Below are 115,343 nucleotides of genomic sequence, written 5' to 3' on the forward strand. Positions count from 1 at the left end.
GCCCGCGCCCGCCCGCCGCCGCGCGCGCCGCCCGCGCGGCTCCGGTGGCGAGGATGTCTACCGCTCTGCGCAGTGATTGTGCCGACGCGACACTCGAGCGGCGCGGGCCGACGCGACACTCGAGCGGCGCGGGCCGACGGACGCGCGGACGCCGCGATCCGCGCGCCCGTAGGGGTCCGCTCCGGTGTCGGATGTGGCGAGTCGGCGGCGGTGGGAACTGTGCGGACGCGACACTCGAGCAGCCCCGACCCCCGCGACCCCGCACCCGCACCCGCACCCGCGACCGCACCCCCGCACCCGCACCCGCACCCCCGCACCCGCACCCGCACCCGCACGCCCGGCGGCGGGTCAGCGGGGGTCGGCGCGCACCAGCAGGTCGCCGACCTCGCAATCCAGCGCGCGACACACCGCCGACAGGGTCGAGTACCGGATCGCCCGGGCGCGGTCGTTCTTCAGCACCGACAGGTTCACCACCGACACCCCGACCAGCTCCGAGAGCCGGGCGAGGGTCATGCCGCGCTCGGCGAGCAGCTCGTCCAGTCGGCAGTGGATGCCGGTGGGGCCGTCGTCCTCGGCGGGGGTCATACCAGGCCCGCCGTCTCGCGCTGCAGCCGGTCGCCGACCAGGAAGACCGTCGAGGCGAGCGCCGCGACGAAGGCGACGGCGAAGAGCGAACCGAAGTCCACCGTCATCAGCACGTTGTCGAAGGTTCGCTCCGACAGTGCGGCGAACGCCCCGTTGGCGGCCATGTTGCCGAAGAACGGGTACGCGGCCACGCCGAGTAGCGCCGTGAGCCCGGCGATGTTCACCAGCCGGGTGTTGCCGCGGCTGAACACCCGGTCGCGCAGCACGCTGCGCGCGAGCAGCAGCAGGCAGGTCACCACGGTCACGACGCCCACCGCCAGCAGCACCTGCTGGATGATGATCGACCAGAGGGATGCCACGGGCAGGTCGGTCAGGGTGAGCACCGCCGTGTCCAGTGCCACCTCCACTCCCGCCCCGTCCACGCCGATCGGTGCGACGGCGGGTGTTCCCGCGAACTCGGCGAACACCTCGACGCTCGGGCTGGTCAGAACATCGACGATGCGCATGATCGCGGCGACGACGGTGCCGACTGTGAGGGCGGCGCCGGCGATCATCATGATCAGCAGCCCGGCGCGGTCACCGGTCGACAGTGCCCGCTTCGGTGGGGTCGTGATGGTCATGTCGCTCCTTCATGACGAATATCGTTGTTATCGATAAGCGTTACGGTATCGATTGTCGATAAGGCTGTCAATCGTGTCGCCCGGGGGCGGAAGGCATCCGCCCGTGGCGAACAGAGGGCATACCGGCATCCGCTGGTCGTTACCCTTTTCGGTAAGCGCCAGAACTGTGCGCTTGAAGGAGTCGACGATGTTCGAGAGATTCACGGACCGTGCCCGTCGTGTGGTTGTGCTCGCCCAAGAAGAGGCGAAGATGCTCAACCACAACTACATCGGTACCGAGCACATCCTGCTCGGCCTCATCCACGAGGGCGAGGGTGTCGCCGCCAAGGCGCTGGAGTCGCTGGGTATCTCGCTCGACGCTGTGCGCGAGCAGGTGCAGGACATCATCGGGCAGGGCCAGCAGCAGCCGACGGGTCACATCCCGTTCACGCCGCGGGCCAAGAAGGTGCTCGAGCTGTCCCTGCGCGAGGCGCTGCAGCTCGGCCACAACTACATCGGCACCGAGCACATCCTGCTCGGTCTCATCCGCGAGGGTGAGGGAGTCGCCGCACAGGTGCTCGTCAAGCTCGGCGCCGACCTCAACAAGGTGCGCCAGCAGGTCATCCAGCTGCTCAGCGGCTACCAGGGCAAGGAGCCGGCCGGCGTCGCCGCCGGCCCCGGTGAGCAGAGCTCGCCCGCCCAGGGTGGCTCGGCGGTGCTCGACCAGTTCGGGCGCAACCTCACCCAGGCCGCGCGCGACAACAAGCTCGACCCGGTCATCGGGCGCGAGAAGGAGATCGAGCGGGTCATGCAGATCCTCTCCCGCCGGTCGAAGAACAACCCCGTCCTCATCGGCGAGCCCGGTGTCGGCAAGACCGCCGTCGTCGAGGGTCTCGCGCAGGCCATCGTCAAGGGCGAGGTGCCCGAGACGCTGAAGGACAAGCAGGTCTACTCGCTCGACCTCGGCTCGCTCATCGCCGGGTCCCGCTACCGCGGTGACTTCGAGGAGCGGCTGAAGAAGGTCACCAAGGAGATCCGCACCCGCGGCGACATCATCGTGTTCATCGACGAGATCCACACCCTCGTCGGTGCCGGGGCCGCCGAGGGCGCGATCGACGCCGCCTCGATCCTCAAGCCCCTGCTCGCCCGCGGTGAGCTGCAGACGATCGGTGCGACGACCCTCGACGAGTACCGCAAGCACTTCGAGAAGGATGCCGCGCTCGAGCGCCGCTTCCAGCCGATCCAGGTCGCCGAGCCGAGCCTGCCCCACGCGATCAACATCCTGAAGGGGCTGCGCGACCGCTACGAGGCGCACCACAAGGTGCAGATCACCGACGGCGCCATCGTCGCGGCGGCGAACCTCGCCGACCGCTACGTGAGCGACCGGTTCCTCCCCGACAAGGCCATCGACCTGATCGACGAGGCCGGCGCCCGCCTGCGTCTGTCGATCCTGTCGAGCCCGCCGGAGCTGCGCGAGTTCGACGACAAGATCGCCAAGGTCCGCGAGGACAAGGAGCGCGCCAGCGAGGAGCAGGACTTCGAGAAGGCCGCGGCTCTGCGCGACGAGGAGAAGTCCCTGCTCGCCGAGCGTCTGCGCCTCGAGAAGCAGTGGCGTTCGGGTGACGTCGCCAGCCACGCCGTGGTCGATGAGGGTCTCATCGCCGAGGTGCTGGCCCAGGCGACCGGCATCCCGGTGTTCAAGCTGACCGAAGAGGAGTCCAGCCGACTCGTCTTCATGGAGAAGGCGCTGCATCAGCGCGTCATCGGCCAGGACGAGGCGATCGCGGCGCTGTCGCGCACGATCCGTCGTCAGCGTGCCGGTCTGAAGGACCCCAAGCGTCCCTCGGGCTCGTTCATCTTCGCCGGCCCCACGGGCGTCGGAAAGACCGAGCTCGCCAAGGCGCTCGCGGAGTTCCTCTTCGACGACGAGGGCGCGCTGATCTCGCTCGACATGAGCGAGTTCGGTGAGAAGCACACCGTCTCGCGCCTGTTCGGTGCCCCTCCCGGGTTCGTCGGGTTCGAAGAGGGCGGCCAGCTCACCGAGAAGGTGCGGCGCAAGCCGTTCTCGGTCGTGCTCTTCGACGAGATCGAGAAAGCCCACCCGGACATCTTCAACTCGCTGCTGCAGATTCTGGAGGAGGGACGCCTGACCGACGGTCAGGGTCGCGTCATCGACTTCAAGAACACCGTGATCATCATGACGACGAACCTCGGTTCGTCGGCGATCGCGGGCGGCCCGGTCGGCTTCCAGGTCGAGGGCAACGCGCAGACGTCGTACGACCGCATGAAGGGCAAGGTCGACGAGGAGCTGAAGCGTCACTTCAAGCCGGAGTTCCTCAACCGACTCGACGACATCATCGTGTTCCCGCAGCTGAACCGCGACGAACTGCGTCAGATCGTCGGGCTGTTCACCAAGCGCCTGGCCGACCGTCTGCTGGACCGCGACATGACGCTGGAGCTGTCGCCGGCGGCGACCGACCGCCTCATCGAGATCGGCTTCGACCCGACCCTCGGTGCCCGGCCGCTGCGTCGCGCCATGCAGCGCGAGATCGAGGACCAGCTCTCGGAGCGCATCCTGCACGGCGAGCTGAACGCGGGCGACCACGTGAAGGTCGATTCCGACGCCAACGGCTTCACCTTCGAGCACGCCCCGCGCGGCGAGAAGGTCGCCATCGGAGTCAACACCGTCCCCGAGATCACCGCGACGCCCGATCTGATCGCCGGCGCGGAGTAACCGCCGCACCACGGGATCGACACGAGAGCGGATGCCACGCGGCATCCGCTCTCGTCGTCTCAGCGGGCTGCCGCGGAGGGGGCAGTCGGGGCGGAGGGGATGGGTGCGACGTCGACCGAGACCCGCAGGGTGGACTTCTTCGCCTCGGTGACGATGATGCCCTTCACCGGCGACACGTCGCCGTAGTCACGGCCCCACGCGACGGTGACGTAGCGGTCGTTCGCCCACTGGTCGTTGGTCGGGTCGATCGCGAGCCACGAGTCGGTGCCGGGCAGCCACACCCCCAGCCACGCGTGCGACGCGTCGGCGCCGAAGACGCGCTCTTTGCCGGGCGGGGGCTGGGTGGCGAGGTAGCCGCTCACGTAGCGGGCGGCCACACCGTGGCCGCGCAGGCACGCGAGGGCGAGGTGGGCGAAGTCCTGGCAGACCCCGGCGCGCATCTGCAGCACATCGGCGACCGTGCTGGTGACGGTCGTGGCGGTGCTGTCGTAGGTGAAGTCCGCGTGGATGCGGTGCATCAGGTCGGTGACCGCCTCCGCGAGCGGGCGGCCGGGGGTGAGGGATGCCGCGGCGTACTCGGTCGCTTCGGTCACGTGCGCGACGCGGGGCGAGGGGAGGGCGTACTCGGTGGCCCGCCACGCGTGCGGGACGTCGGGATGCCGCAGCGGCCGCGCCCGCTCCCACGGCTCTGCCAGCACATCGGGATCGTACTGCGGCGTCTCGACGGTGACGTCGCTGGACGACTCGATCACCAGTGCGCCGTGCGGGTCGGTGAGGTGGAAGTAGGTGGCCGAGTTTCCGAAGTAGTCGACGTCGACATTCACGTCGTTCGGCGGCGGCTGCACGACGACGGCGTGCTCGTGCACCCGCTGCCAATCGAGAGCGCGCGGGACGAGGTGGAACAGCCCGACGCTGTCCTCGACCTCGGCGCTGTAGGCGTAGGCCGTGCGGTGCCACACCCGGTATCTCATGCGCGCCCGCGTTCTTCGATGAGGTCGAGCGACGACAGCGCCAGCGGCGGCGGCCCGCTTTCGAAGTGCACGTGCGCGACGGCCTCGGCAAGCTGTTCCAGCTGCGCGATGGCGTCGACGAGGAACTCCGTCAGGGCGATGCGGTGCTCGCCGTCGGCGGCGGTGAGCGCGGCGATGTCGATGCCGGCCAGCGCCGTCTCGAGATGCTCGCGCAGCCGCTCCGGCCGGGTGGAGCCGGTGGATGCCGGCATGGCCGCCAGATGCGTGCCGAGCTCACCCAGCGCGTACGCGAGCGAGCGGGGGTTCTCACGGTCCATCAGCAGCAGATCGAGGGCGTCGGCGGTGCGCAGCGATCCGCGGTAGCGGCGCCGGTAGGTCACGATGCTCTCCGCCGCCGTGAGCGTCGCCTCGAGCACCTCGCGGTCGGCGCGGAACGCGCGGCGCCGGGTGGTGGTGCCCACCAGCAGGTGGCACAGCTGCAGCGACCGTTCGAGATGGCGCCCCGCCTCGATCATGTGCCAGCCGGCGTCGCGCATCATGCTCGCCGTCACCCCCTGCAGCGAGAGCACGGCGGTGAGCATGCGCCCCGCCGATTCGGCCGTGCGGTGCGTGTGGGGTGCCGAGCGCAGCGCACGCGTCGCGCGGTCGATGTTGGAGAACACCCGCCACGTGTCGCCCGACAGCTGGTCGCGCACGCCCTCCAGCGCGTCGCGCAGCCGCACCACCGCGTGCGCCGCGCCGCCGCGGCGGTCGGCGTCCAGCAGCAGGGATCGCAGCTCGGCGTCGGGATCGGTGAACCGGATGCCGGCGAGCCGCTGCAGGGCATCCAGCAGCACCCGGGTGCTCTCCCGTGCCTGGGGGCTGTGGTGGCTGCTGACCTGCTCCAGCTGGTGATGGGCGGACAGCAGCAGCCGCAGCAGATCCTCGGCGCGCTCGGCGTAGCGCCCGGCCCAGAACATGTCGGCCAGCGCACGCGGCGCCAGGGCCGGGATCGACGCGCCGAACACGGGCGGGGCGGTCTCGACCAGCCCCTGATCGGCGTCGTCCTCTGCGGCCTTGAGGACCCACACGTCCTTCGTGATGGGAGTGGCGGTGCCGCCGTCGCGGACGGTGGCCAGGCCCCCGACGAGCGGGCGGTAGGCGGAGCCGTACCGCAGCGCGAAGCTGCGGAAGACCAGTGGTCGCGGGGCGGCCCGGGTGCCGCCGGCCCATACCGGCGCCTGCGACAGCGGCAGCAGCTGCTGCCCCACGTAGCGGTGGGGCGCGGCGAGGATGCGGGGGATGAGATCGGCGGCATCCGCTCCCGCCAGCGATGCCCGCGGTTCGTCGATCATGCGCACGAACAGCTGCGGGTCGCCGGAGGACACCCGGTCCAGCACCTGCGCACGGTCTTCGGGGTCGCCGCACCACAGCGTCGGCACCGACGGCAGCCGCAGCTGCTCACCGAGCAGCTGCTCGCACGCGGCGGGCAGGTAGGGGAGGAGGGCGGGGTTCTCGAGCACCCCCGCACCGAGCCCGTTCACCAGGCGCACCCGGCCGCGGCGCATCGCCTCGGCGAGCCCTGCGACGCCCAGGCGCGAATCGGCGCGCAGCTCCAGCGGGTCGCACCAGTCGGCGTCGACGCGGCGCACGATGACGTCCACGCGCTCGCGCGGCACGGTGCCCGGCCAGCCCGCCGGCTTCATCCACACCCAGCCGTCGCGCACCACCAGGTCGCTGCCCTGCACGAGTGGCATGCCCAGGGCGTTGGCGAGGAATGCCTGATCGAATGCGGTCTCGGAGTGCGGGCCGGGGGAGAGCACGACCACCTGCGGGGAGGCGACGCCGGGGACGGAATCCAGCAGCGCCGCGCGCAGCGCCGAGAAGTACGGCTCCATTCGGTGCAGGTCGCTCAGCTGGTAGAGGTCGGGCAGCACCTGCGCGAGCACGCGGCGGTTCTCCATCGCGAACCCGAGGCCCGAGGGGGCCTGCACGCGGTCGGCCAGCACATGCCACTCGCCGTCGGTGTCGCGGCCGAGGTCGGCCGCCGCCAGCAGCAGGGGCTGCCGATCCACGACGCCGGGGCGGGCGACCGGCCGGGTGAACCCGGAGTGGCCGAAGACGGCAGCGGCGGGGATCGTGCCGCTGGAGAGCAGGGTCTGCGGTCCGTAGAGATCTCGCAGCACGGCGTTGAGCAGCTCGGCGCGCTGCGCGAGCCCCACATCCAGCCGCGCCCATGTGAGGGCGTCGATGACGAGCGGCATGGGATCGAGGCGCCACGGCTGCGCGCCGGCATCCGGGGTGGAATAGGTCACGCCGTCGTCGGCGAGGAACCGGGTGATCTCGCCTTCGACGCGCCGCAACTCGCCCGGGGTCAGCGCGAGCGCCAGGTCGGCCATCGCCTTCCACGCCGGACGCAGCCCACCGTCGGGTGCGACGACCTCGTCGTAGCGCGCCACCGCGCCCCAGTCGAACGCCCCGTCGCGGGCCCCGAGCCCTGACAGCGGCAGGGTGGGCTGGGACACCGTCGTCGCGTAGTCGCGCAGCACACTCACGCCTGCGGACCTCCTCCGATCGGCTCCGCGCCGCCGGTCAGCGCGCGGTATGAACCTACCGGAGGAGCGCGCCCCACCGCGGCGTCCACGGGGGCGCGGGGGGCGCGGCGTAGGGTTGACCGGGTGAGCAGCTTCACCGTGCGACCGGCCCGCACCTCCGATGTGCGCGGCATCCTGGCGATGCTCGACCCGTACGTGCAGCGACGAATCCTGCTGGGCAAGGACATCGTCGTGCTGTACGAATCGGTGCAGCAGTTCGTCGTCGCCGAAGCCGACGGTGAACTCATCGGGTGCGGCGCGCTGCACGTGATGTGGGAGGACCTCGGGGAGGTGCGCACGCTCATCGTCGTGGATCACTGGGTGCACCGCGGCGTCGGTCGCGCGATCGTCGAGCGGCTCGAGGCGGATGCCACCGAGCTCGGCCTCTCACGCCTGTTCTGTTTGACGTTCGAAGTGGACTTCTTCCGGGCGCGGGGCTTCGCGCCCATCGGCGAGCACATCGTCGACCCCGACGTGTACTCGCAGCTGCTGCGCAGCCCTGACGAGGGCATCGCGGAATTCCTCGATCTGGCGCACGTGAAGCCGAACACGCTCGGCAACACGCGCATGATCAAGCACCTGTAACCCGGGCGCGTCCGCCGGGCGGGCCGGAAGCCGCGACGTAGCCTGGAGGCATGTCCGAACCCGTCCGCCGCCGGCCGTCGCCCGCCGTCTACCGTCGCCGCCGGCTCGTGCTGCTGCTGGCGGTGCTGCTCGTGATCGCGGGGATCGTGCTGCTGGTGTGGCAGCCGTGGAACGCTCGGGCGGCGGAGACCGAGCGCACGCCCACCTCGGTGAGCACCCCGACCGCCACCCCGTCGGGCTCGCCCATGCCGTCTCCGAGCGCTGACGCTCCCGAGACCGACGCCGACGCTCCCGTGGCGGACGCGCCCGATGAGGCCGAAGCGGCCGGCATCGCCGAGTGCGAGCGGTCGGCGATCGAGGTGACGGGAGTCACGGACAAGACCTCGTATGCCGCGGGGGAGAAGCCGCAGCTGACGATCTCGCTCGCCAACACCGGTGCCGTGGCGTGCACCCTCAACGTCGGCACGACCACCCAGGTGTTCACCATCAGCAGCGGCGACGACGTGTGGTGGCGCTCCACGGACTGCCAGACCGAACCCAGCGACCAGACCGTCACGATCGACGCCGGGCAGAGTGTCACCTCCGTCACCCCGCTCGTGTGGGACCGTACCCGGTCGTCGGTGTCGACCTGCGGCGACACCGATCGGCAGACCGCGCCGGGCGGTGGCTCGTCCTTCCACCTGAAGGTCTCGATCGGCGGGGTGGATTCATCCGAAAGCACCCAGTTCATGCTCTACTGAGCCCGCGATTGGGCACTTCTGAGAGGATTCTCACCGTTTGTCCCCCAAAGAGGGGACACCTACCCGGTTCTGATGTGACGTATTGTTGAACCAGCTCCCGCACGCTGTCCCCGCTGTCCCCAGCAGTCGAGCGTAACCCTCCCCAGAGTTTCGCATCGGGAACCACAGATGCGGTGAGCCATGGGCCCTCTCGAGTCCCCCAGTCCCCAATGGGCGTCCCGAGAGGGCCCCTTCTTTTCGCCGTCGGTAGGCTGGAGTGATGGCCGGCAAGAAGAAGGTGAAGCGCGCGGGACCGGAGCGGTTCCGCAACACGCAGCTCGCCGACGCACTCCAGACGCAGGACATGGCCGCCGTGGCGTTCGCGCTGCGTCACGGCCCCACCGTCGTTCCGCTCATGCGTCCCGGGCACCGCGACAACCCGCTCGACGTCGGTGAGGTGTGGACCTACCGCGACCCGAAGACGGGCGACGTGGCGCTCTTGCTGTTCAGTGACGCCGCCCACAAGCCCGCCACCCTGCCGCCCGGTGTGGCGCTGCAGGCGCCGGACTGGCTGCGCGCCTTCCTCGGAGCCCACGAGGACGAGATCACCACCGTGTTCTTCGATATCGCAGGCCCCCACCCCCTGCAGGCGGCGCCTGCCGACCTCATCGCCGCGCTCGACGCCTGAGCGCCGGCCCCGCGTCGGTCAGAACGCCGGCTCGTCACCCGGATCGGAGCGGTGCAGCCGCGGCAGATCGCCCAGGGCCTGCCGCAGCGTCTTGCTCGACGCGTCGAGCACGGTGCGATAGCCCAAGCGGGCGGCCTCGCCCCGACGTTGCTCGCCTTGGGTGACCGCGCGGATCTCCCCGGCGAGGCTGAGCTCGCCGATCGCGGCCAGCTTGGTCGGCAGCGGGCGGTCGCGCACGGCGCTGGCCACCGCGAGGGCGATCGCGAGGTCGGCGGCGGGTTCGGTGAGCCGCACGCCGCCCACCGTCGAGACGTACACGTCTTGGTTGGACACCGTGATGCCCGCCTTCTTCTCGAGCACCGCGAGGATCATCGCCACGCGCGCACCGTCGACGCCGCTGACGATGCGGCGCGGGTTGGGTGCGCCGGTGGGCATGGTCAGTGCCTGCACCTCCACCGGAAGCGCCCGGCGACCCTCGAGAGCGACGGTGACGCACGTGCCCGCCTCACGTGAGCCGTGCCCGAGGAACAGCGCGCTCGGGTCGGCCACCTCGGCGATGCCCGACCCCGTCATGTCGAAGCAGCCCACCTCGTCGGTCGCGCCGAACCGGTTCTTCAGCGCGCGCACGAAACGCAGCGACGTCTGCCGGTCGCCCTCGAAGTGGCAGACCACATCGACGAGGTGCTCGAGGATGCGCGGGCCCGCGATGGAGCCGTCTTTCGTGACGTGACCGACGATGATGACCGGCAGGTCCCGTTCTTTCGCGACGCGGATGAGGGTGGATGCCACTTCGCGCACCTGTCCCGGATGCCCCGCCATGCCGTCGGACAGCGACGACGACACCGTCTGCACCGAGTCGACGATCACGAGCTGCGGCTGCACCTCGTCGATGTGTCCGAGGATCGTGGCCAGATCGGTCTCGCTGGCCAGATACAGCTCGTCGTGGAGCGCACCGGTGCGCTCGGCGCGCAGGCGCACCTGCCCGAGAGACTCCTCGGCGCTGACGTACAGCACCCGCCGCCCGACGCGCGCACTCTGCGCGGCGACCTCGGTGAGGAGGGTCGACTTGCCCACCCCGGGCTCGCCGGACAGCAGGATCGCGGCGCCCGGAACCAGGCCCCCGCCCAGCACCCGGTCGAATTCGCCGATGCCGCTCGTGGTGCGCGCGGCCTCTTGCGTCTCGACCTGCGTGATGGGCCGGGCGGCCCGTGCCGCGCCCGGGGCGACGGGGGTGACGGTGCGCACGATGCCTGCCTGCTCGCCGGCCTCGACGACGGTGCCCCACTGCTGGCACTCGCCGCACCGGCCGACCCACTTCAGCGTCGTCCACCCGCACTCGGTGCAGCGGTAGGGCGCGGTGGTCGCTGCGCGTCGGGTTGCCATGTGGCAAGGCTACGCGGCCCCACCGACAGTGCCCTGCACCCGGTCGTACGCGGCGTCGGTTCCCGCGCCCCGGCAGTCGTGCGGCGCCGGCGGGGTCAGGCGCGCAGGTCGTTCGCGACGGAACGCAGTGCGTCGGCCGACCGGCGGAACAGGCCCAATTCGCTCGGCGAGAACTGCGTCCCGCGGATCGGCACAGCGCCGCGGGAGTTGACGATCGACGGCACCGACAGAGCCACCCCCGAGACGCCGTGGAAGTCATCGAGCACGGTCGAGACCGGCATGACGGCGTTCTCGTCGCTCAGGATCGCCTCGACGATGCGGGCGCTGGACAGGCCGATCGCGTAGTTGGTCGCGCCCTTGCCCTGGATCACCTTGTACGCGGCATCCCGCACATCCACCGCGATCTGATCGAGTTCGTCGACCGTCATGGGCGGGTGACCCTCGGTCTCCCAGTCGAGGATCGGCACCGTGCCGATGAAGGCCTTCGACCACAGCGGGAACTCGGTGTCGCCGTGCTCACCCACGATGTAGGCGTGCACGCTGCGGGAGGACACGCCCGCGCGCTGGGCGAGCTTCCACCGCAGGCGCGAGGTGTCGAGCACCGTGCCGGCGGCGAAGATGCGCTCGGGAGGCAGGCCGGTGGACTCCTGGGCGAGCACCGTGAGCACGTCGCAGGGGTTCGTCACGATCACGAACACCGCGTCCGGGGCCACTTCCAGCAGCTGCGGCATCATCGTCTTCAGGATGTTCGCGTTCGTGCCGGCCAGCTCGATGCGGGTCTGCCCCGGCTTCTGCTTGGCGCCGGCGGTGATGACGACCACGTGCGACCCTTCGACCACCGAGATGTCGCTGCCCCCGGTGATGTCGCTGGAACCGGTGAACTGCGTGCCGTGGGCGAGGTCGAGGACTTCGGCCTCGGTCTTCTCGGTGGCGATGTCGTAGAGCGCGATGTGGCGCGCGGAGCCGCGGATGAGCGCGGCATAGGCAGTGGACGACCCGACGCTTCCCGCGCCGACGACGGTGACTTTGGAGTTCTCGATCACGCTCATGGGCACAGTCTTGCAGGGGAGGATGCCGCTGACCACTGCTTCGGTGATCGGGTCGTCGGGGTCAGGGCTCGTCGACCGTGACGGCGGTGGTCTCTTCGCCCGCTCCGAGGGGCGGATTGCGGATGCCGAAGAACGACGCGATCCCGCCCGCGGCCAGGAGCGCGGCCGTTGCGATCGCCGCGCGGTGGAAGCCGTCGAGGTCGAGCGAACCCCCCACGATCGCGGCGAGCATGGCGATGACGATGAGCCCCGCCACGCGGGAGACGGCGTTGTTCACCGCCGAGGCGATGCCCGAACGCGCGGGCTCGATCGACCCGAGGATCGCCGCGGTCAGCGGCGCCACGGTGATGCCCAGGCCCAGCCCGAACACGAGCATGCTGGGAAGCACCTGCCACCAGTAGTCGAACTCCACGGCGACGGTCAGCAGCAGCAGGGCGCCTGCGGCCATCACGAGCGGCCCGACGGTCATGAACAGTCGCGGACCCCACCGGCCCGCGAGCACCCCGGCTCGGGAGCTCAGCACGATCAGCAGCAGGGTCGTGGGCATGCTCGCGAGGCCCGCGAGCGTCGCCGTGAGCCCCGCGCCCTGCTGCAGGTACACGCCGACGACGAAGCCGTTGAGCGACAGTGCGCCGTAGATGAACACCGTGGCGAGGTTGCCGGTCCAGAAGTTGCGCACCCGGAACAGCTCGAGCGGGAGGATCGGGTTCTTCACGGTGCGCTGGCGCCACAAGAACCCAGCGAACAGGGCGATGCCCACGACGAGGGGGAGCCAGATGGCGGGCGAGGACCACCCCAGGTTCGGCTGCTCGATCAGCGCGAACACGGCGCCGCCGAGCCCGAGGGTGCACAGGATCGCGCCGAGCCAGTCGATCGAGGCATCCGGTCGTCGCACGTCGCGCGTCTGAAGTCGGGTGAGCAGCCACAGGGTCAGGGCGATGGGCACCACGTTGATGAGGAACGCGAGCCGCCACGACAGGTAGTCGACGAACAGTCCGCCCACGACCGGCCCCGCGATCGTCGCGGCGGTCGTGAGGGCCGTCCACACGCCGATGGCCTGCGCCTGCAGCGGGCCGCGCATCGTCGAGGTGATGAGCGCCAGGGAACTCGGCACGAGGAACGCGCCGGCGGCCCCCTGCGCCGCGCGCGCCACGATGAGCAGCACCGGATCGGGGGCGACGGCGATGGCGATGGATGCCACCGCGAAACCGATCAGCCCGATGCGCAGCACAAGGATGCGGCCGTAGGCGTCGCTCACGGAGCCGGCCAGCAGGATGAGTGCGCCGAGGGTGATGAGGTAGGCGTCGACCGTCCACTGCTGCGTGGTCAGTCCGCCGCCGAGGTCGCGACCGATGGCCGGAAGTGCGACGTTGACGATGCTGCCGTCGAGGAATGCGACGAACGATGCGAGCACGGCCACGGCGACGACGAGGCGTTGCTGCCGGTTCATGGTCTCGGCCATGCCGCCACGCTATCCCCCACCGCCGCGCTGCGGGCCCCCGCCGCGTGCGCGCCGCGCGCGGGCTTGCGGGTTGCGTGGGCCGCGCGGGTTGCGCGGGCTTGCGGGTTGCGCGGGTTGCATGGGCTGCTCGAGTGTCGCGAATGGTGGGTGCTGCGGGTCGGGGCCTGACATCTGTGACACCGGAGCGGCGCGGGTCGGCGCCGCGCGGGTCGGCGCGGGGTGGGGAAGGGGAAGGAGAGGCGGGGGATGCCTCGGGAATGGCATCCCCCGCCTGGTCGGGTCAGTGCTGGTCGGCCCAGCTCCAGATGTCGTTGCCGCGCAGCGACGCGTCGGCGCCGCCGTCGTCGTAGATGACCTGGCCGGCGAGGTGGGTGTTCTCGGGTCCGGTGAGCCAGATGAGCAGGTTCGCGATCGACTCGGGGGGCTGGTGGTAGTTCAGCGGCATGGGCACCGCGGCATCCACCATCGCTGCACCTTCGGGCGTGTTCAGCAGCTCGGCGGTCATCGGGGTGACGACCGTTCCGGGGGCCACGGCGTTGAGCGGGATGCCGGCGCCGGCCCAAGCGGGCGTGATCGACTCGCGGCGCACCCAGCGCGACAGCGCGCGCTTGGACGACGGGTACACGAGGTACCCGACGCGGGGGCCCTGTGCGGCGAGGCCTTCGGCGATCTCGAGGGCCTGCGTCTCGTCGCCGGCGAGGGCGGCGTCGACCATCTCGGCCGAGTTCGGCTGCAGCGACGCCATCGACGACACGACCGCGGCGCGGGGGGCGTCGGACTGCGCCAGCGCGGGGAGCAGCGCTTCGAGCAGCTCGGTCACGCCGAAGAAGTTGACCGAGATGGTCTTCGCGATCGGCGCGGAGATGCCGGCGCAGGCGATGACGCCGTCGACGCGGCCGTCGGCGAGTTCGGTCGCCTTCGCGGCGGCCTGCGTGCGGCCTTCGCGGGTGGACAGGTCGGCCTCGACGTCGGCGCCGCGCAGGTCGATGCCGATGACGCGTTCGCCGCGGTCACGCAGCAGCTGCGCGGTGGTCGCGCCGATGCCGGATGCCGATCCGGTGACGATATAAGTGCGGGGCATGGATGCCTCCTTGTTTCCGGGCCCCTCGGGTGGGGCCGTATTCATGCCGACTGGTCGTCGGACGTGGGTGCAGCGGGGTGGTCGGCGCCGGCCGCGAGCGCGGCGTCCACGAAGCGGCCGGTGAGGGCGGCGAAGCGACGGCGCTCCGCGGCATCCCATCCCCGCAGCGCCTCGTCGACCATCTCGCGGCCGCGCTGCACCAGCAGCGCGAAGACGCGTTCGCCCCCGGGGGAGAGGGCCACGATGCTGGCGCGACCGTCATCGGGATCGGGTGACTTCGTCACGAGCCCCGCCGCTTCGAGTCGGGTGAGCTGCTTGCTCATGGTGGGGCGGGTCAGTCGCAGATCGGCGGCGAGATCGCTCGCGCGCAGCGGACCGGCCAGGCCCAGGGAGTAGACGGGGCGGATGTCGCCGGCATCGATGGTCAGACCCGCTTCGCGGGCGACCGTGGTCTGCCGCGTGAGCGTGGACCACTGGGCCATCAGCTGTGTCAGCGACGTCAGCAGGAGCGCTTCGGGTGTGCCCCCCGCTGATGTTCCGTCCATCATTCGACTCTACGCCGAGTAGTTGCCTGCGGCAACTAAGTGGATGCCGGGCCGGGCGGATGCCCCGATTGGCGGCGATGGCCGCTCTCGCGTACGATTGTCCGCGGTGACGTGTCCGAGCGGCCGAAGGTGCAACTCTCGAAAAGTTGTGTAGGGTAACCCCCTACCGTGGGTTCAAATCCCACCGTCACCGCCACCGAAACCCCCGCAGATCCCTTGGAAACACTGGGATCGCGGGGGTTTTTCGTTGGATTGCCGGGTCCAGCGGTAGCGCAGCGGTAACGCTTTGTGCGAGCCCAACAGCCGATGCCTCGTCGCTATTTCTCGCTTATCGCTCTAAGCTAGAGATCCGCCGACCCCGACTGAAGGCTCACCATGGCGCACTATGTGGAACGCCTCTGGCGCCCGGTCGAGGGCTCTTCCGGACTCAGCCGTCGCGACAGAGCTCCGGGCCGATACCAGGCGTACGTCCCCGACGAGCTCGGCGCAGACCTGCCAGACCTCGGCGCGGAGGCGCGCGAAGCCGCCGAGACGGCGCTGCAGACGCTCAGCCGTGCCGATGAGCGCATCGGTCGGCGGGGGCGTTTCCTCAGTCATCTGCTGATCCGGTCGGAGAGCATCTCCTCGAGCTGGATCGAGGGCAACCGCGTCACGCCGAAGAAGCTCGCCATCGCTGAGGCCCTCCAACACGGTCCGCAGGTCGCGCTGGACGTCATCGCGAACGTTCGCGCGACGGAGCAGGCGATCGAAGTACTCGCCGACCGTGGCCGCGAGATCACCCTCGAGGACATCGAAGATCTGCAGCACGTCATCGAACCCCGCCTGGGCCACGGCATCCGTCAGGAGCAGAACTGGGTCGGAGGGCCTGGCTGGAGCCCGCTGCGGGCTGAGTTCGTCCCGCCGCCCGAGGGCGATGTGCGTCGGCTCGTCGAGGACCTCGCCCGGTTCGTCACCGCCACAGGCGGCAGCCCCATCGTGCGCGCGGCGATCGCTCACGCCCAGTTCGAGACCATCCACCCCTTCGTCGACGGCAACGGCCGCACCGGACGTGCGCTGATCCACACCGTCCTCAGTCGCACCGATGCGCTCCGGAACGTGCTCATCCCCATCAGCACGGTGTTCGCCGGGGATACGGGGTCATACATTGCAGGGCTCACGGCGTACCGCGAGATCCCGTCACGCCTGGACGACTGGGTGATCGGGTTCTCGACCGCTGTGGAGCGTGCAGCGGAGAACGCCGTGCGGCTGTCCGAGCAGGTGGAGCAGCTGGACGTCGCGATCATCGACCGGTTCATCCAGCACCGCGCCGACGAGGGCATCAAGCCCGCCAAGCCCCGTAGCGATGCGCTGGTGCTGAAGCTCCTCACCCACCTGGCCGAGGAGCCCGTGCTCACCGCTGCGCAGGTCACTCAGCGTTGGAGTGCATCACCGGCGGCCGCGCACCGCGCGCTCACAGAGCTGGCCGACGCGGGCATCCTCGCTCGCACCAAGGACCACAAGGGCAAGCTCGTCTGCTTCACCGCCGACCAGCACCTCGGTCTCGTCGCGCTCACCGAACGCAGCAACCGCGCCGGCGGCGTCGACACGGCGATCCGCAAGCCTCGGTTCGGCCCGGCAGCGCCCGCGCAGGATCGCGGCCGCCTGCTCGATGAGCTGACGCGACAGGTCGACGAGGATGGGCTCTACGACGTGGACGCTGAGACGTACCGCGACGATCTGGACAAGGCCCGGAGGCAAGGGATGAGCAGTGAGCACTGACCGACATCGCCCGTTGGTCTCGGTCGCGGCCCTCGCTACTGCCGTGGTCATACTCACCGGATGCGGACCCCAGGAGGCCGACGTGACACCAGACGAAGCGCGCGAGACGCTCACGGGCATCATCCATGACACCGCTGAGCTGCTTGGCACCCCTGGGTGGGAGGAATCCAGCGCCCCCGGCGTTCAAACCTGCGATGGCGGCAACGGCATCAAGTGGGACTACCTGTACACCGCACCGCGCGGTGACGTGGACCCGATGGCGGACGTCGAGAAGATCGCCGCGCATTGGGAGACCCTCGGCATGACCGTGCGGGTGAACACCGAACACGATCCTGTTGTCTTCGCCACCGGAGGACCCCTGCAGGGTCTGAGCTTCGATACGGGGCCAGCCAAGTACGGCATTGGCGGCACCTCGGCGTGCGTCCCCGGCAACGCGGACCAGATCAGGGACGAGGAGTACGTCGGGTAACCAGAGAGCCTGCTGCTGAACGGGGTTATCTTGTTGCAGGACGAGGTGCGTACGGGCGCCCGTATGCGGCGCTGATCCCCTCCCCGAGCACCTGCCCACGACACGAACGAAGGATTCCACCGTGACCACCACCGCCCGCTCCCCCCAGCTCGGCATCGAGGCTGTCACCGCTCTCTATGCAGATGACCCCGAGCGCGCGCTCGCGCTCATCGAGCAGGGCGCGGATGTCAACGCGCGCAACGACATGCAGGACTCGGTGCTGCTCTATGCCGGTGCCCACGGCTACGACGACGTGGTGCGCGCAGCGATCGCCGCCGGAGGCGATTTCACCGTGACGAACCGATTCGGCGGGATCGCCCTCATCCCCGCGAGCGAGAAGGGCCACGTCTCCACCGTTCAGCTGCTCATCGAGGCCGGATGCCCCGTGGATCACATCAACAACCTGGGCTGGACCGCTCTGCACGAGGCGATCATCCTCGGCGATGACGGACCGGATCAGCAGGAGATCGTGCGCCTGCTGCTCGCCGGCGGTGCCGACCCCGCTCTTCCCGACGGCGAGGGTACGTCGCCGCGTGAACTCGCCATCCGCTACGGGTGCCCCGAGGTCGCCGCGATCATCGACGAGTACCTCGCGCGCAGCAACGCGTGAGGTGACAGTCGCGGTGATGATCACCCCGATCTGACCAGCAGGCCGCCCCGCGCGGTGCTCAGCAGACGGATAGGGCCGGACGTCAGAGCAGCCCTTTCCGGCGGGCGACGGCGATCGCTCTGGCCCGGTTGTCGACCCCCAGCTTGTCGAACACGTGCGTGAGGTGGGTCTTGACGGTCGCTTCGGTGACGAACAGCTCGCGCGCGATCTCGCGGTTGGATGCGCCCGTGTCGAGCAGGCGCAGCACGTCGAGTTCCCGGTCGGTGAGCCGCACGCGCGGCGAACGCATCACGTGGACGACACGCGCGGTGAGTTCGGGGGAGAGCACGGTCTGTCCGGCGGCTGCGCGGCGGATCGCCGAGGCGATGTCGGCCGGCGCGGCATCCTTCAGCAGGTAGCCGGCGGCGCCCGCCTCGATCGCGCCGAGGATCTCCGCATCGCGGTCGAACGTGGTGAGGATCACGACGGCCGGCGGCTGGGGGAGGGCGCGCAGCCGAGTCGTGGTCTGCACCCCGTCCATCCCCTCGCCCATCCGCAGATCGCAGAGCACGACGTCGGGGTGCAGATGCTGGGCGAGGGCGATCGCCTCTTCGCCCGTGGCCGCCTCCCCGACGATCTCGACATCGTCGCGGCCGTCGAACAGAGAACGCAGTCCGGCCCGCACGATCGGGTGGTCGTCGACGAGCAGGACGCGGAAGGTCGTCATGGCCGGCTCCCCGTGTTCATCAGGGGGATGGATGCCGACAGTGCCGTCCCCTCGCCCACGGCGCTCTCGACGTCGAGGTTGCCGCCCACCTCTCGCAGTCGGGCACGCATCGCCCGCAGGCCGTAGCCGCCTTCGTCGCGCGACGGCCGGCGGGTGTCCCACCGGGTGGCGTCGAACCCGACCCCGTCGTCGACGACGTCCAGGCGCACCGCGTCGTCGGCATCGATCAAGCTGACCACGACATGGGATGCCGACGCATGCGTGCGGACATTCGCCAGCGCCGACTGCGCCGTGCGCAGCAGCGTCACCTCGGCGGCCATCGGCAGGGCGGGCACCGATTCGTCGATGCGGACATCGGTGCGGATGCCGGTCTCCTCGGTCAAGCGCTCGAGCATGCGGCGGAGGGCGTCGCCGAGCGCGGAACCCTCCAGTTCCGACGGCGTGAGGTCGTTCACGATGCGGCGGGCGTCGCCGAGCCCCTGGCGGGCGAGCGACTCGATCTGGGTGAGCGCGAGATCGGTGTCGGCGGCCTCCCGTGCTCGAGCAGAGCGGGCGATCATGCCGATCGACGACAGATTCTGTGCGACCGTGTCGTGGATGTCGCGTGAGAGTCGGGTGCGTTCGATGCCCGCCCCGCTCTCCCGCTGGGTGCGGGCCAGTTCGTCCTGCAACTGCGCGGCCTCGTGCTGGGCCTGCACCAGCGACGCGATCAGTCGCCGACGTTCCTTCCCCTCGCGCACCAATTGGAGGTAGCCGCGCGAGATACCGAGCGCGAAGATGCCGCCGACCAGCGGGCCGATCACGTTGGCGTACGTCGTCGCCCCGGTGTGCAGCGCGGGAGCCGCGATGACGACGGCCAGCACGGCGACGCTGAGCAGCGCGGCCCACGGCATCCGGATGATGAACCCGGCGAGGAGCCAGAGCGGAAAGGCGAGCCACACGAACTCCTCCGACACGGCGACGGCGCCGGCCCAGATGAGCGTCAGGCCGACGAGCCACCACGTCGCCAGCACCGGATCTCGCGTCCTGTCGCCGAGGAAGAGGCCGCCGAAGTACCACCCCGCGAACACCAACGCGAGCGCGATCACCAGTGCCGGCGAGACGCCGTCGGTCAGGGCGCGGATCGACGTGATGACCACCAGCGCCACCGTGATGACCGACTGCCCCAGCCGGATCGCCCACCCGGTGCGCCGCCGAGTGGACGGCGGCACCGGGGGCGCCTCAGCCGGCACGGCCGACGCGGGCTGGTTGACCGACATGGGCTGGTCCTCCCCGCTGCGTTGTCACCTCATCGTCGCCGGTGCGGTGCCCCGGCCACCACATCCGGTCGCCCAGGATCGAGAAGAGCGCCGGAACGACGAGCGTGCGTACGACGAGCGTATCCACCAGCACGCCGACGCCGACGATGAGTCCGATCTGTCCGAGCGTGACCAGCGGCAGCACCCCGAGCGCGGCGAACACCCCGGCCAGCACCACGCCGGCGCTCGTGATGACGCCACCCGTCGCCGCGAGGGCATTCACCATGCCCGCCCGCGTGCCGACGCTCGCCGCCTCGACCCGCGCGCGGTGCACCAGGAAGATCGTGTAGTCCACGCCCAGCGCCACCAGGAACAGGAACGACAGCAGCGGCACCTGCAGGTCCAGTGCCTCCCAGCCGAACACGACCCGGCTGAGCCACGCCCCGGCACCGATCGCCGCGACCGCGCTCAGTGCGTTGACCACGAGGAGCACGATCGGTGCGACCAACGACCGCAGCAAGGCGATCAGCACCACGAGGGTCACCGCCAGCACCAGGGGCACCACCAGGAGGAAGTCGTGCAGGTTTCCCTCACGCTCATCCACGTCCTGAGTTCCGGGGCCGCCGACCATCGCGTCTGCACCGGGTACGGCATGCACGGCTTCTCGCAGCTGCGTGACCAGTTCGGTGTGCTCGGGGGTTCCCGCCGTGGGCCGGCCGGACACCATGAGCTTGACCAGTGATCCGTCCGCGCTCTCACCGACCGTGACGACGTCCACGACGCCGGGGACGGCGCCGGCGGCATCCGAGACGGGCGCCGTCGACTGCGCGTCGGCGATGACGATGAAGGGCATGGCTTGTCCCGCGGGGAAGTGCGCGTCGAAGACCTCGAGGCCGACGGCGGATTCGGATGCCGTTCGGAATTTCTCGGTCTGGCCGAGCCCGACGCTCGCACCCCAGAGCCCGCTCGCCATCACCGTCAGCAGGGTGAGGCCGCCGACCAGCGGCAGCCAGGGCCGCCGCACGACCGTCTGCGCGATCCGGCGCCAGGCTCCGCCCGCCGTCGCGCGCGCCCCGGGCCGGGGGATGAAGGGCCAGAAGACGCCGCGCGAGCACACCGCGAGGGCGGGCGGGAGCACGAAGAGCACCGAGAGCAGGGCGATCAGCAGGCCGACGGCGGACGATATGCCGAGACCGCGGGTGCCGGGGATGACGGTGAGGGTCAGGGTGAGCAGGGCGAGCACGACGGTCACGTTCGACGCGACGATCGCCGGAACGGTCGCGCGCCACGCCTGCGCCAGCGCGACGCGGTGGTCCTCCTCGCGCTGCAGCTCCTCCCGGTATCGCGAGATGAGCAGAAGTGCGTAGTTGGTGCCCGCACCGAACACGAGCACGCTCACGATGCCGGTGTCGAACTGCAGCTCGAGCGCGTTGCCGACGGCCGCGGTCACCACGCTCGCCGCCCGATCGGCCAGGGCGACCACCGTCAGCGGAATCAGCCAGAGCACGGGGGAGCGGTAGGTGAAGATCAGCAGTCCCGCGACGATCGCGACGGTCACCGCGAGAAGGGTGAAGTCGGCGCCGTCGAACGCCGCCGAGATGTCGGTGCTGAACGCCGGACCGCCCGTCACCTGCAGATCCAGTTGCCCGGTGGCATGCGACGACGTGATGCTGCGCACCTCTTCGACGAAGTCCCGCGCGGAGGGTTCAGGCACATCGGCGGTGAGTTGGATCACGGCGGCCTCGGAGTCCTCGCTGAGATGCGGCCCCCTGGCCGTCGCCCCCTGCACGCCCTGCACCTCCTCCGTCACCGCGGTCAGCGCCGTCAGGTCGGATGCCGCGAGGGCCTTCCCGTCCGCCCGGCTCGCCACGATCAACAGGGTGCTCGCATCGCCGTCATCGAACTGCGACGACAGCGCCGCGACCTGGGCGGACTCGGATTGCGGGGGTACCGCCTCGTTCTCGGTCGTCAGGGTCACGCTCCCCAGTGCGCCGATCACTCCCAACAGGGCGAGCAGGCCGGCCGCGAGGGCGACCCATGCTCCACGGCGCGATACGAGGGCTCGGGAGACAGCAGCAGGAAATGAACGCATGTCACCATCCCACGTCCGATCGGGGCACCGCGCCTCGGGGGTTCGGGCGACGGAAGTGTCAACCGAAAGATGGATGCGGTGGCGGGCACGGCGCGCTCTCGGAGCAGGGTTTCTGCCGCGGACCGTGAGGATCCGGACGACGGTGAGGCGGCCACCCCCACTAAAATGGCACGGTATCCCGCCGCTCGCTGCGTCGGCTCCTCCTCACGAAATCGGATGGTCGCACATGTCGGTCGGACTCCTCGCCGTCGTCGATGACATCTTGACGGCCGCGCTGAAAGCCAGCGCGAAGACCGCGGGCGTCGTGATCGATGACGCCGCCGTGACGCCGCAGTATGTGCAGGGGATCACCCCCGCCCGCGAACTGCCGGTGGTGTGGAAGATCGCGCTCGGCAGCCTCGTCAACAAGTTCGTCATCATCATCCCGATCGCGCTGCTGCTCACCGCGTTCGCGCCGTGGGTGCTGCCGTTCCTGCTGATCATCGGCGGCGGCTTCCTCTGCTTCGAGGGGGCGGAGAAGGTGCTCGAGTGGTTCGGCAGGGAGCACGCGCATGCCGACGACGAACCGCGCGACGAGAAGAAGCTCGTGCTCGGAGCGGTGCGCACCGACCTCATCCTCAGCACCGAGATCATGCTCATCGCCCTCGCGAGCCTCGACCCTGATTTCGGCATCTGGATGACCCTCGGCGCGCTGCTGGTGATCGGTCTGGCCATGACGGTGGTCGTCTACGGGGCGGTCGCGCTGCTGGTCAAGCTCGACGATGCGGGGCTGCGGCTCATGAAGAGCCGCTCTCGCCGCGTGCGCCGCACCGGCGCCCGCATCGTGGCCTCGATGCCGGCGGTCTTCCGGGTCATCAGCATCATCGGCACCGTGGCGATGCTCTGGGTCGGCGGGCACCTCGTGATCGCGAACCTCGCCGAGACGCTGTGGGCGGGGCCGTACGACCTCGTGCACCTCGTGACCCACGCGATCGAGGCCGCGGGCCCCGTGGTCGTCTGGATCGTGGACACGCTCATCTCCGCCGTCTTCGGGCTCGTGCTCGGGCTGGTCATCTTCCTGATCGTCACGGGGGTCTCCCGGTTGGTGAAGCGCCCCGCGGGCGCCGAGCCGCACGCGACCGCGTAGGTCGAGTGGGCCGCCCGCACGCGGCCCCGTCAGCGAGAAACCACATTTTGGCCGAGACACCCCGCGCCGCGTGGTTTCCCGACCGAAATGTGGTTTCTCGGCGAGTACGGTCGGAGCATGCAATCGGTGCGGAAGACCTGGACGCTCGGGGGCATCGGCCTGGTCGTGTGCGGTGTGATCGGGATGCTGCAGTACTCGCTCCCCTTCGGGGGCGCGGCTCTGACCATCGTCCCCGACATCGTCTTCGCGGCCGCAGTGCTGCTGTTCGCGATCGGTCTGTCCGCTCGGGCGAGCGTGGTGGCCAGACGCCCGCTCGGTGTGGCCGCGCTCGTGGTGGTCGCACTCTGGCCGTTCGTCGTGCGCCTCGCGGAGCAGTTTCTGCCCTCGATGGATGCCGAGACGTTCGAAGCCGGCATGGATGCCTACCGCGCGGCCGAAGGCGCGCTGACGACGGTCTTCTACGTCGATCTGCTCGTGTCGTTCGCCGCGGCCCTCATCGCCGTCGTGCAGATCGCGCGCGCCGGCATCCTCCCGCAGCCGTGGCGGTGGGCGCCGCTGTGGGCGATGCTCGCCGCGGTCGCCGGCGCGGTGATCCCGCCCCTGCTGCTGGTCGCCGCCGGGCCCCAGAGCGGCCAGGCGCTCCTCGGGGTCGCGACCATCGTGGGTTCCCTCGGGTTCCTGGCCAAGACGCTCGGCCTCGGCATCATCGCCCTCGTCCTCGCGTCGCGCGTGCGCACCGGCGACATGGAGATCTACCGCTCTGCGTGAGACAGCCGCCGCGACGCACCCGTATCGTTCAGCAGTCGGGAGGCGAAGGAGGGCCGGTTCGGCGCAGCGGCGGTTTCCGGCTAGAAATGAGCGTATGCCCGCCCCCGACACCGCTGTCTCTTCCGCTCCGCTCACCGGCGCCGCCGCCGGCGGCGTCGTCCACCTGCGCCGGGGAGGCACGAGTGTCGTCGTCGACCTCGCCGCCGACACCCCCGCCATCGTGCACTGGGGCGAAGACCTCGGTGACGCCCCGGCAGCGACTCTGACCTCGCTCGCCGTCGCCGCGCGTCTGCAGCGGGTCTCGGGGGGTCTCGATGAGACCGCGCGGCTCGGGGTGCTCAGCACCGCGGCATCGGGATGGCTCGGCACCCCGGCACTCGAGGGCCACCGCGACGGGCAGAGCGTCAGCGCGCGCTTCGCCCTGGCCGGCGCCCACGTGACCGATCACGAGCTGCAGCTGGACTTCACCGACCACGAGACCGAGCTGACCGCCCGCGTCGAGCTGAGCGTCGGTGCGGCCGGGCTCGTGCGCACCCGCGTCGTCGTGCGCAACGAGGCGGACGCCCCCTACACCGTGCAGGCGCTGCATGCGACGCTGCCGTTGCCGTGGGATGCCACGGAGATCTTCGACACGACCGGGCGCCACCTGCGCGAGCGATCGGGGCAGCGTCACGCCCTGACCTTCGGCACCCACCTGCGCGAGAGCCGCCGCGGCCGCCCCGGCGCCGACGGGACGCTGCTGCTGGCGGCGGGCACCCCCGGGTTCGGCTTCGAGCGCGGCCGCGTGCACGGCATCCACCTGGGCTGGAGCGGCAACCAGCGCGCGTTCGCCGAGCGGGTGCCGACCGGCGAGTCGTTCCTCGGCGCCGGCGAACTCTACGCCCCGGGCGAGATCCGCCTCGGCCGCGGTGAGCAGATCGCCTCGCCGGTGCTGTTCGGCTCGTGGGGCGAGGGCCTCGACGACCTCGCGGCCCGCTTCCATGCCGAATGGCGGGCGCGGCCGCAGCACCCCAAGCGCCCCCGTCCGATCACCCTCAACACGTGGGAGGCGGTGTACTTCGACCACTCCCTGCCCAAGCTCACCGCGCTCGCCGACGCAGCCGCCGCGCTCGGCGTGGAGCGGTACGTGCTCGACGACGGCTGGTTCCGTGCGCGCCGCGACGACACCGCGGGGCTGGGGGACTGGACGGTCGATGCGGGCGTCTGGCCCGAGGGGCTGCATCCGATCGCCGACCACGTCGTGGACCTCGGCATGGAGTTCGGGCTCTGGTTCGAGCCCGAGATGGTCAACCCCGACAGCGATCTCGCGCGGCAGCACCCCGACTGGCTGTTGCGCGGCCGCGTCGACCTGCCGCCGTCGGCCCGTCAGCAGCAGGTGCTCAACCTCGCCCACCCCGAGGCGTACGCCTACATCGCCGGCGCCATCGGCGCGATCCTCGACGAGTACCCGATCTCGTACATCAAGTGGGACCACAACCGAGATCTGGTGGATGCCGCGGCCGGCCCCGGCGGCGCCGCACTGGTGCACGCCCACACGCTGGCCGTCTACCGGCTGATCGACGAGCTCAAGGCCACCCGGCCGGGGCTCGAGATCGAGAGCTGCGCGTCGGGGGGCGCCCGCGTCGATCTCGGCATGCTCGACCGCACCGACCGCATCTGGACCAGCGACTGCCTCGACCCCGTCGAGCGGCTCGAGAACCAGCGCCACACCGCCCTGGTGGTGCCGCCGGAGATGATGGGCATGCACCTGACCACCCCGCACGTGCACTCCACCGGCCGCACCGTGTCTCTCAGCATGAGCGGCGCCGTGGCGCTCTTCGGCCATTTCGGCATCGAGTGGGACGTGACGAACCTGAGCGAGGCCGATGCCGCGGCGGTGGCCGAATGGGTGGCGCTGGCGGGGCGCGTGCGCCCGCTCGTGGCGACCGGCCGCGTGGTCAACGTCGACGTCGCCGACCCGGGCCTCGACGTACGGGGCATCGTGGCGGCCGACGCGGCATCCGCGTTCTTCACCATCGCCCAGACGCAGACGCTCATCTCCTCGCCGACCGGGCGGGTGCGGATGCCCGGTCTCGCCCCCGACCGCAGCTACCGCGTGCGCATCGTGACGCCCGGCGGCATCGTGCAGGACCCCGCGCAGTCGCCGCTGGGCTGGGCGCACCACGACACCGTGCTCACCGGTCGCCAGCTCGCCGTCGTGGGCGTGCGGCCGCCGGTGCAGAACCCCCAGCAGGCCACCGTCGTCGAGGTCACCGCCGCGTAGCGTCGGCCTCCTAGTGGTTCTCGGGCCGGTTTTCCAGTCCTCGTCTCCGGTTCGTCGTGTCCCCTAGCGTTGAACGATGCCGAGCGACGACTTTCGGCCGGAGGACCTCTACACCGGCCCCATCGACCTGACCGGAGTGAGCCCCGAGGGCGACGACGAATCCGACGCCGAGAAGGCTGAGATCAGCTACGACGAGCAGCGCTACCCCGCGCGCCCGAAGCGCCTGCGCCCGCGCGACCAGTTCCGAGGCGGCAGTGTGCGCCGTATCAAGACCGACCCGCGCACGGCCAACGGCACTAACCCGTCGTACGTCGAGTGGCTCGTGCGCCAGTCGATGCTGAAGGATGCCGATGTGCTCGCGCGCCAGCTTGCGGGGCAGCCGGCGATGTGGCGGAACCCCTACGCCCGCCCGGACGCCCGGCGGGCGATCACGGCGACCGACGTGTGGTTCACGGCGTACCCGATCTCGCTCATCACCCGCCCGGGGCAGTCGTTCCTGGCGGCGCTCGGCGACGAGGAGCTGTGGTCCGCCTTCGAGCGCGTCGGCATCAACGCGGTCCACACCGGCCCGGTGAAGCGCGCGGGCGGCATCGCCGGGTGGCGTGAGACCCCCAGCGTCGACGGACACTTCGACCGCATCAGCACCGAGATCGACCCTGCCTTCGGGACAGAGGAGCAGTTCCGGGCGCTGTGCGACGTCGCCGACAGCCACGGCGGCAGTGTGATCGACGACATCGTCCCCGGTCACACCGGCAAGGGCGCTGACTTCCGCCTCGCCGAGATGGGATTCAAGGACTACCCCGGCATCTACCACATGGTCGAAGTCCCGCCCGAGGACTGGGGGCTGCTGCCCGACGTCCCCGAGGGGGTCGACAGCGTGAACCTCGACCCGGCGACCGAGCAGGAGCTCGAGAGTCGCGGATACATCATCGGCGCGCTGCAGCGGGTCATCTTCTACACGCCGGGCGTGAAGGAGACGAACTGGAGCGCGACGACCCCCGTCATCGGTCCCGACGGCATCACGCGGCGGTGGGTGTACCTGCACTACTTCAAGCAGGGCCAGCCGTCGATCAACTGGCTCGATCCCACGTTCGCCGGCATGCGCCTGGTGATCGGCGACGCCCTGCACTCGCTGGGCGAGCTCGGCACGAGCGCCCTGCGACTGGATGCCAACGGCTTCCTCGGGGTGGAGAAGAGCGCCGGCGGCCCCGCATGGTCGGAGGGGCACCCGCTCTCGCACGCGGCGAACCACATCATCGCCGGCATGGTGCGAAAGGTCGGCGGCTTCACTTTCCAGGAGCTCAACCTCACGATGGAGGACATCCGAGACACGGCAGCGGTGGGAGCCGACCTCTCCTACGACTTCATCGGCCGCCCCGGGTACCACCACGCCCTCGCGACGGGGCAGACGGAGTTCCTGCGACTCGCGCTCACCACCTCGCTCGAGCTCGGGGTGCAGCCGGTGCAGCTCGTGCACGGCATGCAGAACCATGACGAGCTCACCTACGAGCTGGTGCACTGGGCGACGAGGCACGGCGAGGACCTCTACCGCTTCCGTGGGGGCGAGATCTCCGGCGGCGAGCTCGCCGAGACGGTGCGCGCGGAGCTCACCGAAGCGCTCACCGGCACGGCCGACTACAACCGTGTCTTCACGCAGAACGGCATCGCCTGCACGACGACGTCGCTCATCGCCGCGACGCGAGGGATCGCCCGGCTCGACGACATCGACGAGGGCGACATCCCGGCCATCCGCGACGCGCACCTGCTGCTGTGCGCCTACAACGCGTGGCAGCCCGGCGTCTTCGCCCTGTCCGGCTGGGACCTCGTGGGCATGCTCACCATCCCGAGCGAAGAGATCGCCGATCTGCTCACGGCCGGTGACACGCGGTGGATCGAGCGAGGGGCGCACGACCTGCTCGACGCCGACCCGCAGGCGACGCGCTCGGCGGCCGGGATGCCTCGTGGGCGTTCCCTGTACGGGTCGCTCCCCGCGCAGCTCGACGACCCCGAGTCGTTCGCGTCGCGACTGGCCGAGATCCTCGATCTGCGGCGGGAATCCGGCATCGCGACGGCGTCGCAGGTCGACATCCCCGAGGTGGCGCACGCGGGGATGCTCGTGCTCGTGCACCGGCTCGACGAGGGCGTCGTCGAAGCGGAGGCGCCCATTCAGGTGACGGTGCTCAACTTCGCCGCCGATCCCGTCGAGGGCACCGTGCGCTCCGAGCAGCTGGTGCCGGGGAGCGCCGTGGTCGATGCGGCGACGGGTGAGACGGTGGGACGCGTCGACGACCTGTGCAGCTTCTCGGTGGCGCTGCCCGCCTATGGGGCGATGTTCCTCATGCTGCAGCCGGACGAGTCGGCGGCCGACTGATCAGGCGAGGGCGCTGTCGATGCCGGCCAGCGGCACCGGCAGCCAGTCGGGGCGGTTTCGGGCCTCGTAGATCGACTCGTAGACGGCCTTGTCGAGCACCAGCGCCTTGAGGAGCAGTCCGTCCAGCGCGACGGACCCCTCGGCCCCGGCGTAGGCGTCGACGAATGCGTCGCGGCAGTCCGCCGCCCAGTCGCCGGAGTCGTCGCCGCCGCCGACGGCGCTGGCGTAGTCGAACGACCTCAGCATGCCCGCGACGTCTCGTGGGGGCAGGTCGGGGATCGCGCGTTCGTGCATGGGCCGCAGTGGCTCGCCTTCGAAGTCGACCACCCGCCACCCACCGGTGGGCACGGCGAGCACCTGACCCAGATGCAGGTCGCCGTGGATGCGCTGCAGACGCGGCCATGCCCGCTCGAGGGCTGCTGCGTACACGGCATCGATGGCGGCGATGCGCTCCGCCACCGCGGGCACCTCGGCCGCGGCGACCGCGAGACGCTGCCGCCAGGTCACGCCCACCGCCGCCACCTCGTCGGGTCCGGCATCGACGGTCTCGAGTGACGCGCCGAGCGCGCCGTGCACCGCGGCGAGGGCGATTCCCAGATCGCGGGCCGCCTGCGTGAAGTCGCGCCGGTCGCGTGCGGATTCGAGGGCGACGTCCCACCCGTCCCGCACGCCCGGGAGGAAGTCCTGCGCGAAGCCCAGCGTGCCGTGGGCGACGCCGGCGTCGCGCCCGGTGTCGGGCCAATCCGCGTCGACACTGCCGCGGAAGGCGGGGACGTAGGGCGAGCCGGCATCGCTGAGCACGCGCTGCACGGTCACGTCGGGGTTCTCGCCGTGGTGGAGCGTGCGGAAGAGCTTGAGGATGATCGTCGGCTCGCCGTCTTCCTCGAAGACGATCGACGTGTTGGATTGTTCGGCCGACAGCACGCGCGAGCCGGTCACCCGGGCGACGTCCACCCCCATCGAGGCCAGCAGGCTCACGGTGAACTCCGGATGCCGCGTCGCATCGACGAGGTACCCGTCGGCGGTTTGGCAGACGACGGCATCCGCCCTCGAGGGAGTTGCGACGAGGGCGAGAGGTACTTGGTAGAGCGCCGGCACCGCGCCGGCATCGTCCATGAGCAGGTAGCGGTGGGCGCCGGGGACCGGCTGCACATCGAGGATGCGCAGCCGCGGTTCGTGACTCTTGCCCGCGAACCAGCGCTGGCGCGTCACCCATTCGGTGAGAACATCTGTGTCATCCACGCTTCCACCCTGGCGTGCGAAGGGCCCGGGGAGAAAGGGGTGGACGGCGGCCACGCATGCGTAGTACCGGGACCTTGCGGTAACCGCGATCCTCATCGGTCGAAGCTAGAACGGCGCCGGGTCGAACGCGGGCGTGCAGATGGCGCCGGCTTCGGCCGGGAAGGTCGCGAAGGCGACTTCGCTGACGGGGCGATCGATGTACACCCGCCCGGTGGGCGAAGTCCATTCGAGCACGCCTCGCGCCAGCTGTCGCACGCGCCAGGGGGAATGATGCTTCGTCGTGTGATGTCGTCGGCAGAAGTGGGAGAGGTAGCGGGTGTCGGTGGGGCCGCCGTCGGCGTAGTCGATGTTGTGGTCGATGTCGCAGCGGCGGGCCGGCACGCGGCAGGCGGGGAAGCGGCAGTGCTCGTCGCGGGCTCGCAGGTGGCGCCGCATCTGCTCGCTCGGCCGGTAGCGGTCCACCGCCAGGATGCTGCCGGTGATCGGGTGGGTGAGGATGCGGTCCCAGCCCGGGGCGATGGCGGCGAGAGCCGCGGCCGTGGCGGTGTCGATGGGGCCGTGCCCGGCGAGCATGGTCGCGTCGAACGGATCGGCGGCGGCCTCGCCGATGAGGGTGAGAACGGGGACCGTGACCTGGACGGTGGCGTGGATGGCGTGCAGCCCGCCGTCGGGCACGGTCACTGACGAGGGGAGCCCGGTCAGCAGCAGATCGGCCAGCACATCGGCGCGCACCTCGTTCAGCGTGCGTGTGTCGGCCGCGGCGGGCGTGCCGTCGGCTTCGGCCTGCGGCGTCCCGTCCACAGCGAACCGCGGATCGGCTTCGGGGAACAGTGACTCGCCGCAGGCGGAGGGGGTGGCCTGGGCGAGACGGGCGATCTGCGAGATGCGGTCGTACGCGCCGTGCGCCAGCGTCGCCGGCAGCACGGCGATCAGTTCGGCCATGCCGTCGTCGAGGTCGGTCACCGAGACCGTGCGCCGCTGCCGGGCCTGCTGGTGACGCTCATCGAGCGTGACGTCGGCGTACCACTCCGCGCGACGCCGGCAGATCGGGGCTAGGCGGGTGGCAGCTTCTGTCTCGGCGTAGGGCAGCACCGCGTCTTCATACTCGGCCCGCAGCTCGTGCGTGGCGATGATCGCCCCGTTCGCCACGATGACCCGCACGTGGGCCAGCGAGATGCGGCCCGCCTCGAGGGATGCCAGGGTGCCCGGGTAGTCGGTCACCAGGGTCGCCGCCTCACCCATCTGCCGTTGCACGGTGCGGTCGCTGACCCGCCACGCCGCGGCGATCTCGGTTGCGGCGATGCGGTGGGGCATCTCGGCCTCGGAGCGCCGCTGGAGCCCTGCATCCGCCACCCAGTCCGCCACGATGCCGTCGGTCTGGGCCAACAGTCGCGCCTCGAGCGCCTGCAGGCGGGCGACCTGCTCTCGCACACCGATGAGGTCGGGCAGCACCTCGGCGATGCGGTCTATCGCTCGCGCGGCCGCCTCGTCCGAGGGAAGGGAGGTGCTGTTCTGCATGCTTCCATTCTCGCGCGACCCTCGGACCTTCGTTCGATAATCGTCACCCGTTGTGGATAACTCAGCGGACGAGGTCGCGGTTGCGGAAGCCCGCGAACCCGACGACCAGGAACAGCAGTGTCACGAGGCTGATCCACAGCAGGCCCATCGGGTCGGCGTCCGAAGAGGTCACCTGCGGGATGTGCCAGAACGGGCTGATCGCCAGCACCCAGTCCCACAGCCGGAACGTCGGCCCGAGGATCGTCAACACGAACGAGATCAGCACGCCGGCCCAGGCGGCGAGGGTCACCTGCGGCCGCGCGCCGACGACGGCGACCGAGAGGGCCACGACCGTCCAGACCGCCGGGACCGTGGCGAGGGCCTGCAGGACGACATCGCCCAGCTGCACCCCGATGTCGGCGCCGGAGGCGAGGATTCCGATGAGCGTCCCCGCCACGAGCACGTACACCGCGGGGGCGAGCAGCGCGATCACGACGTTGCTCGCGTAGTACTGCGGCCGGCGCACGCGGGCCGCGATGATCGGCTCGAGGCGGTCGGCCATCTCCTCAGCGCGCACCTTGAGCATGACCTGTACGCCCGGGATGCTGGCGAGGATGCCCACCAGGCTCAGGATCGTCACGAGGAAGGCGCTCACCAGCTGGCTGCTGCTGGTCGCTCCGGCGGCGAGGATCTGCTGTACCGCCGAGTCGGAGCCGAGGATGTCGGTGAGGGCGGTGGCGAGGTACCCGAACACGAAACCGATCGCGATGAAGGCGACCGTCCAGGTGATCAGCGGCGCGCGGTTGATGCGCACCACCAGCCGCAGCACCGAGCGGTCCCTGCCGCGGGCGGGGCCGGGGCGCGGGCCGATGGCACCGCCGCCGAAGTCGCGGCGCGCCTGCAGGGCGAAGGCCAGCACGAGCAGCACGAGAGTCAGCGCGACAGCCGGCAGCAGCGGCCACCACCGGTCGTCGACCGCCGGCTTCGTCTCAGTCATCCACCCCAGCGGGTTCACCCAGATGGTCCACTCCGGCGCATCGACGGCATACGCGAACCCGCGCAGCAGGAACAGCACCCCCAGGGTGCCGACGGCCAGGGAGTTGGCGGTGCGGGCCTCGGAGGCCAGCTGCGCCGTCACCGCGGCGACGCCGGTGAACATCCATCCCGTCGCCGACATCGTCGCCGCCAGCAGCAGGGAGGGCTCCCACCCGCCGCCGCACAGCACGGTGACGGTCGCGGTCACGATGCCGAGCACGACGGATGCCGCGAGGCACATCGACACCGCCGTCATGAGCCGGGCGCCGCGGCCCAGCACTCCGGAAGCGAGGAGCTCGGCCTGGCCGGAGTCCTCCTGGGCGCGGGTGGCGCGGGTGACGGCGAAGATCATCCCGAGCGCGGCGAGGAATCCGCCGAGGGCCAGGGAACGCCACGCGTTGAACCCGTCGGCGGTGGACAGGTCGTAGGCGGGCCCGAAGATCAGCCCGAGCGCGGGGTTGGAGCCGATCGCGGTCGCGAGCCCTGCCCGGTCCTGCTGCGTGGGGAAGACGAGCGGATAGATGAGCACGGACGAGGCCGACAGCGCCGTCGTGAGGAGGATCCAGGGCGCGAGGAGGCGGCCGTCCTGCCGCACGGTGGCCCGCAGCAGGCGCGGCGTGCCGGTGAGGGCGGTGCTCATCGTCGCCCCGGCTCCGCGCCCGGTGCGTACAGGCGGAGGAAAAGCGACTCCAGGGAGGGCGGCTCCACCGTCAGCGAGGTGATGCCGAACGGAGTGAGGGCGGCCATCGCTTCGCCGATGCGCGCCGACTCCACCGTCGCCGTGAGACGGTTGCCCTCGACGTGCACGTCGTGGAAGGCCGCGAGCGCTTCGGCGGGCAGGCGCCGGGTGATCTCGGCCCGGATGGGCGTGCGGGTCTGGCCGCGCAGCGAAGCGAGGGTGCCGGACTCGACGATCACCCCGTCGCGGATGATGGCGAGCCGGTCGGCGAGGGATTCCACCTCGGCGAGGATGTGGCTGCTCAGCAGCACGGTGATGCCGCGGGCCTTCGCCTCGCCGATGACCTCCTGGAACACGTTCTCCATGAGGGGGTCCAGGCCACTGGTCGGTTCGTCGAGGATCAGCAGTTCGACGTCGGAGGCCAGCGCCGCGACGATCGCGACCTTCTGCCGGTTGCCCTTCGAGTACTGCCGGCCGCGCTTGGTCGGGTCGAGTTCGAACCGTTCCAGCAGGTCGCTGCGCCGCGCCTCGTTCAGGCCGCCGCGCAGCGACCCGAGCAGGTCGATGGCCTCGCCGCCGGTCATGCCCGGCCACAGCGACACGTCGCCGGGGACATAGGCCAGGCGCCGGTGCAGGTCGACGACGTCCTTCCACGGATCGCCGCCGAGAACGCGCGCCGTGCCGCCGTCGGCTTTCAGCAGGCCCAGCAGAACCCGGATGGTGGTGGACTTGCCGGCGCCGTTGGGGCCGAGGAAGCCGTGCACCTCGCCCCGGGCGACCGTGAGATCGACGCCCTTGAGGGCGGCGAAATGCCCGTAGGACTTCGTCAGGTTCTCGACCTGGATCACCGCGTCGCTCGAAGCCATGACGGCCTCCTCCTCTGCCGCGCGCGGCATGCGCTCAGCCTAAGTCCGCTCCGCCCCGCCTCGAAGGCCTACCGCTACGCCGCGGGGAGCCCCACCTTCGGCTTCGCCCACGAGCGGCCCTGCGTGTCCTTGAGGATGTCGTACTCGACGTCGACGTGCGGCTCGATGGCGCTGTACTTGTCGTTCGGCGCGCCGATGATCAGCTGGAATCCCAGCCCCCGCCACGCCCCGATCGCCCGCTTGGTGAAGTGCGCGTCGGCCTTGATGAGCGCCTCGTCGAGGAACACCGGCGCATAGCGCGGACGTTCGGCCCCGGCATCCCCCAGCTGATACCGCAGCGCGGCGCCGACGATGAAGGCGATGAGCTCCTGCGACTCGCCGCCGGACTTCTCCCCGATGTGGTCGTACAGCGCGACGTGCTGCTGCGTGACGGCGTGGATGCGCTCGGCGCTGACCCGCACGTGGTTGCGCACGTCGACGAGTTCGGCGAAGTCGGGTGCCGTGCGGCGCAGGCGGTTGATCAGCCGCGCCATGCGCTGGTAGACGCGTTCGCGGTCGTCATCGCTCTCGGCCGTGTCGATGAGCGCCCGCACCTCGCGCAGCTCCTTGCGGAAGCGCCGGCGCACCTCGGACTGGCTCTCGCGGGGCGAGATCTGCAGGCGGTGGTCGTCGTCGTAGAACGGCAGATCGCGCATGATCGCGTTGATCGGCTCGATGCGGTCGCGGATCTCGCGCAGTGACCGGCTGAGGGTCGAGTCGAGGTTGGTGAGGTCGTTGCCCGACAGCTTCAGCAGGCTGTCGCGCCACTCGGCTTCCAGCTCGTGCAGGCCGCTGGTCTCGAGGTCGGCGAGGATGCGTTCGAACTCCCCCAGCGCCTGGTCGGGATCGGGGAGCAGGTTGGGGTTCGGCCAGCGGTCGAGGAATCCCGAGAGCGTCCGTCGCAGGTTCTCGCGCTGCTCGATCAGCGCGTCCTGCGCGGCGCGCTGGTCGTCGATGAAGCGGCGCGATGCCGAGTCGAGGGCGGCGTCGAACCGGGTGAGCTCCTGCATGCGGGTGGGGGCACCCGTGGTGTCGGGCAGCAGGAACTGCCCGTCGAGGTACGCCGCCTGATCGTCGGTCAGCGCGCGCCCGGCATCCGCTGCCGCATCGACGACCTCCTGCGCGAGGTCGACCTCGTCGGTGATGGCGGCCCAGGCATCGGCGAGGCGCTGCTGCTCGGCCTTGGCGCGGCCGATGCCTTCGCGCAGCGCCGCGGCTTCGTGGCGCTTCGCGGCGATCTGCGACTGGATGCCGGCGATCTCGGGGTTGCCGGCGGTGACGTCGTCGATGATCGCCGTCCAGCGCTGCCGTTCCTGCTCGACGGATGCCACGTCGACCTGTTCCCACGTGAGGTCCTGGATCTTCTCGTACGCCGCGCGGCGGGCGTCGAGGGCGTCGAGCTCGGCGGCGGCGTCGAGAGCCGCGGTCTGGGCCGCGTCGAGCCGGGCGCGCGCGGCGCCGAGCTGCGCGTCGAGCTCGCCGACGCGACGGTGGGTGGAGAACCCGAGCACGTTGCGACGGCCGTGCCCGCCGTGCGCACCGCGGGCGCCCCGCGACGTCTGGCCGGCCAGGGTGAGCGCCATGCGGTGCTGCCCGAGCTCGGCCGACGTCTCGACGCAGACGAAGCCGAAGCGGTGGGCGAGCTCGTCCTGCAGCCAGCCGGTGAACGGGCCGCTCTTGTAGTCGAGGCGCCCGGGCAGGGTCTGCGGGTCGGCGGGAGCCGCCGCGGCCAGCCCGGTCTGCACGCCTTCGTAGCGCAGCCGCTCGGGGGTCTGCACCGTGTCGATCGCCGCGCGGAACGCGGGCAGGTGCGCCGCGTCGATGAGCAGCGTCGTGGCGAAGCCGCCGAGGGCCAGGTTGAACGCCTCGCGCCAGGGTTCGAACTCGGTGCGCACCTCGATGAGCTCGCCGACGAACGGCAGCTGGTCGACGCCGAGCCCGGCGGCGCGGGCGAGCAGCTCGCGCGACTCGCGCAGGCGGGCGGGGATGTTGTCGTGGCGCTCGGCGGCCTCGCGGCGCTCCGCCTCGAGCTCGGCCACCCGCGCGGCGAGGGCGTTGCGGTCGCTGATCGCGGTGCCGTACGCCTCGCGCAGCGTCGCCTTGGCGTCGGGGTCGGCCAGCGCCTGACGTGCGCGGTCGGCGAGGGTGGCGAAATCGCGCGCCGTGCGCACCTCGACCTGCAGCACCTCGAGGGCGGCGTCCAGGCGCTCCCGTTCCCGGGTCGTGTCGGCGAGGCGTCGCTCGAGGGCGCGCAGCTCCCGGTGGGCGGTCTCGAGCCGGTCGCCGCCGGCGGCGCGCAGCACCTCGCCCAGGCCGTCGCGCTCGATCTCGGCGGCGTCGGCGAGTGCCTGCTGCTCGCGCACCGCGGCATCGGCGGCGTGTGTGGCGGTCTGCAGCTCGGTCTCGACGTCGCGCAGCAGGTCGAGCCGGCGGGAGGCGCGCCAGAGGGTCGCGAGCGAGTCCGGGTCGGTGAACCGGCCGATCTCGTCGATCAGGCGCAGCCGCTCGGCCGCTTCCTCGATGCGGGCGCGGGCGGTGCGGATCGGCTCGAGCGCGCGCACCTGCTGCTGCGCGGTGAGCATGCGGCTGCGGGTGCTCTCGAGGCCGTCGAAGTGGGCGACGACAGCGTCGGCGGCCGCGAGCGTCTCGGGCTCTTCGAGCACCATGCGCTTGTAGAGGTCGTCGACGGTGGTGATCTGCTGGCCGGCCTGGATGCGGGCGAGCAGACTCATCGCCTTCGTGCCGGCACCCGCCGCCCCGATGCCCAGCACGGCATGCAGGCGTGCCGAGAACTCGCGATCGGTGGCGACGGTGTCGAGCCCCGCGCTCTTGAGCGCGGCATCCGCCAGGCGCTGCGTCGCCGCCTTCTCGAGCGAGCTCAGGTCGAAGGGGCCGGCGACCGTGGCGCGCACCCGCACGGTGTCCTCGAGCTGGCGCGCGTGCGCGGGAATGTACCAGGCGCGCACGGCGGTGAAGCGCGCGCCGTCGTGGTCGAGCCACGTCATCGACACCGCCGTCCACGTGTCGGTGCCGTCGCCGCGCAGCACGGTGATCTTCGTGCCCTCGTCGGTGCGCGTCTCGTCGATCTTGCCGCGCCCGTAGGAGAGGATGTTGCGCTGGTCCTGCCCGCGCGGGCGCCCGACGACCGCGCCGTTGGAGGCGCCGTTGAAGGGCGTGGTGTGCGGCATCATGAGCGCGACGTACGCGTCCATGAGCGTGGACTTGCCCGAGCCGGAGCCGCCGCACAGCAGCGTGGCGGTGGGGGAGAAGCGCACCCGGTGGGCGCCGTCGTAGCCGCCCCAGTTGACCAGCTGCAGTTCGTCGGCCACCCACTGCTGGCCACGGGAGGCGGCGGGGATGAGCCCGAAGAGGGTGTCGAGCATGGTCATCGTGCGGCCTCCGCGTCGGTGTCGGCATCCACGCCGTCGGGGGTGTCGGTGTCGTCCGGCTCGTCGTCGAGGTCGAGCGGGGTCGAGTGCGCCGTGCGGTCGGCGAGCCAGTCGCGCAGCTCCCGCAGCCGGTCGGCGCTGAGGAGGATCTCCACGAGGGGACTGATGCGGTAGCGGCCCTCGGATTCCTCTTCGATGACGCCGTCCTGCCGCAGCCGCGCGACGGCGGCGCGGATCGCCCGCTGCCGGCGCGCGGTGCTGCCGTCGGCGTCGGCGAAGTAGGTCAGCACCGTCTGCTCGATGTCTTCGATGTCGACGCGCGCCGAGGCCTCGCCGGCGGTGCTCTCACGCTGGTAGACGGTGCGCAGGTGCACCAGCACCAGCGTCTCGGCGCGGGAGTACGCCTCGTCGCGCAGCAGGATGGGGATCTCCACCTCGTCGGAGCGCACCTGCTCCTTGTAGGCCACGCCGCGATCGTGGTCGACGACGAGGCGCACGAACAGGTCGTTGAGGCGCGACTCGATCGCGTGCCGGTGATCCATCAGCACGGTCCACTCGGCGCGGTTGCGGTCGGCCGTCAGAAAGCGCCGCTGCAGCAGCCGTACCAGCACGCGTCGGGCTTCGGGGTCGAGGACGCCCTGGTCGCCGGGGAACAGCTCATCGGGGTCGTGCTCCATCGCCACGGGTGCGATGAACGCCGCGGCGTCGTCGGGGTGGCCGGCGCCGGCCGGGTCGCCGCCGGCGGGGGCCGTCGGCTCATCGTGGGGCGTGACAGTGGTCTCGGGTGCGGGGGCGATGTCAGTCATGGGGGAGCTCTTTCACGGTGCGCGCGGTCACGGCGCCGAAGGCGAAGCGGCGGTACGTGCCGTCGGGGCGGCGGGCTTCGGCGACGGAGATCTCATCGGTTTCGGTCATGCCGTTGCGGTGGGCGATCTCGAGCAGGCCGAGCAGATCGACGGGGCGCCGCGTGTCGTCGTCGGCCCCCTCGAACGCGGTCGCCAGGTCGAAGTGGTCGCCGAGCGTCGCGACGTACTCCTCGAGCTCGGCGTAGTGCGGGCCGCCCCAGGCGCGGGTGTCGGCGTCGACGAACTCGACGTCTTCGCGGGCGGGGAGCGGCGCGGGCGCGCCCGGAGGGTTCAGGTCGCTGAGCGACTGGCGCAGGTGCCCGATGTCGGCGACGGGGAAGGTGTGCAGCGGCTCCACCCGGTCGCCCGGACGTGAATGCTGCATCCACGCCTGCAGCCCGGCCATCACGCCGCGCAGCAGCTCGTCGACCTGCCGGTCGCGCACCGGGTCGTGCGTGCGCACCTGCGCCGTGATCACCTGCGACGCGCGCCGCTGCGCGGTGAGCACCTCTTGCACCCCCTGCTGCACCTGACGGCCGATGGCGTCGAGATCGGCGCGCTGCTCGGGCGCCATCAAGCGGGAGAACGGCTGGGTCAGCAGCGTGCGCAGCTGGTCGGTGAGGCGGTCGATGTGCTCCGGGTCGCCGATGAGGCGCAGAGCACCCTCGAACGCCCGTCCCTCCGGGGTGGCCTGCATCACATGCCGGCCGCGCTGCAGGTACTCGCGCAGGATCTCGCCCGTGGGTCGCACGTCGCGGCGGAGGTCCGCCACCACATCGCGCTGCATGGCCTTGATCGATTCGGCGACGCGGGAGAAGTCCGCCGGCAGCTCGCGGGCCAGGTGCAGCACGTTCTCTGCCTCTTCGAACAGCTGCTCGTCGTCGATCGGTTCGGCTTCGTCGTCGCGCAGTCGCGCGATCTCGGCATCCAGCGCTTCACGTTCGGCCAGCAGCATCGCGATGCGCTGCTCGGGGTCGGTCTCGGCGTCACGGGACAGCCGGTCCACGGCGTCGAGCAGCGTGCGCACCCGGGAGCGCGACACCCGGGACCTGCCCCCCGCGGTGCGTCCCGCGATGTCGAGGGCCCCGACGGCGTGTGCCGTCAGCCGGTACACCTCGACGTCGTGCTCGATCTGCGGTGCCAGCCACCCCACGCGCACCCAGTGCCGGCAGATCTCGCGGGCGGTGCCGGCGGGGAGGCGCCGGTCGTCGTCGTAGCCTGCGGCGCGCAGCTCGTCGAGGGCCTCACCGATCTCGGCGTGGGCGTCGGCGACCGCGACGGCGGGTCGGTCGGGCGTGAAGACGATCGACAGCATCGCCACGACGAACGGGGCGTGACGACCGTGCAGCAGGTCGAGCGTCGGGTTTCGGAACGCGGCCACCGAGCGCTGATACGCGGCCTCCGCGCGAGTGTTCGACATCGCTGACAAGCCTAATCGACCGCGCAGATTCCGCCCTCGCGCCCCGGCGGCGCCGGCGGCACCGGCGGGCGGCAAGGCCCGCAATTGACTTCCGCAGGAAGCGGGCTATGGTCAGGGGTTCCACCCGCCAGCCGAAGAAGGGGAAGCGAGTCCCATGTCCGGTAAATCACCGAGCGCACGCGACGGCAAGAAGGTCGCCCAGCAGTCACCCAAAGAGAAGCGCGCCGCCAAGCGCGCCAAGCGCGAGCCCGAGGCGCTGTTGAAGCCCCGCAAGGGCGCGAACGCCTGAGCCCGGCGGGCGGCTCCGCATCGGAGCCGCCCGCCCGGCCTCACCGGAACTCGACCGTCGCGCGTGCGTTGTTGAGCACGACCACCGGGGTGATCGTCGGGTGGCCCGCCGCGGCGATCTTCGCCCGGTCGAACCGCAGCAGAGGTGTGCCTTCGCGCACGCTCTGACCCTTGTGCACGAGGGTCTCGAAGCCGTCGCCCTTCATCGCGACGGTGTCGATGCCGACGTGGATGAGCAGTTCCGTGCCGTCCGCCAGCACGAGGGCGATCGCGTGACCGGTGTCGAAGGTCGCGCCCACGGTCGCCGCGGCCGGTGCGATGACCGTGTCGCCGGTCGGCTCGATCGCCAGGCCCGGACCCATGATCGCGTCGGCGAACGTGGCGTCGGGAACCTCGGAGAGGGGCACGACGCGTCCCGGCACCGGCTGACGCAGCACGACAGTCGCCGGCGGCGCCTCGGTCAGCACCGCGCTGCCGCCGGCATCCAGCGAGGCTGCCGGCGACGGCGTGGCGCGCTCGGGCTCTGCACCCGCCCCGCTGACGGGAGCGGTCGCCCGGCCGGCGATGATCTCCTCCATGGCATCCTTCACGAACTGCACGTTGAGGCCGTAGACGACCTGCACGGATCGGCCGCCGGGCTTCATCGTGCCCGCAGCTCCCGCGCGCTTGAGTGCCGCGTCGTCGACCTTCGAGACATCGGCCACCTCCATCCGCAGCCGTGTGGCGCAGTTGTCGAGGTCGGTGATGTTGTCCTTGCCGCCGAGGCCGTCGATGAAGCGCGCGGCGGTGACCAGGTAGGGGTCGTCGGCGCTGTGGGTGTCGTACTCGGTGCCGTCCTCGAGTGCGTCGTCGTCCTCGCGGCCGGGGGTCTTCAGGTTGAACCGCTTGATGAAGAAGTAGAAGACACCGAAGTACACGAAGAACCAGAACACGCCCATCACCAGGATGAGCCACGGGTTCTGGGCCATCGGGTTCGTCCAGTTGAGCACGAGGTCGATGAACCCGCCCGAGAAGCCGAAGCCCATCCGTACCGGCAGGATCGCGCTGATGACCATCGAGATGCCCATGAAGAGGGCGTGCACGAGGTAGAGCACGGGCGCCAGGAACATGAACGCGAACTCGAGCGGCTCGGTGACGCCGACGAAGAACGAGGCGAAGGCGCCCGAGAGCAGGATGCCGTAGGCGAGCTTCTTGCGCGTGGTCTTGGCGGTCAGGTACATCGCCAGGGCGGCGCCGGGGAGGCCGAACATCATCACCGGGAAGAAGCCGGTCATGTACTGCCCGGTGACCCCGTACGTGCCGGTGCCGGCGAGGAAGTTGTTGAGGTCGTTGATGCCGGCGACGTCGAACCAGAACACCGAGTTCAGGGCGTGGTGCAGACCGACCGGGATGAGCAGGCGGTTGAAGAAGCCGTAGATGCCGGCGCCGAGCGGGCCGAGCGTCACGATCCACTCGCCGAAGCCCACGAGCCCGCCGTAGACGAACGGCCAGACGAAGAACAGCACGACGGCGAGCACCAGCGAGAAGCCGGCCGTGACGATCGCGACGGAGCGCTTGCCGGAGAAGAACGACAGCGCGTCGGGGAGGCGGGTGTCCTTGAATCGGTCGTAGCACCAGGCGCCGATGAGGCCGCAGAGGATGCCGACGAAGACGTTCTGCAGTTTCAGGAACGCCGGGTCCACCTCGTTCACATCGCCGACGCCGGTGAACAGCATGACCGTCTCGGGCTTGAGCAGGGTCGTGACGACGAGCCACGACACGAGGCCGGCGAGGGCCGCCGTGCCGTCGGCCTTGGTCGCCATGCCGATCGCCACACCCACGGCGAACAGCAGCGCGATGTTGTCGAGCAGTGCGCCGCCGGCGGCGCCGAGGAAGGCCGAGACGACATTGGTGCCGGCGGCCGTGGCGATCCAATAGCTGATGCCCGAGAGGATCGCGGCCACCGGCAGCACGGCCACCGGCAGCATGATCGATCGGCCGAGCCGCTGCATGAATTTCATCATCTGCCTCCCTGGAGGGCGGGGTCACGCTGACCTGCGTGGCAGCATCGGCGCTGCCACGCGCATCATCCAACCGCATCCCGATGCGCGGGCCCAACTCGCGGGCCGTGACAAATCCGTGGCGGCGAGGCGTCAGAGGGTCGAGGGCGCGGCCGCTTCGGGACCCGCCACTCCGCCGAGCCGCTCGGCGAGACGCTCACGCGCACGGCCCACGTGCAGGGCGAGCAGTTCGGCCGCGGCCTCGCCGTCACCGGCCTCGATGAGCTCGAGGATGCGCTCGTGCTCGCCGGCGATGAGCGACGTCGGCAGCAGTGACGCTCCCTGCACCTGCGACATGCAGAAGACGACCTCGGATGCCAGTGACTGGTAGATCCCGCTCGTGCGCGTGCTGCCGAGGGCATCGACGAGGCTGCGGTGGAACCGCATGTCGGGCTCGACGATGTCGTGCGGCGAGGCGTCCACCAGCGCGGAGATCTCTTTGTTGGCCTCGCGTGCGGCATCCGGCACGCGACGTTCGGCGGCCAGCAGCCGCAGCACCTGCGCCTCGATGACCACGCGGGTGCGATAGATGTCGCGGGCGTCGTCGGGCGTGAGCCGCACGACGCGGGCGCTCTTGTGTGCGCGGCGCTCGAGCAGCCGGTCGCGCACGAGGTTCTCGATCGCGGCCTTCGCGGTGGGACGGGCCACGTCGTACGACTCGGCGATCTCGACTTCCCCGAGGGTGGTGTCGGGGGCGAGGTCGCCGGAGAGCACGCGGCGACGCAGATCATCGGTGATCGCGTCGATGACCGAGACCACCCTGATGTGGGCGACCATCGCTCCTCCTTGCTGCGCCCGGGGGCGCGGGTGCAGCGCCGAGTTTAGTCGTCGTCTGACAAATACTCTTGACTGACTTGTCTACTTGTCTGACAATAAACGGATCAACGGCGCGACCGCGCTGCTCACGACTCGAAGGAGAGTCCCGTGTTCCAGCAGATCCTCGATCCGGTGTTCGGGTCGCTGGCGCTCTCCGCGCTGGTGGCCGTCATCCCGCTCGCCACCCTCTTCGTCCTGCTCGGCGTCTTCCGGGTGAAGGCGTGGAAGGCCGCGCTCATCGGCCTCGTGCTCTCGATCGCGCTCGCGGTGCTGGTGTGGCGGATGCCACCGCTGCAGACGCTCAGCGCCACGACCGAAGGCGCGCTGTACGGCATCGTGCCGATCCTGTGGATCCTCGTGAACGCGCTGTGGGTCTACCGCCTCACCGTCGTCACCGGATGGTTCGAGGTGCTGGGCGACCGCATCCGGGCGATCAGCGACGACCAGCGCATCCTCGCGATCCTCATCGCCTTCTGCTTCGGCGCGCTGCTGGAATCGCTCGCCGGGTTCGGCGCGCCGGTGGCGATCTCCATCGCCATGCTGGTCGCGGCCGGCATGAAGCCGCTCAAGGCCGCGGTCGTCTCGCTCCTGGCCAACACCGCCCCGGTGGCGTTCGGCGCGATGGCCGCGCCCATCATCGCCCTGTCGGGCGTGACGGGCATCGACGTGCACGTGCTGTCGCAGATGGCCGGGCGCCAGACGCCGTTCCTGGCCGTCTTCGTCCCGCTCATCCTGGTGTTCATCGTCGACGGCATGCGCGGCATCCGTCAGACCTGGCCGGTCGCGGTCGTCGCCGGCATCGCCTTCGCCGTGGCCCAGTTCATCACCGCCAACTTCATCGCCGTCGAGATCACCGACGTCGTGGCCTCGGTCGTCACGGTCGCCGCCGTGCTGGTCATGCTGCGGGTGTGGAAGCCCTCGCACACCCTCGTCTTCGACGCCGAAGACCGGGAGACCGGTGCCGCGGCCGCCTCGGCCACCGCCGCCACCGGGCCCACGCGCACCGGCTCCGGTTCGGGCGTGCAGGTGGCCGAGGCGGTGCATGTGGACACCGCCACCCGCACCCGCGGCAACCTCACCTGGAACGCGGTCATGCCGTATGTCGTCATCATCGTGGTGTTCTCGATCGCGCAGATCCCGGTCATCAAGAAGTTCCTCGCCACGGCCGTGACCCTGATGTTCCCGTGGCCGGGGCTCGAGATCGTCAACGCCGCCGGCGAGCCGGTGGCCACCACCTTCTCGCTCAACGTGGTCGGCACCGGCGGCACGCTGCTGCTGCTGTCGGGAATCATCGTGGCGTTGGCTTACCGCATCCGTCCGAGGGACGCGGTGGCCGCCTACGGACACACCCTTCACCAGCTGCGCTTCACGATCGTCACGGTCGTCGCGGTGCTGGCCCTCGCGTACGTCATGAACCTCTCCGGCCAGACCCAGAGCCTCGGCGCCGCACTCGCGGCGACCGGCGGGTTCTTCGCGCTGCTCTCTCCCGCCATCGGTTGGCTCGGCGTCGCCATCACCGGCTCCGACACCTCTTCCAACGCCTTGTTCGGGCTGCTGCAGGTGACCGCCGCCGAGAAGGCCGGGCTCGATCCCGTGCTCATGGCCGCGACCAACTCGTCCGCCGGCGTGCTCGGCAAGATGCTCTCCCCGCAGAACCTCGCCGTCGCCGCGGCGGCCGCGGGCATGGCGGGCCGGGAGGGCGACCTGTTCCGCAAGCTCATCTGGTGGAGCCTGGGGCTGCTCGTGGTCTTCACCGGCTTCATCTACCTGCAGTCCACCGTACTGGCCTGGATGGTGCCGACGCCGTGAGCATCGTCACCGCCGCGCCTGCTTCGCCCATCGCGCTCGATGGCTGCGTCCCCGACGCCGTCGCCGAGGCGGTGGGCGAGCCCGCCCGCATCAAGACCCGCGCGATCGACCGGGTGGCCTACGCCAGTGACGCCTCGCACTTCCTGCTCACCCCGAACGCGGTCGTCGTGGCGGAGGATGCCGCCGAGGTGGCGCGGGTGCTGCGCGCCGCGAGTGCGGCCGGTTCCCGGGTGACCTTCCGCTCCGGCGGCACGAGCCTGTCGGGGCAGGCCTCGGGCGACGACCTGCTCGTCGACACGCGGCAGGGCTTCCGGCGCATCGAGGTGCTCGACGACGGCCGCCGGGTGCGCGTGCAGCCGGGCGCGACCGTGCGTCAGGTGAACATGCGGCTGCTGCGCCACGGGCGCCGGCTCGGGCCCGACCCCGCCAGCGAGGCGGCCTGCACGATCGGCGGTGTCGTGGCGAACAATTCCAGCGGCATGGCCTGTGGCATCACCGAGAACACCTATCGCACGCTCGAATCGCTCGTCTTCGTGCTGCCGTCGGGCACGACGGTCGACTCCGCCGCACCCGACGCCGACGCCCGGCTGAATGCGGCCGAGCCGGAGCTGTTCGACGGCCTCGTGCGGCTGCAGCGGCGCGTGCGCGAGAACCCGCAGTCGGTGGCGATCATCGCCCGGCAGTTCTCGATGAAGAACACGATGGGCTACGGCGTCAATGCGTTCTGCGACTTCGACTCCCCGGTGCAGGTGCTCACCCACCTGCTCATCGGCAGCGAGGGCACGCTCGCCTTCATCGCCGAAGCCACGTATCGCACCGTGCCGATCCAGCCCGTGGCCACCACGGCGCTCGCCGTCTTCGACACGCTCGACGACGCCACCCGGGCCCTGCCCGACCTCGTCGCCACGGGGGCCGCGACCCTCGAGCTGATGGATGCCACCAGCATCCGTGTCGGTCAGTCGTTCGCCGATGCGCCGGCACAGATCCTGGGTTTCGACGTGGCCGCCGAGGCCGCGCTGCTGGTGGAGTACCAGGGCGCCACCGCGGAGGAGGTCGCCGCCCTCACCGCGCAGGGTGCGCGGGTGCTGGGCGACGCACCGCTGCGGGCGCCCGCCGCGTTCTCGTCGGACCCGTCGACCCGCGCCACCGCGTGGAAGCTCCGCAAAGGCCTCTACACGTCGGTGGCCGGCGCCAGACCCACCGGCACGACGGCGCTTCTGGAGGACGTCGTCGTGCCGGTGCCCACCCTCGCTTCCACCTGCGAGTCGCTGCAGGAGCTGTTCGAGCGATACGGCTACCGCGACAGCGTGATCTTCGGTCACGCGAAGGACGGCAACATCCACTTCATGCTCACCGACCGGTTCGCCGGCGACGCGGCGATGGCGCGCTTCGTCGGCTTCACCGACGAGATGGTCGATCTCGTGCTCGATGCCGGCGGCAACCTCAAGGCCGAGCACGGCACCGGGCGCGTCATGGCCCCCTATGTGCGGCGCCAGTACGGTGACGAGCTGTATGACGTGATGCGGGAGCTCAAGGGCCTGTGCGACCCCACCGGCATCCTGAACCCGGGCGTCATCATCGACGACGGCACCGATGCGCATCTGCGCGACATCAAGCTGCCCGAGCCGGTCGAGGCCGAGGTCGACCGCTGCGTGGAGTGCGGGTACTGCGAGCCGGTGTGCCCGTCGAAGGACCTCACGCTCACCCCGCGTCAGCGCATCGTCGTGCGGCGCGGGATGGCGCGGGCCGAAGCCGCCGGTGACACCGCGCTGGCCGCCGCCCTCGAGCGCGACTACGACTACGACGGCGTGCAGACGTGCGCCGTCGACGGCATGTGCGTGACGGCGTGCCCCGTGCTCATCAACACCGGGTCGCTCGTGAAGCGGCTGCGCCGCGAGGAGCAGAACCCCGTGATGGCGGCGGGGTGGAAGGCAGCGGCGAAGGCCTGGGGCCCGGTGACCCGGGTCGGCTCGCTCGCGCTGACGGCGGCGGATGCCGTGCCGGCGAGCCTGGTCGGCGCGGTCACCACCGTCGGGCGTGCTGTGCTCGGCACCGACACGATGCCCGCCTACACCGCCGACCTGCCCGGCGGTGGGGCTAAGCGGCGTGGCCTGGCCGGGAGTCGCGGCGGCGGCGCAGTCGACCCTGTCGCGGTGTACCTGCCGGCGTGCGTGAACAGCATGTTCGGGCCCGCGGGCGACGGCATCGGGGTCACCGAGGCGTTCTCCCGGCTTGTGGAGCGGGCGGGGGTGCGGGTGATCGTGCCGGAGGGCATCGAGGCGCTCTGCTGCTCGACGCCCTGGACCTCGAAGGGCTACACCGGCGGCCGCGAGGTGATGGCCAAGCGCGTCGTCGACGCGGTACGCGCGGCGTCGGGCGGTGGGGAGCTTGTCGTCGTCAGCGACGGCGCGAGCTGTACCGAGGGGTTCGCCCACATCTTCACCGATGCGGGGCTCGACTACCGCACCGAGGATGCCGTCGGCTTCGTCGCCCGCCTGGTGCTGCCGCGGCTGGGCGAGGTGGCGCCGGTCGTGGCATCGCTCGTGCTGCATCCGACTTGCTCGTCGACGCAGATGGGCCTGAACCCCGCGCTGCAGGCGGTGGGGGCGGCTGTCGCCACGACGGTGACGGTGCCCGACGCGTGGGGGTGCTGCGGCTTCGCGGGAGACCGGGGGATGCTGCACCCCGAACTCACCGCCTCGGCCACCGCCGCCGAGGCCGCAGAGGTGCGCGCGATCGACGCCGACGCCCATGCGTCGTGCAACCGCACGTGCGAGATCGGGATGACGCGGGCCACGGGCAAGGAGTACCGCCACGTGCTCGAATTGCTGGAGGAGGCCACCCGTCCGGTAAGCGACTGAGCGGTCATCGGGTGGGGCGGGTGACCCCCAAGAACCGGATGAACATCGAGATCCAGCCGAAGATCAGTGCGAAGACGATGATCTCGAACGCGGTCAGCGAGAAGAACCCGACGACGAACAGCGCCAGTGAGGCCAGCGTCGCGCCCGCATACGACCACGACACGACGAAATAGGTGCGCGGCATGCCCCGCAGCAGGCGCGGCCCGCTGAACAGCAGCACGAGGTACATCGCTGCCATGCCCGATGCCGACACGTTGTGCAGCACCGGGTTGGTGTGGAACGGGAAGATCCCGACGCCGGCCAGCATGACGCCCATCACGACGAAGAGCGTGGAGACCACCCGCGGGGCGCTCGGCCTCGTGAGCACGCCGCGCTGGACGGCGTCGGTCAGGTCGTGGGAGATGAACACGGCGAAGGTCGTCACGAGCAGGCCCCCGGCGATGAGCGTGCCGTTGAAGATCAGGCTCGAGGGGTCGTCGAACGTGCCGAGGCGGCTGAAGTGCACCCGCCACCACTGCGGATCGGGCGAGGTGACCATCGACGTCAGCACGCCGATGACGACGAAGGCCATGAGCATCGTCGACATGCGCTGGGTGTCCATGTGCGCCGCGGAGAGATAGGTGATGTACACCGTGAGTCCCAGCGTCACCGCCATCAGCACGACCGCCCAGAAGGGGATCATGGGAAGCCCGATGAAGCCCGCGGCCAGCACGCGGTACAGCGCATAGGTGGCCAGGAACGCCAGCACGGCGTGCACGATCACCACCGAGACGGTGTTGACGATGTACTTCCAGGGTGGCAGCTCGCGTCGCCACTCCTGGCCCGGTCGGTCGCGCGCGCGCCAATACCCCAGCGTCGAGGCGACCGCGGCGACGATGGCGCTGCCGATGGCGGCGAACGGCCCGAACGGCGCGTCGCCGCCCAGCCCGAGTGCCGGGATGAGCAGGGCCACCAGCAGGCCGTAGACCCCGCCGACCGCTCCCGTGCCCAGGGAGAAGTAGACCGCATCGGACTCGGCACGCCTCGTGGTCAGCGTCGCGCCGGCGCCGGGTGCTGCGGTCTCACTCGAGCGGGTCATGTCGAGATTGTGGACCGCCGGCGCCGCAGGCGTGGTCACCCGTGCCGGGTGATCTCCCCGCTCGCCGGTGTCACGCCGTGGGCAGCTTCAGGGTGCCCGTGCTGGAGTGCTCGCGCGGCATCCGGTCGCGCTCGTACGTGATGTCGGTGAACCCGTGGGGGGCGGGTCGGCCCTCTTCGTCGACGTTCACGAAGACGATCTTGTCGATCGTGAGGATGCGCTGTCGCGTGATCATGTTGCGCACCACCGCACGCATCGTCAGCGAGGTGCGCCCGAAGTGCGTGGCCGTCAGGCCCATCTCGACGAGGTCGCCCTGCACGGCGGAGGCTTCGAAGTTGATCTCGGAGATGAACTTCGTCACGACCCGGTAGTTGCCGAGCTGGATGATGGCGTAGATCGCCGCCTCTTCGTCGATCCACCGCAGCAGGCTCCCCCCGAACAGCGTGCCGTTCGCGTTGAGGTCCTCGGGGCGCACCCACTTGCGGGTGTGGAAGTTCACGCCTTCCTCGGACCAGTACCAGGATGCTTCGGGCTGCGCAGTCATGCCATCAACGCTACGCCTCGAGTCTGAGGAGGTGATGCGCCGTCGCCTGCCCCCAGACGCGTTCGCCAGGAGTAGTGTGACCCGACGTGAACCAGGAAACCGAGCGTTACCACCGCCTGCGCTGGTGGGGTCTGGCAGCCATCTCCGTGGCGGTCGCCCTGATCATCATGGACTCCACGATCGTCTCGGTCGCGGTGCCCAGCATCGTCGAGTCGCTCGACCTCACCACCACCCAGATCCAATGGGTGCAGGAGGTCTACACGCTCGTCTTCGCCGCGCTGCTCATGGTGTGGGGCACGACGAGCGACCGCCTCGGCCGCCGCCGCCTGCTCATCATCGGCGTCGTGGTGTTCGTCGCCTCGAGCATCCTCTGCGCGTTCGCCGTCAACGGCACCTGGCTCATCGCCGCCCGCGCCCTGCAGGGGGTCGGTGGCTCGATGATCCTGCCGACGACCCTGGCTCTGCTCAACGCCACGTTCCGGGGCAAGGAACGCGGCATCGCGTTCGCGGTGTGGGGCGCCACGATCGGGTCGATGGCGGCCGTCGGGCCGGTGCTCGGCGGTTGGCTCACGAGCGCGTTCTCGTGGCACTGGGCGTTCTGGATCAACCTGCCTTTCGGTGTCGTCGTCATCATCGGCGTGCTGCTGTGCGTTCCCGAGTCCCGCCAGCGCGACGGTAGCCGGTTCACCGACTGGATCGCCGTGGGCACCTCGGTGCTCGGCTTCGGCCTGCTCGTGTTCGCCCTCATCGAAGGGCGCGCGTACGGGTGGTGGGAGGCGACGGACTCGGCCCCGTTCAGCCTCGGCGGATTCAGTGTGATCCCGGTGCTGTTCGTGCTCGCGATCGTGGTGCTCGCGGCCCTGGTGTGGCGGGAGCGCCGCCGTGTGGCGGCTCAGAAGTCGGTGCTCATCGACGTGTCGCTGTTCCGCATCGGCACGTTCGCGAACGGCAACATCACCGCCCTCACCGTCTCGCTCGGCGAGTTCGGGCTCATCCTGTCGCTGCCGCTGTGGTTCCAGTACGCCCGGGACATGAACGCCCTCGAGGCCGGCCTTGCCCTGCTGCCGCTCGCGGTCGGATCGTTCCTCGCGAGCGGATCGATCCAGCCGTTGTCCAAGCGCCTGTCACCGGTGCAGATGGTGCGCCTCGGCGTGCTTCTCGAGATCCTCTCCCTCGCCGCCCTCGCCCTGCTCATCCGCCCCGACTCGAACCTGTGGGTCACCGGCGTGCCGCTGTTCTTCTACGGCATGGGGGTGGGGTTCGCCACGGCGCAGCTGACCCAGCTCATCCTCGTCGACGTCCCGGTGGAGAGATCGGGGCAGGCGTCGTCGGTGCAGTCCACGTCACGGCAGGTGGGATCCGCCCTCGGCATCGCCGTGCTCGGGACCGCCCTGTTCACGACGCTGCGCGTCGGGACAGAGTCGCGCCTGAGGGACCAGATCGCCGCGGATCCGCAGGTGGGGGAGATGGTGGATGCCGTCTCGACCTCCGCCGGCGCCCTCATCAAGCCGCTGAGCGAGAACCCGGCCACCGCGCCCATCGCCGACGCGGCGCGCGAGGCGCTGACGCAGGGCGTGTCGGTGGCCGCGTGGGTCGCGGTGGGCGCCCTCGTCGTGGGCCTGCTCACGACCATTCCTCTCGGGCGACGTGCCCGAGAGGAAGAGGTCGCGCAGCGATCGGGTGCGTCGGCCGGATCCCCGTCGGTCGACGGCGCCGCTCAGTAGATCGACGCGTAGAGCTGCTCGATCTCGGCCACGGTGACCTCGCGCGGGTTGCCGCCGCGGCACACGTCGTCGTAGGCGGCCTGGGCGAGCGCCGGCAGGTCCTCCTCCTTCGCGCCCACGTCGCGCAGCGACGTGGGGTTCCCGAGCTCGTGGATCAGGTGCACGACGGCATCCACGGCCGCTGTGCGCGCCCGGTCGATCGACATGCCCGCGGCATCCGTCACGCCGAACGCCTGCGCGATCGCCCGGAACTTCTCGCCCGTGGCCTGCGCGTTGAACGCCATGACCGGCGCCAGCAGGATGCCGTTGGCCACCCCGTGCGGGGCGGCGTAGAACCCGCCGAGCGGGTGCGCCATGGCGTGCACGAGACCGAGGCCGACGTTGGAGTAGCCCATGCCGGCGATGTACTGGGCGAGCGCCATCTGCTCGGCCGCCTGCGGATCGCCGGCCACGCTCGCGCGCAGCGACGAGGCGATCAGCTCGATGGCCTTCAGGTGGAACATGTCCGACAGTTCCCATGCGGCGCCGGTGGTGTAGCCCTCGATCGCGTGCGTCAGCGCGTCGAGCCCGGTGGCGACCTTCAGCGCTCGGGGCGCGTCGGCCATCATCTCGGCATCCACGATCGCCAGGACCGGGATGTCGTGCGGGTCGACGCAGACGAACTTGCGGCGGCGCTCGGGGTCGGTGATGACGTAGTTGATCGTCGTCTCCGACGCGGTGCCGGCGGTCGTGGGGATCGCGATGATCGGGACGGACGGGTGCTTCGTGGGCGCGACGCCCTCGAGGGAGCGCACGTCGGCGAACTCGGGATTGCGCGTGATGATGCCGATCGCCTTGCAGGTGTCCTGCGGTGAGCCGCCGCCGATCGCGATGAGCACGTCGGCACCGGCCTCGGCGAACGCCGCGACGCCGTCGGTGACGTTCTGGATCGTCGGATTCGGCACGACGTCGGGGTACAGCTCGTACGGGAACCCCGCCTCGTCGAGCAGGGTGAGCACGCGCTGCACGATGCCGGCTTCGACGAGCACCGGGTCGGTGACGATGAACGCCTTCGTGAAGCCGCGTCGGCCGAGCTCCTCGGGGATCACGCCGATCGCGCCGGCACCGAAGTACGCCATCTGATTCCACACCATGCGATTGACCATGCTTCAGCGTAGCGCTGTGGTCAGACCACGCGCAGGAGGGGTGGCCGTGTTTACCCGGCGCTCACGCGGGCAGGAAGTACTCGCGGGCGAGCGGGGCGATCTCAAGGTGCTCGGCGTCGGCGCGTGTGATCCACCGCAGCTCCGCGATCTCCGCGGCGGCCTCGGGCTGCTGCGCGCCGATGTCGGCGGCGAAGACGTCGGCCACCACCTCGAACCCGGGCTCGTTGGCTGCGGGCGCGGCGAACGCGCCGAGCGAGCGCAGCCGATCGGGCGCGACGCGGATGCCGATCTCCTCGGCAAGCTCCCGGCTGAGGGTCTCGGCCGGCGTCTCTCCGGGCTCCGGCTTGCCGCCCGGCTGCATGAACGCCGTCGTCCCGGTCTTGCGCACCACGAGCAGCCGGCCGGCGTCGTCGAGGATGACCGCGGCCGACACGTGGATGCGGCGGACGGCGGCGTGATCGGCGGGGGTGGGGGTCACCGTGGCACGGTAACAGGTTTCCCCCATGCGGCCCGACGTAGAATCACTTGTGCCCCCTGCGACTTCCTCCGTGTCCACCCTGCCCTCCAGTGGCATCGATCCCGCGGAGCTGGAGATCACCCTCCGGGTGCTCGCGAGCATGGATCAGGTCGATCAGAGCCACCCCGACTACGTCGCCGTGCGCCAGGCCACCGCCGCGATGTTCAAAGCCGTCAAGAAGGTGCGCCGCCGCGAGATCCGCGACGCGATCGCCGAGGCCGACCGCGCCGTGGTGGCCGCCACCGCGACCGGCGCCCCCGATCGCATCGACGACGAGACGCGCGGCATCCCCATCTCCACCGCGACGACGGCCCCGACCGCCGGGACCCTGCTGAAGGCGCGCGGCTGCTACATCTGCAAGCAGCCGTACACGGTGGTCGACGCGTTCTACCACCAGCTGTGCCCGACCTGCGCGGCCATGAGCCACGCCAAGCGCGACGCGCGCACCGACCTCACCGGCCGACGCGCGCTGCTCACCGGTGGGCGCGCGAAGATCGGCATGTACATCGCGCTGCGGCTGCTGCGCGACGGCGCGCACACCACCATCACGACCCGCTTCCCGCGCGACGCGGTGCGCCGGTTCAGCAGCCTGCCGGATGCCGCCGAGTGGCTCCACCGCCTGAAGATCGTCGGCATCGACCTGCGCGATCCCGCCCAGGTGATCGGGCTGGCCGACGACGTGGCCGCCGCGGGGCCGCTGGACATCCTCATCAACAACGCCACCCAGACGGTGCGCCGCTCGCCCGGCGCCTACCAGCCGCTGGTGGATGCCGAACTGGCACCCCTGCCCGACGGTCCGCTGCCCGAGCTCATCACCTTCGGCCACACCAACGACCGGCATCCGCAGGCCCTGGAGCGCTCGGTGAGCGCGCACCCCATCCTCGCGGCGGCGGCCTCCCGCGCCGACGAACTGACCGAACAGGCCATGACGGCGGGGTCGAGCTCGCTCGAGCGCCTCGCCGCCGGCACCGCGATCGACGCGGGCGGACTCATCCCCGACCTCGAGGGCATCAACTCGTGGACGCAGCGCGTCGAGCAGGTCGACCCGCTCGAGATGCTCGAGGTGCAGCTGGCCAACACGACGGCACCGTTCCTGCTGGTTTCCAAGCTCCGCCCGTCGCTGGCGGCAAGCGACGCGCGGCGCACCTACATCGTCAACGTCAGTGCGATGGAGGGCGTCTTCGGCCGCGGGTACAAGGGGCCCGGGCATCCGCACACCAACATGGCCAAGGCCGCGGTGAACATGCTCACCCGCACCAGCGCGCGCGAGATGTTCGAGAACGACGGCATCCTCATGACCAGCGTCGACACCGGCTGGATCACCGACGAGCGCCCGCACCCCACCAAGGTGCGCCTCGCCGAAGAGGGCTTCCACGCTCCCCTCGACCTCGTCGACGGCGCCGCGCGGGTGTACGACCCGATCGTGCGCGGCGAGGCCGGCGAGGACGTGTTCGGAGTGTTCCTGAAGGACTACGCTCCCGGCTCATGGTGAGACTGCCCGCTCCCGGCCACCGCGTGGTGGTGCGCTACCTGCTGCCGACCGGCCAGGCCACCGATGCGCTGGGCGAGCTGCTGAGCGCGGACGAGACGACCGTCGTCGTCGACGGCAAGCGCGGCATCGAGCGCATCGAGGTGGCCGACATCGTGGCCGCGAAGGAAGTGCCGCCCCCACCTGCCCCGCGGCCGCGGGCGCGGTAGCCCGGTCGTCGCCGTCTGCCGGCCGCGTCCGCGCGCACAATGTCGCCAATCCGCTGGGTCCAGGGTCCGGAGGTGGCTGTATGGCGGTCGATCGACCCGGATCAGCGACGTTGTGCTGTGCGGCGGGGAACAGCTGCCGCCGGGCGCGGATGCGGCGTAGCGTGAGGTCGGCTGGGTATCCGGGAGGAATCATGCGCGCGCTGGTGGTCTACGAATCCCTGTGGGGCAACACCGAGGCGGTTGCGCGGGCGATCGGCCACCGCCTCTCCGCGACGATGGCGGTCGAGTTGGTCGTCGCCGAAGCCGCCCCGCCCGGCCTCGACGGGGTGGACCTCCTGCTGGTCGGCGGCCCCACCCACGCGTTCTCGATGACCCGCGCCACGAGCCGGCAGGAAGCGGTCGACCGGCACGGCGCACCGCGGGCGCCGGCACGCGGGATCCGGGAGTGGCTCGCCGACCTCGATCGGCCGTCGACCCCGACCCGGGCGGCGACGTTCGACACCCGCACCGACAAACCGCGCCTGCCGGGTTCGGCGGCGCGGGCGGCGGCGAAGCGGTTGAGCCGGCTGGGGTTCGACCTGATCGGCGACCCGATGTCGTTCCGCGTGAGCGGGTACGACGGGCCGCTGCTCGACGGCGAGCTCGACCGCGCCGCCGCGTGGGCGACCGGGCTCGCCGCCGAACTGCCGCCGCACTGACTCGTGGCGCAGCGCAGCGCGTCGGCGACCGGCGTCAGGCCGGGATCGGCGCGCCGACCCGCTCGCTCGCGTGCGCGCCGGCCTTCCAGGTGAGGTAGCCGCCGTCGAGGTTGCGCACCCGGCGCCCGCGCTGCGTGAGGATGCGCGCGGCGGTGTGGCCGCGCTGGCCGACCTGGCAGTGCACGATGAGCTCTCCGGGCGGGAGCGCATCGATGCCGTCGCGGAGGGCGTCCAACGGCACGTTGACACTGCCCGCAATGCCGCCAGCGGCGTACTCCTGGGGTGAGCGCACGTCGATCAGGGTGGCCCCGGCATCCATCGCCCGCGGCAGCTCGTGCCACTGGATGGTGTCGGCCACCCCGCTCGCGAGGTTGTCGGCGATGTAGCCGACCATGTTGAGCGGGTCCTTGGCCGAGGCGTACTGCGGCGCGTAGGCGAGTTCCAGCTGCGCCAGCTCCACGGCCGGGAGCCGCGCGTGCATCGCGGTCGCGATGACGTCGATGCGCTTGTCGACGCCGTGGCCGCCGACGATCTGGGCCCCGAGGATGAGGCCCGTGCCGGGGTCGACCATGACCTTCATCGCCATGCGCTCGGCGCCCGGGAAGTAGCCGGCGTGGTCGGTGGGGTGCGTGTGGATCACGCGATGCGCGCGTCCGGCGGCCGCGAGGCGCTGCTCGCTCCATCCGACCAGCGCGATCGTGAGGTCGAACAGCCCGACGATCGCGGTGCCGAGAGCGGGGGATGCCGCGGCCGGCGGGGCGTCGAGGTGGCCGGTCTCCCAGGCGATGACGTCGGCGGCGGCGCGGCCGTGGCGGTTCGCCAGCCCCGCCATCGTGACGAGCGTGGGCTCGGCCGAGACGGCATCCGTCTTCTCCGCCGCATCGCCGACGGCGAAGATGCGCGGGTCGTCGGTGCGCTGGTGCTCGTCGACCGCGATGCCTCCGGACGGGCCGAGGCGCAGGCCGGCGGAGGCCGCCAGGTGCGACGCCGGGTCGATGCCGCGGGCGTCGATCACGAGCTGCGCATCGATGTCGGATCCGTCCGACAGCGTGACGCCCGTCGGGGTGAGGCCTTCGACGGTGGTGGCGATGCGGAGGTCCACACCGTGACGGGCGAGTTCGTCGGCGACGGGGGAGGCCATCTCGGGATCGAGCGGGCTGAGCGCATGCGTGCCCCGCTGCACGAGGGTGACGGCCAGGCCGCGGCGCACCAGGTTCTCAGTGGCTTCCAGGCCGATGAACCCGGCGCCCATGACCACGGCGCGCGCGGTGGTCATGGCGGGGAGCGATGCCAGCACCTCGGTGACGCGGTCGACGTCCTCGACCGACCGCAGTGTGACGACCGGCGGGGCGTCGTCACCGACCGGCGTCGTCTGCCGGGGTGTGCCGCCCATGGCGAGGATGAGGTGGTCGTAGGTCTCGGTCATCGTTTCGCCGGTGCGCGTGTCGCGGGCGGTGACGGTGCGGGCATCGCGGTCGATCGCCGTCACGTCGTGCTCGGTGCGCACATCGAGGGCGAACCGCGATCGCAGCGACTCGGGGGTCTGCAAGAGCAGCGCGGAGCGCTCCTCGATCACGCCGCCCACGTGGTACGGCAGACCGCAGTTGGCGAAGCTGACGTACCGACCGCGCTCGAACACGATGATCTCGGCCGTCTCGTCGAGGCGGCGCAGACGCGTCGCCGCCGACATGCCGCCGGCGACGCCGCCGATGATGATGATCCGCGTGGCCATGTCAGCAGTCCCCGAACCGGTGCGCGGGCGCTCCCGGTCGTCGTGCGACATCGTGACCATTGCGACTGAGCTGTCGGTGCATTGCGGATCTCCGTCCTTCGTGGGGAAATAATACCCCCAGGGGTATCGTCATCCAGTGGGCTCGGCAATGCAAATCGAGCGCTCGGCTCCGTGGTCTCGTCGTGATGTCGAGATCGCCGTGCGTCGTTCGACGTCGGGGTGTGGGTGCGTCTCGCGCCCGGTGGGAGGGGACATGGCGCAGGAGCGAATGCCGACGATCGAAGACGTCGCCGCAGCGGCGGGGGTGTCGAGATCGACCGTGTCACGCGTGATCAATGACCACGGGAGGGTGAGTGTGCGGGCGCGCGCGGCGGTGCACCGTGCGATCGCGGACCTCGCGTATTCGCCGAACGCGGCGGCTCAGGCGCTTGCGCGGGGCGGCCGGAGCCGGGGCGGCGGAGGCGTGGGGTGAGGTTCTCCTGCGCATCGTCGCCTCCCCAGGTGGGTTCTTTACGAGTTGTCCACAATGTGGGTTGATCTGGGTTTTCCGGGCTTCGGATGTCGGAGGGGGTCGGCAGACTAGGGGGTATGAACAGTTCCTCGACCCGCTCTGTGGATGCCGTGTTGTCGGTGTCCGGGGTGGTCGCTGAGCTGGTGGAGACCGAGCGGGGCATCGCGGCGTTGCAGGCCCGGCAGTTGGTGCTGCTGGGGCGGGCGGGGGCGATCGCGGCGGAGCAGACCGCGGGTATCCCGCTCGCGTTGCAGCGGGAACGGGAGTTCCCGTTGCGGTCGATCGCGGCGGAACTGGGGGCGGCGATCCGCCGGTCGGACCGGGGCATGCAGAATCGCATCCACCAGGCCACCACACTCCTGGACCGGTTCCCCGCTGCGGTCGCGGCGCTCGCGGCGGGGCGGATCGACGTCGGGCATCTGCGGGTGATCGAAGAAGCCGGCACGCCCCTGGTGGACCCGGACGTGCGGGGACTGTTCGAACAGGCCGCGCTGCAGGTCGCGGAGCGGGAGACGGCGGGGCGGGCGAAACCGATCATCCTGATGCTCGCCCACCGCCTCGACCCGGCCCCCGCCACCGAACGCCACGTCACCGCGGCCACCACCCGACGCGTCTGGGTGCGGGATGTGGAAGACGGGATGGCGGAACTGGTGGCGTTGCTGCCCGCACACCTCGCCCACGGCATCCGCGACCGCCTCACCCGGTACGCCCGGCAACTCCACGACGAAGCCGCGGCGGACGCGGCGGGTGGGGACGGTGCGGGTGCGGACGGTGCGGTGGCGGTCGTTCCGGTGGATTCCCGGACGATGGATCAACGCCGCGCGGACGTGTTCGCCGACCTACTCCTCACCGGGCACGCGACCGCGGCTGACTCCGACGCCACGGTCTGCGAGACCGACGCGATCATCGCGCACATCCAGGTCACCGTCCCCGCCGCCACCCTCACCGGCGGTGACGCCCCCGCCACGTTCCACGGTCACGGACCCCTCGACCCGGCCGCGGCCCGCCATTACGCGTCCGTCGCGACCAGTTGGGACCGGCTGTTCCACGACCCTGCCACCGGCACCCTCCTCGGCACCGACACCTACCGGCCCACCGCGGAGCAGCGCCGGTTCCTCCGCGGCCGTGACGAGCACTGCCGGTTCCCCGGCTGCCGGGCCGCCGCGTACATCTGCGACATCGACCACACCATCGACCATGCCCACGGCGGGCCCACCCACCTCTGCAACCTCGCCCATCTCTGCAAACGGCACCACACCCTCAAACACCACACCGCCTGGACCGTCACCCAACACCCCGACGGCACCCTGGAATGGACCAGCCCCACCGGGCAGCACTACCTCGACATCCCCCACCGCACCCTCGAATTCACCGCCACCGCCACCGCGACCGCCGGCGCCGACAGCGGCGCGCCACCACCCTTCTAACCCCACCCGCCGATCGGGCCCGGGTCACGCGGGCCGCCCCGTCACGCGGGCCGCCCCGTCACGCGGGCCGCCCCGTCACGCGGGCCGAGCCCTGCTCACGCCGAATCCAGGTCGAGGCGGTACCCCATGCCCGCCTCTGTGAGGAGGTAGCGGGGCGAGGCCGGGTCGGGCTCGAGCTTCTTGCGCAGCTGCGACATGTAGAGGCGGAGGTATCCGGTGTCGGCGACGTGCGTCGATCCCCAGATGCTGGTGAGCAGCGTCTGACGCGTCACGAGTCGCCCGGGGTTGCGGATGAGCAGCTCCAGCACCTGCCACTCGGTCGGGGTGAGGCGGATGTGATCGACACCCGCCTCGCGGGTGCGGGTGACCGCGCGCGATGCCAGGTCCACCGTGACGTCACCGAGCGTCACGACGGGGTCGGGGGAGTGCTGCGGAGCGCGGCGCGTGAGCGCACGGATGCGGGCGAGCAGCTCCTCCACCGAGAACGGCTTCGTCACGTAGTCGTCGGCACCGGCATCCAGCGCCTCGACCTTGTCCGCCGCCCCCGAACGTCCCGACACGACGAGCACCGGCGCATCCGACCAGCCGCGGATCGCCTGGATCACGGCGATGCCGTCGAAGCCCGGCATCCCGAGGTCGATGAGGTAGAGATCGGGGTGATGATCGATCGCGGCGGCGATCGCCTTCGACCCGTCGGTCGCCGTGAAGATCTCATACCCCTTGGCGGTCAGGGTGATCCGCAGTGCGCGCAGGATCTGCGGATCGTCGTCGGCGATGAGGATCTTCACGGGTGCGCGCTGCTTTCGGACAGATCGAGGTCCGCGGTCGGCGAGGTGGCCCCCACTGTCGCCGCAGGGACACCGACCGGTACCACCGCGGGCAGGGAGATCACCATCGTCAGCCCGCCACCGGGGGTGTCCTCGGGGGTGAGGCTGCCGCCCATCCCTTCGACGAACCCCTTCGACAGCGCGAGGCCGAGACCGAGCCCCGTGGTGTTGTCGGTGTCGCCGAGACGCTGGAAGGGCACGAACACATCATCGCGCCGTTCGACCGGGATGCCCGGACCGTGGTCGACGATCCGGATCTCCACCGTGCGCGCGAAGGTGCTCGTGGCGATGCGCACCCGGGTGCCCGCCGGTGCGTGGCGCAGCGCGTTGGCGAGCAGGTTCACCACGACGCGCTGCAGCAGCACGGCATCGGCCTGCACCGGCGGCACCGTGTCATCGAGGTCGAGTTCGACCTGCTGCGGGTCGGCACCGAGCTCGTCGATGGCGGGGAGGATCGTGTCGGCGGGGTCGACGGCGCTCGTCGAGATCGCCAGCACCCCGGCCTGGAGCCGGCTGACATCCAACAGGTCGGTCACGAGTGCGGCGAGCGTGCCGAGGCTCTCATCCGCGGTGGCGAGCAGCTCGTCGCGGTCCTCCTCGGTGAGGGCGTTGCGCGCGGCGCGCAGCCCACTGACCGACGCGGTGGCCGCGGCCAGGGGCCGGCGCAGGTCATGGCTCAGCGCCGCCAGCAGCGCCGTGCGCACGCGGTCCGAGGCGGCCAGCGGCTCGACCTCGCTCGCCGCCACCTCCAGTGCGTCGTGCTCGATCGCCGCCGCGAGCTGCGCCACGATCACCCCGAGCAGGCGCTGTTCGGATGCCTCGAGGTCGTGGCCGTGCAGTTCGAGCCGCCCGCGGTCGCCCACCGTCACGGTCACGTGGTGCTCGTTCGCGAGCGGTTCGCCGCTGCGCGCGGCCACCTGGTCATCGACGATCAGCCGCACCCCGGCGAGGCCGAACGCCTCGCGGGTGCGCTCGACGAGCGCCTGCAGCGCACCCTGCCCGCGCAGCACGCTGCCTGCGATGGTCTGCAGCAGCTCCGACTCCGCCGCCGCGCGGCGGGCGGCGCGGGTCTGCCGGGCGGCGCGGTCGACGACGTAGCTCACCAGCACGGCGTTGGCGAGGTACAGCCCCAGAGCCACCAGGTGCAGCGGGTCGCTGACGCTGATCGTGAACTGCGGCGCGATGAAGAAGAAATCCAGCGTGAGCCCCGACAGCACGGCGGCGAACATCGCGGGCCACAGCCCGCCGACGAGGGCGACGACCACGACGAGCAGCTGGTACGCGAGCACGTCGCTCGTGATCGACTCCTCGCTGCGGATCGACACCAGCAGCCAGGTCAGCAGCGGTCCGCTCACCAGCGCCAACGCCAGTCCGGCGATGCGTCGGTGCATCGTCAGCGCCCCGCTCATGCGGGGCAGGGCGAACTGCCCGCCCGCGTCGTCATGGTTGACGATGTGCACGTCGATGTTGCCCGCTTCGCGGATGACGGTCGCCCCGATGCCGGGGCCCGTCACGAGGGCCAGCAGCCGGCTGCGACGGCTCACGCCGATCACGAGCTGGGTCGCGTTGACCGACTTCGCGAAGTCGACGAGCGCCACCGGCACGTCGTCGCCGACCACCTGGTGGAAGGTGCCGCCGAGCGCCTCGACGAGCGCCCGCTGCTGCGCGAGTGCGGCGGGGTTCGCCCCGCGCAGGCCGTCCTGGCTCGTCACGTGCACGGCGAGCAGCTCGCCGCCGGCGGAGCGGGCGGCGATGCGCGCCCCGCGGCGCAGCAGCGTCTCGCCCTCGGGCCCGCCGGTGAGGGTCACGACCACCCGCTCGCGGGCCTCCCACGTGCTGTCGATGCCCTGTTCGGCGCGGTAGTGCCGCAGCGCCTGGTCGACTTCGTCCGCCAGCCACAGCAGCGCGAGTTCGCGCAGCGCGGTGAGGTTTCCCAGGCGGAAGTAGTTCGACAGCGCGGCGTCGATGCGCTCGGCGGGGTAGACGAGCCCGCCCGCGAGCCGGTCGCGCAGCGCCTGCGGGGCGAGGTCGATGACCTCCACCTGGTCGGCCTTGCGCAGGATCGCGTCGGGGATGCTCTCGCGCTGCGGAGCGCCGGTGATCTGCTCCACGACGTCGTTGAGCGACTCGATGTGCTGGATGTTGACGGTGGAGATGACGTCGATGCCGGCATCCAGCAGCTCGTCCACGTCCTGCCACCGCTTGTCGTTGCGGGACCCGGGCGCGTTGGTGTGGGCGAGTTCGTCGACGAGGGCGACCAGCGGGCGCCGCGCGATGACGGCATCCACGTCCATCTCGGTCAGTTCCACGCCGCGGTGCGCCACGGTGCGGCGGGGGAGGATCTCGAGCCCCTGGGTCATCGCCGACGTGGCGGCGCGGCCGTGGGTCTCCACGACCGCGACGACCACGTCCTTGCCTTCGCCGACCAGACGGGTGCCCTCTTCGAGCATCGTGTACGTCTTGCCGACGCCGGGAGCGGCGCCCAGCAGTACCCGCAACCGCCCCCGTGCGCCCATGCGTCAGCCCTCCAGCTCGTCCAGTGCCAGATTAAGCTCCAGGACGTTCACGGACGGCTCGCCGAGGAACCCGAGAGTGCGCCCGCTCGTGTGCGCCGCCACGAGATCGCGCACCTCGTCGGGGTCGAGACCGCGCTCGAGGGCCACGCGCTCGACCTGGATGCCGGCGTAGTCGGCACTGATGTGGGGGTCCAGCCCCGAGCCCGACGCGGTGACCGCATCGGCCGGCACATCGGCCTCGGCGACGCCGTTGAACTCGGCGACCAGCCCCGTGCGCTCGGCGATCGCGGCGACGAGATCCTCGTTCTCGGGGCCGAGGTTCGAGCCGCTCGACGCGCCGCCGTCGTACCCGTCGCCGGCGGCGGACGGCCGCGGCTGGAAGTACTCCGGCAGCGGCGCGCCGTCGGCGTCGGCGAACGACTGGCCGATCAGCGCCGAGCCGGCGGGCTCGCCGTCGGCGTCACGCGCGATCGACCCGTTCGCCTGGGCGGGGAGGATCAGCTGCCCGACGCCCGTGATGACGAGCGTGTAGCCGACGCCCAGCAGCAGGGTGAAGACGGCCATGGCGCGCACCGCGACCCAGAGGGTGCGGCCGGTGGAGCGGGTGGATGTGTTCATTTCTGTGACTCCTCAGGGCTCAGAACCCGGGGAACAGGCGCACGACGAGGTCGATGAGCCAGATTCCGATGAAGGGCGCGACGACGCCGCCGAGCCCGTAGACGAGCAGATTGCGCCCGAGGGTCTTCGACGCGTCCTGCGGGCGGTAGGTCACCCCGCGCAGCGCCAGCGGAACCAGCGCCACGATGATGATCGCGTTGAAGATGATCGCCGACAGCACGGCGGATGCCGGGGAGTGCAGCCCCATGATGTTCAGCGCCGCGAGGCCCGGGAACACCCCCATGAACATCGCCGGGATGATCGCGAAGTACTTCGCGAGGTCGTTCGCGATGGAGAAGGTGGTCAGCGCCCCGCGGGTGATCAGCAGCTGCTTGCCGATGCGCACGATGTCGATGAGCTTGGTCGGGTCGGAGTCGAGGTCGACCATGTTGCCGGCCTCCTTCGCCGCCGACGTGCCCGTGTTCATGGCGACCCCCACATCGGCCTGCGCGAGCGCCGGGGCGTCGTTGGTGCCGTCACCGGTCATCGCGACGAGGTTGCCGCCGGCCTGCTCGGTGCGGATGTAGGCGAGCTTGTCCTCGGGGGTGGCCTCGGCGAGGAAGTCGTCGACGCCGGCCTCCTTGGCGATGGCCGCGGCGGTCAGCGGGTTGTCGCCGGTGACCATGACGGTGCGGATGCCCATCGACCGCAGTTCGGCGAAGCGCTGGGTGAGCCCTTCCTTCACGATGTCCTTCAGGTGCACGACACCGAGGACGCGGCCCTCCCCGTCGGCGGTGCGGGTGGCGACGACGAGCGGGGTGCCGCCGGAGCGCGCGATGCGTTCGGTGTGCTCGTCGAGCTCGGCCCGTAGGCCGTCCGGCAGGCGGCGCCCCTCCGACTCGAGCCAGTCCGTGACGGCGGAGCCGGCGCCCTTGCGGATGAGGGTGCCGTCGGGCAGGTCCAGGCCCGACATGCGCGTCTGCGCCGTGAACGGCACGATGTCGCCCGCGGCCGAGCCTCCCACCGTCACGCCCTCGTGCGCGGCGAGGTTCACGATCGACACGCCCTCGGGGGTGGGATCGGCCAGCGACGACTGCGCGGCCGCGCGGATGAGCTCCTGCCCGGGCACCCCCGTCATGGGGACGAACGCCGCCGCCCGTCGGTTGCCGTACGTGATGGTGCCGGTCTTGTCCAGCAGCAGCGTCGTGACATCGCCTGCCGCCTCGACGGCCCGGCCGGACATCGCCAGCACGTTGCGCTGCACCAGCCGGTCCATGCCCGCGATGCCGATCGCCGAGAGGAGCGCGCCGATCGTGGTGGGGATGAGGCACACCAGCAGCGCGATCAGCACCGTGATGCTCACGGGAGCGGCGGCATACGACGAGATCGGGTTCAACGTCAGCGCGACGACGACGAAGATGATCGACAGCGACGCCAGCAGGATCGACAGCGCGACCTCGTTGGGGGTCTTCTGCCGGGCGGCACCCTCGACGAGCGCGATCATCCGGTCCACGAACGTCTCGCCGGGTTTGGAGGTGATGCGCACCACGATGCGGTCCGACAGCACGCGGGTGCCGCCGGTCACGGCCGAGCGGTCGCCGCCGGATTCGCGGATGACGGGGGCGGACTCGCCCGTGATCGCCGACTCGTCGACCGAGGCGATGCCCCAGACGATGTCCCCGTCGCCGGGGATGAGCTCGCCGGCCGAGACGACCACCGTGTCACCCAGGCGCAGATCCGATGACGGCACATCGGTCGTCGCGGTGCCGTCCGCGGCCGGGTCGCCGGCCGCGTCGTACGCCGTGACCCGGTGGGCGGTCGTGCTCGTGCGGGTCTGGCGCAGCGTCTCGGCCTGCGCCTTGCCGCGGCCTTCGGCCACCGACTCGGCGAGGTTCGCGAACAGCACCGTCAGCCACAGCCAGACGGCGATCGCCCCGGTGAACGATGCCGGCACGGCGGTGCCGCCCGAGTCGGCGGGGCCGCCGAGGAACGGTTCCGCGACCGCCAGGGTCGTCGTCAGCGCGGCGCCGACCCAGACGATGAACATGACGGGGTTGCGCCATTGCCGGCGCGGATCGAGTTTGCGGAAGGCGCCCGGGAGGGCCGCCCCCAGCTGCGCCCAGGAGAACGCGCCGCGGGTGGGGGCGGTGCGCTGCGCTTGCGGTGTCGGAGCGGTGAGTGTGGACATGTCAGACGAGCCCTTCAGCCAGGGGACCCAGCGTGAGAACGGGGAAGAAGGTCAGTGCGGTCAGCAGCACGGCCACGACCGTGAGCATCCCGACGAACTGGGGACGATTCGTCGGCAGGGTTCCGCTGGTGGCCGGAACGGTGTCCTGCGCGGCGAAGGAGCCGGCCAGCGCGAGCACGAACACGATCGGCAGGAACCGGCCGAGCAGGATCGTCACCCCCAGTGCCGTGTTCAGCCACGGCGTGTTGGCGGTGAGTCCGGCGAAGGCGGAGCCGTTGTTGTTGGCGGCCGAGACGAAGGCGTACAGCACCTCGGACATGCCGTGCACACCGGGGTTCCAGATCGAGACACCCTCGATCTCCTCCCGCACGCCCGGCAGCGCGAAGCTCAGTGCCGTGCCGGTGAGCACGAGGGTCGGCATGACGAGGATGTACAGCGCGGCGAGCTTGATCTCCCGTGGGCCGATCTTCTTGCCGAGGTACTCCGGTGTGCGTCCGATGAGCAGGCCCGAGATGAACACCGCGACGATCGCGAGGACGAGCAGGCCATACAGGCCCGAGCCGACACCGCCGGGCGTCACCTCGCCCAGCATCATGTTCAGCATCGGCATCATGCCGCCCAGCGCCGTGTACGAGTCGTGCATCGAGTTCACCGCGCCGGTGGAGGTGCCCGTGCTCGTCGTGGCGAACAGGGTCGACCCGATGATGCCGAAACGCTGCTCCTTGCCCTCCATGGCGCTGCCGGCGAGCTGGGGGGCGGTGCCCTGGCCGGCGGATTCGAGGGCGGTCAGAATCGTGAACGACAGCGTGAACAGCACGCCCATGACGGCGAGGACCGCGTAGCCCTGGCGATTGTCGCCGACCAGGCGGCCGAACGTGCGCGGCAGGGCGAAGGGGATCACCAGCATCAGCAGCACCTGGAAGACGTTCGTCCAGGCGGTCGGGTTCTCGAACGGGTGCGCGGAGTTGGCGTTGAAGAACCCGCCGCCGTTCGTGCCGAGCAGCTTGATCGCCTCTTGCGAGGCGGTCGGACCGCCGGGGATCGACTGCACGGCGCCGGAGAGCGTGGAGACCTCGGTGAAGCCGTTGAAGTTCTGCACGACGCCGCCGATCGCCAGCACGATCGCGGCGAGGGTGGCCAGGGGCAGCAGGATGCGGAGGATGCCGCGCGTCAGGTCGACCCAGAAGTTGCCGATCGTGCCCGAACGGCGGGAGGCGAGCCCGCGCACGAGGGCGATGGCCACGGCCATGCCGACGGCGGCCGAGGTGAAGTTCTGCACCGCGAGACCGGCCATCTGCACCGTGTACCCCAGCGTCAGCTCCGGTGAGTACGACTGCCAGTTGGTGTTGCCCACGAACGAGGCAGCCGTGTTGAACGATAGATGCTCACTCGGGGCGGGAAGTCCGAGCGAATAGGGAAGCCACTGCTGCAGGCGCTGCAGGCCGTAGACGATGAGCAAGCCCACCGCCGAGAAGGCGAGGAGGCCCCGGAGATAGGCCTGCCACGTCTGCTCCGCCCGGGGATCGACGCTGATGACCTTGTACAGGCCCCGCTCCACCGCCGCGTCCCTGCGCGAGGTGTACACCCACGCCATGTAGTCGCCGAGCGGGCGGTAGAGCACCGCCAGGACGACGGCGACGGAGCCGAGCGCGAGGATCGCGTACAGCCACCCCATCAGAACCGCTCCGGTTTCACGAGGGCGAACAGCAGGTAGACGATGGCGGCAACGCCCAGCACGACGGCCAGAAGCTCGAAGACGATCACAGCTTCTCCACCGCCTTGCCCAGCAGGCCGACGATCACGAACAGGGCGATCACGCCGAGCACGTAGACGAGGTCGAGCACGGAAGACTCCATTTCGGAGGGCATCGGCATACGGGTGAATGCCGGGCGTCCGACGGGACGCATCCCCGATCCAACTCCCCGCCGGCTGCCGCGACGGCGGTCCTCACGGAACCCATACGGGTGCGCCGGGAAACCTCACGGTTCTCCTACGCGCGGCAAGGGGTGGACGTGCCCGCATCCGGCCTGAAGACTCGGGGACCACGGCGGGACACCGTCGGCGCGGGGAGGGCGGGGCCATGAAGATCGAGCTGCACGACGTGAGCAAGGGCCGCGACGGCGAGTCCCTTCCGGCCATCAGCTTCGACTACGAGACCGGGCGCGCCACGTTCGTCCGCGCCGAGACGATGCAGCGTCCCACGGTGCTCGGGCTCATCGCCTCGGGGCGGATGCGTCCGGACTCGGGCAGCATCCGCATCGACGGCGAGGCCGACGATGCCGGTATCCGCCGCCGGGTCGCGCTCGTCGACGCCCCCGACATCTCGGAGCCGGCGTCGCGGGTCACCGTCGCCGGCGTCACCGCCGAGGAGCTCATGTTCGCCGGTCGCTCGGCCGGCCACCGTGCCGTGCGCGCCTGGCTGCGCGACCAGAGCCTCGCGCATATCGCGCGCCTGCCGATCGTCAACGTCGCGCCCCGCGATCGCATCCACCTGCTCACCGAGCTGGCGCTGCTGCGGCCGGGGATCGAGGGACTCGTGCTGGTCGCCCCCGACCGGCACGGCGGTCCGCCGCTGCAGTGGTGGCACCAGGGTCAGGCGATCGCCGAGCGCGGATTCGCCATGCTCATGATCGCGGGAGACGCGTCGGCCACCGTGATCGAAGCCGCCACCGCCGACCCGGGGCGTGCGGCGTGAACGGCCCGTCGCTGCCGGTGCCGCGCCTGAAGGTGCCGCACATGATCGCCGCCGAGCTGCGGCGACTGACCTCCACCCGGCTGTCCACCCTCGCCCTCCTCGCGCTGGTCATCGTGCCGATCCTGTACGGCGGCCTCTACCTCTGGGCCAACCAGGATCCCTACGCCAAGCTCTCCGACATCCCCGTCGCCCTCGTCGTCGAAGACACCGGCGTGCCCGCCGACGGCGACACCGCCGCACGCAACATCGGCGACGAGGTCGCCACCGAGCTGCTCAAGCGCGGCGACTTCGACTGGCATCGGGTCTCCGACCAGGCGGCGCAGCGCGGTCTTGAGGACAACCGGTACGACTTCGCCATCATCCTGCCGGCCGACTTCTCCGCCGCGCTCACCTCCGTCTCCGGTGACGACCCGCGCCAGGCGGAGATCATCCTGGAGACCTACGACGCCAACAGCTACCTGGCCAGCACCATCGGCTCGCAGGCGGTGGAGCGCATCCGCTCGACCGTCGCGCAGGAGGTCGGTCAGGAGGCGGCATCCACTCTGCTGGATTCCATCTCCACCATCCGCGGCAAGATCGTCGAGGCCGGCGAAGGCGCCGCCGAACTCGCCACCGGCACCGTCGAGCTCGCCGACGGCACGGTGCGGCTCGTCGAGGGCGCCGCGAGCGCCGTCACGGGAGCCGCAGAGCTGGAAAGCGGGTCGGCGACGCTCGCCGACGGCGCCGCCCGCGTGGCCGGCGGGAACGCCGAGGTGGCCGCAGCCGCCGACCGCGTCGCGGGTGTGGTCAACCAGCTCACCGCCGACCTGCCCGCGGCGCGCGCCGCGATCACGGCCGATCTCCTCGCGCTGGGCCTGGATCACCCGACCATCGACGCCGTGCTCACCCGGCTCGACGCCGTCGGGGCCGGCATCCGGGCGGGCGATCAGCGCGTGCAGGAGGTCGTCGGACAGATCGACGAGCTCGCCTCCGGCAGCCGCGAGGTCGCCGACGGCGCGGTGAGGCTGCGCGACGGACTCGCCACCCTGCAGTCGGGGCTCGGCACCCTCTCGGACGGCGCCGGCACGCTCCGCGACGGCGCGGCCAGCCTGTCGTCGGGCAGCGCGACACTGCGCGATGCGCTCCAGAGCGGGGCGGCGGAGATTCCCGACAGCAGCGCCGACCTGCGGCAGTCGCAGGCGCGCACCATCGCCGATCCCATCAAGCTCGAGACCGACGGGGTCGCACAGGCGGCCAACTACGGCGCCGGGCTCGCGCCGTTCTTCGGCGCGCTCGCGGGATGGATCGGCATCTACGCGCTCTTCCTCATCGTCAAGCCCATCTCCCGCCGCGCCGTCGCGGCGCTGCATTCCCCGGTGCGCATCACGCTCGCCGGCTGGCTGACCCCGGGGATGTTCGGGCTCATCCAGATGAGCCTGCTGTTCCTGGTGCTCATGTTCGCGCTGGATTTCCCGATGGTCTATCCGCTGGGGACCCTCGGCATCATGATGCTCGCCTCCCTCACCTACACCGCGATCATCCTGGCGCTGAACGTCTGGTGGGGAGAGGTGGGCCAATTCCTGGGGCTCGTGCTGATGGTGCTGCAACTGGTGACGGCGGGCGGCACCTTCCCCTGGCAGACGCTGCCGGGACCCCTCGCGGTGCTGCACAACCTCTTGCCCATGAGTTATGTCGTCGACGGCATGCGCCAGTTCATGTACGGCGGGGATCTCTCGCGCACGATCACCGACGCCACCGTGCTGCTGTGCTGGCTGGTCGCCGGGTTCCTGTTCACGGCCATCGCCGTCACCCGCAAGACCCGCTACCGAACGCTCGGGGATCTCGAGCCCAGCATCCTCGCCTGACGCCGTGGCGCGGGGGCGCGCGCAGCGCGCGTAGGCTCGTTCGTTATGGCCGCAGGCGCAGTGATCCACACCTTCACGGTGCAGTTGGCCGACGTCGACCGCGGCGTCTACGACGAGCTGGCGCTGCGCGTCGCGCGGCATCCGTCCGAGACCGACGCGTTCATGATGACGCGGGTGCTGGCCTACTGCCTCGAGTACGAGGAGGGCATCGCCTTCAGCGAGGGCATCTCGGCCACCGACGAGCCGGCGCTCGTCGTGCGCGACCTCACCGGTCGCGTGACGGCTTGGATCGAAGTGGGCGCACCGGATGCCGCGCGCCTGCACTACGGCAGCAAGCTCGCCGACCGCACCACCGTCTACACCCACCGCGACCCGCAGAAGCTGCTCGCCGCGTGGGCGGGCAAGACCATCCATCGCGCCGACGCGATCACGCTGCACAGCTTCGATCCGGGGTTCGTCGACGCCGCCGCCGCGGCGGTGCAGCGCCGCAACACCGCGACGCTGTCGGTCACCGAGGGCCAGGTGTACTTCGACCTCAACGGCGTCTCGCTGACCACCGAGATCCACCAGCACACCCTCGCCGCGTAGGCGGCCCCCGCCTCAGCCCGCGCGCGGGCCGTCGCGCAGCGCGGTCTTGCCGTAGATGCGGTTGATGTGCCCCTCGACGGTGCGCTTGGACAGCTGCAGCGTCTCCGCGATCTCGGCGTTGCCGAGCCCCTGGCTCATGAGGTCGGCGACCTGACGCTCGCGCCTGGTCAGCAGCGGCGTGACGGCGGCGACCTCGGTGTCGAGGCCGCGCGCGTGCACCGCCGCGGCCGAGACGAGTCGCACGGCCGCGGCATGCAGGGACGAGCCGGGCGTGAGCCGATCGCGCGCCAGCGTGGCCGCCGCGTACGCGATGGCGTATTGACCGGCCGCCGCGGCGGTGCGGCTGACCAGCAGGGCGTCACGGGCGTGCGCTGAGAGCACCGCGGCGGCGAGCGAGCGGGTGAGCAGCGGCACGGCACCGCTCACCGTGAGGGTGCTCGCGAACGCGCACGTCGGGCCGTGACGGCGGATGACGCCGGTCATGGCGCCCCGCATCGCCGCACCGACCAACCCCTCGGCGGCCAACGCGCGACACCGGGCGAGCGCCTCGTCGTGCTCGCCGAGAGCGGCCAGGGTACCGGCGACCGTCGAGCGCACCTCGGGCCCCGTGGGCGAGTTGGTGGCGCCCGGCAGCGACGCCAGACGCGTCAGCTGCGCGCGCGCCCCCTCGGCATCCGACCCGAGCGCGAGGGCGTGGGCGTACAGCGACACCGCGCGGGGAAGGTAGTCCTCGGGGCCGTCCCGTTCGAGGGACTTGAGGGCGTCGTGGGCCGCCGCCACGGCGGCCGGGACATCGCCGACGCTCAGGGACACCTCGGCATCGGCGAGGCGTCGCATGCCGGGCGCGATGAGCACCAGGCGGTTGGCGTCCACCGCCTGGAACCACGCGGTCTCCCGCGCCAACGCGACCACTCCTTCCCCGTGCAGCACGATCGTGAACCGTGCAGCGAGGTGCTCCTCCACCACCCAGTCGCTGTGCGGCGCGCTCTCGGCCTGGCGGTCCAGGCGTCCGAGCACCACCATCGCCTCGTCGCTTCGACCCAGCGCATCCAGCGCGATCGCGTGGAAGGCCTCCAGGCGGCGGCCGAGGGGACCGGGTGGGGCGTGCACGAGGGCGCGGTAGGCGGCGACGGCATCCGGGAACCGGCCCGCATACGACAGATGCAGGATCGTCAGGGCGTCGAGGGTGATGCGGCGGGGGAGATCGTGATCGCCCTGCCAGCGGGTGCGGGCTTCGTCGAACAGCGCCAAAGCGCCGTCGGGCGAGCGCTCCCGGTAGTGGGCGAGGTCGGCGCGGGCGGCGACGATCTCGAGTGCGATCATCGCGTCGCGTTCGCGGTCTTCCGCCGAGCCGCCCGCACTCGTGGCGATGAGCGCGGAGGCCTCGGTGAGACTCGACTCGGCCTCACCGAGCCGTTCGAGCAGTCGCAGACACTGGGCGCGCACGAGCAGCAGGTGCGCCCGGGGCGCCGCGGATGCCGGCGGCCCCGTCAGGGCGATGTCGGCCACCCGCACGCCGGCGGCGTAGTCGTGCACGGCGGAGGCGGCTCGGACGGCGCAGACGACATCGGCGTCGGTCACCTCCCACCCCTGCGCGAGCGCCCAGGCGGCGAAGGCGGGGAGGCGCCCCACCGCGCCCGGCAGCCGTGCGATCGCCCGATAGTCGTCGTCGCGCTGCCCCGCCGTGGCCTCACGGCGCAGCACCTCGGCCAGCAGCGGCGGGTGCACCACGAGCGGTCGCTCGCCGGCGCCGTCGGCCCTCAGCAGTCCGCGCCGCACCAGGGCGCGCACCGCGTCCGGATCGTGCAGCTCGGCGAGGTCGTCGAGCGTGACGAGCGGCTCCAACGCGACTGTGCGCAGGGGCGCGGACTCGGCTTGCGGCACCCATCGCGCGGGGTCGGTCTCGAGGCCGTCCAGCGCGTCGCGCACCGGGAGCGTCATGTGCAGCTGCCCACGCGAGAGGTTGATGAGCCCTCGGCGCTCCAGCTCGTCGTACGTCGCGCGCAGCGCGGCGAGGTTGCCGTGGGAGCTCCGCCAGAGCGCCTCGACCAGGCGGGCCGTCGGCGGGTGTCCGGTCGCCGCGGTCACGACCTCGGCAGCCTCGACCCGGGTGAGGGCTGCGAGCGGCACGACGTCGGTGTGCTCCGCGAGGAACTCCGCGATGCCGGCGGGCAGCGGCACCCCGACGCGGGCGGATGCCACCACGATCGTGTCGGTCGGCGCGGTGGGTCGGCTCCCCGGCGCTGAGCGATCGGCGTCGTCCAGCCGCATCACCGCGTGACCGCCGATGCGCAGCTGGGTCGCGATGTCGGCGGCGAGGCGGGAGGCGCCGTCGCCGGGGGCGCCCACCACGAGCACCCCGCGACGGTCGCGAGCGCATTCGGCGACCCGGTGGGCGACCTGCGCCGCGCGCAGCGGCGTGCGCACACGGTGCCACACGGTCATCTCGGTTTCCCTCGGGTCGGGAAGGGCCGGAGCGGCCCGCGCACAAAACCAGGTGCGATGCACCCGATTCTGGCAGAACCGCTGCCGTCAGGATGGACATGTCGTCACCTGGGGGTGACCGCGACTTCTGGGGAGAGAAGGGTCAGACAACGAGATGCGGGGATTCGACGCGCGCGCGAGCGCGCCAGGGGGGCCGCGACGACCGCGTCGACGGGACAGGATGGCGAGCTTCGGGTCGTCGGTCGTCTTCGTCTTCAGCGCCTTCGCGCTGGGGGGAGGCGTGGCGCTGTCGAGCGCCTACTTCGCCTGACGGGCGCCGGTCACCGCGGCTCGAGCAGGCCGGCGATGATCGCGTCGACCGCACGCTGGGCATGCTGCAGCTGCGCCTCGCGGGGGAGCGCGCGCAACGGGCCGCGCAGTGCGAGCAGCGCGAAGCCGTGCACCGTCGACCAGCACGGCCATTCGGCGCCCGGCCGGGCTGCGGCGGGCAGATCGCCCTCGGTGACCAGATCGTCGAGCACCTCCACGAGTGCCGCCAGCGGCGCGGGCAGGGCAGCGGGGTCCACATCGCCCGGCAGTGCCGTGGCCGACCCGAACGCGACGTCGAACCAGCCGGGCTCCGACAGGGCGAAGCCGACGTATCCGAGGCCCACCGCGCGCAGCCGGGAGCGGGCCGACGGGCGGTGCGCGTCGCCGCGCCGGTCGTCCTCGACCGCGCGCATGCGCGCCGCAACCTGCCGCTGGATGCGCACGGCGATCGCCGCGACGAGAGCATCGCGGTCGGCGAAGTGTCGGTACACCGCTGCGGGGGTGACCCCCACCCGGCGGGCGACCTCTCGCACGGTCACCGCTTCCGGGCCGCCGTGTCGAGTGAGCGCCAGGCCCTCCTCGAGCAGCGCGTTGGCGAGGTCGCCGTGGTGGTAGCCGGCGCGGGCGGTGCGGGTGGCCGGTTCCGTCGGCATCCTTGACTCTCCCCGGTCGATGTGTACCCTGTGAACATACCATGTGAACGCCGTACACTTCGGGAGGTCGACATGAGCACGCACACCCAGACGAAGGCGGGGAAGCCGCCGGTGGTCGATGCGCAGACGTGGCAGCGCGAGCTCGCGGCCCTGCGCGTGCGCGAGAAGGCGGCGACGCGTGAGCTCGATGCCATCGCCGCGCAGCGCCGCCGGCTGCCGATGGTCGAGCTGCCCGACTACACCCTCGTCGGCGCCGACGGACCCGTGCGCCTGGTCGATGTCTTCCAGGGCCGCACGCAGCTCATCACCTACCACCACATGTGGCGCGACGACGCCGAGTGGCAGTGCGGAGGCTGCACCTCGGGCATGTCCCAGTTCACGCGCCTCGGCTTCCTCGAGCCCTACGACGCGCGCTTCGTGATCGTCACGCAGGGTCCGATCGACAAGGCTCTGGCCTACCGCGACAAGGTCGGACAGCGCATGGAGTGGTACTCGACGGCCGACAGCCCGTTCGGCGCCGACGTGGGGGCGCCTCCGGGCGGCGGATTCGGCTACAACGTGTTCTTCCGCGACGGCGACACCGTCTACCGAACCTGGCACACCGACGGTCGGGGCGCCGAGCAGCTGAGCCACATCTTCCCGCTCATCGACCTGCTCCCCTGGGGGCGCCAGGAGGACTGGCAGGACTCGCCCGAAGGCTGGCCGCAGACGCCTGCGTATGCGGGCTGGCTCGATTCCCCCGACATCGCCCGCGTCTACGGTCCCGACGCCGAGCGCGGCTGAGGCAGGTCGATCGTTCCGGTGACGGTGCGCTCGTCCTCCCAGCACGAGATGCCGGTGACCTCCGGCATGAGGGCGCGCGTGAACACCGGATCGCGCCCGGCACGCCGCTGCCGGGTGTAGTCGCCGAGCAGCCGGAACACCAGGCCCGACAGCAGCCCGATCGCCACGAGGTTCACCAGCGCCATGAGGCCCATGATGCCGTCGGCGGTGTTCCAGATGAGGTCGGCCGAGGCGATGGACCCGACGAAGACGACGACGACCACGAGGACCCGGTAGGTCTGCAGGAAGCGCCGGGCGGGGGAGATGAACTCGATGTTCGACTCGCCGTAGTAGTAGTTGCCGAGGATCGAGCTGAACGCCAGCAGGAAGATGATGATGCTCAGCAGCACGTTCGACCAGGGCCCGAGGGTGCCGACGATGGCGTCCTGGGTGAGCCCGATGCCCCGCTCGGCGCCGGCGAGGTCGGGGGTGGCGACGAGGATGATGAATGCCGTGATGGAGCACACCAGGAAGGTGTCGAAGTAGACCCCGAGGGTCTGCACGAGGCCCTGCTTGACGGGGTGGGTGACGGCTGCGGTGGCGCTGGCGTTGGGCACTGAGCCCAGGCCCGCCTCGTTGGAGAACATGCCGCGCTTCACGCCGGTCATGATGATGACGCCGAGCGTCGCGCCGACGACCTCGTTGAAGCCGAAGGCCTGCGTGAAGATCGACAGGAACACCTCCGGCAGGCGCTCGATGTTCATTCCGACGATCACGAGCCCCAGGAGCAGATATCCGAGGGCCATCGCCGGAACGACCGCCTGCGTCACGTGGGCGATGCGCCGAAGCCCGCCGAACACGACGAGCGCGGTGAGGCCGGCCAGCGCCCCGCCCACGACCCAGGGGATCCACGCCACCTCGCCGCCGAAGCTCGCCGAGACGGTCGCGGCGATGGTGTTGGCCTGCAGCGAGCTGAAGGCGAACGGGAAGCAGACGATGAGGATGATCGCGAAGAGGATCCCCATCCACCGTGCCTTCAGGCCGTACTGCATGTAGTACGCCGGTCCGCCGCGGAAGCCGGTGGCGTCGCGCACCTTGAACAGCTGACCGAGGCTGGATTCGACGAAGCTCGAGGCGCCGCCGATGAAGGCCATCGCCCACATCCAGAACACCGCGCCCGGCCCGCCGATGGCGATGGCGGTGCCGACGCCGGCGATGTTGCCGACGCCCACGCGGGAGGCGGCCGACAGCGTGAACGCCTGGAACGCCGACACCGACTGCGGTTCGCCGTTCTCGTCGCGCGGGGTGCGGTTGGTGAGCACGCGGAACATCTCCGGGATGAGCCGGAACTGCACGACTCCCGACCGCACCGTGAAGTACACGCCCAGCACCGCCAGCACCGGCAGCACGAGCCAGGTCCACAGGGTGTCGCCGCCGGCGAGCACCGCCTCGTTCAGGGCATCCATCGATACAGTCTCGCCGCCCGTGCGCGCCGATGCGACCACTGGCGCGTGCGGCGGCGGCAGGCTAGGCGCGAGCGGGCTCCGCCGCTGCGACGCCGTGCACGGGATGCGCGCGTTCGAGGGCGGCCCCCTCGACGTCGACGTCGGGCATGGCGCGGTCGAGCCATCTCGGCAGCCACCAGGCGGCGTCACCGCACAGGTGCATCACGGCGGGCACGAGCACCATGCGCACGACGAACGCGTCGAACAGCACGCCGATCGCGAGGCCGAAGCCCAGCGGACGCACCATGCCCAGGTGGCTGAAGACGAATCCGCCGAACACCGACGCCATGATGATGGCCGCCGCAGTGACGACCGCCCGTCCGCTGCGCAGCCCCGCGACGACCGCGGTGCGGGCGGGAAGGCCGTGCACGTACGCCTCGCGCATGCCCGACACCAGGAACAGCTGGTAGTCCATCGCGAGCCCGAACAGCACGCCCATGATGATGATGGGCGCGAAGCTCAGCACCGGGCCCGGATCGTGCACACCGAACAGGTCGCCCAGCCACCCCCACTGGTAGATCGCGGTCACGGCGCCGAGCGCGGCGAACAGTGAGAGCACGAAGCCTGCGGTGGCGATGACGGGCACGAGGATCGAGCGGAACACCAGGATCATGATCAGCAGCGACAGGCCGATCACGACCGCGAGGTAGACCGGGAGGGCGTCGGCGAGCTTCTCGGAGACGTCGATGTTGCCCGAGGCCTGCCCCGCGACGCCCAGGGTGATCTCGCCGTTCACCGGCGACAGCGCGCGCAGGTCGTGCACGAGCTGTTCCGTCGTGGTGCTCGTCGGCCCGCCGTCGGGCACCACCTGGAAGGCGAACGTCGTGCCGTCGTCGGAGACGGCGACGGGGGCGACCGCCACGACGCCCTCCTGCTGCGACAGCGCGGTGCCGAGAGCGATCTGCGTCGGCAGCTGGTCGGGCTCGGCGACGGCGTCGGGCATCTCGGCCACGACCAGGAGCGGACCGTTCTGCCCGGCCCCGAACTCGGCTTCGATCGTCTTGTACGCGCGGTACTGCGTCGTGTCGGTCGCCTCGCTCGAGCCGTCGGGCAGGGCCAGGCGCATCGACAGTGCCGGGAGGGCGATGATCAGCAGCGCCACGATCGCCAGCACCGCGGCGCCGATCGCACGGGACGTGCGAAGGGGACGCACCTCGCGGTTCACGTGGTCGGGGTGGCCGATGGTCGCGCGCGCCTTGCGGGTGAGCACACGGGTGCCGAGCAGTCCCAGCAGAGCCGGCGTGAAGGTGACCGACACCAGCACCGCGACGAACACGCACACGGCGCCGACCATGCCCATGACGCCCAGGAACGGGATGCCGGTGACCAGCAGCGCCACGAGCGCGACGATGACCGTGGAGCCGGCGAAGACGACGGCGTTGCCGGCGGTGCCGTTCGCGAGACCGACCGACTCGTCGATCTGCATGCCCGCCAGCACCTGGGTGCGGTGGCGGTTCATGATGAACAGCGAATAGTCGATGCCGACCGCGAGTCCGAGCATGACGCCGAGGATCGGGGTGACCGAGGCCATGTCGACGACGCCGGAGAAGGCCAGCGAGCCGGCGACCCCCACGCCGACCCCCACGAGAGAACTCAGCAGCGGCATCATGGCGGGCAGGAACGCACGCATCATGATCAGCAGCACGATGCCGGCCAGCACCACGCCCACGATCTCGCCGACGCCGATGAGGCCCTCGGTGGTCGCGGCGATGGTCGAGGAGTAGTCCACCTGCACGCCGGCGATGTCCGCCGACTCGAGCAGGTCGGCGACCTCGTCCTTGACCGGCTGCGGCAGATCGAACATCGTCTCGTCGAACTGGATCGCCGCCAGCGCCGTGCCGCCGTCGTCGGAGACGACCCGGATCTCGTCGGCGAGGGTCAGCAGGGCTGCGCCGTCCTCGAGGAGCGCTGCCTGCTGATCCAGCCGACCGCCCCCGGCCTCGAGATCGGCCCATGCGGCGTTCAACTGCTCCTGCTGCGCGGTGAGCTGATCGGCGACCATGTCGTACATGCCCGCGGCCTGCGCCTGGGCGACCGCGGCATCCAGCTGCTGCTGACTCGCCGTCAGCTGCGACTCGGCCGCTTCGAGCTCGGCCAGCCCCGCCTGAAGCTGGGCACGTCCCTCGTCGATCTGGGCGGCCTGGGCCTCGCGCTCCGCCTCGACCGTGAAGGGATCGGTGACGGCGGCGACCCCGTCGACGTCGGCGATCTCGCCCAGGAGCGCGCCGATCTGCTCCTGCTGACCCGACGTCAAAGGTACGTCGTCGGTCGTCGTGAACACGGCGGTGGCGCTGGCGCCGGTGAGGTCGGGGAAGGTGTCGGAGAGCTGTTCGTTGACCCGTTCGGTCTCGGTCCCCGGAATGCTGAAGCTCGAGGCCAGTGAGCCGCCGAAAGCCAAGAACGACCCGGCGGCGAGCCCCAGCACGATCAGCCATCCGACGATCACGGTCCAGGCGCGGCGGGCGCTGAACCTGCCGAGGCGGAACAGAAGGTTGGCCACGGTGCTGCCTTTCGGTGGGGTGACGGGGTCGGCACGACGTCGGGCCGAATCCAACCTATCCGGCGACGGCCTCCCGCTGGACGGGCGGGCAGTCGCGTGCAATATGATGCCGACGTGCCCTATCCCGACTCGACGACGGCGCACTACTGGTACGGCGAGGGCGACGATGATCGTCATCGCCGGGCGGTCGATGTGCTGCAGGCGTTCCGGCTGTACCGCGCGGCGGAGCTCGCCATGCGTCGGCGCACCCGCGAGTCGATGGCGATGGGCGAGAACGAACTGCTCGTGCTGCGCTATCTGATCAAGGCCAGAGGCGAGGGCCGCCTCGTGTCGCCGTCGGAGCTGGCGCGCTACCTCGCGGTGTCGACCGCCTCGACGACGGCGATCATCGACCGACTCGAGAAGTCCGGGCACATCGTGCGCCGGCCGCATCCGACCGACCGTCGCAGCATCCACGTCATCGCGACCGAGAAGTCCGACCAAGAGGTACGCGACACGCTCGGTCCCATGCATGCGCGCATGATGAATGCCGTGCGCGACATGACGCCCGAAGAGTCACGCGTGGTCATCGAAACCCTCTCGAGGCTGCAGGACGCGGTCGACCAGGTCGCGCCGCACGAAGAAGCGCACCCGGGCTAGTTACTCGCCTCGCCAGTTATCCCGCCGATTGACATTCGACCGTGCCGGAACGAAATGACACGATGGGATCGTGAACGATCTGGCGCAGGCCCCCGCCGACGGCGACGCGCTGCACGTCGACGGCGTGCTCGTCGTGTCGTTCCAGGCTGCGGCGGCCCGGCTCGCCGCGGAGTACCCGCACGTGAGCGTCGGCCGTATCGAGGCGCTCCTGGTGCGTGAGTGGGAGGCGTTCTGCGCCGGGCGTCCGCTCGTCATCCCCGCCGACGTCGAGGCGGGCGCGCGGGAGATGCTCGGCGGACGCGCCGACTGACCCGGGACGGTCGTGCCGTGCCCGCGCCACTACGCTGGCGGTATGGGCAGATTCATCTACGACACGGTGGGCAACTCGGTCGAGGTCGAAGACCGCACCCTCGCTCACCTGCGCATCGTCTTCATGAACAAGCTGCGCCGCGGCGAGCCGTTCATGTTCGATGTCGATGCCGGCCCCGGCGGTGACCGCCGCAGCTTCTGGATCCACCCCTCCGTGCCGCTGCAGTTCTCGTTCCACGGCAGCCGCACCCCACGCATCAACCGCGTGTGGGTCGAAGCGCTGATGCAGGCCGCGAGCGGGCCCAACGGGCTGACGGTCGTGCCGGAGCCCCGCGAGGACGCCGTTCTCGAAGAGGGCTGAGCGCGCTCAGCTCGACGGCGTCGCCTCGGGGAGCGGGTCGGGCGCCTCTTCGTCGAGGTGCTCGCTGACGAGCATGATGCCACCGGAGGAGTTGGCCGAGCTCGCGAGCTCCTCGATCCATTCCCGGCTGAGGGTGGCCGGTTCCGGGTCGTCGAAGACGAACCGCAGGGGGATCGACGGGTGCACCCAGATGGTGCTGCGACCCCGCGGTGCGTCGTCGGCGTGCCGCCACGACAGGGTGAAGCTCTCCCCCCGACGCAGCTTCGTGGCGACGACGACCTTCAGATGCGCCAGGGCTCGGTCTTCGATGCGGATCGGCGTCTCGCCGCCGTAGAACATGATTCCCACCCCGACACGATAGCCGCGCGGCGACCGCAGCGCACACGACTTGCTTTGTCAACCCTGAACGTGATGGGGGTGGGAGGCGGCAGAGTGGACACGCGACCCGAGGAGGTGACCCTGTGCGTTCTTCAGCAGACGAGCCGAATCCGGCCGACGCCGACGAGGACGCGCTGTTCGATCAGCTGCCCGCGTTCGACATCATCGACGGGGAGCTCATGCCCCGGGCACCCGGCTGGCGCAGTTCCCGTCGCTAATCGACGCGGGCGCGCAGGGTCTGCACGCCGTCCCACACGGCATCGGCGGTTTCACGCTTGGTGCCGCTGAACTCGGCGGCGACCTCGCCCTCGGACCCGACGATCACGATCGCGTTGTGGTCGGCTTCGAACCCGGCCCGCCAGCCCACCTCGTTGACGACGAGCAGGTCCACGCCCTTGCGGGCGCGTTTGCGGCGCGCGCGCTCGAGCCGTGCGACGGCGTCGGGCTCGGTCTCGGCGGCGAAGGCCACGACCGTCTGCCCGGCCGGCCGGTGCGCGGCGAGCCCGGCGACGATGTCGGGGTTCTCGACGAGTTCGAGGGTGAGCGTGCCGTCGCCGCCCTCCTTCGTGAGCTTGGTGTCGGAGACCCGCGCCGGGCGGTAGTCGGCGACGGCCGCCGCCATCACGACGACCTGCGCCCCGGCGGCGGCCGCGGTGACGGCGTGCTGCAGTTCCAGGGCGGTGCCGACCCGGGTGATGTCGATGCGACGATGAGCGGATGCCGCCGCCAGCGCGTCGGCGTCCATGTGCGCCGCCACCAGCGTGACCTCGGCGCCGCGGTCGGCCGCCGCGATCGCCAGCTGCGCCCCCTGACGCCCGCTGGAGCGGTTGCCGAGGAACCGCACCGGATCGAGCGGTTCGCGCGTGCCGCCCGCGGTGACCACGACCCGAAGTCCTGTGAGGTCGTTGCGGGCGCCGGCGATCGCCAGGGCCCGAGCGGCGATCTCGTCGGGCTCGCTCATGCGCCCGGGGCCGGAGTCGGTGCCGGTGAGGGCTCCCGACGCCGGGCCGACGAGGTGCACCCCGCGTTCGCGCAGCACGGCGACGCTGTGCTGAGTGGCGGGATGCTCCCACATCTCGGTGTGCATCGCGGGGGCCACGACCACCGGTGCCCGCGCGGCGAGCAGGGTGGTGCCCAGCAGGTCGTCGGCGAGCCCGGCCGCCATCTTGGCGAGGGTGTTGGCCGTCGCCGGTGCGATGATGACGAGGTCGGCGCGCTGCCCGAGTGCGACGTGACGCACCCGTGCGACGTCATCGTGCACCGATGTGGTGACCGGGTTGCGGCTGATCGCCTCCCACGTGGGCAGGCCCACGAACCGCAGCGCGTCGTCGGTCGGAATCACCTGCACGTCATGACCGTTGAGAATGAGGAGGCGCACGAGATGCACCGTCTTGTAGGCGGCGATGCCACCGGTCACTCCGACCACCACGAACACGGCTCGATTCTTGCATGCGCACGGCCGACCGGCCGGGAGAGGGGAACGCGATGTGCACGGTGATCGTGCGGGTGCCCGAGCGGGCCGATGAGGCGGTGCGGCTGATCGCGGTGCGCGATGAGGACCCCACCCGCTCCTGGGAGCCCCTCGGAACCTGGTGGCCCGAGGCCTACCCCGACACCGTGGGTGTGCGTGACAACCGCGCGGGCGGCGCGTGGCTGGCCGCCGACCTCGCGGCGCACCGGCTGGCGGTCGTGCTCAACCGCGCCGACCTCTCCGACCGCGGCGATGACGAGGTCACCACGCGTGGGCACCTCGCGCTGGAGGCCGCCGCCGGTCGCCCACCCGCAGCCGAGCCCACCACCCGGGGTTTCAACCTCGTCGAGGTGACGCCCGGCACGGTGCGCGTCGTGTCGTGGGACGGCCGGCAGCGTCGCGAGCAGACGCTCGCCCCCGGCATCCACATGGTCGCGCACGACGAGGTCGATGACCCCGCCACGCCTCGGATCGCCGCCTGGCTCGACCGGTTCCGCGACGCCGGGCCGTCCGCCGACGCCCGGGACTGGTTCGATGCCTGGCTCGACGTGCTCGACGCGTCGGCGGCGCTGGCGCCCCAGGACGACCGCGCCATCGTGCGCGACAATCGGCCCTTCGGCTACCCCACCCAGTCGCTGCTGCTGTGCCTCGCGAGCGTCGACCGCGACGGCGTCGACGTGCGGTACGGCGAGTTCGACGAGCCGGGGCACTGGCAGCGCGCCGCGGTCGGCCAGGTCACAGCCGCGTCCACGCCTCGCTGAGCACGCCCCGCAGGATCTGCTCGATCTCGTCGAACTCCGTCTGCCCGATCGTCAGCGGCGGCGCCAGCTGCACGACGGGGTCGCCGCGGTCGTCGGCGCGGCAGTACAGACCCGCGTCGTACAGCGCCGTCGAGAGGAATCCGCGCAGCAGCCGCTCCGACTCGTCGGCGTCGAACGTCTCGCGCGTCGCCTTGTCCTTGACCAGCTCGATGCCGAAGAAATAGCCGTCGCCGCGCACATCGCCGACGATCGGCAGGTCGGTGAGCTTCTCGAGCGTCGCGCGGAAGGCGGGGGAGTTCTCGCGCACGCGTTCGTTGAGGCGCTCCTCGTCGAAGATGTCGAGGTTCTCCAGCGCCACCGCGGCCGACACCGGGTGACCGGCGAACGTGTAGCCGTGGGGGAACGACACGTCGCCGTGGGCGAAGGGCTCGTAGAGGCGCTCGCTCACGATCGTGCCGCCCAGCGGCGCGTACCCGCTCGTGGCCGCCTTGGCGAAGGTGATCATGTCGGGCTGGTAGCCGTAGGCGGTGCACGCGAACGTCTCGCCGATGCGCCCGAACGCGCAGATCACCTCGTCGCTGACCAGCAGCACATCGTGCCGGTCGCAGATCTCCCGCACGCGGGCGAAGTAACCCGGCGGTGGCGGGAAGCAGCCGCCGGAGTTCTGCACCGGCTCGAGGAAGACGGCGGCGACGGTGTCGGGTCCCTCGAACAGGATCATCTCCTCGATGCGGTCCGCCGCCCACACGCCGAACTCGTCATCGGTCGTGCCGGTGAAACCCGCTTCGGCGGCACGGTACCGGTTGGTGTTGGGCACCCGGAACCCGCCGGGGGTGATCGGCTCGAACATCTGCTTCATGCCGGGGAGCCCCGTGATCGCGAGCGCCCCCTGCGGCGTGCCGTGGTAGGCGATGGCGCGGGAGATCACCTTGTGCTTGCCGGGTTTGCCGACGAGCTTGAAGTAGTGCTTGGCGAGTTTGAACGCCGTCTCGACCGCCTCGCCGCCTCCCGTGGAGAAGAACACGTGATCGAGGTCGCCCGGCGCCAGGTGCGCCAGCCGGGCCGCCAGTTCGATCGCGGCCGGATGGGCATAGGACCAGATGGGGAAGAAGGCCAGCTGCTCGGCCTGGCGGGCCCCGGCCGCGGCGAGGCGTGCGCGTCCGTGGCCGGCGTTGACGACGAACAGCCCCGACAGGCCGTCGAGGTACCGCTTGCCCGCGGAATCCCAGATGTGATGGCCCTCGCCGCGCACGATGATCGGCACCCCGGGCCCGTCGGTCATCACCGACTGCCGGGCGAAGTGCATCCACAGGTGGTCCCGGGCCAGCGCCTGCAGTTCTGCCTCGGTACGGGTGCGGCGGTCGGTCGGCATGACGGCTCCCTCGACGGTGTGGGGCCGACCCTACTCCGCCTGCGCCGCCACCCGTACGGGTTCGCCGCCTGCCGTCGTCGGTGAGGGGTCGCGCAGCAGTGGCTCGAAGGCGGCCTCGGCGGCCCCGACCAGCAGACGGTCCTCCGCCAGCAGGGCGGGACGGATCTCGACATCCTCGGCGCACGCGGGCATGGCCTGCGCGCGCACGAGTTGCAGCAGTCCGTCGATGTCCTGCGCGGCGAGGGTGGCCAAGAACCCGCCGAGCACGACGACGGCGGGGTTGAGCACGTTCACGGCATTGGCCAGCGCCGTGGCGAGGATGCGGCGCTGGCGGGCGACCTCTTCGGTCACGCTCGGCGCGGTGCTCGCGCCGAGCACGGCGGCGAGCGTCGGCTCGTCGGCCGACGCGAGACCGGCGACCGACAGCAGCCGCGCCCGGCTGACCTCGTCTTCGAGCACGCCCTCGCCGGCGCGGCGGTCGGTGACGGTGGCGATGCCGGGCCGGTTCTGTCCGAACTCGCCCGCATAGCCTCCGGCGCCGCCGACGGGGATGCCCTGCACGATGAGGCCGCCGCCGATGCCGCTCGCGCCGCCGTTGAGGTAGACGACGTCGTCGATGCCGCGCGCGGCGCCGAACAGGTGCTCGGCGATGACGCCGAGGCTCGCGTCGTTGCCGACGGTGGTGGCCAGCCCCGTGGCCTCGGCCACCAGGTCGCGCACCGGGGCGTCGGTCCACTTCAGGTGGGGCGCGGTGCGCACGAGGCCGTCCCCGGTGCGCACGAGTCCCGGCACCGCGAGGCCCACGCCCACGATCCGCGCGCCGGCGAGCGCGTCGGACCGCCACGCCGCGACCTGATCGGCCAGCAGCAGCGCGATCTCCTCGGGGGTGGCGAGGTGGTCGAGTTCGATCCGCACGCGCGTGCGGACGGTGCCGCGCAGGCACACCGCCGCGATCTCGAGCGCATCGACCTCGGGGTTGGCGGCGATCGCGACGACGTCGGGCGACGCGGCCACCACAGGGGAGGGGCGACCGACCCTGCCGCCCGTGGCGGGCGCCTGCTCCGCGACCAGCTCGAGGCGGACGAGCTCGACGACGAGGTCGGCGATGGTGGAGCGGTTGAGCCCGGTCATCTCGGTCAAGGCGGCACGCGAGAGCGGCCCCTCGCGATGGACGAGCCGCAGGAGCCGCGAGAGGTTGCGCTGGCGCACGCCGTCGGCCGGCGCATGGGTGTCGGTCACGGCACAACTGTAGGTGACGGCACCCCTCCCCCACTCGATTTGTTGCCCTTGACCTCAAATGGAGCGCGCCCTAGTCTGAGCATGATCAGTTCACTTTCGGCGCACGGGTCGAAACTTTCGAGAGGTTCAATGATGAACACACGCAGCATGGCGCGCCTCGTCGCGTCCGTCGCCGCGGCGGGGCTCGCCGTCGGCGCACTGGCAGGGTGTACCGGGGGAGGCGACGATTCCGGCGACTCCGGCGACGGCGTCACCCTCACGTGGTGGCACAACGCCACGAACGGTCCGCTCCCCGACGTCTGGGCAGCCGTGGCCACCGAATTCGAAGATGCCAACCCGGGCGTCACCGTCGAGCAGACCGGGTACCAGAACGAAGAGCTGCAGCGCACGCTCATCCCGAACGCGCTGGCGGCCGGAGACCCGCCCGACCTCTTCCAGGTGTGGCCCGGCGGCGAACTGCGCGACCAGGTCGCCAACGAGTACCTCATGCCGCTGGACGACCTCATCCCCGAGACGATCGAGTCCGTCGGCACGACCGTCAACGGCTGGACGGTCGACGGCGCCACCTACGGCGTCCCCTTCACCTTCGGCATCGAGGGCTTCTGGTACAACGCCGACCAGTTCGAAGAGGCGGGAGTGGAGATCCCGCAGACCTTCGACGAGCTCGTCACCGCGGTCGGCACGCTCCGCGATGCCGGGTTCACCCCGATCGCGGTCGGCGCCGGCGCCGGCTGGCCCGCCGCGCACTGGTGGTACCAGTTCGCGCTGAAGTCCTGCTCGCCCGAGACCCTCGAAGCGGCCGCGGCCGAGTTCGACTTCACGGACCCGTGCTGGGTCGAAGCCGGCGAACAGCTGCAGGAGTTCATCGGGATGGAGCCGTTCCAGGACGGCTTCCTCGGCACCGTGCCGCAGGAGGGTGCCGGCAGCTCGGCGGGCATGATCGCCAACGGTCAGGCGGCCATGGAGCTGATGGGCCACTGGAACGTGGGCACCATCGGCAGCCTCGCGCCCGACGAGGAGGTCCCCGAGTTCCTCGGCTGGTTCCCGTTCCCGGGCATCGAGGGCGCGGCGGGCGACCCGTCGGCGACGCTCGGCGGCGGCGACGGCTTCGGCTGCTCGGCATCCGCCCCGCCGGAGTGCGCAGATCTGCTGGCCTACATCATGAGCGAGGACGTGCAGAAGCGCTTCGCCGAGAGCGGCTCGGGAATCCCGACCGTCCCCGCCGCGGCATCGGCCATCGAGGACGAGAACCTCACCCAGGTCGCACAGGGGCTCGCGGACTCCTCGTTCGTGCAGATCTGGTTCGACACGGCGTTCGGCACCACCGTCGGCAACGCGATGAACGAGGGCATCGTCAACCTCTTCGCCGGCAACGGCACGCCCGAGGACATCGTCACCCGCATGCAGGACGCGGCGGCAACCCTGTAATGACCGCCGTCACCACGCCCGGGCCCGCGGTCTCCGCGGGCCCGGGGCCCATCCAGCGCACGCGCGCACGATCGGGCCAGGGCCGCAAACGGCTCGAGATCGTGCTGTTCATGACCCCGGCGCTCGTGCTGTTCATCGGGTTCGTGATCCTGCCCGTCGTGCTCGCCGCCGTGTACAGCCTCTACAACCTGCCCGCCGCCTTCCGCTGGGAGCACCTCGCCGACCCCGACCGCTTCATCGGGCTCGACAACTACACGCGCGCCCTCGGCACCCCCGAGTTCCAGCGCTCCATCGCCAACACGTTCTTCATCGCCGCGATGTCGCTCGTCGTGCAGGGACCGCTGGCCATCGCGATCGCCCTGCTGCTGAACCGCCGCATGAAGGGTCGCGGCGTCTTCCGCCTGCTCATCTTCGTCCCCTACGTGCTGGCGGAGGTCATCGCCGGTCTCGCCTGGAAGCTGCTGCTGCAGCCGGGCGGCGGCGTCAACGCGCTGCTCGAAGGATTCGGGCTGGGGTTCCTCCGTCAGAACTGGCTGGCCGACCCCGACATCGCGCTGTGGACCATCTTCTTCATCCTCACGTGGAAGTACATCGGCTTCGCCATCCTGCTCATGCTCGCCGGGCTGCAGGGCGTTCCGGAGGAGCTCGCCGAGGCCGCGCAGATCGACGGGGCCTCGTGGTGGCAGACCCAGCGCTACATCACGCTGCCGCTCCTGGCCCCCACGATCCGCATCTGGGCGTTCCTGTCGATCATCGGGTCGCTGCAGGTGTTCGACATGATCTGGGTCACCGTCGCCCCGGCGATCCGCCGCATCTCCACCGAGAGCATGGCGACCTACATGGTGCAGCAGGGCCAGTTCGCCGGGCAGCCCGGCTACGGCAGCGCCATCGCCGTCATCCTCTTCGTCATCTCACTCGTCGTCGCCCTGGTCTATCAGCGCATCGCGCTGCGCCGGGACCTCGCCGGAGCCATCACCCGAGGGGTGCAGTAGATGTCCGCCACCACCGCCGTCGCCGTCGAGCCCCGCCCGCCCGAGCCGCAGCCGGCGCGTCCGGCGCGCGTGTTCGACTGGGGCCAGCCGTTCGTCTACCTCGTCGCCCTCGTCGTCGCCGCGATCGCCGTCGGCCCCGTGCTGTACGTGTTCGTCGGCGGGTTCCGCACGACGATCGACCTCAACGCCAACCCGGCAGGGCTGCCCGACCCCTGGGTGTTCGACAACTGGGCGGCCGTGCTCACCGCGCCGCGGTTCTGGGGGAACGTCGCCGCGAGCATCATCCTCGCCGCAGCCACCACCGCCGGCGTCGTCGTCGCGGGTCTCATGGCCGCGTTCGTCATCGCCCGCTACGACTTCCGCGGCCGCCGGGGGCTGTACACGCTCTTCGCCGCGGGCCTCATGTTCCCCCTCACGGTCGCGGCCCTCCCGCTCACGCTGCTGCTGCGCACGCTCGGCCTGCACGGCACCTACCTCGGCGTCATCATCCCCGGCATCGCCTTCGCCCTGCCGACGACGATCATCATCCTGGTGCCGTTCCTGCGCGCGATCCCCGACGAGCTCGAGGAAGCCGCGCGCATCGACGGCGCCACCCGCATCGGGTTCTTCTGGCGCATCCTGCTGCCGCTGTCCAAACCCGGGCTCGTGACCGTGGGCATCCTCGCCTTCGTCGCCAGCTGGAACGGCTACCTGCTGCCGCTTCTCGTGATCAGCACGGGCTCGCTGCCGCAGGAATGGTGGCCGCTGCCGCTCGGGGTCACCCAGTTCTCCTCCCAGTACTCACAGAACACCGGAGCCGTCTTGGCCTACACCTCACTCGCCATGATCCCCGCCCTCGTCTTCTTCCTGCTCGCCGAGAAACGCATCGTCGGCGGCCTCACCGGGGCGGTGAAGGGATGACCCGCGTCGCCGAGCTCATCGCCGAGATGACGCTGCAGGAGAAGATCGCCCAGCTGTACGGCGTGTGGGTCGGCGCGTCCGACTCGGGTGGCGACGTCGCCCCGCACCAGCACGACCTCGAGGACGCCATCGACCTCGACGAGCTGCTGCCGCACGGACTCGGCCAGCTGACCCGCCCGTTCGGCAGCGTCCCCGTCGACGCCGCCGTGGGTGCGGTCTCGCTCGCCCGGTCGCAGCAGCGCATCCGCGCGGCCTCCCGTTTCGGCATCCCCGCCCTCGCCCACGAGGAGTGCCTGGCGGGCTTCGCCGCGTGGGGGGCCACCGCCTACCCCGTGCCGCTGTCGTGGGGCGCGAGCTTCGACCCCGATCTCGTCGAGCAGATGGCCGCCCGCATCGGCGCGGACCTGCGCTCGGTCGGCATCCACCAGGGGCTCGCCCCCGTCCTCGACGTCGTGCGTGACGCGCGCTGGGGTCGCGTGGAGGAGACCATCGGCGAAGACCCGCACCTGGTCGCCACCGTCGGCACCGCCTACGTGCGCGGGATCGAGTCGGCGGGGGTCGTGGCGACCCTCAAGCACTTCGTCGGCTACTCCGCCTCGAAGGCGGGCCGCAACCTCGCGCCGGTGTCGATCGGCCCGCGGGAGCTGGCCGACGTGCTGCTGCCGCCGTTCGAGATGGCGGTGCGCGAGGGCGGGGTGCGCAGCGTCATGAACTCCTACGCCGACATCGACGGCGTGCCCGCTGCGGCCGACCGGAGTCTGCTCACCGGCATCCTGCGCGAGGAGTGGGGCTTCACCGGCACCGTCGTGGCCGACTACTTCGCGATCGCGTTCCTCAAGCTCCTGCACGGCGTCGCCGAGACGTGGGCGGATGCCGCGGCGCAGGCGCTGTACGCCGGCATCGACGTCGAACTGCCCACCGTGAAGACCTTCGGCGAGCCGCTGCGGCGCGCCGTGGCGGAGGGGGCGGTCGATGTCGCCCTCATCGACACGGCGCTGGAGCGGGTGCTGCGCCAGAAGGAGCAGCTGGGTCTGCTCGATGCCGAGTGGTCGCCCGTCCCGCCGGCGCTCGCGGGAGCCGACCTCATCGACCCCGAGGCGCTGCGTGGCACGGTCGACCTCGACCCGCCGGGCAACCGGGCGATCGCCGCGCGACTGGCCGAGGAGGCCGTCGTGCTGGTGCGCAACGACGGCACGCTGCCGCTCGGTGCGCCCGGCTCCATCGCCGTCATCGGCCCCAACGCCGATGACCCCCACGCCATGCTCGGCTGCTATTCGTTCCCCACCCATGTGGTCTCGCAGCACCCGGGGGTTGCGATCGGCATCCGCATCCCGACGCTGCTCGAGGCGCTCGAGGCGGAGTTCCCGCACGCCCGCATCGCCCACGCCCGCGGCACGAGCGTCGACGGCGGCGACCGCGACGGCATCGCCGAGGCGGTGGCTCTCGCGGCGGCATCCGACGTCGTCGTGCTCGCCCTCGGCGACCGCGCGGGCCTCTTCGGCCGCGGCACCAGCGGCGAAGGGTGCGACGCGGAATCGCTCGCCCTCCCCGGAGCGCAGCAGCAGCTCGTCGACGCCGTGCTCGACGCCGGCACGCCCGCCGTCGCAGTGCTGCTGGCCGGTCGCCCCTACACCCTCGGTCGCGCCGCCACCGAGGCCGCCGGGATCGTCGAGGCCTTCTTCACCGGCGAGGAGGGCGCGCAGGCCATCGCGGGGGTGCTCAGCGGTCGCGTCAACCCCAGCGGGCGGCTGCCGGTGAGCATTCCCGCCGGTGCCGGGACGCAGCCGGCGACCTATCTCGCCCCGCCGCTCGCGCGGCGCAGCGCAGTGTCCGACATCGACCCCACCCCGGCGTTCCCGTTCGGCCACGGTCTGTCGTACACGTCGTTCGACTGGTCGGCGATCGAGGGCACGGCCACGCGGATCGGCACGGACGGCGAGCTGGAGGTGTCGCTGCGGGTCGCCAACACCGGAGACCGGGCGGGCACCGACGTCGTGCAGGTCTATCTGCACGATCCCGTCGCGACGGTCGCGCGGCCCGTGCAGCGGCTCATCGGCTACGCGCGCGTCGACCTGCAGCCGGGGGAGAGCGCCGTCGTGCGGCTGCGCGTGCACAGCGACCTCGCCTCGTACACCGGCCGCGACGGGCGGCGCATCGTCGACGCCGGCGAGCTCGTGCTCAGCGCGGGGCGCTCCAGCGGCGACCTCGCCTCGGCGTGGGGTGTGCAGGTGACCGGCCCCACGCGCGTCGTGGGCCCGGGCCGCCGGCTCGCACCCGAGGTCGCGGTGAGCGCGGCGGTGCCGGTCGCGGGGTGAGGCCCTCAGGCGGGGGGCGGGGCCGTGCTGTCGCGCACGACGAGGTGGGTCGCCAGATCCATCCGCAGCGTCTCGGGCGTGCGCCCCTCGGCCATGCGCAGCACGAGGCGTGTCGCCTCCTCGCCCATGCGGCGCAGCGGCTGGTGCACCGTGGTCAGCTGCGGGCTCATCCACCCCGCCAGCGGGATGTCGTCGTAGCCGACGATCGACACGTCGCCCGGCACCGACAGCCCGCGCTCGCGCGCTGCGGCGATGGCGCCGAGGGCCTGCAGGTCACTGCCGGCGAAGATCGCGGTGGGCGGGGTGGGGCCGGCCAGCAGCGCGCGGGCGTGCGTCTCGCCGCCGCCGGTGTGGAAGTCGCCGAAGCGGATCCACGCCGGATCGATCGGCAGTCCCGCGGCGTTCATGGCCGAACGGTAGCCGTCGACCCGGGCGAGCGAGCACATCATGTCGTCGGGGCCGGTGATGGCGGCGATGCGGCGGTGCCCGAGGTCGATCAGGTGACGGGTCGCCATGACGCCGCCCGCCCAGTTGGCGGACCCGACCGACGGCACCTCCGGCGACGGGTCGCCGGCGGGATCGACGATCACGAAGGGGATGCCGCGTGAGCGCAGCTTCTCGCGCAACGGCTCGGTGATGTCGCTGAACACCAGCACCACCCCGACGGGCTTGCGGCGCAGCACCCCCTCGATCCAGTCGTCGCCGGGCGCGTGACGGCTGCCGCTGACGGTGAGCACGAGCGAGAGGCCGGCGGCCTGGGCGACCTCCTCGACGCCCGAGACGACCTCCATCGACCAGCTGCTCTCGAGCTCGTGGAAGACCAGTTCCATCAGCTCGCCGCGCTGCGTGCCGGTACGGCGGGTGTAGGCGTGCAGTGACAGCTGCCGCTCGACCCGCTGCCGCGTGGCGGGGGCGACGTCGGGGCGGCCGTTGAGCACCTTCGAGATGGTCGCCAGCGACACGCCCGCCTCGGCGGCGATCTGCGCCAGAGTCGTGCGCCCCGGTGTGGTCATGTTTCGATCCTAGGCTCCGAAAGTATCGACGCGCGGGAGGGAACCAGGGTGGACGCGGCGACCGTTCTGCTATAGGTTGTCGTCAGCAACAATTAGCGCACCACAAAGGAGTGTCATGCCCACCCCCACCCGCGACGACAAGTTCTCGTTCGGTCTCTGGACGATCGGCTACAACGGCGCCGACCCGTTCGGCGGACCCACCCGGCCGGCGCTGGACGTGGTGCACGCCGTCGAGAAGCTCGCCGAGCTCGGCGCCTACGGCCTGACGTTCCACGACGACGACCTGTTCGCCTTCGGCTCGACCGAGGCCGAGCGTCAGACGCAGATCGACCGCCTCAAGGGCGCGCTGGCCGACACCGGCCTCATCGTGCCGATGGTCACCACCAACCTCTTCTCCGCGCCGGTGTTCAAGGACGGCGGCTTCACGTCGAACGACCGTGACGTGCGCCGCTTCGCTCTCCGCAAGGTCTTCCGCCAGCTCGACCTCGGCGCCGAACTCGGCGCGAAGACGTTCGTCATGTGGGGCGGCCGCGAGGGCGCCGAGTACGACTCCGCCAAGGACATCCGCGCGGCGCTGGAGCGCTACCGCGAGGCCGTCGACCTGCTCGGCCAGTACGTCACCGACAAGGGCTACGACATCCGCTTCGCCATCGAGCCGAAGCCCAATGAGCCCCGCGGCGACATCCTGCTGCCGACCCTCGGACACGCCCTCGCCTTCATCGAGTCCCTGGAGCGGCCGGAGCTCGTGGGCCTGAACCCCGAGGTCGGCCACGAGCAGATGGCGGGGCTGAACTTCGCCGCCGGCATCGCCCAGGCGCTGTACCACGGCAAGCTCTTCCACATCGACCTCAACGGGCAGCGGGGCATCAAGTACGACCAGGACCTCGTGTTCGGCCACGGGGACCTGCACAACGCCTTCGCGCTCGTGGATCTGCTGGAGAACGGCGGCCCCGGCGGCGTCCCCGCCTACGAAGGACCCCGCCACTTCGACTACAAGCCCTCGCGCACCGAAGACGAGACGGGCGTGTGGGACTCCGCCGCCGCCAACATGCGCACCTACCTGCTGCTCAAGGAGCGCGCCGCGGCCTTCCGCGCCGACCCCGAGGTGCAGGAGGCGCTCGCCGCCTCCCGCGTCGACGAGCTGTCGGTGCCCACTCTCGGTGAGGGCGAGTCGTACGACGACCTGCTCGCCGACCGGTCGACCTACGAGGACTTCGACCCCGAGGTGTACTTCGGCGGCAAGGGCTTCGGCTTCGTCCGCCTGCAGCAGCTGGCCACCGAGCACCTGCTCGGCGCCCGCTGACGCGTCGCGGCGACATGAGCCTGGTGATGGGCGTCGATTCGTCGACGCAGTCGTGCAAGGTCGTGGTGATGGATGCCGCCACCGGCCGGGTCGTGCGCGAAGGGCGCGCCGCGCACCCCGAGGGCACGAGCGTCGACCCCGAGGCGTGGTGGCAGGCGCTGCAGGCGGCGATCGCCGCCGCCGGCGGCCTCGGGACGGTGGGCGACCCCGATGCGGTCGCGGCGTGGGCGATCGGCGGCCAGCAGCACGGCATGGTGGCCCTCGACGCCGACGGCCGGGTGGTGCGCGACGCGCTGCTGTGGAACGACACCCGCTCGGCACGGGCCGCGGCCGACCTCGTCGCCGAGTTCGGTGCCGACGAGCTGGCCCGTCGCACCGGACTCGTGCCGGTGGCATCGTTCACCATCACCAAGCTGCGCTGGCTGCGGGACCACGAGCCCGACAACGCCGCCCGGGTGGCGGCCGTGGCGCTGCCCCACGACTGGCTCACCTGGCGGCTGCGCGGCTACGGCCCCGCGGGCGAGGCGGCGCGCGGTCCCGTGCTCGAGGAGCTCGTGACCGACCGCTCCGACGCGTCGGGCACCGGGTACTGGAACCCCGAGACCGACGGTTACGACCGCGAGCTGCTCGTCGCCGCGCTCGGCCACGACGCGGTGCTGCCGCGGGTGCTGGGGCCGCGCGAGAGCGTGCGCGACGCCGACGGCCGCATCGTCGGCCCGGGGGCAGGTGACAACGCCGCCGCGGCGCTCGGGGCCGGGGCGCGCACCGGCGACGTCGTCGTGTCGATCGGCACGAGCGGCACCGTGTTCGCCGTCAGTGCCGAGCGCACCGTGGATGCCACCGGCACTGTGGCGGGCTTCGCGAGCGCCGACGGCGGGTTCCTGCCGCTGGTGGCGACCCTCAACGCCGCGCGGGTGCTCGACGCCGTCGCACGGCTGCTGGGCGTGGACCACGCCGAGCTGTCGCGCCTGGCGCTGGCCGCCGCGCCCGGTGCCGGGGGACTCACGCTCGTGCCGTACTTCGAGGGGGAGCGCACGCCGAACCTCCCCGACGCCACCGCGTCGCTCACGGGCATGACACTGGCATCCACGACGCGGGAGAACCTCGCCCGGGCGGCCGTGGCGGGGATGCTGTCGGGGCTCGCGGCCGGGATCGAGGCGCTCCGGGGCCTCGGCGTTCCGCTGGAGCGTGCCCTGCTCATCGGCGGCGGCGCCCGCTCGGACGCGGTGCGCGCGATCGCACCGCAGGTGTTCGCGATGCCGGTGGCGGTCCCCGAGCCCGGCGAGTACGTCGCGCTCGGCGCCGCGCGCCAGGCCGCCGCCCTCGTGCAACCGTGAGCGGCGGAGCGGACTCACAGCGGGCGCGTACACACGCGCCGTAGGGTCGAGGCATGGCGACCCCCGTGGGCGAGGAATCCCTCTCCGTGTCCGCTCGTGAACTGCGAGAGCTGCGAGACGACCTGCAGCGGTTCCTGCTGGAGTACCGGTTCGGACTGCAGGAGATCGAGACCAAGATCTCGATCCTGCGCGACGAGTTCGCCACGATGCACGACTACAACCCGATCGAGCACTTCACCAGCCGTGTCAAGTCGCCCGACAGCCTCGTCGAGAAGGTCATGCGCAAGGGCATCGCCGCCGACTTCGACACCCTCCGCGCCCAGATCACCGACATCGCGGGCGTGCGCATCACGTGCAGCTTCCGCGCCGACGCGTATCGCCTCTTCGATCTGCTGACGGCCCAGTCCGACATCACCGTGATGGCCGTGAAGGACTACATAGCCGAGCCCAAGCCCAACGGCTACCAGAGCCTGCACGCCATCGTGCAGGTGCCCGTCTACCTCTCCACGGGACCGGTGCAGGTGCCGGTCGAGATCCAGTTCCGCACCATCGCGATGGACTTCTGGGCGAGCCTGGAGCACAAGATCTACTACAAGTACGACCGGCAGGTTCCCGACGGTCTCGTGGCGGAGCTGAAGGATGCCGCCGACTCCGCCGCGGCGCTGGACGAGCGCATGCAGCGGCTGCACCTCGAACTCCACGGCGCCCAGACCGCCCCACATCGCCCCGCCCCCCGCGCAGTGTGACCGCGTCGCCGCGCCCGGGCAGAATGGGCGCGTGGCGCACGATGACCTCGACTCCGTGGCGGCGCAGCTCTACGCGCTGACGCCGGCGGAGTTCACGGCGGCCCGGAACGCCCGGGCGGCCGCGGCGACCGGCGACCTCGCCCGCGGCATCAAGGCGCTGCGCAAACCCGTCGTCGCCGCCTACGCCGTCGATCTGCTCGTGCAGGCGGGTCAGCTCGGCGAGGCGCTCGAACTCGCCGCGGCGCTGCGCGAGGCGCAGGACGATCTGGATGCCGCCGAGCTGACCCGGCTCGGCAAGCAGCGCCGGGCCCTCGTCGCAGCCCTCGCCCGCAGCGCCGCCGATCTGGCGCGCGACCGCGGCGTCGCGGTGAGCGCGGCAGCGGCCATCGAGATCGAAGCCACGATCGACGCCGCCGTGCGCGACCCTCGGGCGGCGGCCGCCGTGCTCACCGGCCGGCTCGTGCGGCCGCTCGCGGCCACCGGCATCGACCCGGTCGACCTCGACGACGCCGTCGGCGGCACCCTCCCCGGCGTCACCGCCGCCACCGCCGCCCCGCCGCCGCCGCGGGACGACCTCGCCCGACGCCGCGCCCGCCGGGAGGCCGAGAAGGCGCTGCGCGAGGCCGAGCACCTCGCCTCCGAAGCGGAGCGGCGCCTCGCCCGCACCGAGGCGAGCCTCGCCAAGGCCCGCGAGCGCGCCGACCACCTCACCCAGCGGGTCGCCGAACTGCAGGCGGATCTCGGCCGGGTGCAGGCCGATGCCGCGGTCGCGGAGTCCGCCGTGTCCGATGCCGAGCGCGAAAGCGCTGAGGCGCTCGCGGCAGCCCAGCGCGCCCGCCGCGGCGTCGACAGTGCCCGCGACGCCGTCGAGGGGGACGCATGACCGTTGCCGTCACCGCCCTGTTCGCCGACGCCCGGGCGCAGCTGGCCGGGCTCGGCCGCGAACGACTGGGGTGCGCGATGCCGGCCCGCCGCATCCTCGGCATCGCCCGGGCCCCGCGCATCGTGCCGGTCGGCGAGGCCTGGCATCTGGGGGTGCTGCTGGTCACCGATGACGCCGTGCTCGCCACCGGTGACATCGTGCGGGCTCGCCGAGAGGTGCGCCGCGGATACGCCGCGCAGTCCCAGCGGGAGCGCGCCGAGTGGGAGGCGGCCGCGTTCCGGGGCGGCTTCGCCGAGGGCGAGACCGTGCACGTCGGCTGGCGACCGCTGGATCTGGCGGCCGTCGCCCGCGGGGAGTCGTCGGGCCCGCTCGCGCTGCACGGCGATGTCCCGAGTGTGCGGTGGAGCACCGCGGGGGGCTACCGCGCGCTCCAGGGTTACCTCGCCGAGCGCATCGAGCTGCTGGGTCACCCGCCGCGCGGCGCCTCCTGACCGGCCGGCGACGGCGGACCCCGCGCAGAACGCCCTCCGCGGGGGCGGTTGTCAAGCGTCACCTGTGGGAAACATCCGCTCGACTAGGGTTGCCCCGTGCATTCATGGCCTGGTTCCGCGTATCCCCTGGGCGCGACGTTCGACGGTAACGGGACGAACTTCGCGCTCTTCAGTGAAGGCGCCGAACGCGTCGAGCTGTGTCTGTTCGGCGACCGCGGCAAGGAGACGCGCATCGAACTCGTCGACGTCGACGCGTACGTCTGGCACGTCTACCTCCCCAACGTGCAACCCGGTCAGCGCTACGGCTACCGCGTGCACGGACCCTACGACCCGGCCTCGGGCAAGCGCTTCAACCCGAACAAGCTGCTGCTCGACCCCTACGCCAAGGCCGTCGACGGTCAGGTGCAGTGGGGGCAGGAGGTGTTCAGCTACCCGTTCGGCGACCCCGACGGGCGCAACGACGACGACTCCGCAGCGCACATGATGAAGGGCGTCGTCATCAACCCGTTCTTCGACTGGTCGGGCGACCGGCAGCCGAAGACCCCGTACGCCGAGTCCTTCATCTACGAGGCGCACGTGAAGGGCCTCACGCAGCTGCACCCCGACATCCCCGACGACATCCGCGGCACCTACAGCGCCATCGCCCATCCCGCGATCATCGAGCACCTCAAGAAGCTCGGCGTGACGGCGATCGAGCTCATGCCGGTGCACCAGTTCGTCAACGACTCCACGCTCGAGGACAAGGGACTGTCGAACTACTGGGGCTACAACACCATCTCCTTCTTCGCCCCGCAGAACACCTACTCGGCCATGGGCGCCCGCGGCCAGCAGGTGCAGGAGTTCAAGGGCATGGTGCGGGCGCTGCACGCCGCCGACATCGAGGTCATCCTCGACGTCGTCTACAACCACACCGCCGAGGGCAACCACCTGGGCCCCACCTTGTCGATGCGGGGCATCGACAACGAGGCCTACTACCGGCTCGAAGCCGACGACAAGCGCTACTACACCGACTACACCGGCACCGGCAACAGCCTCAACGTCGGCAGCCCCCACACGCTGCAGCTGATCATGGATTCGCTGCGGTACTGGGTGCTGGAGATGCACGTCGACGGCTTCCGGTTCGATCTGGCGGCGACCCTCGCCCGCGAGTTCTACGACGTCGACCGGCTGGCGACCTTCTTCGAACTCGTGCAGCAGGATCCGGTGGTCTCGCAGGTCAAGCTCATCGCCGAGCCCTGGGACATCGGGCCCGGGGGCTACCAGGTGGGCAACTTCCCGCCGCAGTGGACGGAGTGGAACGGCAAGTACCGCGACACGGTGCGCGACTTCTGGCGCGGTGAGCCGCAGGCGCTGGGCGAATTCGCCTCCCGCGTCACCGGCTCCGCCGACCTGTACGAGCACTCCGGGCGCCGCCCGGTGGCATCCATCAACTTCGTCACGGCGCACGACGGCTTCACCCTGCGCGATCTCGTGTCCTACAACGACAAGCACAACGACGCCAACGGCGAAGACGGTCGCGACGGCGAATCGCACAACCGCTCGTCGAACTTCGGCGTCGAAGGGCCCACCGACGACCCTGCGATCCTCACCGCCCGAGCCCGGCAGCAGCGCAACTTCATCGCGACGCTGCTGCTGAGCCAGGGGGTGCCGATGCTGCTGCACGGCGACGAGCTGGGGCGCACGCAGCAGGGCAACAACAACGGCTACGCGCAGGACAACGAGATCACCTGGGTGCACTGGGATGCCGCCGACCAGCCGCTCGTGGAGTTCACCGGGGCCCTCGCGCGCCTCCGCCGCGAACACCCCGCGTTCCGGCGCAGCCGCTTCTTCAACGGCCGCCCGGTGCGACAGGAAGAGGGGGAGCCGATCCCCGACATCGTGTGGCTGCGCCCCGACGGCAGCCGCATGCAGCCCGAGGACTGGGACTCGGGCTTCGGACGGGCGATCGGGATGTTCCTCAACGGCAACGGCATCCGCGAACGCGACCGGCGCGGGGAGAAGATCACCGACCAGCACTTCTTCGTGCTGTTCAACTCCGGCGACGAGGCGGTGGACTTCCACATCCCCGACGCCGATTTCGCCCCCCGCTGGGATGTCATGGTCGACACCGACGGCGAACTCGCCGACAGCCCGCCGGTCGATCCGGGCGGATCGATCACCGTGCAGCCGAAGTCGCTGGTCGTGCTGCGCGAGCATTCCGACGCCGATACCGACACCGACCACTCGGTGGCGGCGTCGCTCGCGGCCAACACCGGCGTCATCGACGAACTGCCCGCAGCCGCTCCGAGGGGCGAGGCGGGGCGGTGATGGCGCGGCATCCGGTCTCGACCTACCGTCTGCAGATCAGGGCGGCCTTCGACCTGGATGCCGCGGCGGAGGTCACCGGCTACCTGCGTGACCTCGGGGTGGACTGGGCGTACCTCTCGCCGCTGCTGAAGGCGACCACCGGCTCCGACCACGGCTACGACGTCGTCGACCCGTCGCAGGTCGATCCCGCGCGCGGCGGCGCGGCGGGGCTCGCCCGGTTCCGCTCCGCGGCACGCGCGGCCGGGCTCGGTGTGCTCGTGGACATCGTGCCCAACCACATGGGCATCTCCCGCCCGGCCGAGAATCCGTGGTGGTGGGACGTGCTGCGCCACGGCCGCTCGAGCGTCTACGCCGACGCGTTCGACATCGACTGGGAGTTCGGCGGCGGCAGGGTGCGCGTGCCGATCCTGGGCGCCGAACCCGACGAGGTCATCGCCGCGGGTGAGATCGTCGTCGACGTCGATGCCGACGTGGTGCGCTACCACGAGCACGCGCTGCCGCTCGCGCCGGGGTCGCTGGCGGGCATCGACCCCGCCGACGTGCGGGCGGTGCTGTCGCGTCAGCACTGGGAGGTGATGTTCTGGCGCCGCGAGGCGGCAGAACTCAACTACCGCCGCTTCTTCGCCGTGACGACCCTCGCCGGTGTCCGGGTGGAGGTGCCGCACGTGTTCGACGCGGCGCACGGCGAGGTGCTGCGCTGGGTGCGCGAGGGGCTCGTCGATGGGCTGCGCATCGACCACCCCGACGGGCTCGCCGATCCCGGCGCCTACCTCGACCGGCTGGCCGAGGCCACCGACGGTCGCTACGTGCTCGTGGAGAAGATCCTCGAGCACGCCGCCACAGCGCACCCCGAGGCCCTGCCCGGCTGGTGGCGCACCGCCGGGACGACCGGCTACGACGCCATGGCCGAGATCGACCGCGTGCTGATCGACCCGGCGGGCGAAGCGGGCCTCGACCGCCTCGACGCGGCGCTGCGCCGCGAGACCGGCGTCGCCGACGCCCCCGGGTACGCCGACCTCGTGCACGAGACCAAGCGCATGATCGCCGACACGATCCAGCAGTCCGAGATCGCCCGCCTCGTCCGGGTGCTCGCCGCCGAGGCCCCCGACCTCGCCGCCGATCCCGCGACGCTCACCGACACGCTCGCCGAACTGCTCGCGAACTATCCGGTCTACCGCTCGTATCTGCCGGCAGGGGCGGAGCACCTCGCGCACGCGCTCGCCGAGACCGAGCGCCGTCGCCCCGACCTGGCCGCCACCGCCCGTGAGGTCGCCCGGTGCGTGGCGGAGGCGGGCACCGAATTCTCGCGGCGGTTCATGCAGACCACCGGCCCCGTCATGGCCAAGGGGGTGGAGGACACCGCCTTCTACCGTGCGACGCGGCTGGGCACCCTCACCGAGGTCGGCGGCGACCCGTCGGTGTTCGCGCTGCCCGTCGACGGCCTCCACACCGCCTTCTCGCGTCGGCAGTCCCAGTGGCCGCTCGCGATGACGTCACTGTCGACCCACGACACCAAGCGCGGCGAGGACGTGCGCGCGCGCCTGTCGGTGCTCGCCGAGATCCCCGACCGCTGGGCCGAGGTGCTCGAGGGCCTGCGCGCGGTGGCATCCACCGGTCACGGTCCCTTCGACGCCCTGCTGTGGCAGGCGATCGTCGGGTCGTGGCCGGCGACGCCCGAGCGCCTGCACGCGTACGCCGAGAAGGCCGCCCGTGAAGCGGCCGAACGCACCGGCTGGTGGGACCCGGATGCCGCATTCGAGGCGCGCATGCACGCCGTGGTCGACGCTGCGTTCGGCGCCGCTCGCCCGCTCGTCGAACAGTTCGTCGCCGAGATCGCCCAGCCCGGCTGGTCCAACGCGCTCGCCGCCAAGGTGCTGCAGCTGACGGGCCCCGGCGTCCCCGACGTCTACCAGGGGTCGGAGCTGTGGGAGACATCCCTCGTCGATCCCGACAACCGCCGGGCGGTGGACTTCGCCGCCCGCCGCGAGCTGCTCGGACGCCTCGACGACGGCTGGCTGCCGCCGGTCGACGCCGACGGCGCCGCGAAGCTGCTGGTGGTCTCCCGTGCGCTGCGGCTGCGCCGCGACCGCGCCGCCGAGTTCACCCATTACCGCCCGGTCGAGGCGGTCGGCGAGGCTGCCGCCCACGTCGTGGCGTTCGACCGCGGCGCCGCGATCACGGTGGCCACCCGGCTGCCGGTCGGTCTCGCCCGGTGCGGCGGCTGGGGCGACACCGCCGTGCTCGTGGCCGAGGGTGCATGGCGTGATGAGGTGACGGGGCGTAGCGTCGAGGGGGGAATCGTGCCGTTGCGGACGCTGCTGGCGACCTACCCCGTCGCCGTGCTGACCCCCGTCGAGCCGTGAGCGCGGATGGGCGTGGCAGGCGGCGTGCAACCGGACCGATGAGAGGGGACTGGGGATGAGCGTGGAAGTGTGGGCGCCGCGCGCGCAGCGGGTGCGGCTGCGCCGCCCCGACACCGACGATGTCGAACTGGCGGTGCGCGACGGCGGCTGGTGGACGGCCGACATCGACCTCGCCGACGGCGACCGCTACGGCTTCGTGCTGGGCGACAGCGAAGCGCTGCGCCCCGACCCGCGCTCGCGACGCCAGCCCGACGGGGTGCACGCGGCATCCGCGCACGTCGAGCTCGATCCCGCTGTCTGGACCGATGCCGCGTGGACCGGCCGGCAGCTGGCGGGCGGGCTCATCTACGAACTGCACGTGGGCACCTTCACCCCGCAGGGCACCCTCGACGCCGCGGCCGAGCGGCTCGACCACCTCGTGCGGCTCGGGGTCACCCACATCGAGCTGCTGCCGGTCAACGGCTTCAACGGCGTGCACAACTGGGGCTACGACGGCGTGCTCTGGTACACCGTGCACGAGGCGTACGGGGGACCGGCCGGCTACCAGCGCTTCGTCGACGCCGCACACGCGGCGGGGCTCGCCGTCATCCAGGACGTCGTCTACAACCACCTCGGACCCAGTGGCAACTACCTGCCCGAGTTCGGGCCGTACCTGCGCGATGCGAGCCGCAACACGTGGGGGCAGAGCGTTGACCTCGACCAGCCCGAGGTGCGGGAATTCATCGTGCAGAACGCCCTGATGTGGCTGCGCGACTACCACGTCGACGGGCTGCGCCTGGATGCCGTGCACGCCCTCCACGACGAGCGGCCCGTGCACATCCTCCGCGAACTCGCCGAAGCCGCCGACGCCCTCTCGGCGCACGTCGGCCGGCCGCTGAGCCTCATCGCCGAGTCCGACCTCAACGACCCGACGCTCATCCTGCCGCGGGAGGCCACCGGGTACGGCCTCACCGCGCAGTGGAGCGACGACTGGCATCACGCCGTGCACGTCGCCCTCACGGGCGAGACGAGCGGCTACTACGCCGACTTCGCCGCCCTCGAGGCGCTGCCGAAGGTGTGGACGCGCGGGTTCTTCCACGACGGCACCCACTCGTCGTTCCGGGGTCGCGACCACGGGCATCCGATCCCCGCCGAGGTGCCCGCCTGGCGGCTCGTGACCTTCGCGCAGGACCACGACCAGATCGGCAACCGCGCCACCGGCGACCGGCTCACGGCGACCCTGTCGCCCGAACGCCTCGCCATCGCCGCCGTGCTCACCCTCACTTCTCCCGGCACCCCCATGCTGTTCATGGGCGAGGAATGGGGGGCGACGACGCCGTGGCAGTTCTTCACCTCGCACCCCGAGGAGTGGCTCGCGGAGGCGACCGCGAAGGGCCGCACCGAGGAGTTCGCGCGCATGGGGTGGGACGAATCCGTCGTCCCCCATCCCAACGACCCCGCCACGTTCACGCGATCCAAGCTCGACTGGTCCGAGATCGACGCGGATGCCGCAGCGGCCGCCCCGCATCGGCTGCTGCTGCAGTTGTACCGCGACCTCGCGCGGCTGCGCCGGGAGCGGCCGGAACTGACCGATCCGGCGTTCGGCTCACTGTCCGCCGACGCCGTCGACGCCGCCGGCGGCCGACGCTTCCGGCTGGGACGCGGGGCGCTGACGGTGCTGGTGAACCTGTCCGCCGAGACGTGGCACGCCTCCGCCGGCCTCGACGACACGGTGCTGCTGTCGACCGACCGGGGCGTTCCCGCCGCCGCCGTCGGGGGTGTCGTCGCCGTCGCGTCCGACACCGCGGTGATCATCGGCCCGGCCGTCCCCTGATCGGCGGCCCGCTGTCAACCCCGTGACCCCGCCGGAGTAGGCGTCTACGGTGGGGGGCATGAGCGCCCAGGCTGCGACCGCCCATCCCACGACCGCCCGTTCCACCGACATCGTGCGCCAGATCGGGGTGATCAGCGCCGTCTCCTTCATGCTGATCGCCGCCGTGGTCGGTGTCGGCGCCCTCGGGGGCACCCCCGTGCAGGATCTGCAGGACGGCGCGCTGTCGGCGTCGGGTTCGTATCTGGCGCCGGCGACCCAGGCGTTCTCCATCTGGACCGTCATCTACGTGCTGATGGTGGCCTACGCCGTGTGGCAGGCGCTGCCGTCGCAGCGCGCCGACGCACGTCAGCGGGTGCTGGGCTGGTGGATCGCGGCGACCGCGGTGCTCAACGGCCTGTGGCTGGTGTCGGCGCAGTTCACGACGCTGCCGGTGACGGTGATCGTCATCGTGCTGCTGCTGGTCACCCTGGGATGGACGCTCCACCTGGCGGTGCAGAACCCCCCGCACGGCGTGCGGCAGGCGCTGTTCACCGACATCACCGTGGGGCTGCACCTGGGGTGGGTGGCGCTGGCGACCGTCGCCAACAGCACCGCATGGCTCACCCAGATCGCGCCGGCCGAGTGGGCTCAGGCGGCGGATGCCGCCGCGATCGCGGTGATCGTCGTCGTCGCCCTCGTCGGCGCCGGCCTGGCGCTCGCCAGCGGCGGTCGTATCGCGCCCGGCCTCGCGATGGGCTGGGGCCTGGTGTGGATCGGTGTGGGACGGGCGGCCGGCGAGCCGGCGAGCATGCCGATCGCGATCGCGGCGTGGATCGCCGCGGCGATCGTGGTGCTGGTGCCCGTCATCGTCACGGCGGTGCGCTTCGCCCGCAACCGCACCTGAGCGCCGACGGGCCGTCTCAGCGCTCGACCTGGCGCGAGAAGGCGTGCAGCAGACGTGCGGGCTCGGTGAGCGATGCCGCCAGCACGCGCGCCGCGATGCGGTCGTAGTCGCGGGCGTCGAAGTAGCCGTCGTCGCGGTAGATCGCCATGCGCTCGGTGAACGCGCGGCCGGTGGGCTCGGGATGGAACTGGGTGGCGTACAGCCGGTCGCCCACGCGGTACGCCTGCACCGGGCACGCCGCGTTCGTGGCGAGCAGTGTCGCTCCCGGCGGTGCGGCAGCGGCGCCCTCCTTGTGGGCGGTGAGCGCCGTGAACCGGTTGGCGAGCCCGCCGAAGACGGGGTCGGTGCCCGCGGCGTCGGTGAGTGAGATGGTCGTGGGGCCGGTGTCTTCGGGGTGGGCCCGCGTCACCTCGCCGCCGAGCATGCGCGTGACGACACCGATGCTGTAACAGGTGAACATGCCCGCCGTCGTGCCGTCGGCCGCGCGGGCGGCGATGCGTTCGAGGTCGGCCTCGATGCGGCGTTGCACGTCGGTCTTGGTCGACTCGGGGTCGGCGACGTTGAACGGGCTGCCGCCCACGACGAAGCCCGCGAAGCGGTCGAATGCGTCGTCGGGGAGCGGATCACGCACGAGGTCCAGCTGCGCCAGGTCGTCGCGGCGCATGGCTGCGCGGAAGGACTCGTACTCGCCGGCGGCGGCACCCGCCTGCGGTCGCACGCACACGTACACAAGGGGAGGCATGGCGCGATTGTACGGGGCGGGGTATCAGATCCGCTCTAGCCGACTCTTCACAGGTATGGCCACAATGGGCGTCATGACCGAACCCGAACCGGCCTTCCGCGACAGATCGGAGGGCCTGGGCGTCGAGCCCGGCGCGCCCCCCTCCCGCTGGCAGCAGGCCGCCGCCGACTTCGGCCGCTGGCGACGCGGTGACAGCAGGGCGATGGACGATCTGGTGCGTCTGATGACCCCCGTGCTGTGGCACGTCGTGCGGGCGTACGGCCTGGAGCGGGCACTGGTCGAAGACGTCGTGCAGACCACGTGGCTGACCCTCGTGCGCAGGCACGCGTCGATCTCCGACGAGCGCGCCATCTCGGGCTGGCTCATCACGTGCGCGCGCCGGGAGGCGTGGCGGGTGGGCAAGGAGCATCGTCGCGTCACCCCCACCGACACCGTCGACCTCGAGCCCCACCTGCCGGCGCAGGATGCCGCGGCGCACACCGCCGAGGTCGGTGCCCGTGATCGCACCCTGTGGGCGGCCATCGGCGATCTCGACGAACGGTGCCGACTGCTGCTGCGCACCGTCGCCTTCGAGGAACGCCCCGACTACGCCCGGCTCGCCGGGGAACTGCACATGCCGGTCGGTTCCATCGGGCCGACCCGGCGACGCTGCCTGAGCAAGCTGCGCGCCTCGCTGCAGGCGTCCGGCTGGGTGGGAGACGACAATGGCCGCTGACGACGCCGCATCCGACGCCGCCCTGTTCCGGGCACTGCGGCAGACGTGGGAGCAGGTCGATCCGGTGCCGACGGACCTCGTCGACCGCATGGTCGCCGTGGTCGCGGCCGCCGACCTGTCACGGGAGTACGCGCTGCTGTCCCTCGTCGAGGGCGAGGCTCACGCTGCGCTGCGCGGCGACGCCGAGATGCTGACGCTGCAGTTCAGCGACGGCACGAGCAGCGTGCTCATCCACACGACCGAGAACGAGTCCGGCGGACGCCGCATCGACGGGTGGGTCGATGCGGCCGCGACGGAGGTCGTGCTGCTGCGCGACGACGCCGACGAGAGCGCCGTCGCGGTGCAGCACGGCCGTTTCGCGTTCGCCGACGTGCCGGCAGGAGTACTGCGGCTGCGCGTCGTGCTGGCGGGCGCGGCACCCGACGGGGCGGCCGCTCTCACGACGCCGCGCTTCGAGATCTAGCGCGTCCTGCGCCCCACCGGCCTCGCGAAGGAGAGCCATGAGCAACGACATCCCGGCCGAGCGGCCCCACAGGCAGGATTGGCGCCACCGCTGGAACCGCACGCAGCGCCAGGGCGTGCCGCTGCAGTTCGAGGCGGCCACGGCCGACCCGGTGCGTCCCTACCCGACGCGGTACGTGCCCGATCACCTGCTCGTATCGACTCTGGCCGGTCCCCTGGAGCGCGTGCTCGGGGCCCTGTCGGACGCCGCCTCGGAATTCGGCTGGCGCGTCGAGCGACCCCGACCGGACCAGAAGCCACCGCTGCCGGAGAAGCTCGACCTGCCGCGCGTGTACCGCGTCGACATCCAGCCGGCCGAGCGCAGCCGCACGGCGGAGCCCGTGCCCGAGGTGGACGCGTGGCTGCTGCTGCGCCGCACCCGTCAGCGCACCGGCACGTCGCTCGAAGGGGTGGGGCTCGATCACGTCATCGAGGTGGACGACATCGACCTCAACCCGTTCGGCCGCACCAACCCCTTCGGCCGCACCAATCCGTTCGGGCGGACGAACCCGTTCGGGCGCACCAATGTGCCCGGTCTCGGCGGCTACGCCGAACCCGGCAGCGGCGGACGCCAGGTGGCGACCTACTTCGGCCCCGCGCCGGTGCGCGGGCCCGACCCCGTCGACGGCGGGCGGCGTCCGGTCGTCGCGTTCTTCGACACCGGGTGCGGGCCTCACGCATGGCTGCCGGCGGATGTCGTCGACCGCGAGCCGCAGTGTCCCTCGGGCCACATCGGCTTCTTCGACCCCGCCACCGACCCGGAGGTGCACGGCGACCTGGAAGGCCCGTACGACGGGTTCATCGATGACGCGGCGGGCCACGGGACCTTCATCGCCGGGGTCATCCGCCAGACCTGCCCCGACGCCGACCTCATCGCGGTGCGCGTCTCGGACGGCGCGGGCATCGTCTGGGAGAGCGAGATGCTCGAAGCCGTGCGCCGGCTCGTCGAACAGATCGTGCTGCACGCGACCGGCGGCGAGGGGCGCGCGGTGGACGTGCTGAACTTCTCGCTCGGGTATTACCACGAGACCCCCGAGGACGGGTACTTCGATCAGACGCTGAACGTCTACCTCGCCGCGGCCCGCCGTCACGGCTGCGCCGTGGTGTGCTCGGCCGGCAACGACGCCACCGACCGGCCCGCGTTCCCCGCGGCACTGTGGCAGTGGCCGGGAGCCGACTTCACCGTGGACGACCCCGATGACGCCGCACCGCACGTCGCGGTGGGGGCGGCCAACCCGTCGCACCGCTCGGTGGCGCTGTTCAGCAACATCGGCTCCTGGGTGCACCTCTACGCACCGGGGGTGAGTGTGCTCAGCTGCACCCCGGCGTACCAGGGCGGCGTGCAGCCGGGCACCCGCGACGACCGGCTGGGCCTCAGGCGCGAATCGCTCGACCCCGATGACCTGCGCGGCGGCTTCGCACTGTGGAGCGGCACCTCGTTCGCCGCCCCGTACGTGGCGGGACTTCTCGCCCGGTCGCTCGTGGCGGGCCTCGCCGACGGCGGTCTCGCCGGCGACATCGCGGCCAGGTCGGGTGTGCTGACGGGGACCCTCGCCGAGCAGCAGGACACCCTCACCGCAACGCTGCGCGCCTGACCCGGCGGTCGCGCCGACGCAGGCCGCTCGACAGAATGTGGGGATGGGGCTCTCTGCGGCGGCACTGCACGCGCGTGCGGTGGACCTCTGCGCGCACGGACGCTACCCCGACGCGCGCCGCGCGCTGCAGCGCGCCGACCTGCTGACCGACGATCCCGACCTGCATGCGCGCATCGAGGGCACCCGCGCGCACATCCTCGAGCGCACGGGTGACCCGGTCGGGGCGGAGCGCACCTGCCGCGCCGCGCTGCGTATCGACGGGATCACCGTCGCGACGACCGCGGTGCTCACCGGCCAGCTGGGCATGCTCGCGATGTACGGCGGTCGCTTCGCCGAGGCCGAATCCCTGCTCACCAGCGCGATCGACGACACCGTCGAACACACCGAGCTGGCGAACATGCGGATGAACCGGGCCCTCGCTCGCATGTACCTGGGGCTCCTGGACGGGGCCGATCACGACCTGCGCGATGCGGCCGAGCAGTACGGGCGTGTCGGCACGGCGCTGGACGTCGCCCAGGCGCGGCATAACCTCGGCTACGTCGCACTGCTGCGCGGCGACATCGTGGAGGCGATGGCAGAGATGTCGGCCGCCCGCGGTCCGATCGCCGCGGCATCACCGGTCAACGCGGCGGTCAGCGACATCGACATGGCCGAGGTGCTGCGCGATGCGGGTCTGGTGACGCAGGGCGAGCGACTGCTGGCCGCCGCCGCGCGCGTCTTCGGCGCGCACCGCATGCCGCAGCCCCGTGCCGAGGCCGAGTTCCAGCTGGCGCGCTCGCAGCTCGTGCACGACCCGCGCCGCGCCGCGCGCACGGCGGCATCCGCCGCCCGGCGCTTCCGCGCGCTCGGCGCCGCGAGCTGGGCCGCGCGCGCCGACGGGGTGCGGCTGCGTGCCCTGTTGGCCGGGGGCGCGATCGACCGCCACGGGCTGCCGGTGGCCGGTGTCGGCCGCCCGCCGTCGCCGGCCGCCGTCGCCGCGACCGCCGGGGAGCTGCGCCGCCACCGGATGACCGGCGACGCCGACGCGGTGCGGCTGACACACCAGCTGTGGCGGGCGCGCCGCGGAGCCCCGACCGAGCGGGTGCGGGTGGCCGCGGGTGCGCCGCTGGAGGTGCGGCTGCTGGCCCACGAGGTGCGCGCGACACGTGCCGCGGTCGCGGGGCGCGAACGCGAGGCGCGACGGCACGCGGGGCGGGGACTGGACGAGCTGATCGCGTGGCGCGGGTCGTTCGGCAGCATCGACCTGCAGGCTTCGGCGGCGATGCACGGCAGCGGACTCGTGCTGGCGGGCATCGGGGCCGCGGTGCGCTCGGGGCGGCCCGACGCGGTGTTCGAGTGGTCCGAGCGTGCCCGACACCTCAGCCAGCACGTCGTGCCGCTGCGCCCGCCGCCCGATCCAGAGCAGGCCGCGGACCTCGCCGAACTGCGGCGGCTGCGCCTGGACCTGCCGGCGGGACAGTGGATGGCAGACCCCCGGGCGGCGGCGCTCGGCGAGCGCGTGCGACAGCGGCAGTGGTCAGCCACGGGCGCTGCCCGACACGAGCGGCGTCATGACCTCGCGGCGGTGCACGAGGCACTGGATGCCGACACGGCGCTGCTGTCGTACGTGTTCGGCCCGCACGGGCTGGCGTGCCTGGTCGCCACCCGGGACGACGCCCGCATCGTGGAGCTGCCGGGGTGGGCGGCGGCGCGCGACGAACTGCCGGGGCTGCGCGCCGACCTCGAGATGGCGGCGACGGTGCGCACCGGACCGCTTGCCGGCGTGGTCGCACACGCGCTCGCCACCCGGCTCGACGCCCTCTCGCGGGCGCTCGTCGACCCGCCGCTGCAGGCCACCGCGGCGCGGCGCATCGTCATCACGGTGCCGGGGGTGCTCACGGGGGTGCCGTGGAGCATGCTGCCCGGCATGCGGGGGCGTTCGTCGACCCTCGCGCCCTCGGCATCCCGCTGGGTGCGCGAGCGCGGCGCCCCGGTGACGGTGACCGCGTGCGGGTTCGCCGTGGGTCCCCGCGTCGCACGCGGCGAGGAGGAGGTGCGCCGGGCCGCCGCGCACTGGGCGGACGCTCGGGTGCTGTCCGACCCGCACGCGAGGGTCGATGCCGTCGCCGACCTCGCGAGCGACGTCGATCTGCTGCACGTCGCTGCGCACGGCCGGCATGCCGTCGACAACCCGCTCTTCTCCGGCCTCGAACTCGCCGACGGTGCGCTGTTCGGTTACGACATCGACCGCATGCACCGCGTGCCGTCGGTCGTCGTGCTCTCGGCGTGCGAAGTGGGCCGCTCATCGGTGCGGTGGGGGGAAGAAGCGGTGGGCATGACGCGGGCGTGGCTGCACGCCGGCGTGCGGTGCGTCGTCGCGGCGCCGGTGGTCGTCGCCGACGACGAGGCCGGCGAGCTGTTGTCGGCGATGCACGAAGGGCTCGCGGTGGGCGCGCCGGCGGCGGATGCACTCGCCGCGGCAGCCGAGCGCACCGGCATCCGCGCGCCGTTCCAATGCCACGGATCGGGTTTCTGAAAGATCTTTCATCTGAGATGTATCAGGGGCGGTGGGCGCTGCTCTTGATCAATGGAACGACACAGCGGTGAACAGCAGGGATCCCACCGGGTCATCGCGATCGTCAGCGGATGCTGGGGCGCCGATGACCCGTCGTTTCACGCGGGACTGACTGGCCTGGGGGCTCTCGGTCCCCGGAACCGGCGGACCGGGGGGCTCCGCCGGTTCCGGCTGCCCGCGCGCGGGTCAGCCGCGGGAGGAGTGGGCGGTGCGGCCGCGCACGATGCCGACGAACGTCTCGACGAGCTCGGTGGTGGCCTCGACCGGCCATGCCAGGGCGACGGGGGAGAGGGGGCCGTCGCGCAGCGGACGGTACGCGACGTCGCGGCGCTGATGCAGGCGCGCGAGGGACATCGGCACGATCACGATGCCGACGCCCGCCGCGACCGTCTCGATGGCCTGCCCGGCGTCGTCGGGGGGTGTGAAGTCAGGGATGACGGCACCCGGCACGTCGATGTGCAGCACGTCGTCGAGCGGGGTGATGACGATCTCGCCCGCGAGGTCGGCCAGGGTGAGGTCCTCGGCGGCGGTGAGATGCGATTCGGCGTCGCACACCACCACCGGCACCTCGTCGTAGAGCGGGATGACGTGCAGGCCCTCGGCATCGATGGGCCGGCGCACGATCGCGGCGTCGACCGATGCCGCGTCCAGGGCAGCCCGCTGGTCGGCCACCAGCAGCGGCACGAGCTCCAGGGGGGTGTGCGGCATGCGCTGCTGCCACAGGTCGATCCATTTGCCCGGCGTCGCGCCGGGGATCACCCCGAGACGGAACGGTCCGGGCGGCGGCGCAGGCGTGGGTGCGACCGGCGCGGTGGCGCGGGGCGGGCGCGGGGTCTTCTTCTTCGCCGCGTTCGCTTTGAGGGGCCGGTTGCCCTGGCGACGGGGACCGGGTCGGGGTGCTCCGCTTTTCGCCATGTCCCGAGCGTACCCGCGCGGCATGGTCCCCGCCCGGGCGACGGTACGGCCGAGGCTACGCGGCGAGGCGCAGGCCCCGGCGGTCGGTCGCGACGCGTTCGCCGTCGGCGACGATCTCGTTGTCGCCGATGAGTGCGCCGCCGGCGACCCGTGCGTGGGCGCCCACCGTGGTGCGGATGCCGATCTTCGCGCCGGCGCCGATCGCGGCGCCCGACCCCACGTGGGCGAGCTCGGCGATCTCGACGTCGGGGCCGATCACCGCGTGGGGTTCGATCCACGCGCCACGGCGGATGCGCACACCCGCGGCGACCTCGGCTCCGGGTTCGACATACGCTCCCGCTTCGACCAGGGCGCTGGCGTGCACCTTCGCCCCGTGCGCGATCAGGCCGCGCCCGTTGACGTGCTTGCGGTAACGCAGCGTCTCGCCGCGGTCGTTCTCGATGTCGACGTAGTTCTTACCCAAGATCTCCTCCTGCGACACGTGTGGCGTCGGATTAGGGACAACGTCGCCGTACCGGCATCCATTCCCTTTCCCACCAGCCTGGGAGAATGGTGTGGTGACCGAGACCGGACCCTCGCTCGTCTTCGACAAGAAGGCCACCGAGCACAGCGTCGCCGAGGACGTGCTCGGCATGCTGACGGGCACCTTCGTCGCGTCGTTCGGCCTGTATCTGCTCGACGCGTCCGAGGCCGTCACCGGCGGCACCGCCGGGCTGTCGCTCCTGCTGGGCTTCGCGACCGGGTGGCCGTTCCCGCTGCTGTTCGCGCTCATCAACGTGCCGTTCGCGGTGCTGGCGGTGTGGAAGCGCGGGTGGGAGTTCACCCTGCGCACCGTCATCGCCATCGGGCTCGTGTCGGCGTTCTCGGTCGTGCACGAGAACCTGTTCCAGATCGCCGCGCTCAACCCCGTCTACGGTGCGCTGGCCGGCAACCTCATGGCCGGCGTGGGTCTGCTCATCGTCTTCCGCCACGGCGGCAGCCTCGGTGGGTTCAACATCATCGCCCTGATCGTGCAGGATGCCACCGGCTTCCGCGCCGGGTGGACGCTCATGATCTTCGACCTGGCGGTCGTGCTGGCGGCGCTGCTGGTCGTGCCGCTGCCCAACGTGCTGCTCAGCGCACTCGGCGCGGTGCTGCTGAACCTCGTCCTCGCCCTCAACCACCGACCGGGCCGCTACATCGGGCGTTGAGCGCCGGGTCAGCGCTGGCAGACGGGGCACCAGAAGACGTTGCGCTCGGCCAGGGGGTTCGCCCCCGCGACCCCCGCCCGCACCAGGGTGCCGCAGCGCCGGCACGGCTTCCGGTCGCGGCCGTAGACCCACATGCCCCGGCCCGGCCGGGCATCGCCGGTGAACACGCGCCGCGGCCGGTCGCGGTTGGTGCGGATCATGCGTGCGGCGGTGTCGACGAGGCCCACGGCATCGACCGTGGTCGCCGGGGTGTCGGGACGGATGCCGCGCACGAACAGCACCTCGTTGGCGTACACGTTGCCGAGCCCGGCGATGTTGCGCTGGTCCAGCAGTGCCACGTGCACGGGCCGGTCGTCGGCACCCACGCGCCGCGCCGCCTCGGCCGGGTCCCAATCGGGGCCGAGCGGGTCGGGGCCGAGGTGCCCCACGATGCGGTCCTCGTCGATGGTGGGGAGCACCTCCACCATCGCGAGGTCGAAGCCCACGGCATCCGACACGTCGTTGCCCACGATCGCCCGCGCGGTGTGTCCGGGGCGCCGCCAGCGGCCTCCGGCGGGATACACCTGCCACTCGCCCTCCATCTTGAGGTGGGAGTGCAGGGTCGCCGCTCCCGCACGCAGCAGCAGGTGCTTGCCGCGCGGGACGACCGCGGTCACCGTCTCGCCGCGGAGGTCGGCGGTGGCGCTGCCGGGCACCCTCATGTCGAACCGGGTGATGACCCGCCCCGCGAGGGCGTCATGCAGGCGCGCCGCGGTGCGGAAGACGGTGTCGCCCTCAGGCATCCGTCGCCGCCGCCTGTCGGTAGCCCGCCGCCGCCGTGAGTTTTCGCAGCGTGAGTCCGCGGGTGGCCTCGACGAACCCGGCCGCACGCAGGGCCCGGCCCACCGCGGTGCCGTAGACGAATTCGCCGTTGACCTGCTCGATCGTGAGGGTGTCCAGCCGCCGCTCGCGGGCGGTCGCGGCGAGATCGGCGGTGGCCGCGGCCAGGCTCGGCTCGTCATCGGTGAACGCCAGCGCCGACCGGCCGCCGCGTTCGAGGTAGAGGGTCAGCGCGCCGTCGACGATCACGACGAGCCCGCCGGCCTTGCGGCCCGGCCGATGCGAGACGCCGTCCAGCGCCGGCCACGCCAGCGCCGCGCCGTACGGGTTGGCCGGGTCGGTGGCGGCGAGGGTCACCGCCCGGAGCGGCGCCGGGTCGGGCAGGCCCGCGAACTCCCGCAGTCTGTCGACCGTCACGGCGGCGGCGAACTGCGCCGCGCCGAGCTTTTCGATGACGTACCCGCGGCGGCAGTGGCCCGCCTCTTCGAAGCCCGCGAGCACGCGGTAGGTCTGCGCGAACCCGCCGGGCACGCCCTCGGCCTGCACGCTGCCGCGGGTGACGACCCCGTACCGGTCCAGCAGCAGGCTCGCCGTCGCGGTCGCGCGGGCGGCGGCGTCGGGCTCGGGGGACGGCAGCAGCGACCAGCGACCGCCGAGCGCGGGCGGCCGGGGTGGGGCGACACCCGGCCGGGGCAGCGCCGTGCCGCGGTACAGCCGGGCGCGCGGCGTGCGTCGGGCGGTGCGATGCGCCTGAGACCCGCCGCCGAGGAGGGTGCGGATGGGGGCGAACGTGTCGTTGGTGACGCGGCCCTGCCAGGTGAGGTCCCACAGCGCCTCGATCACCGACTGCTCGTTCTCGGCCTCGGTCAGCTGGCGCAGCTGTGCGGCGAAGTACGCGCCTCCCCCCGCGAGGGCGGCCACGATGCGCGCGGCGATGCCGTCGCCGCTGTCGGGATCGGTCTCGCGGGCCTCGGCGCGGTCGTCGTCGGGCGGCTGCAGGGTGAGCGGCGCGGCATCGGCGACGTGCAGCGCGATCCAGCCGTCGCGTCCGGGGAGCGACCCGTGCCCCGACCACAGCACCTCGCCGGTCGCGGTCAGCTCGTCGAGCATGCCGGGGACGTAATCGCGGACGCGGGACGGGAGGATGAGCGATTCCCAGGCGCTGGCGGGGATCGGGACGCCTGCGAGCTGCTCGATGACGGCGACCACACCGTCGATGCCCTCGAGCGGCCGCGTGACGTGCTGCCACATCGGCAGGAACCGCGCGTACGCCTCGGGGGAGACCGGCTCCACGCTGCCGCGGATGGCGGCGAGGGAGCGCATGCGCAGCCGGCGCAGCACCTCGGTGTCGCACCACTCGCCCTCGTCGACCGCTCCCGCCTCGCTGCCCGTGGCGCCGCGGGACCCGGGGTCGGGCAGGAAGAAGCCGCTCGTGACGCGGCCCTGCGATTCCAGGCGCTGCAGCGCCTGGCGGGCGACGGCGAGTCCGAGACCCAGGCGGGTGGCGACGTCGGAGGCGCGGAACGGAGCGTGGGTGCGGGCGTGGCGGGCGACGAGGTCGGCGAGCGGATCGGCGACGGGCTCGAGGAACGCCGTCGGCAGCCCCACCGGCAGCGCCGTGCCGAGGGCGTCGCGCAGGCGCGCGGCATCCTCGATCGCCGCCACCCGCTCCACGCCGCCGATGCTCACGCGGATCGCGCGGCGGGTGAGCACGAGTGCGTCCAGGTGCACCGTCGCCTCGGTGAGGGCGTCGGTGTCGGTGTCGAGCCGCTCGGCGACCTCGTCGGCCGAGAGCGGACCGAGCAGGCGCAGCAGGTCGGCGACGCCCTCCAGGCCGCGGGCACGGCGCTCGGGGTCGAGGCGCTGCGCTTCGCGTTCGAACTGTGCGATGACCTCGGGGTCGAGCAGCTCCCGCATCTCGATCTTGCCGAGCAGCTCGGCCAGCAGTGCCGGGTCGACCGACAGGGCGGCGGCGCGCCGTTCGGCCAGCGGCGAGTCGCCCTCGTACATGAACGCGCCGACGTAGCCGAACAGCAGGTCTCGTGCGTACGGCGACGGCTGGGCGGTGTCGGTCTCGACGAGGCGGATGCGGCGGTCGCCGATGGAGCGGGCGATGCGCAGCAGCGCGGGCAGGTCGTAGACGTCCTGCAGCACCTCGCGCAGCGTCTCGAGGATGATCGGGAAGGTCGGATGCCGGCGGGCGACTTCCAGCAGCTGCGCCGAGCGCTGCCGCTGCTGCCACAACGGCGCGCGCCTGTTGGGGTTGAGGCGGGGCAGCAGCAGTGCCCGGGCCGCGCACTCGCGGAAGCGCGAGGCGAACAGCGCCGACCCGCCGACCTCGTCGGTCACGATCTGCTCGAGCTCGTCGGGGTCGAACACGAACAGGTCGGCCCCCGGCGGTTCCGCCGCGGCATCGGGCACCCGCGCGATGATGCCGTCGTCGCTCGCGACGGCCGCGCCCTCGACGCCCAGCCGCTCGCGGATGCGCGCGTTCACCGCCAGCGCCCACGGGGCGTGCACGTGCATGCCGTAGGGGGAATGCAGGATGATGCGCCAGTCGCCGACCTCGTCGCGGCCCCGCTCCACCGTGAGGGTGCGGTCGGTCGGGAGGCTCCCCGTCGCCTCCCGCTGCTCGGCGAGATAGCCGAGCAGATTGCCGATGGCGTTGTCGTCGAGGCCCGATCCGGCCAGGCGCGCGACCGCCTTCTCGTGCGGCGCCGTCGACACCTCGCGCGAGAACCGGCCCAGTGCCTCGCCGAGTTCGGCGGGGCGGCCGAGGCCGTCGCCGTGCCAGAACGGGAGCTTGCCCGGCTGCCCGAACGCGGGCAGCACGTTGACACGGTCGTGGGTGATCTCCACGATGCGCCAGCTGGTGGTGCCGAGGGTGAACACGTCCCCCACCCTCGACTCGTAGACCATCTCCTCGTCGAGCTCGCCGACGCGGGCGTTGCGGGTCTCGCCCGCGACGAAGACGCCGAACAGGCCGCGGTCGGGGATGGTGCCGCCGCTCGTGACGGCGATGCGCTGGGCGCCGGGACGCCCGGTGAGGGTGCCGTGGTCGCGGTCCCAGACGATGCGGGGGCGCAGCTCCGCGAACTCGTCGGAGGGGAAGCGTCCGGCCAGCAGGTCGAGAGTCGCCTCGTACGCCGAGCGGGGCAGGGTGCGGAACGGGGCGCTGCGGCGGAGGGTGTCGAACCAGCCCTCCACGTCGAGGGGGCCGGTGGCGCAGGCGGCGACCGTCTGCTGCGCGAGGATGTCGAGCGGAT

General features: G+C 71.5%; 93 protein-coding genes and 1 tRNA gene (1 of these 94 running past the window's edge). 48 read left to right on the forward strand and 46 right to left on the reverse strand.

Annotation, left to right across the window (positions count from 1 at the left end; genetic code table 11):
* Positions 1 to 348: 348 nt before the first annotated feature.
* Both H9651_RS10775 and H9651_RS10780 read right to left on the reverse strand, forming a co-directional pair.
* Positions 349 to 585 (reverse strand): helix-turn-helix domain-containing protein, encoded by a 237-nt coding sequence (locus H9651_RS10775; RefSeq protein WP_191719331.1) that lies wholly within the window; start codon positions 583 to 585, stop codon positions 349 to 351.
* Positions 582 to 1,205, reverse strand: a complete 624-nt coding sequence (locus tag H9651_RS10780) for a hypothetical protein (RefSeq protein ID WP_191719332.1) — start codon at positions 1,203 to 1,205, stop codon at positions 582 to 584. The genes H9651_RS10775 and H9651_RS10780 overlap by 4 nt, the downstream gene beginning before the upstream one ends.
* A gap of 187 nt (positions 1,206 to 1,392) precedes the next feature.
* Here H9651_RS10780 and H9651_RS10785 point away from each other — a divergent pair, with 187 nt between their 5' ends.
* A complete protein-coding gene (locus H9651_RS10785; RefSeq protein ID WP_191719333.1) occupies positions 1,393 to 3,918 on the forward strand; it encodes an ATP-dependent Clp protease ATP-binding subunit in 2,526 nt (841 codons plus the stop codon).
* A 59-nt stretch (positions 3,919 to 3,977) separates the two neighbouring features.
* Here the strand turns inward: H9651_RS10785 and H9651_RS10790 are convergent, their stop codons facing one another.
* Both H9651_RS10790 and H9651_RS10795 read right to left on the reverse strand, forming a co-directional pair.
* Positions 3,978 to 4,889, reverse strand: a complete 912-nt coding sequence (locus tag H9651_RS10790; RefSeq protein WP_191719334.1) for a transglutaminase family protein — start codon at positions 4,887 to 4,889, stop codon at positions 3,978 to 3,980.
* Positions 4,886 to 7,423: a circularly permuted type 2 ATP-grasp protein gene (locus H9651_RS10795; RefSeq protein WP_191719335.1), complete on the reverse strand. Its 2,538-nt coding sequence runs from the start codon at positions 7,421 to 7,423 to the stop codon at positions 4,886 to 4,888. Before H9651_RS10795 ends, H9651_RS10790 begins: the two co-directional genes overlap by 4 nt.
* A gap of 123 nt (positions 7,424 to 7,546) precedes the next feature.
* Between H9651_RS10795 and H9651_RS10800 the strand changes: the two genes are divergently transcribed.
* The 3 genes from H9651_RS10800 to H9651_RS10810 all read left to right on the forward strand — a co-directional run bounded on the left by H9651_RS10800 (position 7,547) and on the right by H9651_RS10810 (position 9,454).
* Positions 7,547 to 8,047: an amino-acid N-acetyltransferase gene (locus H9651_RS10800; protein ID WP_191719336.1), complete on the forward strand. Its 501-nt coding sequence runs from the start codon at positions 7,547 to 7,549 to the stop codon at positions 8,045 to 8,047.
* 50 nt (positions 8,048 to 8,097) lie between these two features.
* Positions 8,098 to 8,787: a hypothetical protein gene (locus H9651_RS10805; RefSeq protein ID WP_191719337.1), complete on the forward strand. Its 690-nt coding sequence runs from the start codon at positions 8,098 to 8,100 to the stop codon at positions 8,785 to 8,787.
* A gap of 259 nt (positions 8,788 to 9,046) precedes the next feature.
* Entirely contained in the window at positions 9,047 to 9,454 is a 408-nt protein-coding gene (locus H9651_RS10810; RefSeq protein WP_191719338.1) for a dehydrogenase, read from the forward strand.
* 18 nt (positions 9,455 to 9,472) lie between these two features.
* Here the strand turns inward: H9651_RS10810 and radA are convergent, their stop codons facing one another.
* The 5 genes from radA to H9651_RS10835 form a co-directional block, all read right to left on the reverse strand.
* Positions 9,473 to 10,837, reverse strand: coding sequence for a DNA repair protein RadA (radA, locus tag H9651_RS10815; protein WP_191719339.1), 1,365 nt, complete (start codon positions 10,835 to 10,837; stop codon positions 9,473 to 9,475).
* A 95-nt stretch (positions 10,838 to 10,932) separates the two neighbouring features.
* A complete protein-coding gene (locus tag H9651_RS10820) occupies positions 10,933 to 11,886 on the reverse strand; it encodes an L-lactate dehydrogenase (protein ID WP_191719340.1) in 954 nt (317 codons plus the stop codon).
* Positions 11,887 to 11,947: 61 nt separating this feature from the next.
* Positions 11,948 to 13,348 (reverse strand): MFS transporter, encoded by a 1,401-nt coding sequence (locus tag H9651_RS10825; protein ID WP_191719341.1) that lies wholly within the window; start codon positions 13,346 to 13,348, stop codon positions 11,948 to 11,950.
* A gap of 280 nt (positions 13,349 to 13,628) precedes the next feature.
* Complete coding sequence (locus tag H9651_RS10830) at positions 13,629 to 14,429, reverse strand: SDR family NAD(P)-dependent oxidoreductase (RefSeq protein ID WP_191719342.1); 801 nt, start codon at positions 14,427 to 14,429, stop codon at positions 13,629 to 13,631.
* 41 nt (positions 14,430 to 14,470) lie between these two features.
* Positions 14,471 to 14,974: a MarR family winged helix-turn-helix transcriptional regulator gene (locus H9651_RS10835; protein WP_191719343.1), complete on the reverse strand. Its 504-nt coding sequence runs from the start codon at positions 14,972 to 14,974 to the stop codon at positions 14,471 to 14,473.
* A 105-nt stretch (positions 14,975 to 15,079) separates the two neighbouring features.
* Here H9651_RS10835 and H9651_RS10840 point away from each other — a divergent pair.
* The 4 genes from H9651_RS10840 (at position 15,080) to H9651_RS10855 (ending at position 17,850) form a co-directional block, all read left to right on the forward strand.
* Positions 15,080 to 15,170: transfer RNA gene (locus tag H9651_RS10840), tRNA-Ser, on the forward strand.
* Positions 15,171 to 15,349: 179 nt separating this feature from the next.
* Positions 15,350 to 16,732, forward strand: a complete 1,383-nt coding sequence (locus H9651_RS10845) for a Fic family protein (protein ID WP_191719344.1) — start codon at positions 15,350 to 15,352, stop codon at positions 16,730 to 16,732.
* A complete protein-coding gene (locus H9651_RS10850; protein ID WP_191719345.1) occupies positions 16,722 to 17,201 on the forward strand; it encodes a hypothetical protein in 480 nt (159 codons plus the stop codon). The genes H9651_RS10845 and H9651_RS10850 overlap by 11 nt, the downstream gene beginning before the upstream one ends.
* Positions 17,202 to 17,322: 121 nt before the next feature.
* Positions 17,323 to 17,850: an ankyrin repeat domain-containing protein gene (locus H9651_RS10855; RefSeq protein ID WP_318244847.1), complete on the forward strand. Its 528-nt coding sequence runs from the start codon at positions 17,323 to 17,325 to the stop codon at positions 17,848 to 17,850.
* An 82-nt stretch (positions 17,851 to 17,932) separates the two neighbouring features.
* On the opposite strand, the gene H9651_RS10860 is transcribed toward H9651_RS10855, so the two are convergent.
* The 3 genes from H9651_RS10860 to H9651_RS10870 are packed head-to-tail and all read right to left on the reverse strand — an operon-like array spanning position 17,933 to position 21,886.
* Positions 17,933 to 18,556, reverse strand: a complete 624-nt coding sequence (locus H9651_RS10860; protein WP_191719346.1) for a response regulator — start codon at positions 18,554 to 18,556, stop codon at positions 17,933 to 17,935.
* Positions 18,553 to 19,815 carry a sensor histidine kinase gene (locus H9651_RS10865; protein ID WP_191719347.1) on the reverse strand — a complete coding sequence of 421 codons (1,263 nt, stop codon included), beginning with the start codon at positions 19,813 to 19,815 and terminating at the stop codon, positions 18,553 to 18,555. The genes H9651_RS10860 and H9651_RS10865 overlap by 4 nt, the downstream gene beginning before the upstream one ends.
* On the reverse strand, positions 19,778 to 21,886 hold the full coding sequence (locus H9651_RS10870) for an MMPL family transporter (protein WP_191719348.1): 2,109 nt from the start codon (positions 21,884 to 21,886) through the stop codon (positions 19,778 to 19,780). The genes H9651_RS10865 and H9651_RS10870 overlap by 38 nt, the downstream gene beginning before the upstream one ends.
* 226 nt (positions 21,887 to 22,112) lie before the next feature.
* Between H9651_RS10870 and H9651_RS10875 the strand changes: the two genes are divergently transcribed.
* From H9651_RS10875 to treS, 4 genes are all read left to right on the forward strand, one after another.
* Positions 22,113 to 23,012, forward strand: coding sequence for a DUF808 domain-containing protein (locus H9651_RS10875; RefSeq protein WP_191719349.1), 900 nt, complete (start codon positions 22,113 to 22,115; stop codon positions 23,010 to 23,012).
* 117 nt (positions 23,013 to 23,129) lie between these two features.
* The gene (locus tag H9651_RS10880; RefSeq protein WP_191719350.1) at positions 23,130 to 23,780 is read left to right on the forward strand and encodes a hypothetical protein; all 651 of its coding nucleotides are present in this window, start codon (positions 23,130 to 23,132) and stop codon (positions 23,778 to 23,780) included.
* A gap of 94 nt (positions 23,781 to 23,874) precedes the next feature.
* A complete protein-coding gene (locus H9651_RS10885; RefSeq protein ID WP_191719351.1) occupies positions 23,875 to 26,043 on the forward strand; it encodes an alpha-galactosidase in 2,169 nt (722 codons plus the stop codon).
* Between the two features lie 76 nt (positions 26,044 to 26,119).
* Entirely contained in the window at positions 26,120 to 28,414 is a 2,295-nt protein-coding gene (gene treS / locus H9651_RS10890; RefSeq protein WP_191719352.1) for a maltose alpha-D-glucosyltransferase, read from the forward strand.
* Here the strand turns inward: treS and H9651_RS10895 are convergent, their stop codons facing one another.
* From H9651_RS10895 to H9651_RS10925, 7 genes are all read right to left on the reverse strand, one after another.
* Positions 28,415 to 29,656, reverse strand: coding sequence for a phosphotransferase (locus H9651_RS10895; protein ID WP_318244848.1), 1,242 nt, complete (start codon positions 29,654 to 29,656; stop codon positions 28,415 to 28,417). It lies immediately after the preceding gene.
* Between the two features lie 105 nt (positions 29,657 to 29,761).
* Positions 29,762 to 31,174 carry an HNH endonuclease signature motif containing protein gene (locus tag H9651_RS10900; protein WP_191719354.1) on the reverse strand — a complete coding sequence of 471 codons (1,413 nt, stop codon included), beginning with the start codon at positions 31,172 to 31,174 and terminating at the stop codon, positions 29,762 to 29,764.
* 61 nt (positions 31,175 to 31,235) lie between these two features.
* Complete coding sequence (locus H9651_RS10905; RefSeq protein WP_191719355.1) at positions 31,236 to 32,828, reverse strand: ABC transporter permease; 1,593 nt, start codon at positions 32,826 to 32,828, stop codon at positions 31,236 to 31,238.
* Positions 32,825 to 33,733, reverse strand: coding sequence for an ABC transporter ATP-binding protein (locus H9651_RS10910; protein WP_191719356.1), 909 nt, complete (start codon positions 33,731 to 33,733; stop codon positions 32,825 to 32,827). The genes H9651_RS10905 and H9651_RS10910 overlap by 4 nt, the downstream gene beginning before the upstream one ends.
* A gap of 74 nt (positions 33,734 to 33,807) precedes the next feature.
* Positions 33,808 to 37,161: an ATP-binding protein gene (locus tag H9651_RS10915; RefSeq protein WP_191719357.1), complete on the reverse strand. Its 3,354-nt coding sequence runs from the start codon at positions 37,159 to 37,161 to the stop codon at positions 33,808 to 33,810.
* Positions 37,158 to 37,838 (reverse strand): DUF4194 domain-containing protein, encoded by a 681-nt coding sequence (locus H9651_RS10920; protein WP_225216681.1) that lies wholly within the window; start codon positions 37,836 to 37,838, stop codon positions 37,158 to 37,160. Before H9651_RS10920 ends, H9651_RS10915 begins: the two co-directional genes overlap by 4 nt.
* A gap of 121 nt (positions 37,839 to 37,959) precedes the next feature.
* Positions 37,960 to 39,426 (reverse strand): DUF3375 domain-containing protein, encoded by a 1,467-nt coding sequence (locus H9651_RS10925; protein ID WP_191719359.1) that lies wholly within the window; start codon positions 39,424 to 39,426, stop codon positions 37,960 to 37,962.
* Between the two features lie 154 nt (positions 39,427 to 39,580).
* Between H9651_RS10925 and H9651_RS14915 the strand changes: the two genes are divergently transcribed.
* Positions 39,581 to 39,715: a hypothetical protein gene (locus H9651_RS14915; RefSeq protein WP_263598652.1), complete on the forward strand. Its 135-nt coding sequence runs from the start codon at positions 39,581 to 39,583 to the stop codon at positions 39,713 to 39,715.
* Between the two features lie 40 nt (positions 39,716 to 39,755).
* Here the strand turns inward: H9651_RS14915 and nagE are convergent, their stop codons facing one another.
* Both nagE and H9651_RS10935 read right to left on the reverse strand, forming a co-directional pair.
* Positions 39,756 to 41,714, reverse strand: a complete 1,959-nt coding sequence (gene nagE, locus H9651_RS10930; RefSeq protein WP_191719360.1) for an N-acetylglucosamine-specific PTS transporter subunit IIBC — start codon at positions 41,712 to 41,714, stop codon at positions 39,756 to 39,758.
* Positions 41,715 to 41,846: 132 nt separating this feature from the next.
* A complete protein-coding gene (locus tag H9651_RS10935; protein ID WP_191719361.1) occupies positions 41,847 to 42,530 on the reverse strand; it encodes a GntR family transcriptional regulator in 684 nt (227 codons plus the stop codon).
* 147 nt (positions 42,531 to 42,677) lie between these two features.
* On the opposite strand from H9651_RS10935, the gene H9651_RS10940 reads away from it, so the two are divergent.
* Positions 42,678 to 44,378: an L-lactate permease gene (locus H9651_RS10940; RefSeq protein ID WP_191719362.1), complete on the forward strand. Its 1,701-nt coding sequence runs from the start codon at positions 42,678 to 42,680 to the stop codon at positions 44,376 to 44,378.
* Positions 44,375 to 47,239: an FAD-binding and (Fe-S)-binding domain-containing protein gene (locus H9651_RS10945; RefSeq protein ID WP_404803013.1), complete on the forward strand. Its 2,865-nt coding sequence runs from the start codon at positions 44,375 to 44,377 to the stop codon at positions 47,237 to 47,239. The genes H9651_RS10940 and H9651_RS10945 overlap by 4 nt, the downstream gene beginning before the upstream one ends.
* Before the next feature lie 4 nt (positions 47,240 to 47,243).
* On the opposite strand, the gene H9651_RS10950 is transcribed toward H9651_RS10945, so the two are convergent.
* On the reverse strand, positions 47,244 to 48,317 hold the full coding sequence (locus tag H9651_RS10950; protein ID WP_191719363.1) for a DUF998 domain-containing protein: 1,074 nt from the start codon (positions 48,315 to 48,317) through the stop codon (positions 47,244 to 47,246).
* A gap of 70 nt (positions 48,318 to 48,387) precedes the next feature.
* On the reverse strand, positions 48,388 to 48,861 hold the full coding sequence (locus H9651_RS10955) for an acyl-CoA thioesterase (protein WP_191719364.1): 474 nt from the start codon (positions 48,859 to 48,861) through the stop codon (positions 48,388 to 48,390).
* 86 nt (positions 48,862 to 48,947) lie between these two features.
* Here H9651_RS10955 and H9651_RS10960 point away from each other — a divergent pair, with 86 nt between their 5' ends.
* Positions 48,948 to 50,585 (forward strand): MFS transporter, encoded by a 1,638-nt coding sequence (locus H9651_RS10960; protein WP_318244849.1) that lies wholly within the window; start codon positions 48,948 to 48,950, stop codon positions 50,583 to 50,585.
* On the opposite strand, the gene fucO is transcribed toward H9651_RS10960, so the two are convergent.
* Together fucO and H9651_RS10970 are read right to left on the reverse strand one after the other, a co-directional pair.
* A complete protein-coding gene (gene fucO / locus H9651_RS10965; RefSeq protein WP_263598653.1) occupies positions 50,579 to 51,718 on the reverse strand; it encodes a lactaldehyde reductase in 1,140 nt (379 codons plus the stop codon). The genes H9651_RS10960 and fucO overlap by 7 nt on opposite strands.
* A gap of 73 nt (positions 51,719 to 51,791) precedes the next feature.
* A complete protein-coding gene (locus H9651_RS10970) occupies positions 51,792 to 52,235 on the reverse strand; it encodes an NUDIX hydrolase (protein ID WP_191719366.1) in 444 nt (147 codons plus the stop codon).
* Here H9651_RS10970 and H9651_RS10975 point away from each other — a divergent pair.
* The 3 genes from H9651_RS10975 to H9651_RS10985 all read left to right on the forward strand — a co-directional run bounded on the left by H9651_RS10975 (position 52,234) and on the right by H9651_RS10985 (position 54,643).
* On the forward strand, positions 52,234 to 53,739 hold the full coding sequence (locus H9651_RS10975) for an SDR family oxidoreductase (RefSeq protein ID WP_225216671.1): 1,506 nt from the start codon (positions 52,234 to 52,236) through the stop codon (positions 53,737 to 53,739). The genes H9651_RS10970 and H9651_RS10975 overlap by 2 nt on opposite strands.
* Positions 53,733 to 53,945 carry a putative acetyltransferase gene (locus H9651_RS10980; protein WP_191719368.1) on the forward strand — a complete coding sequence of 71 codons (213 nt, stop codon included), beginning with the start codon at positions 53,733 to 53,735 and terminating at the stop codon, positions 53,943 to 53,945. The genes H9651_RS10975 and H9651_RS10980 overlap by 7 nt, the downstream gene beginning before the upstream one ends.
* 191 nt (positions 53,946 to 54,136) lie before the next feature.
* Complete coding sequence (locus H9651_RS10985; RefSeq protein ID WP_191719369.1) at positions 54,137 to 54,643, forward strand: flavodoxin family protein; 507 nt, start codon at positions 54,137 to 54,139, stop codon at positions 54,641 to 54,643.
* A 34-nt stretch (positions 54,644 to 54,677) separates the two neighbouring features.
* Here H9651_RS10985 and H9651_RS10990 read toward each other — a convergent pair whose 3' ends face one another.
* Positions 54,678 to 56,375: an FAD-dependent oxidoreductase gene (locus H9651_RS10990; protein ID WP_191719484.1), complete on the reverse strand. Its 1,698-nt coding sequence runs from the start codon at positions 56,373 to 56,375 to the stop codon at positions 54,678 to 54,680.
* 268 nt (positions 56,376 to 56,643) lie between these two features.
* Here H9651_RS10990 and H9651_RS10995 point away from each other — a divergent pair, with 268 nt between their 5' ends.
* Together H9651_RS10995 and H9651_RS11000 are read left to right on the forward strand one after the other, a co-directional pair.
* Complete coding sequence (locus H9651_RS10995; protein WP_225216685.1) at positions 56,644 to 56,847, forward strand: LacI family DNA-binding transcriptional regulator; 204 nt, start codon at positions 56,644 to 56,646, stop codon at positions 56,845 to 56,847.
* A gap of 116 nt (positions 56,848 to 56,963) precedes the next feature.
* On the forward strand, positions 56,964 to 58,313 hold the full coding sequence (locus tag H9651_RS11000) for an HNH endonuclease signature motif containing protein (RefSeq protein WP_191719371.1): 1,350 nt from the start codon (positions 56,964 to 56,966) through the stop codon (positions 58,311 to 58,313).
* Positions 58,314 to 58,408: 95 nt separating this feature from the next.
* On the opposite strand, the gene H9651_RS11005 is transcribed toward H9651_RS11000, so the two are convergent.
* From H9651_RS11005 to H9651_RS11030, 6 genes are read right to left on the reverse strand one after another with little or no spacing between them, the layout of a single operon-like run.
* Positions 58,409 to 59,101 carry a response regulator gene (locus tag H9651_RS11005; protein ID WP_191719372.1) on the reverse strand — a complete coding sequence of 231 codons (693 nt, stop codon included), beginning with the start codon at positions 59,099 to 59,101 and terminating at the stop codon, positions 58,409 to 58,411.
* Positions 59,098 to 61,656, reverse strand: a complete 2,559-nt coding sequence (locus tag H9651_RS11010) for a DUF4118 domain-containing protein (protein WP_191719373.1) — start codon at positions 61,654 to 61,656, stop codon at positions 59,098 to 59,100. The genes H9651_RS11005 and H9651_RS11010 overlap by 4 nt, the downstream gene beginning before the upstream one ends.
* 3 nt (positions 61,657 to 61,659) lie before the next feature.
* Positions 61,660 to 62,274 (reverse strand): K(+)-transporting ATPase subunit C, encoded by a 615-nt coding sequence (gene kdpC / locus H9651_RS11015; protein ID WP_191719374.1) that lies wholly within the window; start codon positions 62,272 to 62,274, stop codon positions 61,660 to 61,662.
* A gap of 19 nt (positions 62,275 to 62,293) precedes the next feature.
* A complete protein-coding gene (gene kdpB, locus H9651_RS11020) occupies positions 62,294 to 64,441 on the reverse strand; it encodes a potassium-transporting ATPase subunit KdpB (protein ID WP_191719375.1) in 2,148 nt (715 codons plus the stop codon).
* A 1-nt stretch (position 64,442) separates the two neighbouring features.
* The gene (gene kdpA / locus H9651_RS11025) at positions 64,443 to 66,116 is read right to left on the reverse strand and encodes a potassium-transporting ATPase subunit KdpA (RefSeq protein ID WP_191719376.1); all 1,674 of its coding nucleotides are present in this window, start codon (positions 66,114 to 66,116) and stop codon (positions 64,443 to 64,445) included.
* Positions 66,116 to 66,205: a potassium-transporting ATPase subunit F gene (locus H9651_RS11030; protein WP_191719377.1), complete on the reverse strand. Its 90-nt coding sequence runs from the start codon at positions 66,203 to 66,205 to the stop codon at positions 66,116 to 66,118. Before H9651_RS11030 ends, kdpA begins: the two co-directional genes overlap by 1 nt.
* A gap of 316 nt (positions 66,206 to 66,521) precedes the next feature.
* Between H9651_RS11030 and H9651_RS11035 the strand changes: the two genes are divergently transcribed.
* The 3 genes from H9651_RS11035 to H9651_RS11045 are packed head-to-tail and all read left to right on the forward strand — an operon-like array spanning position 66,522 to position 69,568.
* Positions 66,522 to 67,136 carry a P-loop NTPase family protein gene (locus tag H9651_RS11035; protein ID WP_191719378.1) on the forward strand — a complete coding sequence of 205 codons (615 nt, stop codon included), beginning with the start codon at positions 66,522 to 66,524 and terminating at the stop codon, positions 67,134 to 67,136.
* Positions 67,137 to 67,162: 26 nt separating this feature from the next.
* Positions 67,163 to 68,980, forward strand: a complete 1,818-nt coding sequence (locus H9651_RS11040; protein ID WP_191719485.1) for a YhgE/Pip domain-containing protein — start codon at positions 67,163 to 67,165, stop codon at positions 68,978 to 68,980.
* A 45-nt stretch (positions 68,981 to 69,025) separates the two neighbouring features.
* A complete protein-coding gene (locus H9651_RS11045) occupies positions 69,026 to 69,568 on the forward strand; it encodes a YaeQ family protein (protein ID WP_191719379.1) in 543 nt (180 codons plus the stop codon).
* Between the two features lie 12 nt (positions 69,569 to 69,580).
* On the opposite strand, the gene H9651_RS11050 is transcribed toward H9651_RS11045, so the two are convergent.
* Both H9651_RS11050 and H9651_RS11055 read right to left on the reverse strand, forming a co-directional pair.
* The gene (locus tag H9651_RS11050) at positions 69,581 to 72,013 is read right to left on the reverse strand and encodes a helix-turn-helix transcriptional regulator (protein WP_191719380.1); all 2,433 of its coding nucleotides are present in this window, start codon (positions 72,011 to 72,013) and stop codon (positions 69,581 to 69,583) included.
* A gap of 320 nt (positions 72,014 to 72,333) precedes the next feature.
* Positions 72,334 to 72,975, reverse strand: coding sequence for a TetR/AcrR family transcriptional regulator (locus tag H9651_RS11055; RefSeq protein WP_191719381.1), 642 nt, complete (start codon positions 72,973 to 72,975; stop codon positions 72,334 to 72,336).
* Positions 72,976 to 73,047: 72 nt separating this feature from the next.
* Here H9651_RS11055 and H9651_RS11060 point away from each other — a divergent pair, with 72 nt between their 5' ends.
* Complete coding sequence (locus H9651_RS11060; RefSeq protein WP_191719382.1) at positions 73,048 to 73,758, forward strand: DUF899 domain-containing protein; 711 nt, start codon at positions 73,048 to 73,050, stop codon at positions 73,756 to 73,758.
* Here H9651_RS11060 and H9651_RS11065 read toward each other — a convergent pair.
* Positions 73,731 to 75,203, reverse strand: coding sequence for an alanine/glycine:cation symporter family protein (locus H9651_RS11065; protein ID WP_191719383.1), 1,473 nt, complete (start codon positions 75,201 to 75,203; stop codon positions 73,731 to 73,733). The two genes, H9651_RS11060 and H9651_RS11065, sit on opposite strands and share 28 nt — an antisense overlap.
* Before the next feature lie 61 nt (positions 75,204 to 75,264).
* Positions 75,265 to 77,742 (reverse strand): MMPL family transporter, encoded by a 2,478-nt coding sequence (locus H9651_RS11070; protein ID WP_191719384.1) that lies wholly within the window; start codon positions 77,740 to 77,742, stop codon positions 75,265 to 75,267.
* Positions 77,743 to 77,856: 114 nt separating this feature from the next.
* Here H9651_RS11070 and H9651_RS11075 point away from each other — a divergent pair, with 114 nt between their 5' ends.
* From H9651_RS11075 to H9651_RS11085, 3 genes are all read left to right on the forward strand, one after another.
* A complete protein-coding gene (locus H9651_RS11075; protein ID WP_191719385.1) occupies positions 77,857 to 78,381 on the forward strand; it encodes a MarR family winged helix-turn-helix transcriptional regulator in 525 nt (174 codons plus the stop codon).
* A gap of 70 nt (positions 78,382 to 78,451) precedes the next feature.
* A complete protein-coding gene (locus H9651_RS11080) occupies positions 78,452 to 78,691 on the forward strand; it encodes a hypothetical protein (protein ID WP_191719386.1) in 240 nt (79 codons plus the stop codon).
* 42 nt (positions 78,692 to 78,733) lie between these two features.
* Positions 78,734 to 79,051: a DUF7882 family protein gene (locus tag H9651_RS11085; protein ID WP_191719387.1), complete on the forward strand. Its 318-nt coding sequence runs from the start codon at positions 78,734 to 78,736 to the stop codon at positions 79,049 to 79,051.
* 6 nt (positions 79,052 to 79,057) lie between these two features.
* Here the strand turns inward: H9651_RS11085 and H9651_RS11090 are convergent, their stop codons facing one another.
* Positions 79,058 to 79,399 carry a DUF7882 family protein gene (locus H9651_RS11090; RefSeq protein WP_191719388.1) on the reverse strand — a complete coding sequence of 114 codons (342 nt, stop codon included), beginning with the start codon at positions 79,397 to 79,399 and terminating at the stop codon, positions 79,058 to 79,060.
* A gap of 113 nt (positions 79,400 to 79,512) precedes the next feature.
* Here H9651_RS11090 and H9651_RS14920 point away from each other — a divergent pair, with 113 nt between their 5' ends.
* A complete protein-coding gene (locus tag H9651_RS14920; protein WP_263598654.1) occupies positions 79,513 to 79,647 on the forward strand; it encodes a hypothetical protein in 135 nt (44 codons plus the stop codon).
* Here H9651_RS14920 and coaBC read toward each other — a convergent pair.
* Positions 79,644 to 80,864, reverse strand: coding sequence for a bifunctional phosphopantothenoylcysteine decarboxylase/phosphopantothenate--cysteine ligase CoaBC (gene coaBC, locus H9651_RS11095; protein WP_191719389.1), 1,221 nt, complete (start codon positions 80,862 to 80,864; stop codon positions 79,644 to 79,646). The genes H9651_RS14920 and coaBC overlap by 4 nt on opposite strands.
* Before the next feature lie 50 nt (positions 80,865 to 80,914).
* Between coaBC and H9651_RS11100 the strand changes: the two genes are divergently transcribed.
* Positions 80,915 to 81,661, forward strand: a complete 747-nt coding sequence (locus H9651_RS11100) for an NRDE family protein (RefSeq protein WP_191719390.1) — start codon at positions 80,915 to 80,917, stop codon at positions 81,659 to 81,661.
* On the opposite strand, the gene H9651_RS11105 is transcribed toward H9651_RS11100, so the two are convergent.
* Positions 81,636 to 83,033 carry an aspartate aminotransferase family protein gene (locus H9651_RS11105; RefSeq protein WP_191719391.1) on the reverse strand — a complete coding sequence of 466 codons (1,398 nt, stop codon included), beginning with the start codon at positions 83,031 to 83,033 and terminating at the stop codon, positions 81,636 to 81,638. The genes H9651_RS11100 and H9651_RS11105 overlap by 26 nt on opposite strands.
* Positions 83,034 to 83,063: 30 nt before the next feature.
* Positions 83,064 to 84,272 (reverse strand): ROK family protein, encoded by a 1,209-nt coding sequence (locus H9651_RS11110; protein WP_318244851.1) that lies wholly within the window; start codon positions 84,270 to 84,272, stop codon positions 83,064 to 83,066.
* A gap of 132 nt (positions 84,273 to 84,404) precedes the next feature.
* On the opposite strand from H9651_RS11110, the gene H9651_RS11115 reads away from it, so the two are divergent.
* From H9651_RS11115 to H9651_RS11130, 4 genes are read left to right on the forward strand one after another with little or no spacing between them, the layout of a single operon-like run.
* Complete coding sequence (locus tag H9651_RS11115; RefSeq protein WP_225216672.1) at positions 84,405 to 85,700, forward strand: ABC transporter substrate-binding protein; 1,296 nt, start codon at positions 84,405 to 84,407, stop codon at positions 85,698 to 85,700.
* Positions 85,700 to 86,692: a carbohydrate ABC transporter permease gene (locus tag H9651_RS11120; protein WP_191719392.1), complete on the forward strand. Its 993-nt coding sequence runs from the start codon at positions 85,700 to 85,702 to the stop codon at positions 86,690 to 86,692. The genes H9651_RS11115 and H9651_RS11120 overlap by 1 nt, the downstream gene beginning before the upstream one ends.
* The gene (locus H9651_RS11125; protein WP_191719393.1) at positions 86,693 to 87,592 is read left to right on the forward strand and encodes a carbohydrate ABC transporter permease; all 900 of its coding nucleotides are present in this window, start codon (positions 86,693 to 86,695) and stop codon (positions 87,590 to 87,592) included.
* Positions 87,589 to 89,907 carry a beta-xylosidase/alpha-l-arabinosidase gene (locus tag H9651_RS11130; RefSeq protein WP_191719394.1) on the forward strand — a complete coding sequence of 773 codons (2,319 nt, stop codon included), beginning with the start codon at positions 87,589 to 87,591 and terminating at the stop codon, positions 89,905 to 89,907. The genes H9651_RS11125 and H9651_RS11130 overlap by 4 nt, the downstream gene beginning before the upstream one ends.
* A gap of 5 nt (positions 89,908 to 89,912) precedes the next feature.
* Here the strand turns inward: H9651_RS11130 and H9651_RS11135 are convergent, their stop codons facing one another.
* Positions 89,913 to 90,920, reverse strand: a complete 1,008-nt coding sequence (locus tag H9651_RS11135) for a LacI family DNA-binding transcriptional regulator (protein ID WP_191719395.1) — start codon at positions 90,918 to 90,920, stop codon at positions 89,913 to 89,915.
* 115 nt (positions 90,921 to 91,035) lie between these two features.
* Here H9651_RS11135 and xylA point away from each other — a divergent pair, with 115 nt between their 5' ends.
* The 9 genes from xylA to H9651_RS11180 all read left to right on the forward strand — a co-directional run bounded on the left by xylA (position 91,036) and on the right by H9651_RS11180 (position 103,046).
* On the forward strand, positions 91,036 to 92,223 hold the full coding sequence (gene xylA, locus H9651_RS11140; protein WP_191719396.1) for a xylose isomerase: 1,188 nt from the start codon (positions 91,036 to 91,038) through the stop codon (positions 92,221 to 92,223).
* A 14-nt stretch (positions 92,224 to 92,237) separates the two neighbouring features.
* Complete coding sequence (gene xylB / locus H9651_RS11145; protein ID WP_191719397.1) at positions 92,238 to 93,560, forward strand: xylulokinase; 1,323 nt, start codon at positions 92,238 to 92,240, stop codon at positions 93,558 to 93,560.
* 53 nt (positions 93,561 to 93,613) lie between these two features.
* On the forward strand, positions 93,614 to 94,306 hold the full coding sequence (locus H9651_RS11150) for a GTP pyrophosphokinase (protein WP_191719398.1): 693 nt from the start codon (positions 93,614 to 93,616) through the stop codon (positions 94,304 to 94,306).
* 31 nt (positions 94,307 to 94,337) lie between these two features.
* On the forward strand, positions 94,338 to 95,189 hold the full coding sequence (locus H9651_RS11155) for a transposase (protein WP_191719399.1): 852 nt from the start codon (positions 94,338 to 94,340) through the stop codon (positions 95,187 to 95,189).
* Complete coding sequence (locus tag H9651_RS11160) at positions 95,186 to 95,680, forward strand: glutaminase (RefSeq protein WP_191719400.1); 495 nt, start codon at positions 95,186 to 95,188, stop codon at positions 95,678 to 95,680. Before H9651_RS11155 ends, H9651_RS11160 begins: the two co-directional genes overlap by 4 nt.
* Positions 95,681 to 95,776: 96 nt before the next feature.
* Positions 95,777 to 97,987, forward strand: a complete 2,211-nt coding sequence (gene glgX, locus H9651_RS11165; RefSeq protein WP_191719401.1) for a glycogen debranching protein GlgX — start codon at positions 95,777 to 95,779, stop codon at positions 97,985 to 97,987.
* Positions 97,987 to 100,350, forward strand: coding sequence for a malto-oligosyltrehalose synthase (gene treY, locus H9651_RS11170; protein ID WP_191719402.1), 2,364 nt, complete (start codon positions 97,987 to 97,989; stop codon positions 100,348 to 100,350). Before glgX ends, treY begins: the two co-directional genes overlap by 1 nt.
* Positions 100,351 to 100,405: 55 nt before the next feature.
* Positions 100,406 to 102,163 carry a malto-oligosyltrehalose trehalohydrolase gene (treZ, locus tag H9651_RS11175; RefSeq protein WP_191719403.1) on the forward strand — a complete coding sequence of 586 codons (1,758 nt, stop codon included), beginning with the start codon at positions 100,406 to 100,408 and terminating at the stop codon, positions 102,161 to 102,163.
* Positions 102,164 to 102,221: 58 nt separating this feature from the next.
* Positions 102,222 to 103,046, forward strand: coding sequence for a tryptophan-rich sensory protein (locus tag H9651_RS11180; RefSeq protein ID WP_191719404.1), 825 nt, complete (start codon positions 102,222 to 102,224; stop codon positions 103,044 to 103,046).
* 16 nt (positions 103,047 to 103,062) lie between these two features.
* On the opposite strand, the gene H9651_RS11185 is transcribed toward H9651_RS11180, so the two are convergent.
* Positions 103,063 to 103,788 (reverse strand): glutamine amidotransferase-related protein, encoded by a 726-nt coding sequence (locus tag H9651_RS11185; RefSeq protein ID WP_191719405.1) that lies wholly within the window; start codon positions 103,786 to 103,788, stop codon positions 103,063 to 103,065.
* Between the two features lie 73 nt (positions 103,789 to 103,861).
* Here H9651_RS11185 and H9651_RS11190 point away from each other — a divergent pair, with 73 nt between their 5' ends.
* The 4 genes from H9651_RS11190 to H9651_RS11205 are packed head-to-tail and all read left to right on the forward strand — an operon-like array spanning position 103,862 to position 109,114.
* Entirely contained in the window at positions 103,862 to 104,503 is a 642-nt protein-coding gene (locus H9651_RS11190) for an RNA polymerase sigma factor (RefSeq protein WP_191719406.1), read from the forward strand.
* Entirely contained in the window at positions 104,493 to 104,966 is a 474-nt protein-coding gene (locus tag H9651_RS11195; RefSeq protein WP_191719407.1) for a hypothetical protein, read from the forward strand. Before H9651_RS11190 ends, H9651_RS11195 begins: the two co-directional genes overlap by 11 nt.
* 37 nt (positions 104,967 to 105,003) lie before the next feature.
* The gene (locus H9651_RS11200; protein WP_191719408.1) at positions 105,004 to 106,599 is read left to right on the forward strand and encodes a S8 family peptidase; all 1,596 of its coding nucleotides are present in this window, start codon (positions 105,004 to 105,006) and stop codon (positions 106,597 to 106,599) included.
* Between the two features lie 43 nt (positions 106,600 to 106,642).
* Positions 106,643 to 109,114: a CHAT domain-containing protein gene (locus H9651_RS11205; protein ID WP_191719409.1), complete on the forward strand. Its 2,472-nt coding sequence runs from the start codon at positions 106,643 to 106,645 to the stop codon at positions 109,112 to 109,114.
* Between the two features lie 225 nt (positions 109,115 to 109,339).
* Here H9651_RS11205 and H9651_RS11210 read toward each other — a convergent pair whose 3' ends face one another.
* Together H9651_RS11210 and H9651_RS11215 are read right to left on the reverse strand one after the other, a co-directional pair.
* Positions 109,340 to 110,068 (reverse strand): LysR family substrate-binding domain-containing protein, encoded by a 729-nt coding sequence (locus H9651_RS11210; RefSeq protein ID WP_191719410.1) that lies wholly within the window; start codon positions 110,066 to 110,068, stop codon positions 109,340 to 109,342.
* 55 nt (positions 110,069 to 110,123) lie between these two features.
* Positions 110,124 to 110,531 (reverse strand): transferase, encoded by a 408-nt coding sequence (locus H9651_RS11215; protein ID WP_191719411.1) that lies wholly within the window; start codon positions 110,529 to 110,531, stop codon positions 110,124 to 110,126.
* Positions 110,532 to 110,625: 94 nt separating this feature from the next.
* On the opposite strand from H9651_RS11215, the gene H9651_RS11220 reads away from it, so the two are divergent.
* Positions 110,626 to 111,258 (forward strand): YitT family protein, encoded by a 633-nt coding sequence (locus H9651_RS11220; protein ID WP_318244852.1) that lies wholly within the window; start codon positions 110,626 to 110,628, stop codon positions 111,256 to 111,258.
* Positions 111,259 to 111,266: 8 nt separating this feature from the next.
* Here the strand turns inward: H9651_RS11220 and H9651_RS11225 are convergent, their stop codons facing one another.
* Positions 111,267 to 112,040 (reverse strand): Fpg/Nei family DNA glycosylase, encoded by a 774-nt coding sequence (locus H9651_RS11225; protein ID WP_191719412.1) that lies wholly within the window; start codon positions 112,038 to 112,040, stop codon positions 111,267 to 111,269.
* A protein-coding gene (locus H9651_RS11230; RefSeq protein WP_191719413.1) for an ATP-dependent helicase crosses the window boundary here: on the reverse strand, positions 112,033 to 115,343 show its 3' portion. Its footprint extends 1,504 nt past the window's final position; only the last 3,311 of its 4,815 coding nucleotides appear in the window; its start codon lies off the right edge, out of view; its stop codon occupies positions 112,033 to 112,035. Before H9651_RS11230 ends, H9651_RS11225 begins: the two co-directional genes overlap by 8 nt.

The sequence above is a fragment of the Microbacterium pullorum genome (genome assembly GCF_014836535.1).
GTDB classification, from domain to species: domain Bacteria; phylum Actinomycetota; class Actinomycetes; order Actinomycetales; family Microbacteriaceae; genus Microbacterium; species Microbacterium pullorum.

Bases quoted from the DNA above. Each gene is read 5' to 3' on its own strand.
- H9651_RS10775 (WP_191719331.1), bottom strand. From the start codon at position 585: ATGACCCCCGCCGAGGACGACGGCCCCACCGGCATCCACTGCCGACTG.
- H9651_RS10780 (WP_191719332.1), bottom strand. From the start codon at position 1,205: ATGACCATCACGACCCCACCGAAGCGGGCACTGTCGACCGGTGACCGC.
- H9651_RS10785 (WP_191719333.1), top strand. From the start codon at position 1,393: ATGTTCGAGAGATTCACGGACCGTGCCCGTCGTGTGGTTGTGCTCGCC.
- H9651_RS10790 (WP_191719334.1), bottom strand. From the start codon at position 4,889: ATGAGATACCGGGTGTGGCACCGCACGGCCTACGCCTACAGCGCCGAG.
- H9651_RS10805 (WP_191719337.1), top strand. From the start codon at position 8,098: ATGTCCGAACCCGTCCGCCGCCGGCCGTCGCCCGCCGTCTACCGTCGC.
- H9651_RS10810 (WP_191719338.1), top strand. From the start codon at position 9,047: ATGGCCGGCAAGAAGAAGGTGAAGCGCGCGGGACCGGAGCGGTTCCGC.
- radA (WP_191719339.1), bottom strand. From the start codon at position 10,837: ATGGCAACCCGACGCGCAGCGACCACCGCGCCCTACCGCTGCACCGAG.
- H9651_RS10820 (WP_191719340.1), bottom strand. From the start codon at position 11,886: ATGAGCGTGATCGAGAACTCCAAAGTCACCGTCGTCGGCGCGGGAAGC.
- H9651_RS10825 (WP_191719341.1), bottom strand. From the start codon at position 13,348: ATGGCCGAGACCATGAACCGGCAGCAACGCCTCGTCGTCGCCGTGGCC.
- H9651_RS10830 (WP_191719342.1), bottom strand. From the start codon at position 14,429: ATGCCCCGCACTTATATCGTCACCGGATCGGCATCCGGCATCGGCGCG.
- H9651_RS10835 (WP_191719343.1), bottom strand. From the start codon at position 14,974: ATGGACGGAACATCAGCGGGGGGCACACCCGAAGCGCTCCTGCTGACG.
- H9651_RS10845 (WP_191719344.1), top strand. From the start codon at position 15,350: ATGGCGCACTATGTGGAACGCCTCTGGCGCCCGGTCGAGGGCTCTTCC.
- H9651_RS10860 (WP_191719346.1), bottom strand. From the start codon at position 18,556: ATGACGACCTTCCGCGTCCTGCTCGTCGACGACCACCCGATCGTGCGG.
- H9651_RS10865 (WP_191719347.1), bottom strand. From the start codon at position 19,815: ATGTCGGTCAACCAGCCCGCGTCGGCCGTGCCGGCTGAGGCGCCCCCG.
- H9651_RS10870 (WP_191719348.1), bottom strand. From the start codon at position 21,886: ATGCGTTCATTTCCTGCTGCTGTCTCCCGAGCCCTCGTATCGCGCCGT.
- H9651_RS10875 (WP_191719349.1), top strand. From the start codon at position 22,113: ATGTCGGTCGGACTCCTCGCCGTCGTCGATGACATCTTGACGGCCGCG.
- H9651_RS10880 (WP_191719350.1), top strand. From the start codon at position 23,130: ATGCAATCGGTGCGGAAGACCTGGACGCTCGGGGGCATCGGCCTGGTC.
- H9651_RS10885 (WP_191719351.1), top strand. From the start codon at position 23,875: ATGCCCGCCCCCGACACCGCTGTCTCTTCCGCTCCGCTCACCGGCGCC.
- treS (WP_191719352.1), top strand. From the start codon at position 26,120: ATGCCGAGCGACGACTTTCGGCCGGAGGACCTCTACACCGGCCCCATC.
- H9651_RS10900 (WP_191719354.1), bottom strand. From the start codon at position 31,174: ATGCAGAACAGCACCTCCCTTCCCTCGGACGAGGCGGCCGCGCGAGCG.
- H9651_RS10905 (WP_191719355.1), bottom strand. From the start codon at position 32,828: ATGAGCACCGCCCTCACCGGCACGCCGCGCCTGCTGCGGGCCACCGTG.
- H9651_RS10910 (WP_191719356.1), bottom strand. From the start codon at position 33,733: ATGGCTTCGAGCGACGCGGTGATCCAGGTCGAGAACCTGACGAAGTCC.
- H9651_RS10915 (WP_191719357.1), bottom strand. From the start codon at position 37,161: ATGACCATGCTCGACACCCTCTTCGGGCTCATCCCCGCCGCCTCCCGT.
- H9651_RS10920 (WP_225216681.1), bottom strand. From the start codon at position 37,838: ATGGAGCACGACCCCGATGAGCTGTTCCCCGGCGACCAGGGCGTCCTC.
- H9651_RS10925 (WP_191719359.1), bottom strand. From the start codon at position 39,426: ATGTCGAACACTCGCGCGGAGGCCGCGTATCAGCGCTCGGTGGCCGCG.
- H9651_RS14915 (WP_263598652.1), top strand. From the start codon at position 39,581: ATGTCCGGTAAATCACCGAGCGCACGCGACGGCAAGAAGGTCGCCCAG.
- nagE (WP_191719360.1), bottom strand. From the start codon at position 41,714: ATGAAATTCATGCAGCGGCTCGGCCGATCGATCATGCTGCCGGTGGCC.
- H9651_RS10935 (WP_191719361.1), bottom strand. From the start codon at position 42,530: ATGGTCGCCCACATCAGGGTGGTCTCGGTCATCGACGCGATCACCGAT.
- H9651_RS10950 (WP_191719363.1), bottom strand. From the start codon at position 48,317: ATGACCCGCTCGAGTGAGACCGCAGCACCCGGCGCCGGCGCGACGCTG.
- H9651_RS10955 (WP_191719364.1), bottom strand. From the start codon at position 48,861: ATGACTGCGCAGCCCGAAGCATCCTGGTACTGGTCCGAGGAAGGCGTG.
- fucO (WP_263598653.1), bottom strand. From the start codon at position 51,718: ATGGTGTGGAATCAGATGGCGTACTTCGGTGCCGGCGCGATCGGCGTG.
- H9651_RS10975 (WP_225216671.1), top strand. From the start codon at position 52,234: ATGCGGCCCGACGTAGAATCACTTGTGCCCCCTGCGACTTCCTCCGTG.
- H9651_RS10970 (WP_191719366.1), bottom strand. From the start codon at position 52,235: ATGGGGGAAACCTGTTACCGTGCCACGGTGACCCCCACCCCCGCCGAT.
- H9651_RS10980 (WP_191719368.1), top strand. From the start codon at position 53,733: ATGGTGAGACTGCCCGCTCCCGGCCACCGCGTGGTGGTGCGCTACCTG.
- H9651_RS10985 (WP_191719369.1), top strand. From the start codon at position 54,137: ATGCGCGCGCTGGTGGTCTACGAATCCCTGTGGGGCAACACCGAGGCG.
- H9651_RS10990 (WP_191719484.1), bottom strand. From the start codon at position 56,375: ATGGCCACGCGGATCATCATCATCGGCGGCGTCGCCGGCGGCATGTCG.
- H9651_RS10995 (WP_225216685.1), top strand. From the start codon at position 56,644: ATGCCGACGATCGAAGACGTCGCCGCAGCGGCGGGGGTGTCGAGATCG.
- H9651_RS11000 (WP_191719371.1), top strand. From the start codon at position 56,964: ATGAACAGTTCCTCGACCCGCTCTGTGGATGCCGTGTTGTCGGTGTCC.
- H9651_RS11010 (WP_191719373.1), bottom strand. From the start codon at position 61,656: ATGGGCGCACGGGGGCGGTTGCGGGTACTGCTGGGCGCCGCTCCCGGC.
- kdpC (WP_191719374.1), bottom strand. From the start codon at position 62,274: ATGAACACATCCACCCGCTCCACCGGCCGCACCCTCTGGGTCGCGGTG.
- kdpB (WP_191719375.1), bottom strand. From the start codon at position 64,441: ATGTCCACACTCACCGCTCCGACACCGCAAGCGCAGCGCACCGCCCCC.
- kdpA (WP_191719376.1), bottom strand. From the start codon at position 66,116: ATGGGGTGGCTGTACGCGATCCTCGCGCTCGGCTCCGTCGCCGTCGTC.
- H9651_RS11035 (WP_191719378.1), top strand. From the start codon at position 66,522: ATGAAGATCGAGCTGCACGACGTGAGCAAGGGCCGCGACGGCGAGTCC.
- H9651_RS11045 (WP_191719379.1), top strand. From the start codon at position 69,026: ATGGCCGCAGGCGCAGTGATCCACACCTTCACGGTGCAGTTGGCCGAC.
- H9651_RS11050 (WP_191719380.1), bottom strand. From the start codon at position 72,013: ATGACCGTGTGGCACCGTGTGCGCACGCCGCTGCGCGCGGCGCAGGTC.
- H9651_RS11055 (WP_191719381.1), bottom strand. From the start codon at position 72,975: ATGCCGACGGAACCGGCCACCCGCACCGCCCGCGCCGGCTACCACCAC.
- H9651_RS11060 (WP_191719382.1), top strand. From the start codon at position 73,048: ATGAGCACGCACACCCAGACGAAGGCGGGGAAGCCGCCGGTGGTCGAT.
- H9651_RS11065 (WP_191719383.1), bottom strand. From the start codon at position 75,203: ATGGATGCCCTGAACGAGGCGGTGCTCGCCGGCGGCGACACCCTGTGG.
- H9651_RS11085 (WP_191719387.1), top strand. From the start codon at position 78,734: ATGGGCAGATTCATCTACGACACGGTGGGCAACTCGGTCGAGGTCGAA.
- H9651_RS11100 (WP_191719390.1), top strand. From the start codon at position 80,915: ATGTGCACGGTGATCGTGCGGGTGCCCGAGCGGGCCGATGAGGCGGTG.
- H9651_RS11105 (WP_191719391.1), bottom strand. From the start codon at position 83,033: ATGCCGACCGACCGCCGCACCCGTACCGAGGCAGAACTGCAGGCGCTG.
- H9651_RS11115 (WP_225216672.1), top strand. From the start codon at position 84,405: ATGAACACACGCAGCATGGCGCGCCTCGTCGCGTCCGTCGCCGCGGCG.
- H9651_RS11120 (WP_191719392.1), top strand. From the start codon at position 85,700: ATGACCGCCGTCACCACGCCCGGGCCCGCGGTCTCCGCGGGCCCGGGG.
- H9651_RS11125 (WP_191719393.1), top strand. From the start codon at position 86,693: ATGTCCGCCACCACCGCCGTCGCCGTCGAGCCCCGCCCGCCCGAGCCG.
- H9651_RS11130 (WP_191719394.1), top strand. From the start codon at position 87,589: ATGACCCGCGTCGCCGAGCTCATCGCCGAGATGACGCTGCAGGAGAAG.
- H9651_RS11135 (WP_191719395.1), bottom strand. From the start codon at position 90,920: ATGACCACACCGGGGCGCACGACTCTGGCGCAGATCGCCGCCGAGGCG.
- xylA (WP_191719396.1), top strand. From the start codon at position 91,036: ATGCCCACCCCCACCCGCGACGACAAGTTCTCGTTCGGTCTCTGGACG.
- xylB (WP_191719397.1), top strand. From the start codon at position 92,238: ATGAGCCTGGTGATGGGCGTCGATTCGTCGACGCAGTCGTGCAAGGTC.
- H9651_RS11150 (WP_191719398.1), top strand. From the start codon at position 93,614: ATGGCGACCCCCGTGGGCGAGGAATCCCTCTCCGTGTCCGCTCGTGAA.
- H9651_RS11160 (WP_191719400.1), top strand. From the start codon at position 95,186: ATGACCGTTGCCGTCACCGCCCTGTTCGCCGACGCCCGGGCGCAGCTG.
- treY (WP_191719402.1), top strand. From the start codon at position 97,987: ATGGCGCGGCATCCGGTCTCGACCTACCGTCTGCAGATCAGGGCGGCC.
- treZ (WP_191719403.1), top strand. From the start codon at position 100,406: ATGAGCGTGGAAGTGTGGGCGCCGCGCGCGCAGCGGGTGCGGCTGCGC.
- H9651_RS11180 (WP_191719404.1), top strand. From the start codon at position 102,222: ATGAGCGCCCAGGCTGCGACCGCCCATCCCACGACCGCCCGTTCCACC.
- H9651_RS11185 (WP_191719405.1), bottom strand. From the start codon at position 103,788: ATGCCTCCCCTTGTGTACGTGTGCGTGCGACCGCAGGCGGGTGCCGCC.
- H9651_RS11190 (WP_191719406.1), top strand. From the start codon at position 103,862: ATGACCGAACCCGAACCGGCCTTCCGCGACAGATCGGAGGGCCTGGGC.
- H9651_RS11195 (WP_191719407.1), top strand. From the start codon at position 104,493: ATGGCCGCTGACGACGCCGCATCCGACGCCGCCCTGTTCCGGGCACTG.
- H9651_RS11200 (WP_191719408.1), top strand. From the start codon at position 105,004: ATGAGCAACGACATCCCGGCCGAGCGGCCCCACAGGCAGGATTGGCGC.
- H9651_RS11205 (WP_191719409.1), top strand. From the start codon at position 106,643: ATGGGGCTCTCTGCGGCGGCACTGCACGCGCGTGCGGTGGACCTCTGC.
- H9651_RS11210 (WP_191719410.1), bottom strand. From the start codon at position 110,068: ATGGCGAAAAGCGGAGCACCCCGACCCGGTCCCCGTCGCCAGGGCAAC.
- H9651_RS11225 (WP_191719412.1), bottom strand. From the start codon at position 112,040: ATGCCTGAGGGCGACACCGTCTTCCGCACCGCGGCGCGCCTGCATGAC.